We start from the raw sequence: 113,391 nt of genomic DNA on the forward strand, positions 1-113,391 counted from the left end.
AGGGTTAGGAATTTTCGTTCGCGCCGTTTTCAATGGACAGTGTTTGCAGTGTGGTTGGCTGCGCTGATTTGAGTGATTACCTGACGTGAACGAGGAGAAGTTCACCCCTTTTGTGGGACTGCTTTTTTTGCCATTCCGAGAATAGACTGGCCTCTCGTTTATCGCGGCGGGGAGCATATGCAGCGTTTCTGGGATACGGCGAAACTTTCTCGGCGGTTGGCTCAGGCGGCGTTTGCTGTGCTGCTGTCTGGTCAGTCTGTGCACGCGACAGAAATCGCGTCAGTCTTGCCTCAAGGCGAGGTCGAGCAGGTTCAAAACATCGTCGTGCGATTCAAGAGCGCGACGTCCAGATTCGGCGATCTGCGCTTGCCGGATCCGGTCACGGTTCGCTGTGGAAATTCGGCGCCACAAGGCAGTGGTCGTTGGAGTAACGAGCGCGAATGGGTGTTCGATTTCTCGCGTCCATTGGCGGCTGGCGCAAAGTGCACGGTCGAGGTCAGCGAAGAGTTCCGCCCCACGGCACCTGGTGCAGCAGTGGGATGGAGTGGCACGCGCACGTTCTCGTTTCAGCTGGGAGCACCGGCAGTCCGGCGAGTGAGTCCTTGGGAAGGTAGCAAAGTCGAAGAAGACCAACGATTTCTGTTGCAGCTCTCTGGAGAGGCGAAGGCTGAGAGCATTGCACCTCACATGTGGTGTGAGTCGAAGTCGCTGGGAGAACGTATTCCCGTTGAACTTCGCAGTCCGGCCGAGCGGGACGCGCTGCTACGTTCGCTGAAGTTGGATGAGCCCAAGCGCCAAAGCTGGATCCTTGTTGGATGCACGCGTCCATTGCCAGCTGGCGCTGAGGCGACCTTGGTGTGGGGGGCGGGAATCGCCGCCGCCGGTAACGAGTCCGTACGTACGCGTGCCGATCGGCGATTCCGCTTCTCCGTCAGGGCGCCGCTGACAGCGGAGCTTTCTTGCGAGCGTGAGCGGGCAAGTGCTCCGTGTCTGTCGATTCGCCCGATCACGGTGAATTTTTCCGAGCCAATCGCGCGCGACCTTGCATTGAAGATCCGGCTCAAGGGAACGAACGGTGCCAGCGTGGCACCTTTGCCGACGACTGAGCAGGAACAGCAGTTGGTCAGCTGGATATCGTCAGTGCGTTTCCCCGCGCCGTTGGCTGAGCAGCAGGACTATCAGCTTGAACTCCCCAGTGGGATCAAGGACGAAAGTGGCCGGCCTCTTTCAAACGCCGCAAGCTTCCCGATGAAGGTGCGGACGTCGGAGGCGCCCCCTCTGGCGAAGTTTGCCGCCGCGCCCTTCGGGATCGTCGAGTGGGAAGCAGCTGGCGCCAGCCTGGTTCCTTTGAGTCTGCGGCACGTGCAGGCCGACCTGCAGCCGCGAGCCGGCGGGCACTTGCGTATCAAGCGGTTGACGGACGATGTCGACATCCTGCGATGGTACGGGCGTCTCTACCGACAGAACGAGTGGGAGGACCGCAAGTCTGAGTGGTTGAAGGATTCCTCGGATCTTCAATCCATGACGGTGCCGGCACCGAATCCCGACAAGGTCATTGACGTGATCGGGATTCCTCTGTCGCAGCCCGGCTATCACGTGCTTGAGCTGAAGTCGCCGCGTCTGGGGCAGTCGCTCCTCGATCCGATTCAGCCCATGTTCGTGCGAACGGGGGCGCTCGTCACCAATCTCGGATTGCATTTCAAGCTCGGGAAGGACGACAGCCTGGTGTGGGTAACGTCGCTGGACAAGGGAAAGCCAGTCGCGCGAGCTCAGGTGTCGGTTTACGACTGTCGCGGCAAGGCGCTATGGAACGGTCGAACGGATGAGCAAGGCCTGGCCCGTATTGATCGACCGAACCTTGATCGCGACAGTGGAGGCGGCGACTGCATTGCCGAGACAGGCCTGTTCATCACGGCCCGGCTAGAGCAGCCAGGGAAGGCGCTGGACCAGTCCTTCATGTTCAGCGGTTGGAGCCGTGGCATTGAGCCGTGGCGTTTCAACGTACCGACCGCGTGGGGATCAGAGCGCGCAGCGCGCGCCCACACCGTCACCGATCGCCCGTTGCTGCGTGCCGGCGAGACGCTGTCGATGAAGCACTTCTTCCGGCTGGAATCCGCGCAAGGTCTGACCGACGCGACGCCAGACCAGTTGCCCGACAAGCTGCGCGTTGTTTTCGAGGGGACCGGGGAAGATATCGCCACCTTGGACCTGCGATGGCAAGGAGCTCGCTACGCGTTGAGTGCATGGAAGGTGCCATCGGAAGCCAAGCTGGGCCGATATCGATTCGTAATGGAGCGCGGGGACGCGCGGGGTGGACGTCGGACCTGGGACAGCGGGAGCGTACGCGTCGAGGAATTCCGCGTACCACTTGTCGACGCACGCCTCATCCCGCCGAAAACGCCGGTGACAGGTGCGAAGGAGCAGGCCTGGGCTGCCCAGCTGAATTACATGGCTGGGGGGGCCATGGCGAAGTCGCCGGTGGAAGTCAGCGCCATGCTGCAGCCCCGCTGGACCAATTTCCCCGGCTTCGATGATTTCGCCTTCGAGCCGCCGTCGCCCGATGGGCCTCAGGATTCCGGCGCCACTGGCGACATGGACGAAGGCGACGGCGAATCCAGCGGCGGTCCCTCAGGGGCGAGTCGCCTGGTGCTGGACAAGCTGGCATTGCAGACCGATGCGAAAGGCGGCGCCTCGTTCAAGGTGCCGCTGAAGGCAGGCATCGATCGCCCCGCCGAATTGCGTGTCGAATTGAATTACCGCGACCCCGATGGACAGACGCATACGCGGTCCGCTTCCCAGGTCGTCTGGCCCGCGGATGTGGTCGTCGGTCTGCGCGCGGCGACGTGGGTGGCCAACGGGCAGGCATTGTCAGTTCAGGCTGTTGCGCTCGACACCAACGGCAAGCCGATGGCCAGCCGGAAGATCTCCATCAGCGCGCGGCAGATTCAGACCCTCAGCACGCGCAAGCGGCTGGTCGGTGGCTTCTACGCCTACGAGCATCAACGGAACCTGAAAGACCTTGGCGAACTCTGCAGCGGCACGACCGATGCGCTCGGTGTCATGCGCTGTGAAGTCAAGCTGAGTCAAGGCGGGCAGATCGAATTGATCGGGTCCGCCAAGGACGATGGCGGACGTACCGCGCGCGCCGCGCGGTCGCTGTGGGTGACGAAGGCCGGCGAGCTCTGGTTCGCCCAGGACAACGACGATCGAATCGATGTGATCCCGGAAAGGCGGCGTTATGAGCCGGGAGAAACCGCCAGGTTCCAGGTGCGCATGCCTTATCGCGATGCGACCGCGCTGATCACGGTCGAGCGGGAAGGCGTGTTGTACAGCGAGGTCCGTCGTCTGTCTGGCCGCGACCCCTGGCTGGAGTTGAAGATCGATCGCAACTGGACGCCGAACGCCTTCGTCAGCGTGATGGTGCTGCGAGGCCGGCTGCGCGACGTGCCGTGGTATTCGTTCTTCTCCTGGGGTTGGCGCGAACCGGTGAACTGGTGGCAGGAATGGCGCGCCTCGGGCGACTATCAAGCGCCCACGGCCATGGTCGACCTGTCCAAACCGTCGTTCAAGCTGGGCATGGCACCGATCGAGATCGGCCAGGCCAGACATCGACTGCAGGTCGAGGTCGTGCCGCAACAGGCGCAATACGGCGTTCGGCAAAGCGCGCAGGTGAAGCTGCGCGTGACGCAGGACGGCAAACCGGTGCCCGACGCCCTGATTGCCTTCGCGGCGGTCGACGAAGGCTTGCTGGCCCTGGCGCCCAACCAGAGCTGGAAGCTCCTGGACAGCATGATCCAGACGCGCCCGTGGGGCGTGACGACGGCGACGGGGCACAGCGAGATCATCGGCAGGCGACATTACGGCCGCAAGGCCGTTGCAGCCGGTGGCGGGGGCGGGTTCGCGACGCGCGAGCTGTTCGACACGCTGCTGACCTGGCAGCCTCTGGTGACGGTGGATGCACAGGGCGAGGCGCTCGTGCGCGTGCCCCTGAACGATTCGCTCACACGCTTCCGGCTGGTCGCGGTGGCCGATGCGCCGGGACAGCGGTTCGGCACGGGCGAGGGCAGCATCAACGTGAGCCAGGATCTGCAACTGCTGTCCGGCCTGCCGCCGCTGGTGCGCGAGGGCGACCGGGTGCAGGCCATGCTCACGCTGCGCAACGCGACGAACCGTGCGATGGACCTGAAAGTGACGCTGACGGGCAAGGCGAGCGGTGAGAGCGGGGAGCAGGCGGTCCCTGCCGACGCGCGGGCCGTGAAGCTGGCTGCGGGTCAGGCGCAGGAGCTGACCTGGGATGTCCTGATCCCGGAGGGCGTGCAGCGCATCGTCTGGGAAGCGCAAGCCCAGGAGCAGGGCGGCAGCGCGAAGGACGCGATGCGGACCACGCAGGCTGTCGAGCCTGCGGTCCCGGTGCGGGTGCTTCAGGCGACGCTGCGGCAACTCGACGCGCCGATCAGCATCCCTGTCGCCTCGCCCGCCGACGCGCTCCCGACCCAAGGCATCAAGCGGGGCGGGCTCCAGATCGGCTTGCAACCGAAGTTGTCGACGGCGCTGCCGGGCATCCGTCGCTACTTCGAGCAGTACCCGTATACCTGCCTCGAACAGCAGAGTTCGAAGTTCATCGCTTTGCATGACAACGCGTCTTGGGAAGCGCTGATGGGGCAGCTGGCGACCTATCAGGATGGCGAGGGGCTCTTCGCATACTTCCCGCTCTCGCGGCACCTGACGCAGGGCAGCGATGTGCTGACGGCCCATCTGCTGTCGGTGGCGCAAGAGGCCGGTCGACGACTGCCCGCCGCCCAACTCGGCAAGGCGCTCGACGGTCTGGCCGCTTTTGTCGAAGGACGAGTCGAGCGCCGCCACTGGTCGCCGCGTCCCGACGACGAACCGCGGCGCATCGCCGCGCTGGCTGCGTTGGCGCGCTACGGCAAGGCGACGCCGCGGCAGCTCGGCACCGTGGAGGGCCGGAATCTCAACACGTGGCCGACAGGCACCGTCGTGGACTGGCTGGTCCTGCACCAGCGGATGACCGATGCGCCGGATCGCGCCAACCAGATCGCCGCGGCGCAGAATCAGCTGCGCAGCCGCCTGAGCTTCGCCGGGACCACGCTGCGTTTCGTCAACGAGGAATCCGACGCCTGGTGGTGGCTGATGGGCAGTGCCGACGCGACGGCGGCACGTGTGATCCTGGCCCTCGTGGACGACCCCGCGTGGAAGGAGGACCTGCCCCGGTTGGTCGTCGGCGCGCTGGCGCGTCAGGAGCGGGGCGCCTGGTTCAATACGACGGCGAACCTGTGGGGCGCGCTGGCGCTCGAGAAGTTCTCGGCGCGTTTCGAATCGCAGCCGGTCAAGGGGAAGACCGAGGCCAAGCTGGTCGGCGCCAGCGTCGCGCTTGACTGGGCGGCGAAGCCGGACGGGGGCGAGTTGCGCCTGCCGTGGCCCGCGGCCGGCAACGGCACGCTGACCGTGACGCAGGCGGGCGACGGACGCCCCTGGGCCACCGTGCAGGCCTTGTCCGCGGTACCGTTGAAGGCGCCGCTCACGGCCGGCTACGCGATCAAGCGGACGATGACGGCCGTGTCGCAGAAGGCGGCGCCGCGATGGTCGCGCGGCGACGTGGTGCGCGTGCGGCTGGAGATCGACGCTGCGGTCGACATGTCCTGGGTCGTGCTCAGCGACCCGCTGCCCACCGGCGCGGCCGTGGTGGAAGGCACGATCGACACGCAGGGCGAGCGCGCCGAGGGTGAGGCGTGGCCCAGCTTCATCGAGCGCAGCTTCACCGCGTGGCGCGCTTACTTCGATTACCTGCCGCGCGGGAAACACGTGCTCGAGTACACGGTCCGGTTGAACAACGCCGGGCGCTTCCAGATGCCGACCACGCGCGCCGAGGCGATGTACTCGCCAGACCGCTTCGGCGAATTCCCGAATGCGACCCTGGAGGTCCAGCCTTGAAGCAGCCCTGGGCCGGGTGCTCGCACCGCCTTGCGCGGTGGGGGCGCACGCTGGCCTTGGCGCTCTTCGGCATCGGATCCGCCGGCGCGGCCGGGGCTGAGGAACTGCCCTCGTTCGCGCAGACCCGCGCGTCGCATCCCTTGTCGGATCTCCAGTTGCTGGACCGTCGGGGCGAGCCGCTGCAGACCCTGCGAGTGGACCCCAGCCGGCGTGTGCTGGCCTGGGTGCCGCTGGACCAGATGTCGCCCTCCTTGCTGCGGGCGATGCTGCTGTCCGAGGACCAGCATTTCTACGAGCACAGCGGCGTCGACTGGTCGGCGGTCGCCGCCAGCGCCTGGGGCAATCTCTGGAACACGCGCACGCGTGGTGCGTCGACGGTGACGATGCAACTCGCCGGCCTGCTTGACCAGGACCTGGCCCGACGCGGCGGCCGGAGCGTGACGCAGAAGCTGGGTCAGGCGTGGGTGGCGGGGCGGCTGGAGAAGCGTTGGACCAAGGCCCAGATCCTCGAGGCCTATCTGAACCGCGTGCCCCTTCGGGGCGAGCTCGTCGGCGTGCCGGCAGCCTCGCAGGCGCTTTTCGGCAAACGGCCGGGCGGACTCGACGCACGGGAATCCGCGCTGCTCGCCGCGATGTTGCGCGGACCGAATGCGCCCGCCGACACCCTCGCGGCACGCGCCTGCGGCGTGCTGCGTGCGATGGGGCAGGGCTGTGACGGGCTGGTCGACGAAGTCGGCGCCGTGCTGCGGCGCAAGTCCCTGTCGGTGGCGGACGCGCCGCAGTGGGCGCCGCACTATGCGCGCCTCGTACTGCGCGCGGACGGACCGCCGGCACAACGCAGCACGCTGGATGCGACCTGGCAACGCGTGGCGGTGCAGTCGCTGCGGCGGCATCTGGCGGAGCTGTCCGGTCGACAGGTCGAGGACGGGGCCGTGCTCGTGCTGGACAACGCCAGCGGCGAGGTCCGCGCCTGGGTCGGATCGAGTGGCAGTCAGTGGTCGGACGCCGCCCAGGTCGATCACGTGCTCGCTCGCCGGCAGCCCGGCTCGACCTTGAAGCCCTTCCTGTACGAGTTAGCGATCGAGCGTCGCCTGATCACCGCGGCCAGCCTGCTGGACGACTCGCCGGCGCAGATCGCGACCGGCGGGGGGCTGTACCTGCCGCAGAACTACGACAAGCAGTACCGCGGCTGGATCAGCGCGCGGGCCTCGCTCGGCAACAGCCTCAATGTGCCGGCCGTGCGGCTGTCGCTGATGCTGACGCCGGAGGCGGTGTTCGAGCGGCTCAATGCACTGGGCCTGCAGCTGCCGGAAACGGGCGGCTTCTATGGTCCCTCGTTGGCGCTGGGCAGCGCGGACGTGACCTTGCTGGCGCTCACGAACGCGTATCGCGCGCTGGCCAACGGGGGGCAATATGCCGGAGTGAGTCTGCCGCGGAGCACTCCGAGCCAGCCGGCAGCATCGCAGCGTGGCGATTCACGCCGGGTCGCGGATCCGAGAGCCAGCTTCATCGTGGGCGACATCCTGGCCGACAACAGCGCACGTGCACTGACCTTCGGCCTGTCCAGTGCGCTCGCCCTGCCATTCCCGGCCTCGGTGAAGACCGGCACGAGCAAGGACATGCGCGACAACTGGTGCATCGGGTGGACCAGCCGGTTCACGGTGGGGGTCTGGGTCGGCAACTCGAGCGGCGAGGCGATGCACCAGGTGTCCGGCGTGAGCGGTGCGGCGCCGGTGTGGCGGGAGGTCATGCTGGCGCTTCATGCCGGTGGGGTGCCGCCGACGATCCGGCCGCCGGCGGGTGTCGTGGCGCAGGACACGCGATTCGACACCGGCCAGGAACCGGCCCGGCGCGAGTGGTTCGTCGCCGGCACCGAGCAGGCGGTCATCCAGGCAGCGGGCACGTCCGTGGCGCTCAGCAACCCGGTCGACGGCGCGATCTACGCGCTGGATCCGGACATCCCGCCCACGGCGCAGCGCCTGCGGTTCGCGCATGAGGGGCGGCTTGAGCGTGGCGGCGTCGCGGCCTGGCGCCTGGATGGTCAGGTCATCGGGCGCGGACCGACCTGGGACTGGCTGCCGATGCCCGGGCGGCATGAGCTGGCGCTGCTCGATGCGAGCGGGCGCGTGCTGCAGCAGGTGCGATTCGAGGTCCGAGGCGCCGGTTGAGACAGACGCCCCCCTCCAGGACCGACTCCCGTCCCCCCATTCCGCAAGTCAACCGCTCCAAGGCGCAGTTCGTCGCCGCCCCCTGGCGGCCAGGGGGCTGACTTTCGATACTCCTCCCATCGTCGCTAAGATGCAGATTCGCGCGGGGAGACCATGCAAAGCCGACAACAACAAGCGCTGACCGCCTACCGGCCCCTTTGGAGGGTGCTGGGCGTCGCCGTGCTCGGCGCCGCAATGTGGGTGCCGGCCGCGCCGGCCCAGGCCAGCGAGGTCGTCAAGCTGGCCCGGTTGTTGATTACCGGCAAGCGCCAGCCGAGCCGCCCGCCCGCGCCGCAACCGGCGGCCCCGGAACGCGCCACCGACGCCACCGGCCAGCCCCAGAGCCGTGCATCCGACGGTGAACTCCACGCCCAGACGCAGCGCCGCACGGCGGACGGTGCCGCCGTCTCGATGGACTGACGCACCAAGCTGTCGCATCACCGGCGGATTTCTCCCCAAGTCGCGGCATCGCCGCACCAGCACGGCACTTCGTGCCTGATCGACGTGCGATCAACGAAGTTAGTCTCGGAAACCGTGCGTTTCTCCCCCTGACAACGTCGTCAACGCGGGCCACACTGCCGCGCGTCGCCTCACGAGGGCGGGATCGTTGGGAGGGAAAGAGATGACGCAAGGATCGAACAAGGTCTATCGAAAAGGCCTGCCGTTCAGCGCCGAAGTGGCCCCACTGCTGCACGCCATGCCGCTGCTGGAGGAATACCGCGAGCCGCTGCTGCGGCTGCAGGGCGCCTGGGACAGCCTCGCGCTGCTGGGCCAGATGAGCGGCGCGGCCACTGACATGGCCGACACCCGCACGGCATTCGAGGCGCTGACCGGGCGTCTGCTGGACAGCCTGGCGCGCCGACAGCTGCGGCACGCCGTCGGACATCTGCAGGGGCGCTCGCAGGTCGCGATCGACATCCTGGTGCGCAACCTCTTCGAACGGACCGCCGACGTCGGTTTTCTCGCCAGCGACGGCCCGCTTCGCGCGCTGCTGAATGCGGACGCCGCCGGTGAACTCGACACCGGCGACGTCGAAGCGTTGCGTCGTCGCTTCGCCGCTTACGTCGCCAAGTACTCCGTCTACGACCAGGTCGTGCTGCTGGCCGCCGACGGCCGGCGTCTTGCGGCGTTGGATGAATCGAGCTGCGCGCCCGTCGTCGACGACCCGCGACTGCAGGGGGCCTTCGACCCGGCGCGCGCCTTCGTCGAAGTGCACGGCCCGACCGGGCTCCTCGGTGGCCGCAGCGGCCTGATCTACGCGGCGGCCGTGAGCGGGAGCGATGGCGCCGGATCCGGCGGCGTCCGCGGGCTGCTGTGCCTGTCCTTCAAGCTCGAGGACGAGATGCTCGGCCTTTTCCGCGCGCTGTGCGCGGGCGTGCCCCGTTCGGTGCTGGTGCTCAAGGACGCGCAAGGACGCGTGCTGCTGACGTCGGATCCCTGGCAGATCCCGCTCGGCGCGCCGCTGGCCGACGCGGGCGAAGCGCAGGGCTGGCGACTGGATTTCGCCGGTCGCGATTACCTGGCCTGCGAGAGCGCGGCCAGTGGCTACGAAGGCTACTTCGGACCCGGCTGGCGGGCGCAGATGCTGCAGCCGCTGCAGCACGCCTTCGCGGACGCGCCCGCCGAGCGTCAGGCCGGTCGCGCTCGCGACCTCGACACGCGCGAGCTGTTCGACGAGGAACTGCGCAGCATTCCGATCGAAGCGCGCCGCATCCAGCGCGAGTTGTCGCGCTCCTTGTGGAACGGCAAGCTCAAGAGCCGCGCCCAAGCGCAGCACGGTGTCAGAACCGGCGAAGGCGCCGTGGCCGGTCAAGCGGGAGGCAATGCCTTCGCCGTGACCCTGCTCAACGAAGTGGAGCGCACGGGCGACCAGTTGCGCCAGGTGTTCGAACGCGCGATCGCGCAGCTTGAAGACGGCGCACTGGACGCTGTCTTCGACGGCGCCGGATTCCAATCGGAGCTGGCGATCTCGATCGTGAACCGCAATCTCTATGAGCGCGCCAACGACTGCCGCTGGTGGGCACTCGATGCGCGCCTGCAGCGTGCGCTCGCCACCGGCGATGCCGCGTCGGCCGAATCGGTGCTCGCGAGCATCCATGCGCTCTACACGGTGTATTCGTTGCTGCTCGTCTTCGACATCGCCGGGCGCGTGGTCGCCGTGTCGGACCCGGCCCAGGCGCATCACGTCGGGCGGTCGTTGCAAGGGGATTGGGTCTCCGGTGCGCTCGGACTGCGCGACGCCGGCCAGTACGTGGTGTCGTCGCACGCGCCTTCCGGTCTCTACGGGGACGACGGTCACGCGCCCTGTCTCGTCTACGCGGCCGGTGTGCCGCATCCTGACGGTGCGGCGACGGTCGGCGGCATCGCGATCGTGTTCGACGGTGCACCGCAATTCCGCGCGATGCTCCGCGCGGCGCTGCCGGAGCAGGCCGGTGCGGCGGCGTTGCTGGTCACGCGCGCGGGTGAGGTCGTTGCGAGCAGTGATGCGCGTTGGGCGCCGGGGGATCGTCTGCCGATGGCGCTGCCCGCGTTGACCGGGCTGCCGGCGGACCAGCATGTGACCGGCGAGCTTGAACTCGACGGTCGCGTTCATGCTTACGGTCTGGCGATGTCGGGGGGCTACCGGGAGTACCGCCGTCTCACGCCTCCCGATGCGAGCGATCTGGCCGCGCTGGTCATGCTGCCGTTGGGAGAGCGCCTGGCCGCTGGCGAGTCGTCGGGCGCAGGCGCGATGGCTGCGGCGTTCACGTCGGCGCCGCCGGCGGGCACCAAGACCCTGGACGTGGCGAGCTTCCTGGTCGATCAACAATGGCTGGGGCTGCCCGCGATGCAGGTCGTCGCGGCGCTGGAGCGACAGCGCATCACCGCCTGGCCCACGGCGCCGGCGGCCGTGCGCGGCATGCTCGGTTTCGAGGGGCGCATGCTGCCCGTGCTGGATCTGGGCCAACTGCTCTTCCATCGTCCCTGCGGCGAGGAAGCGGCGTTGATGGTCTGCCAGACCGGCGCCGGTCAGCGCCTCGTGCTGGCCGTGCAGCAACTGGGGCAGGTCTTCGTCGCGGGGGCGGAGCAGCTGCAACCCAGCCCGACGCGGCCGGGCTGGGCCGCGCAGGCGCAGGTGCACCTGCTGAAGGGCCACGGGCCGCAGATGCTCACGCTGCTGGACAGCGACGATCTGTGGCGCCTCGTCAACGGCGTCGTCGAGGCGCAAGCGCCCGCGCTGACCGTCGATTGACCAGCGCAGGCGGGCACTGATCGACTCGCGCGCCGCGCCGCGCCGCGCCGCGCCGCACGCCGCTCAGGCTGCGGGCCGCTCGATCGTCGGCGGTCGCGGATGCAGCCGCGCCATCGTGAAGGCGTCGACATAGCGCCCGTCGCGCAAGGCGTAGCCCCGCAAACGGCCCTCGTGCTCGAAGCCGAAGCGCTCGTAGAGCCGGATCGCGCGCGCGTTGTCGGCGAACACGGTGAGCTCGATGCGCAGCACGCCGAGCCAGTCGTCCGCCTGGCGCATGAGCGCGTCCATCAAGGCCGCGCCGACACCACGTCCGTGGGCGTCCGGATGCACGCCGATGCCCAGCATCATCGCGTGCCGGCGCCGGGCCTGCGGACCGACCGCATGCAGCCCGGCGGACCCCACCAGCCGATCGCCGTCGAAAGCGAGCAGCTGCAGCTCGCCGCTGTTCGTGTCGGGCGCTTTCGAGAAGCGCTCGTGCCAGAGCAGCTCGGACGTGTAGGGCACCTGGAGCAGCGACGGCTGCACGCCCGGATGTCCGATCAACTCGGCGTGCGCGCGCGCGTCCTCGGGGCGCGGGCGGCGCAGCGTGAGGCCTTCGGCGATGCGCACGGCGCGATGGCTGTGGCCGTGATCGCGGTCGTCGAAGGAGCGGGGCGGATTCGTCGCAGTCTGCATCGGGGTTCTCCGGGTGGGATGGAAGGACCGAGGGCGGAAACGGACAAGGCCCGCGGGTTGCGCGGGCCTTGTCGGGGGGAGTGTGGGGATCGCCTGGGGACCGTGGGTCCTGGATCCTTGGGGCGCCTACCGCGTTCGACGCCGTCCCTGGCCGCGTGCGCACAGAGGCGCCTGCAGCGGATGCATGCAGCACATCTGGACTAGCGAGACGGGACGGATCGCGAAGGACATGCGAACCAGTATCTTGGCGACGCGAGGAAGGCGTCAAGCGCGCTGTCCGCGGCACCAGTGGCAACGGCGCGACAATGGGCGTTTCCCTCTTTCGTCGCGGCCGGTGCCGCGCGTCGTCTTCATGCCTCGACTGAGTTCCGTCGCTGCCGTTCCCGCTCCGGTCCCCGCCGCCGACACGGCTTCGCGCCCGAGGGGCGAGCCGCAGCCGGCCGAACGCTTCGCGCTGGCGGTGGACAAGAGCCCGATCGACGGGCTGGGCGTGTTCGCCGCCGAATCGATTCCGGCGCGCCGCAAGATCGGCGAGATGCGCGGCGAGATCGTCCCGGTGCGCGAGGCTCGCCGGCGCATCGAGGGCCGGCGCCGCATTCACGTCGTCGAGGTGACGGACAAGACCGCGATCGATGCGACGAAGTCCGATTGCGCGCTGCGCCACGTGAATCACAGCTGTGCGCCGAACGCGGTCCTGCGCATCCGGCAGGGACGCGCCGAGTTCTACGCGATGCGCGACATCGAGCCGGGCGAGGAGATCTGCGCCGACTACGGTGAGAGCCACCACGAGGGCCGGCTGCGCTGCCGCTGCGGCGCGCCGAACTGCAAGGGCCGGCTCTGAGCTGAGCGCCACCTCGTCGGCGCCATGAGAAACGCCGGCGCGAGGCCGGCGTTTCTCATGGCGGACTGAGTCCGCCGTTGATGGGAGATCAGTGCGTCGTGTCCGGATCCGAGGTCAGGCCGGAGATCGCTTCCTTCAGCACGCGCTGCTGCATCCAGAACAGGCGCAGGTCCTGCACGGTGAACAGCATGTCGTCGATCAGCGCGTTCTGGTCGATGCCTTCCGGCTCTTCATAGGCGCGCTGCACGTACTCGGCGCGGGGCGTCGAGTCCTCGGCCAGCGTCACGGCCTCGATCGCTTCCAGCATCGCCTGCAGATCGTCGGCGCCGTCGCCGTCGGGCAGCGCCCACGCGTTCGAGTCGTCGACCGCCTGCAGGAAGCCCTGCGCCCACATCGCGCCGGGCGCGGGCATGCGCTCCAGCAGTTCCGCGGTGATCGAGCCCTGCGCGACGAGTTCCGCCTTGGTCTCCTCGTCGAACTCGGAGATCAGCGGCGTCAGGTGCATCTGCTCCGGCGCTTCGAGCAGCGGCTGCGGCTCGAGGCTGTCGCCGATCTCGTTCCAGCGCACGTGCAGCGCTTCCATGAACGCGTCGGTCAGGTCCTGTTCGTCGAGACCGGCGGGCCAGTCCTCGCCGAACAGCGCGTCCATCGCCTGGATGGGGGCGGCGTCGGACGGACCGACGCGCAGGGCGGTCAGGTAACCGTCCATCGTGTCCAGCGTGATCGCCGGCGCATCCGGATCGGCCTGTCCGGCCAGCACGGCCAGCAGCTCGCCGAGGCGCTGCGCGTTCTCGACGTCGATCGAGTCGCCGAAGTCGTCGTCCAGCGGGGTGTCAGTCATGGTTGCTCCAGTTGCTTGAAACGACAAGGGCCCGACCGGGGCCCTTGAAGAGGTGGTTCGTCGGAACTCCGGGGTGGGCGGTTCGATCGTCGCCCGTATCCCGGAGTGCCTGTTCGAGTGGGATCTCAGACGCGTTCGCCCACCCAGGCCTGCACGCTCGCCAGCGCGGCGGGCAGGGCCTTGGCGTCGGTGCCGCCGGCCATGGCCAGGTCCGGCTTGCCGCCGCCCTTGCCGCCGACCTGCTGCGCGACGAAGTTGACCAGCTCGCCGGCCTTGACCTTGCCGATGCTGTCGGCAGTGACGCCGGCGGCCAGCTGCACCTTGTCGCCGTCGACGGCGGCCAGCACGATCGCGGCGGTCTTGAGCTTGTCCTTGAGCTTGTCCATCGTCTCGCGCAGCGTCTTGGCGTCGGCGCCGACCAGCGTCGCCGCCAGCACCTTCAGTCCCTTGACGTCGACGGCCTGCGCCATCAGCTCGTCGCCCTGCGCGGACGCCAGCTTGCTCTTGGCGGCGGACAGTTCCTTCTCCAGCGCGCGCAGCTGCTCCAGCACCGCGTGCACACGCGGTTCCAGTTCGGCGGGCGCGGCCTTCAGCGTGCCGGCCACGGCCTGCACCGTCGACTCCAGCGACTGCAGGTAGTGCAGCGCGTTGTCGCCGGTGACGGCCTCGACACGGCGGATGCCGGCCGCCACGCCGCTCTCGGCGACGATCTTGAACAGGCCGATGTCGCCGGTGCGGCGCACGTGCGTGCCGCCGCAGAGTTCCTTGGACGAGCCGATGCTCAGCACGCGCACGGTCTCGCCGTACTTCTCGCCGAACAGCATCATCGCGCCGCTCTTCTGCGCGTCGTCCAGGGCCATGACGGCGGCCTGCGTGTCGGCGTTGGCCAGGATCTCGGCGTTGACGATGGCCTCGACCTTGCGGATCTCCTCCGCCGTCATCGGCGCGGTGTGCGCGAAGTCGAAGCGGGTGCGCTCGGCGTTGACCAGCGAGCCCTTCTGCTGCACGTGCGCGCCCAGCACCTCGCGCAGCGCCTTGTGCATCAGGTGGGTCGCGCTGTGGTTGCGGATGGTCTTGGCGCGGCGTTCGGCGTCGACCTTGGCGGCGAAGGTGTCGCCGACCTTGACCGTGCCTTCGGCGACCTGCGCGTGGTGGCCGAACACGTCGGCCTGGATCTTCAGCGTGTCGTCGACGACCAGCCGGGTCGTCGCGTTGCGCAGCTCGCCGGCGTCGCCGACCTGGCCGCCGCTTTCCGCGTAGAACGGCGTGTGGTCGAGCACGACCACGACATCGTCGCCGGCGTCGGCGCTCTGCACCGCGCTGCCGTCGACGTACAGCGCGACGACCTGGGCGTCTTCACGCGCGAGGTGCTCGTAGCCGTGGAAGGTGGTTGCGGCGCCGGTGTACGCCAGGCCCTGCGCCATCTTGAACTTGCCGGCCTGACGGCCGCGGTCCTTCTGCTCTTCCAGCAGGCGGTTGAAACCGGTCTCGTCGACGGTCACGCCGCGCTCGCGGCAGACGTCGGCAGTCAGGTCCACCGGGAAGCCGTAGGTGTCGTGCAGCTTGAAGGCGGTGTCGCCGTCGATCTGCGTCGCGCCGCCGGCCAGGGCCGATTCCAGCAGTTCCATGCCGGTGGCGATGGTCTTGAAGAAGCGTTCCTCTTCCTGCTTCAGCACTTCGGTGACGCGGGCCTCGTCGCGGCGCAGCTCGGGATAGGCCTCGCCCATCTCCTTGGCCAGCGCGGCCACGAGCTTGTGGAAGAAGGGCGCGCGCGCGCCGAGCTTGTAGCCGTGGCGGATCGCGCGGCGGGCGATGCGGCGCAGCACGTAGCCGCGGCCGGCGTTGCCCGGGATCACGCCGTCGACGACGGTGAACGAGCAGGCGCGGATGTGGTCCGCGATGACCTTCAGCGACGGCGATTCCTTGTCGCAGTCACCGGTGCCAGGCGTTGCGGCGTCCACGCTCTGCTTGGCCGCGGCCAGCAGGTTGACGAACAGGTCGATCTCGTAGTTCGAGTGCACGTGCTGCAGCACGGCCGCCAGACGCTCCAGGCCCATGCCGGTGTCGACGCTGGGCTTGGGCAGCTTGTGCATCACGCCGTCTTCAGTCCGGTTGAACTGCATGAAGACGTTGTTCCAGATCTCGATGTAGCGGTCGCCGTCTTCGTTGGGCGAGCCCGGAGGGCCGCCGGCCACGTCCGGACCGTGGTCGTAGAAGATCTCGGTGCAGGGGCCGCAGGGGCCCGTGTCGCCCATCATCCAGAAGTTGTCGGACATGTAGCGGCCGCCCTTGTTGTCGCCGATGCGCACGATGCGCTCGGCGGGCACGCCGACCTGCTTGTTCCAGATCTCGTAGGCCTCGTCGTCCTCGGAATAGACGGTCACCCACAGCTTCTCCGCCGGCAGCTTGAAGTGCTCGGTCAGCAGTTCCCAGGCGAAGCCGATGGCGTCCTTCTTGAAGTAGTCGCCGAAGCTGAAGTTGCCCAGCATCTCGAAGAAGGTGTGGTGGCGCGCCGTGTAGCCGACGTTGTCCAGGTCGTTGTGCTTGCCGCCGGCGCGGATGCACTTCTGTGCCGTGGTCGCACGCGAGTAGGCGCGCTTGTCGAAGCCCAGGAACACGTCCTTGAACTGGTTCATCCCCGCGTTGGTGAACAGCAGCGTCGGGTCGTCGCCGGGGACGACCGGGCTGGACGCGACGATCTGGTGGCCCTTGGACTCGAAGAACTTCAGGAAGGTGTGGCGGATCTCTGCGGCTTTCATGCCTGTCCTTTGCTTGATGGGCCTGGCGGGTCGACGGCGGCGCAGCCGGGGCTGCGACATGAATCAGTTGATTGAACCGGTTTGTGGATTCAGTTTGTATCTTCGCGGGTGCGCGGTTTGCCGCTCTTCCATTCAGGAATGGCGGGGCCTGGCGCCCGATTTCGCGAAGCTTTCGATTATAGGAGCCGGGGCCGTTGACACGGTGTTGACATGGCGGTCACGCCGCCGCCGCTAGGATGCCGGCCTTCCACGGAGAAACGACATGGCGACGATGGACCCCAAGACCTCCCCGCTGGCGCAGCTCAAGGACCCGAGCCTGCTCAAGACCGACGCGCTGATCAACGGCGAGTGGGTGGGCGGCGCGAGCCGTTTCGACGTCGTGGACCCGGCGACCGGCGTGCTGCTGACGCACGTGGCCAACCTGGGCGCGTCGGAGGCCGACGCGGCGGTGACGGCCGCCAATGCCGCCTGGCCGGCGTGGCGGTCCAAGACGGCCAAGGAGCGGGCTTCGATCCTGATGCGCTGGTTCCACCTGCTGACCCAGCATGCGGACGACCTGGCGCGCATCCTGACGGCGGAGCAGGGCAAGCCGCTGGCCGAGGCGCGCGGCGAGATCTCGTACGGCGCGAGCTTCGTCGAGTGGTTCGCGGAGGAATCCAAGCGCGTGCGCGGCGAGATCGTGCCGACCACCGACGCGACCAAGCGCTACATGGTGATCAAGCAGCCGGTGGGCGTGTGCGCGGCCATCACGCCGTGGAATTTCCCGCTGGCGATGATCACCCGCAAGGTCGCGCCGGCACTGGCGGCCGGCTGCCCGGTCGTGATCAAGCCGGCGGAGCAGACGCCGCTGACCGCGCTGGCCGCGGCCGAACTCGCGCAGCGCGCCGGCATGCCGGCCGGCGTGCTCAACGTGATCACCGGCGACGGGGAGCAATCGGTCGCCATCGGCAAGGTCCTGTGCGAGAGCGACGTCGTGCGGCACCTGTCGTTCACCGGCTCGACGGAGGTCGGCCGGATCCTGATGGCGCAGTGCGCGCCGACGATCAAGAAGCTGTCGCTGGAGCTGGGCGGCAACGCGCCGTTCCTGGTCTTCGACGACGCGGACATCGAGAGCGCCGTCGAGGGCGCGATCGCCAGCAAGTACCGCAATGCGGGCCAGACCTGCGTGTGCGCGAACCGCCTCTACGTGCAGGCGGGCGTGTACGACGCCTTCGTGGCGAAGCTGGCGGAGAAGGTCGGCGGTCTGAAGGTCGGCAACGGCTTCGAGCCCGGCGTGACGCAAGGCCCGCTGATCGAGGACGCGGCGATCGAGAAGGTCGAGCGCCATGTCGCCGACGCGGTGGAGAAGGGCGCGAAGGTGCTGGTCGGCGGCGCGCGGCTGCACGACCGCTTCTTCCAGCCGACGGTGCTGTCGGAGGCGACGTCCGACATGCTGTGCGCGCGCGAGGAGACCTTCGGTCCGGTGGCGCCGGTGTTCCGCTTCGGCACCGAGGCCGAGGGCGTCGCACTGGCCAACGCCACCGAGTTCGGCCTGGCGAGCTACTTCTACGCCCGCGACATCGGCCGCATCACGCGCGTGTCGGAAGGCCTGGAGTACGGCATGGTCGGCATCAACACGGGCCTCATCTCGACGGCCGAGGTGCCGTTCGGTGGCGTGAAGCAGTCGGGCCTGGGCCGCGAGGGCGGGCACCAGGGCATCGACGAGTACGTCGAGACGAAGTACCTGTGCGTCGGCGACGTGAACAAGTGAGCGTCGCGTGACGCCTCGCGGCCGCGTTCTGGCAGCTCCGACGGCTTGGGCGCGTCAGGCGGGTCGGGCAGGCCGGGGGGCTCAGCCCGCGAGTGCCGCCATCTCGACGGCGAGGTAGTCGAGGAAGCAGGTGATGCGGGAAGCCAGTGCGGTGTTGCGGTAGTAGACCGCGTGCACCGGCTGGCGCGTGTCGACGGTGTGCGTCGCGAGGACCTGCACCAGCGTCCCGTCAGCGCGGTCCCGCGCGGTCATGAAGTCGGACAGCGCCACGACGCCCTGGCCGGCGAGGGCCAACTGCCGCAGCGTCTCGCCGGACGACGCGCTCACCGCGGCCTCGATCGGATACCCCTCGCCGCCGGACCAGCGCAGGGGCCAGGTGTTGAGGCTCTCCGGCGCGGTGAACCCGAGCAGCGAGTGCTTCGCGAGCGCCTCGACCTTCGTCGGGCGCCCCTGCGCGGCGAGGTAGGCGGGACTCGCGAGCACCCGCAGGCGGAAACTGCCAAGCGGCCGCGCATGCAGCGTGGAATCGGCGAGCGTGCCGATGCGCAAGGCAACGTCGGTGCGCTGCTCCAGCAGGTCGATGATCTGGTCGCTGCTGTTGAGTTCGAGCTCGATCTGCGGATAGCGCTCGCGGAAGCCGCCGATCAGGGGCACCAGGACGTGCAGCATGAACGGCGAGGCCGCGTTCACGCGCAGCCGCCCGGCGGGCTGGTCGCGGCGTAGCGCGAGCTGCTCCTCGGCGTCCTCGACCGCGGCGAGCACGCTGCGGGCACGGGCGAGGAAGAACTGCCCCTCCTCGGTGAGTTCGAGGCGTCTGGTGGATCGCCGCATCAAGGTCGTGCCCAGCTTCTGCTCAAGCCGGCTCAGCGACCGGCTGACAGCGGAGACCGTCTGCCCCAGATGCTCCGCCGCCGCGCTGATCGATCCCGCGTCGACGATGGCGGCGAGGACGGCGAGTTCATCGAGGGAGCTTTTCATGAGCGCAATGGGCGGACGAGACTGATGCGAATGATAGGAGTCTGACGGGGGAGACACCCCCTCCGCGTATCCCCCAAGGGTGGGCCCACTTCAGGGTGACGCACGACCACGCAAGGCCTGGCACTGACGGTCATGGCAGCAATGCGTGGAGATCGGTATGGCGGTGTTCGTGGTCGAAGGGTTTCGTCGCTGGATGCGCAAGCAGGCATTGGACAGAAGGCGATCTGTGCAGGGCTGTGGACGAAATGAAACGAGGACTGATCGATGCAGATCTCGGTCATGGACTGAGGAAGAAGCGGATTGCACGATCTGGCTCCGGAAAGCGCGGTGGCTATCGCGCCATCGTCGCGAACCGGCATGCGGGTTCCTGGTTTTTTGTGCATGGCTATGCCAAGAACCGTCGGGTCAACCTGGACCCCAACGAAATCGCCATGTGCCGCGCCGCTGCGATGCATTGGTTGGATCAGGATGCGGCGGGCCTGAAGGCAGCGGTGGATCGCGGAGACATCTCGGAGGTTGCTTGTGATGCGTAAACGTAAATCACGTCTGTTGGCAGAGCTTCTGGCGTCGTCGCGACGCCTTCATGAGCATGGGTTGATGACCGACGAACAGTGGCGCGAGTTCGAGCGGGGTTGCAGTCCGCTGCCAGATCCGATGACGCCCTCGCAGATACGTCAACTGGTGGCGCAGTCGAATCTTCATTACTTCACCTTTGCGCGGTTGCTGAACACGTCGCCACGCTTGGTGCTGCGCTGGCAACAAGGTCTGGCACGGCCCCGGGGGCCCGAGCTGAAAATGCTTCACCTGATCCGGGAGCGGGGATTGGATGCGCTTGTTTGATTTGCGTCTGATTCAATAATCATTTGGTCAATCGAGGCTTTATCTGCAAGCAAGGGATGCGCACACTGGCGGCCATTCCTCCAACCTCCCTCGCTTCGCAGGAGCCTCATCATGCCGATCGCCTTGTGGGCGCTGACCGTCAGCGCCTTCGCCATCGGGACCACGGAATTCGTCATCGTGGGCCTGATCCCGACCATGGCCGCCGACCTCGGCGTCAGCCTGCCGTCCGCGGGCCTGCTGGTCTCGCTGTACGCGCTGGGCGTCGCCATCGGCGCGCCCGTCCTCACCGCGCTCTCCGGCCGCTGGCCGCGCAAGCAGCTGCTGCTCGCGCTGATGCTGCTGTTCACCGCCGGCAACCTGCTCGCATGGCTCGCGCCGGGTTACGGCGCGCTCGTCGTCGCCCGGGTCCTGACCGGCCTCGCGCACGGCGTGTTCTTCTCCATCGGCTCGACGATCGCCACCAGCCTCGTCCCCCGTGAGAAGGCCGCCAGCGCGATCGCGACGATGTTCTCGGGACTCACCGTCGCGCTGGTCACCGGCGTGCCGCTGGGCACCTTCGTCGGCCAGCACTTCGGCTGGCGCGCGACCTTCCTCGCCGTTGCCGCGCTGGGCTTGATCGCCTTCATCGCCAGCCTGGTCTTCGTGCCGCGCAAGCTCGCGCAGCCCGCGCCGGCCAGCCTGCTGCACCAGTTCGAGCCGCTGCGCCAGCCGCGCCTGCTGCTCGTCTATGCGATGACGGCGGTCGGCTACGGCGGTTCGTTCATCGCCTTCACCTACCTCGCGCCCATCCTCCAGCAGATCACCGGCATCTCCGCCAACGGCGTCAGCCTCGTGCTCCTCGTGTACGGCATCTCGGTCGCGGTCGGCAATGTCTGGGGCGGCAAGCTCGCGGACAAGCGCGGCCCGATCGGCGCGCTCAAGCTGATCTTCCTGGCACTCGCCGCGGTGCTGTTCGTGCTGAGCATCACCGCGCAGTCGCCGGTCCTCGCCGTGTTGACCGTGCTCGCCTGGGGCGCCTTCGCCTTCGGCAACGTGCCCGGTCTGCAGGTCTACGTCGTCCAGCAGGCCGAGGCCCATGCGCCCAAGGCCGTCGACGTCGCCTCGGGCCTGAACATCGCGGCGTTCAACCTCGGCATCGCCGGCGGCGCCTGGGGCGGCGGCCTGATCGTCGAACACCTGGGTCTGATCCACACGCCATGGATAGGCGCCATCGTCGTGCTCGGCGCCTTCGCGCTCACCGTGCTGGCGGGTCGCCTCGACCGCCGCTTCCCGCTGCCGGCGCGTGCCGCCGGCGCCGCGACCATCGCCGTCGGCCATTGACCGCGCAGGGACCCTTCGACCGTTCGACCGTTCGACCGCTTTCAGGAGTTCCTCATGACAACCACCGTCTCCCGATCCATGCCCCAAGCTCGCGCCATCTCCATGCCCCCACTGGGCCTCGGCACCTTCCGCCTCAAGGGGCAGACCGTCATCGACGCGATCAAGAGCGGCCTGTCGCTGGGCTACCGCCACATCGACACCGCCCAGATCTACGGCAACGAGGCCGAAGTCGGCCAGGCGATCGCAGAAAGCGGCGTGCCGCGCGCCGGGCTGTTCGTCACGACCAAGATCTGGACCGAGCAACTGGCCGGCGACCGCCTCATCCCCAGCCTGCGCGAGAGCCTCGCCAAGCTGCGCATGGCGGCGGTCGACCTGACGCTGATCCACTGGCCGTCGCCGGGCGGCGCGGTGCCGCTGAAGGAAACGCTGGACGCGCTGATCGAAGCGAAGCGCCTGGGCCTGACGCGGGCGATCGGCCTGTCCAACTTCACCGTCGCGCAGATGCGCGAGGCGATCGATCTCGTGGGCGTCGACGAGCTCGCGACCAACCAGGTCGAGATCCACCCGTTCCTGCAGAACCGTCGTGTCGTCGACTTTGCGAAGGGGCAAGACCTGCCCCTGACCGCCTACATGCCGCTGGCCTACGGCAAGGTCATGACCGAGCCGGTGCTGCTCGACATCGCCGCCCGGCACGGCACCACGCCCGCGCAGGTGTCGCTGGCCTGGCTGCTGCAGCGGGGTTTCGCGGTGATCCCGTCATCGACCAAGCCGTCCAACCAGGCGGCCAACCTCACGGCCACCGCGCTGCGCCTCAGCGACGAGGACATGACGCGCATCGCTGCGCTCGATCGCGGCGAACGGCTGGCCGATCCGGACTTCGCCCCCGACTGGGACTGAGGTCCAACGGATCCTGTAAGCGGATGTTCATGAGCGTGCAATCCTTCACGCGCCACGGTCGGCCAGACATGAAGGCGTTCACCCGGAGCGCATACAACCCGGGAGCCTGTGCTTTCCGACCTTCCCATGTTCCGCCTACGACTCCGATTGAAACCCGCCGCGGCTGAGGCAGCGCCAGCCGTGGCTCCCGCAGACGCTTCTGCCATCGCCGAGGCGGATGACATCGATGCGGCCGCGACGGCGGCCTCCGACGATGAGGAGGGCGACGAGCGCCGCACCACGCCGCGGCGCGACGTGCCACTCGGTCCGGCGGTGCGCGTCGAGTTCATGCTCCTGGGCCGCGCCCGCAGCCTCAGCGTGGACGACGTGTCGCTGGGCGGACTTGGCCTGCGCGGCACGGTCGAGGAAGGGCGCGGCCTGTTCCTCGGCCAGAAGGTTCCCCAGGCCCGGGTGATGGTCGGTGATCAGCTCGTGCTGGTGGCCGACCTCGAGGTGCGCATCCGGCGCAGCTTCCGGTCGTTCCTGGCCGGCGAGCAGGTCCACATCGGCTGTCGCTTCCTGGGCCTGAACCCGCTGGCCGAGGCGGAACTCCAGCGCCTGCTGGCCCAACTGATCGGCCAGCGCGGACGCTGAGCCCGCCTGCCCGGGTCCCGCCCGGGCCGCGCGCGGCTTGGGTCATAATCCGCCTCCTCCGCGGGCGTCGTATAACGGCTATTACCTTGGCTTCCCAAGCCAATGACGAGGGTTCGACTCCCTTCGCCCGCTCCAGATGCAGCCCCTTGATCCATGGGCCGCCTCGATCCGTGTTGCAATGCTGAACGTTTCATGAACGCTCCCTGAGCGTCTCCTTTCAGCAGTCCGACATGTCCGCCGCCTCTCCGATCGCCTCTCCCCAGCTCTCCGACGACCCGACGCCGACCGTGCACACCGGCTGGGCGCTGCTCGCGCTGGCCATCGGCGGTTTCGCGATCGGCACGACCGAGTTCGTGGCGATGAGCCTGGTCCCGTTCTTCGCGCCGGACCTTGGCATCGACGCACCCACCGCCGGCCACGTGATCAGCGCCTATGCGCTGGGCGTGGTCGTGGGGGCGCCGCTGCTGGCGGTGCTGGGCGCCAAGGTGCCGCGGCGCACGCTGCTGATCGCGCTGATGCTGGCCTTCGCCGTCGGCAACGGGCTGAGCGCGCTGGCGCCCAGCTATCACGCGATGCTGCTGTTCCGCTTCCTGAGCGGGCTGCCGCATGGCGCGTACTTCGGCGTGGGCGCGCTGGTCGCCGCCTCGCTGGTCGCGCCGGCGCGGCGCGCGCAGGCTGTGAGTCTGATGATGCTGGGCCTCACCGTCGCCACCATCATCGGCGTGCCGCTGGCCAACGGGCTGGGGCAATGGGCCGGCTGGCGCTGGGGCTTCGGCGTCGTGACGGTGCTGGCGCTGCTGACCGCCGCGCTGGTGGCGATGCACGCACCGCGCGACCAGGTGCAGCCCGGCGCCAGCGCGATGCGCGAGCTCGGCGCGCTCGGCCGCCGCCAGGTCTGGCTGACGCTGGCGATCGCGACCATCGGCTTCGGCGGCATGTTCGCCGTCTACACCTATCTCGGCTCCACGCTGCTCGAGGTCACCCGCACCGGACCCGGCATGCTGCCGGTCGTGCTGAGCGTGTTCGGCATGGGCATGACCGCAGGGACGCTGGTCTCCGCCTGGGCGGCCGATCGCGCGCTGATGCCCACCATCGGCGGACTGCTGCTGTGGAGCGCCGTGTCGCTGGCGCTCTACCCGTTCGCGGCCGGCAGCCTGTGGACGCTGCTGCCGGTGGTGTTCCTCATCGGTTGCGGCGGCGGGCTCGGCGCCGTGCTGCAGACCCGGCTGATGGACGTGGCCGGCGAGGCGCAGACCCTGGCCGCGGCCCTGAACCACTCGGCCTTCAACGCGGCCAACGCCCTCGGCCCCTGGCTGGGCGGGCTGGCCATCGCCGCCGGTCACGGCTGGACGTCCACCGGATGGGTGGGGGTCGCCCTGGCGTTCGGGGGCTTGATCTTCTGGGGCGTGTCGCTCGCGCTCGATCGCCGATAATCCCGCGCTTCTCTTGCAGGAGTTCCGCACATGGCCGACTGGCTGCCGCCCACGCGGTATTGGGTGCTGGCGATCTTCATCGCCTCGGCGCTGTATGCCCACTTCCGCGGTCGCGTCCGCTTCAAGCTGGCGCGCGCGCTGACCGACTTCACCGTGCTGATCTCGCCGATCAACGCGGTCATGTACCTGTTCTCCCGCGCACCGGCCACGCCTTACCTGAAGACTTCGGCGTTCCCCGAGCTCGGCCTGCTGCGCGACAACTGGCAGGTGATCCGCGAGGAAGCCCTCAAGCTCAACGACGAGGGCTACATCAAGGCCGCGTCGGGCTACAACGACATCGGCTTCAACTCGTTCTTCCGCACCGGCTGGAAGCGCTTCTACCTGAAGTGGTACGACCGGGACATGGCCTCGGCCAACGCGCTGTGCCCCAGGACCGTCGAGCTGCTGCGCCAGATCCCCGGCGTCAAGGCGGCGATGTTCGCGTCGCTGCCGCCGGGCGCGAAGCTGGTGCGCCACCGCGATCCGTACGCGGGCTCGCTGCGCTACCACCTCGGCCTGACGACGCCCAACGATCCGGGCTGCTACATCGACGTCGACGGCGAAAAGTACCACTGGAAGGACGGCGAGGATGTGATGTTCGACGAGACCTTCATCCACTACGCCGAGAACACGACCACGCACCAGCGCGTGATCCTGTTCTGCGACGTGGAGCGTCCGGTCCACTTCGCGCCGATCCGCTGGCTGAACCGCGCGTTCGGCAAGCTGGTGATGACCTCCGCCGCGACGCAGAACCTGGAGAGCGAGCCCATCGGCGGGCTCAACAAGTTCTTCTATCACGCCTACAAGGTGCGCCTGTTCTTCAAGGCGTTCAAGGCGAAGTCGCGCACCGGCTACTACGTCGTCAAGTGGGCGCTGATCCTCGGCATCCTGGCGGCGATCTTCATCTGACCATTCTCACGGTCGCGACGCCGCCGAGGCCCTGATGGCCCCGGCCCGTTCAGCCGGCCAGCGCCTGGGACAGGCGCTGCGCCTGCGGCCCGAACGCGTAGGCATCCATCCCCAGCGCGCCGAAGGTGACCCCCTCGTGGATGCGGATAGGCGCATCGTCGCGACCGCCGGCGCCCGCGGCGACGTACCAGGGCAGCAGGTGCTCGTCTGTCGGATGCATCAGCGCGGCGCTGGGCGCCTGCGTCCGGTAGGCCGCCAGCGCGTCCCAGTCGCGTGCCGCGGAGCGTTCCGCGAACCAGGTCCGGAAGGCCGCTGATTCGGCCATCTCCGGCAGGCCCTCGGCCGTCGCGCGCATCAGCAGCCGCAGGTTGTGCGTGATGCTGCCGGTGCCCAGGATCAGCACGCCCTCCCGCGACAGCGCCTGCAGCCGTTCACCGAGTTCGAGCAGCTGCGCCGGTGAGGCGTGCGCCGTCAGTGTGAGCGGGATGACCGGCACGTCGGCGTCGGGATAGAGGAATCGCAGCGAAGTCCAGATGCCGTGGTCCAAGCCGCCATGGTCGAAGACGGGGAGGGCGAGGGTCTCGCCGATCTGTGCGGTCAGCGCGCGGTCGCCAAGCGCGTCATAACGCAGCTGATACAGCGCCGGCGGGAAGCCGCCGAAGTCGTACACCGCCTCATGGCGGTCGGCGCTGAGCAGGACGGCCTCACGCGCCGTCGTGTGCGCGGAGATCGCCAGCACGGCCTTGGGCCGGCCCCAGACGGCGTCCAGCGTGCGGCCGAGGCGCTGCATGAAGGCACCGGCCTCGCCGGGCTCCAGCGCGATCATGGGCGAGCCATGGGAGACGAAGAGGGGAGGGAAGTGGGTGTTCATGCAGTCCATTGAACGCCCGTGAGCGCGCCGCATCGTCAAAACCGGTTGCACGGACTGTTCAAGCCGATTGCATGGCCGCACCCCCGTGCCAGCGCGCGGGCATGCGGTTCGCTACAGTCCGCGCATGAGCGCGCACCCGTCTTCTCCGTCGGCCACCCCCGCCGGTACTCCTCCTGGCACCCCGGCCGGGACCTCCGCAGGCCGATCGGCTTCCGGTTCCCCGTCGGGCCGACGACCGCCGTCGCTGTGGCGGCAGATGGGTCTGCAGACCTGGCGCGACTTCCGCGCGGGCGAACTCCACCTGCTGATCCTCGCGCTGATGCTGGCCGTCGCCGCCGTATGCGCAGTGGCCTTCCTGTCGGACCGGCTCGACCAGGGCCTGCGCCGCGACGCCGCGCAACTGCTGGGCGGCGATGCGGTCGTCGCCAGCGACCAGCCCACGCCCGCGCCGGTCCGGCAACTCGCGGAACGCTTGAAGCTGAACAGCGTCGAGACGCTCAACTTCCCCAGCATGGCCCGCGCCAACGAGGACCAGGGCGGCGGCAGCCGCCTGGTGGCGGTGAAGTCGGTCAGCCCGCGTTATCCGCTGCGCGGCGCGCTGTCTCTGAAGGACGGACGTCAGGTGGGCGCGCCGGCCGCCGGCACGGTGTGGGTCGATCCGGGCGTGCTGAGCGCGCTCGGACTGAAGGTCGGTGATCCGCTGCTGCTGGGCGACGCGACGCTGAAGATCGCCGGCGAGATCGCCAACGAGCCCGACCGCGGCGCCGGCTTCATGAACTTCGCGCCGCGCGTGATGCTGGCGCAGTCCGACATCGCCACGACCGCGCTGATCCAGCCTGCGAGCCGCATCACCTACCGCTTCGCCGTGATCGGTGAAGCGGCCTCGGTGCAGCAGTTCAACGCGCAGACCCGCCAGCAGTCGAAAGACGGCAACTGGCGCGGCGTGCGGTTGGAGTCGCTCGAGACCGGCCGCCCGGAGATGCGCCAGACGCTGGATCGCGCCACCAAGTTCCTGAACCTCGTCGCGCTGCTCGCGGCGTTGCTCGCGGCGATCGCCGTCGCGCTCGCGGCGCGGGAATTCGCCAACCGACATCTCGACGACTGCGCGATGCTGCGGGTGCTCGGCCAGCCGCAGCGCCGGCTCACCTGGGTGTTCACGCTGGAGTTCGCCACCGTCGGCTTCATCGGCAGCGCGATCGGCGTGCTGCTCGGCTTCCTGCTGCATTACGGCTTCATCGCGATGCTGGCGGGACTCATCGACGTGAACCTGCCGGCGCCTGGCATCTGGCCGGTGCTGCTGGGGCTGGGCATGGGCATGAGCCTGCTGCTGGGCTTCGGCCTGCCGCCGGTGCTGCAACTGGCCGCCGTGCCGCCGCTGCGCGTGATCCGTCGCGAGCTGGGCCGGCCGAAGATGGGCTCGATCGCCGTGCTGCTGGCCGGCGTCATCGGCTTCTCGGCGGTGCTGACGGCGCTGTCGGCGGACTGGCGTCTGGGGCTGTTCGCGACCGGTGGCTTCGCCGTCGCGCTGGGCCTCTTCGCGCTGCTCGCGTACGGCGCGGTGCTGGCGCTGCGACGGCTCGTGCCGCAGGCCGGCGCGCCGCGCTGGCTGCTGCTGGCGACGCGTCAGGTCGCCGCGCGGCCGGCCTTTGCGGTGCTGCAGGTCGGGTCGCTGTCGCTGGGGCTGCTCGCGCTGGCGCTGCTGGTGCTGATGCGCACCGACCTGATCGAGAGCTGGCGCGCCGCGACTCCCGTGAACGCGCCCGACCGCTTCGTCATCAACATCCAGCCGGAGCAGGGGCCCGGCTTCCGGTCCGATCTCGACAAGTCCGGCGTCAAGGACTACGACTGGTACCCGATGATCCGCGGCCGGCTGGTCGCCATCAACGGCGAGGCGATCAAGGCGAGCCGCTTCACCGAGGAGCGCGCGCAGCGCCTGGTGGAGCGTGAGTTCAACCTCAGCCATAGCGCGGAGCTGCCGTCGCACAACCTGATCGCCGGCGGGAAGTGGACGCCCGAGGACAAGGACGGCGTCAGCGTCGAACAGGGCCTCGCGGAGCAGCTCGGATTGAAGATCGGCGACTCGATGCGATTCGACATCGCGGGGGTGCTGGTCGATTCCAAGATCACCTCGCTGCGTAAGGTCGACTGGGGATCGATGCGGGTCAACTTCTTCGTGCTGTACCCGCGCGCGCAGATGCCGGAGCTGCCGGTCAGCTACATCTCGGCGTACCGCTCGCCGCAGGGGCAGGGCGAGGCCGCGGCGCTCGACCGCAAGCTGGTCAACGAGTTCCCCAACCTCACGCTGATCGACGTCTCCGCCGAGTTGAAGCAGGTGCAGCAGGTGCTGGAGCAGGTGATCATGGCCGTGCAGCTGCTGTTCGCGGTGGCGCTGGCGCTGGGCGTGGTCGTGCTGCTGGTGGCGGCGGTGGGGTCACGTGATGCGCGCACGCGGGAGTTCGCGTTGATGCGCGCCTTCGGCGCGTCGAGCGCGCTGCTGGCGGCGGTGCAGCGCGCGGAGCTGCTCGGACTGGGCGCGCTTGCCGGCTTCCTCGCCGGGACAGCCGCGCAGGCGCTGGGCTGGGCGCTCACGCACTACGCGTTCGAGTTCGAATGGCAGTTCAAGCCGTGGGTGCTGATCGGCACGACCATAGGCGGCGCCGTGCTGGCGCAGCTCGCCGGCTGGTGGGCGCTGCGCGGCGTGCTGCAGCGTCCGGTGGTGCAGACGCTGCGCGAGGCGGATACCAACTAACGGACTCGCAGGGCCTGGCTGACTGCCAAGTCTGCTGGCCCTCACCCCCACCCTCTCCCGCAAGCGGGAGAGGGAGTCCGACTGGCTCACTGCTTACCCCCTCTCCCGCTTGCGGGAGAGGGCAGGGGTGAGGGCCAGCGGCGGTGGAAGTACGGAAGCCTTCAGCGAGCGGCGGCCGCGCGCTCCGCCGACTCCATCGTGTTGACCAGCAGCATCGTGATCGTCATCGGTCCGACGCCGCCCGGCACCGGCGTGATCCAGCCGGCGACTTCCTTGACGCCGTCGAAGTCCACATCGCCGCAGAGCTTGCCTTCCTCGGTGCGGTTCATGCCGACGTCCAGCACCACCGCGCCCGGCTTGACCATGTCCGCGGTCAGCACGTCGCGCTTGCCCACGGCGGCCACGACGATGTCGGCCTGACGCGTGAAGTGGGCCAGGTCCGGCGTCGCGCTGTGGCACACGGTCACCGTCGCATTGGCCTGCAGCAGCAGCATCGCCATCGGCTTGCCGACGATGTTGCTGCGGCCGATCACGACGGCGTGCTTGCCCTTGGTGTCATAGCCGATGAACTCCAGCATCCTCATGCAGCCATAGGGCGTGCAAGGCTTGAAGCCCTCCTGCCCGACCATCAGCGCGCCGGCGCTGGCGACGTGGAAACCGTCGACGTCCTTCTCCGGCGCGATCGCCTCGATCACCTTGTGCGCATCGATGCCCTTGGGCAGCGGCAGTTGCACCAGGATGCCGTGGATCGAAGGATCGTTGTTCAGCGCATCCACGCGCGCGAGCAGTTCCGCCTCTGTCATCGTGTCGGCGTATTTCTCCAGCACCGAGTGCAGCCCCGCGTCCTCGCAGGCCTTGACCTTGTTGCGCACGTAAACCTGGCTCGCGGGGTTCTCGCCGACCAGCACGACGGCCAGTCCCGGCTTCACGCCCTTGGCGGTCAGCGCGGCGGCGCGCGTCGCCACTTCGGCGCGCAGTTGCTTGGACAGGGCGTTGCCGTCGATCAGTTGTGCGGTCATGTCGATGCTCCGGATTCAGGGATTCAAAAACGGGGAAAGCAGAAAAGCGCAAGGGCAGAGGATCGCTCTGCCCGGAATGCAAAGAGGCCGCTTCGCAGCGGCCTCTGAAGTCTTGCGGCGATCAGCCGGCCTTGGCCTGCGTGTTCGCGCCGAGCGCGATCTTCAGCAGATCGGCCACGGTGTTGGCGTTCAGCTTCTCCATGATGTTGGCGCGATGCGCTTCCACCGTCTTGATGCTGATGCCCAGGTCGTCGGCGATCTGCTTGTTCAGGCGGCCGGCGACGATGCGTTCCAGCACCTGCGCTTCGCGCGTGGTCAGGCGCGACAGCAGCGCGTCGCGGCTGGCCGCTTCCTGCTGCGTGGCGAAGGCGCCGCGGGCCTGGTCCAGCATGCGCTCCACCAGCGACAGCAGCTCCTCTTCCTTGAACGGCTTCTCGATGAAGTCGACCGCGCCCTTCTTCATCGTCTGCACCGCCATCGGCACGTCGCCGTGACCGGTGATGAACACGATGGGGAGCGGGCTCTTGCGTTCGATCAGCTTGTCCTGGAGTTCCAGGCCGCTCATGCCTTCCATGCGGATGTCGGCGATCAGGCAGGCGACTTCGCGCGGGTCGTAGCGGCTCAGGAAGCTCTCGGCGGAGTCATAGCACTTGACCCGGTAGTCCTTGCCTTCCAGCAGCCATTGCAGGGAGTCCCGCACTGCCTCGTCATCATCGACGACGTAGACGTTACCCTTCTTCGGAATCAAGCTCATGGTGTTGCTGCGGTGTTGTGTGCAGTGCCCGTCCCTGCGTCGCTGCTCTTGTCCAGAGCAGTGAGCGGGGCGAGTGAAGACTCCGGACGCGGAATGTCCACGGGGATCGTGAACGCGAACCGGCACCCGACGATGGACGGGCCATTGTAGAGGTTCTCGGCGCGGATCCGACCCTGGTGGGACTCGATGATGGACCGGCATAACCCTAGGCCGATCCCCAATCCATCGGCCTTCGTGGAGAAGAAGGCCTCGTACATGCGCTCGATGACCTCGACCGGCAGACCCGGTCCCATGTCGGTCACCGAGAACTCGATGTTGGCGCCCAGCTCGGCCGTGTGCTTGGGCACCACGCGCAGTTCGATGTGGCGGCGCGAGGGCGGCAGCGCCGCGTTGTCGATCGCCTCGGCGGCGTTCTTGAGCAGGTTCAGCAGCACCTGCTCGATCAGGATGGGATCGACGCGCATCACCGGCAGCCGCTGCGCGACGTACGTGTGGATTTGCACGTTGCGCCGGCGCAGCTCGATGCCGGCCAGCTCCACCGAGTCCTCGACGATCGAGGCCGCGAACGCGGGCTGGCGCTGCGGCTCGCTCTTCTTCACGAAGGCGCGGATGCGGTGGATGATCTGCCCGGCGCGCTGCGCCTGCTTGGCGGTCTTCTCCAGCGCGACGATCAGGTCGTCCTTCTGGATGTTGTCGCCGCGCACGCGCGACACCATGCCGTTGCAGTAGTTGGTGATCGCGGTCAGCGGCTGGTTGAGCTCGTGCGCGACGCTGGACGCCATCTCGCCCATCGTGATCAGCCGGCTCGTGACCTGGGCCTTCTCGGTCTGCTGCTGCTGCTGGGCCTCGGCATGCCGGCGCGCGGTGATGTCGGTGGCGATGAGCATCTGCGCCAGGCGGCCGTCGGTCCACTGCAGGTAGCGGGCGCGCACGTCGAACCACATGTCGAGCTGCGCGATGAACACCTCGCGCGAATCGCCGCCCACCTCGGTCAGGTGCTGCGCGGGCAGGCCGCCGAAGTCGTCCACGTCCTCCTCGTCGCCATGATCGCCGTGGCCATCGCTGTTGGCGCCCTGCGCGTAGCTCGCGTCCTGCGTGCTCGTCGCGCCGGCCAGCGCGGCCGGCTGCGAGCCCGCGAGCATCGCGTGCCCCTTGGGATCGGCGCCGAACCACAGGCGGTAGCTGCGGTTGGCGAAGAGCAGTTCGCCCTGCTGCACCGACAGCACCGACACCGCCGCGTCCAGGCCTTCCAGCACCGTGGTGAAGCGCTCATGCGACGCCGACAGCTGGTCGCGCACGCGCTTGGCCTCGGTGATGTTGGTCATCGAGGTCATCCAGCCGTTCTGCTTGCCCTTGGGGTCGATCAGCGGCGAGACGTACATGCGGGCGTCGAAGATGCTGCCGTCCTTGCGCATCACCTTCACCTCGGAACCGCCGGCGGGGCTGCGGCCCTGCATCTCCTGCTGCAGCAGGCGCAGGTTCTCCTCGTAGCGGTCGGGCGGCCAGTAGGGGAAGGGCGGCTTGCGGCCGATCAGCTCGGACTCGGCGAAGCCCGTCATCGCGCAGAAGGCCGGGTTGACGTAGCTGATGCGCGTCTCCAGGTCCATCGCCCGCATGCCGGTCAGCATGGAGTTCTCCATCGCGCGCCGGAAGTTGGTCTCCGCCGCCAGCGCGTTCTGCACCTGCGCGCGCCGGCGCATGTGCTTCCAGGTGCCCAGCAGCATCCAGACGGTCAGCACCGACAGCGCCATCACCATCCAGAACAGCGTGTTGGAGATCAGGCCGATCGAGGTGCGGTAGCCCTGGCCGCGCAGCACGAGTCCGGGTGCCGGCGTCATCGGCACCTCGTGATAGATCGGGGCGCGGGTGATGCGCTTGCCCGGCATCGGCGTCACCGTGCTGGCGACGACCTGCTCGCGCGGGTCGAGCACCGCGACCGCGTGGCGCGAGGTCAGCTCGTTGGGGACCGAGTAGCGCAGCAGGCCCTCGACCGCGTACTCGGCGATCAGCACGCCGGTGAAGCCGGTGCGGTCGCTCAGCGGCAGCTGCAGCTGGAAGACCGTCGAGTTGTTCGCGTCGGCGAAGGAGGCCGAATAGGTCCGCGTGCGCCGGTCGCGCGCGCCCTGGAAGGCGCGTTCGGGCTCGCTGTTGGCGTGGCCGTTGGGCATGGACGGATCGCTGCCCTCCAGCGTCATCAGCGACTCGGCCTGCTCGCCGATCGCCGCGACGCTGACGCGCTTCTCGCGGCGCGCGTTCAGCCAGGTGATGTGGGTGATCTCGGGCCGGTTGCGCGCGATCGCCATCGCGCGCTGCGTGAACTCGAGGTTGTCGATCGAGCGGTTGGCCAGGTCGCGCTGCAGCGGGATGAGGAAGTCCTCGTTCTCGATCAGGCGCGAGCGGATCTGCTGCTGCGCCATCTCGGTGTCGCGCTTGACGGCCTCGGCCTCGCGTTCGATTTCCTCGTTGCGCAGGTACCAGAAGGCCGAAACGATCGCCGCCAGGAAGAGCACCACCGACAGCAGCGGGCCCAGCGTCGCGAAACGGTCCTGCCGCGACGGGGACTGGCGTCGCCACCAGGACGACACCAGGCGTTTGACGGGATTCAGGGTACGGCGCGCAAAGCCTTGGACATCGAGGCGGGACAACATGGGCGCGATTATCCCGGCCCGTTCAGCCCCACCCGGCCCGGGCGGCCCCGGGGCATTCCCGATCCGGGCATTCCCGGATCGCATCGTGAAAGACATCCGTCACGAAACCAAGCCTTCACAGGCTATTGCATTTCACGATATGGAAACGCATCGCGCTATTTGGAAAATGAAAGGCTTGTGCGACACTCCGCCGCCATAGCCCTTCCGGTGGGGTTTGCCGCGTGTTTGCCACGTGCGTCGGCATGACGGTGCGCGCATGACGGTTCTCGCAAGTTCGGGCACAGTGACCCGTTCGATCCGAGAGCCTCACGCCAGCAACAAGCCCGCCAGACGCCCACCAGAAGGCCGTGATTGAGACAAGGAGACAAAGACATGTCCGCGCAGCCCCAGTCGTTCCTCGGCGCATCCGCCAATGACACCGACGCCCTCGAAACCAAGGAATGGCTGGACGCCCTGTCCGCCGTCATCGGTGAGGAAGGCGGCGATCGTGCCCACTTCCTGCTCGAGACCCTGATCGACCACGCGCGTCAGGCCGGCATCGACGTGCCCTTCTCGGCCACCACGGCCTACGTCAACACCATCCCGGTCGACCAGGAAGAACGCTTCCCCGGCAACATCGAGATGGAAGAGCGCCTGCGCGCCTTCATGCGCTGGAACGCCATGGCGATGGTGGTGCGCGCGAACCGCCTGCATCCGGAAGACGGCGGCGACCTGGGCGGCCACATCTCCAGCTTCGCCTCGCTGGCGACCATGCTGGGCTGCGGCTTCAACCACTTCTGGCACGGCGACGACACGGGCGAAGGCGGCGTGCACGGCGGCGACCTGCTGTACATCCAGGGCCACAGCGCGCCCGGCATCTACGCCCGCGCCTTCCTGGAAGGCCGCATCACCGAGGACCAGCTGAACAACTTCCGCCAGGAAGTCGACGGCGTCGGTCTGTCGAGCTACCCGCATCCGAAGCTGATGCCCTCGTTCTGGCAGTTCCCGACGGTGTCCATGGGCCTGGGCCCGCTGATGGCCATCTACCAGGCGCGTTTCCTGAAGTACCTGCACGCCCGCGGCATCGCCGACACCTCCAAGCGCAAGGTCTGGGTCTTCCTGGGCGACGGCGAGATGGACGAGCCGGAAAGCCTGGGCGCGATCGGCCTGGCCGCGCGCGAGAAGCTGGACAACCTGATCTTCGTCGTCAACTGCAACCTGCAGCGCCTGGACGGCCCGGTGCGCGGCAACGGCAAGATCATCCAGGAGCTCGAAGGCGAGTTCCGCGGTTCCGGCTGGAACGTCATCAAGCTGATCTGGGGCTCGTACTGGGATCCGCTGCTGGCCCGCGACAAGCAGGAGCTGCTGCGCAAGGTCATGATGGAGACGCTGGACGGCGACTACCAGGCCTACAAGGCCAACGACGGCGCGTTCGTGCGCAAGCATTTCTTCGGCAAGCATCCCGAGCTGCTGAAGATGGTCGAGAACATGTCCGACGAGGACATCTGGCGCCTGAACCGCGGCGGCCACGACCCGCAGAAGGTCTACGCGGCGTATCACAAGGCGGTGAACACCGTCGGCCAGCCGACCGTTATGCTGATCAAGACCGTCAAGGGTTACGGCATGGGCAAGATCGGTGAAGGCAAGAACACCGCGCACCAGACCAAGAAGCTGCAGGACGAGGACATCAAGGCCTTCCGCGACCGCTTCAACATCCCCATCCCGGACAGCGAACTGTCCAAGATCCCGTTCTACAAGCCGGCCGACGACACGCCGGAGATGCAGTACCTGCACGAGCGTCGCAAGACGTTGGGCGGCTACCTGCCCAAGCGCCGTCCGCAGGCCGAGGAAGGCCTGAAGGTGCCCGACCTGGCGACCTTCCAGGCCGTGCTGGACCCGACCGCCGAAGGCCGCGAGATCTCGACGACCCAGGCCTACGTCCGCTTCCTGACGACGCTGCTGCGCGACAAGGAACTGGGGCCGCGCACCGTGCCCATCCTGGTCGACGAGGCGCGCACCTTCGGCATGGAAGGCCTGTTCCGCCAGATCGGCATCTACAACCCCGCGGGTCAGAACTACACGCCGGTCGACAAGGACCAGGTCATGTACTACCGCGAGGACAAGGCCGGCCAGATCCTGCAGGAAGGCATCAACGAAGCGGGCGGCATGGCCAGCTGGATCGCCGCGGCGACGTCGTACTCGACGAACAACCGCGTGATGATCCCGTTCTACGTCTACTACTCGATGTTCGGCTTCCAGCGCATCGGCGACCTGGCCTGGGCGGCGGGCGACATGCAGGCGCGCGGCTTCCTGCTGGGCGGCACCTCGGGACGCACGACGCTGAACGGCGAAGGCCTGCAGCACGAGGACGGCCACAGCCACATCCTGGCCGGCACCATCCCGAACTGCATCAGCTACGACCCGACCTTCGCGCATGAAGTCGCCGTCATCCTGCACTCCGGCCTGAAGCGCATGGTCGAGAACCAGGAGAACGTGTACTTCTATCTGACGCTGCTCAACGAGAACTACCCGATGCCGGGCCTGAAGGCCGGCACCGAGGAGCAGATCCTCAAGGGCATGTACCTGCTGGAAGAGGCCGTGCAGCCGCAGGGCGCGCAGCCGCTGACGGTGAACCTGCTGGGCTCGGGCACCATCCTGCGCGAGAGCCAGGCCGCCAAGAAGCTGCTGGAATCGGACTGGGGCGTCGGTGCCAACGTCTGGTCCTGCCCCAGCTTCAACGAACTGGCCCGCGACGGCCAGAACGCCGACCGCTGGAACCTGCTGCACCCGACCGAACTGGCCTGCGTGCCCTACGTGACGCAGCAGCTGAGCAAGGTGCAGGGTCCGGTGATCGCGTCGACCGACTACATGAAGAACTACGCGGAGCAGATCCGCGCCTTCATCCCGGCCGGCCGTTCGTACAAGGTCCTGGGCACCGACGGCTTCGGTCGCAGCGACTTCCGTTCCAAGCTGCGTGAGCACTTCGAGATCAACCGCCACTACATCGTCGTGGCCGCGCTGAAGAGCCTGGCCGACGAGGGCAAGATCCCGCAGGCCAAGGTCGCGGAAGCCCTCAAGAAATACGGCATCAACGTCGACAAGATCAACCCGCTGTACGCCTAAGCGTCGGACTCGGAGACAACACAAATGGCATTGGTGGAAGTCAAGGTTCCCGACATCGGGGACTTCAAGGACGTCGCGATCATCGAGTTGCTGGTCAAGCCCGGCGACACGGTGAAAGTGGAGCAGAGCCTCGTCACCGTCGAGTCCGACAAGGCCTCGATGGAGATCCCGTCCTCCGTGGCGGGCGTCGTCAAGGAAGTGAAGGTCAAGATCGGCGACACGATCAATCAGGGTGACCTGATCGTCGTGCTCGAGAGCGATGCCGCCGGCGCTCCTGCGCCCGCCGCCGCTGCGCCCGCTCCGGCGGCTGCTGCTCCGGCGCCCGCGCCGCAGGCTGCGCCCGCAGCGGCTCCGGCCGCCGCGCCTGCTGCCGCTCCCGCGGCATCGGGTGGTCCGGTCGACATCATCGTTCCCGACATCGGCGACTTCGACGAAGTCGCGGTGATCGAGGTCCTGGTCAAGGTCGGCGATACGGTCAAGCAGGAACAGAGCCTGATCACCGTCGAGAGCGACAAGGCCTCGATGGAGATCCCGTCGTCGCACGGCGGCGTGATCAAGGAACTGCTGGTCAAGCTCGGCGACAAGGTCGCCAAGGGCTCGAAGATCGCCGTTATCGAAGCGGCGGGCGGTGCTGCCGCACCGGCGCCGGCTGCTGCCGCGCCTGCTCCGGCACAAGCCGCTGCCGCGCCGGCTCCGGCCGCCGCGAGCGCACCTGCATCCGCTCCGGCTGCAGCGCCGGCGGATCGTCAGATCCCGACCGCCGCGCTGCCGCCGCATGAGCCGACCAAGGCCACTGGCAAGCTGCCGCATGCGTCGCCGAGCATCCGCAAGATCGCCCGCGAACTGGGTGTGCCGCTCGACGAGGTCAAGGGCTCCGGCGCCAAGGGCCGCATCACCGAATCCGACGTCCAGGGCTTCGTCAAGGCCGTCATGGCCGGCACGGCGCAGACCGTCGCGCAGAAGGCTGCGGCTCCCGCCGGTGGCGCTGCTGCCGGTGGCGCTTTCCCGGGCCTGCTGCCATGGCCCAAGGTCGACTTCGAGAAGTTCGGTCCGGTCGAGCGCAAGGACCTGTCGCGCATCAAGAAGATCAGCGGCGCCAACTTGCATCGCAACTGGGTCACGATCCCACACGTCACCAACCACGACGACGCGGACATCACCGAGCTGGAAGCCTTCCGCGTCCAGCTGAACAAGGAGAACGAGAAGTCCGGCATCAAGGTCACGATGCTCGCCTTCATGATCAAGGCGACCGTCGCGGCGCTGAAGAAGTTCCCCGAGTTCAACGCGTCCCTGGACGGCGACACGCTGGTGCTGAAGAACTACTTCCACATCGGCTTCGCCGCGGATACGCCGAACGGCCTGGTCGTGCCGGTGATCCGCGATTGCGACAAGAAGGGCATCTTCCAGATCAGCCAGGAGATGTCGGAGCTGGCCAAGAAGGCCCGTGACGGCAAGCTCGGCCCGGCCGACATGACCGGCGGCTGCTTCTCGATCTCGTCCCTGGGCGGCATAGGCGGCACCTACTTCACGCCGATCATCAACGCGCCGGAAGTCGCGATCATGGGCGTGTGCAAGTCCTCGACGCAGCCCGTGTGGGACGGCAAGCAGTTCCAGCCGCGCCTGATCCTGCCGCTGTCGCTGAGCTGGGACCACCGCGTCATCGACGGCGCGTCCGCGGCCCGCTTCAACGTGTACTTCGCGTCGCTGTTGGCGGACTTCCGTCGCATCGTCCTCTGATCGGAAGCACCGGACATGGCACAAGTTGAAGTCAAGGTTCCCGACATCGGGGACTTCAAGGACGTCGCGATCATCGAAGTCCTGGTCAAGGTCGGCGACACCGTGAAGGTCGAGCAGAGCCTGGTGACCGTCGAGTCCGACAAGGCCTCGATGGAGATCCCGTCCTCCGTCGCCGGCGTGGTCAAGGAGCTCAAGGTCAAGCTGGGCGACAAGCTCAACCAGGGCGACCTGCTGGTCGTGCTGGAAAGCGACGCGGCGGCCGCGCCGGCGCCTGCGGCCGCAGCACCGGCTCCGGCCGCATCGGCCCCGGCACCCGCGCCGGCTGCACCCGCAGCCGCGCCCGCTGCGGCTCCGGCTGCTCCCGCACCACAAGCCTCGACCTACACCGGCCCGGCCGAAGGCGAGTACGACGTGATCGTGCTCGGCAGCGGCCCCGGCGGTTATTCGGCCGCGTTCCGCGCGGCGGACCTGGGTCTCAAGGTCGCGATCGTCGAGCGCTACGCCACGCTGGGTGGCGTCTGCCTGAACGTCGGCTGCATTCCGTCGAAGGCGCTGCTGCACGTCGCGGCGGTGATGGACGAGGTCAAGCACTTCGCCGACCTGGGCGTCGAGTTCGCCGCACCCAAGGTCGAGCTGCCCAAGCTGGCCGCGCACAAGTCCAAGGTCGTCGGCAAGCTCACGGGCGGCCTGACGATGATGGCCAAGATGCGCAAGGTCACCGTCGTGCGCGGCTACGGCACGCTGCTGGACGCCAACCACCTCTCGGTCGAGGAGACCAGCGGCGAGGCCCAGGAGCGCACCGGCAAGACCCAGACGCTGAAGTTCCGCAAGATCATCATCGCCGCGGGCTCGCAGGCGGTGCGTCTGCCCTTCATGCCGAACGACCCGCGCGTGATCGACTCGACCGGCGCGCTCGAACTGACCAGCCAGCCCAAGCGCATGCTGATCGTCGGCGGCGGCATCATCGGCCTGGAAATGGGTACGGTCTACTCGACGCTGGGCGCGCGCCTGGACGTCGTGGAAATGCTGCCCACGCTGATGACCGGCGCGGATCGCGACCTGGTCAAGGTCTGGCAGAAGATGAACGCGCCGCGCTTCGACAACATCATGTTGAACACGAAGACGGTCGCGGCCGAGGCCACACCCGAAGGCATCAAGGTGACCTTCGAAGGCGAGGGCGCCCCGAAGGAACCTCAGGTCTACGACCTGGTGCTGCAGGCGGTGGGCCGTTCGCCCAACGGCAAGAAGATCGGCGCGGGCAAGGCCGGTGTGGTCGTGAGCGATCGCGGCTTCATCCCGGTCGACGTGCAGATGCGCACCAACGTGTCCAACATCTTCGCCATCGGCGACATCGTCGGCCAGCCGATGCTGGCGCACAAGGCGGTGCATGAGGGTCACGTGGCGGCGGAAGTCATCGCCGGCGAGCTGCTCGGCGACGAGTCGCTGGCCAAGTCGCGCTTCGATGCGCGCGTGATCCCGAGCGTGGCCTACACCGATCCGGAAGTGGCCTGGGTCGGCGTGACCGAGGACGAAGCCAAGGCGCGCGGCCTCAAGATCAAGAAGGGGCTGTTCCCGTGGACGGCGTCGGGGCGCGCGATCGCCAACGGCCGCGACGAGGGCTTCACCAAGCTGATCGTCGACGAGGAGACCCACCGCATCATCGGCGGCGGCATCGTCGGCACGCATGCGGGCGACATGATCGGAGAGATCGCGCTGGCCATCGAGATGGGCGCGGACGCGGTCGACATCGGCAAGACGATCCACCCGCATCCGACCCTGGGCGAGTCGATCGGCATGGCCGCGGAAGTCGCGCACGGCTCGTGCACCGACCTGCCGCCGCCGCGCAAGTAAGCGCGGGCCGCGCCATCCACGCCGCTCAAGCCGCCCAAGCAGCTCAGGCCATCCACGGAACTCGCGACCGGATGCTGGTTCTCGACGCCGCCGCCACCTCGCGCGCGCTGCCGTGGTCTCCCCTGATGGAGGAGATCGCGCTGGTCTGCCGCGAGCACCGCGACGGCCGGCTCACCTGCCCGCCGCGGCAGGTGCTGCCGCTGCGTCAGGACGGCGTGCTGCTGGTGATGCCCTGTCTGAGCGACACGCTGTCGATCACCAAGCTCGTCAGCGTGCATCCGCTCAACGCGGCGCTCGGCCTGCCGACGATCGCGGGCGAGGTCGTCGTGCTGGACAGTCGCACTGGTCAACGTCTGGCCGTGCTCGACGGTCCCGCGCTGACGGCGCGCCGCACGGCCGCCGTCAGCATGCTGGCGCTGCAACACCTGATCCGCAAGGCGCCTCGACGCGCCCTGGTGGTCGGTGGCGGCGTGCAGGCGCGAGCCCACGTGGAGGCGCTCCAGGCGCTGCATCCGCAGGCGACCATCCACGTGCAAGGCCATCAGACGGTGCCAGGTTTTGTCGAGGAGCTCGGCGTCGAGCCGCTCCCGGCTGAATCCCAGACGCGTCACGACTGGGACGTCATCGTGTGCGCGACGACCAGCCGTGTGCCGGTGCTGCGTCCTGGCGTCGGTGAAGGTGCGGTGGTGATCGGTGTCGGCGCGTTCCGCGACGACATGGTGGAGCTACCGCAGGAGTTGGTCCGTGGGGCGCAGATCTGGGTCGACGACCCGGTCGGCGCGCAGGCCGAAGCGGGTGACCTGATGGCGGCCGGACGCTTTGAGCCGCAGGATGCGCTCGACGATCTCGTGCTGGGTCAGCGACCTGTCGACGACGGCCGCACGCGGTTGTTCAAGAGCGTCGGTTGCGCGCGTTGGGACCTGGCTGCTGCCCGTGTGGCCGTACGCGCCGCCTGACCGTCGCACGCCACCCCGACGCCCACCACGAGCTGGAGGCTTGCGGGGCCAGGGGGCCGGCCCGATTTGTGGAACATGTGACACGTATGAGGGCCGGCCCCCTGGCCCCGCAAGCCGATCTCAGGCCTCGTCCAGCAGCGGCCGCAGCGCGTCGTCCCACTGCTCGAGCTCATCCTCCGACAGATGCAGCCAAGCCAGCGCCGCCTCGCGGTTGGCGGCCCAGTCCGCATCCTCGTCCAGCCCCTCATGCTGGCGCATCAGGTGTTCGGCGATCAGGCCCGCGGCGATCAGCGAACGGATTTCCGGCTCGATGCTCTCGTCCTTCAGCGCCTCGAAGTCGTGATGCAGCCGGATGGCCGTCATCAGCTCCGGCGCCAGGTGCCAGACCTTGATCACCAGCGCGCCGACGACGGCGTGGTCGGTGCGGTGGTTGGCGTTCTCCGTCGCGATGAAGGGGCGGTCGATGCGCGCGCCGGCTTCGACCATCGTCGCGCCGTAGCCGCGCACGCTCTGCAGCAGCACCGGCATGCCGACATGGCAGAACAGACCGTAGCTCTGCGCCAGATCGACGCGCATGCCCGGCAACTGCCCGGCGATGAATCCCATCGCCACCGAGCGCTTGGTCGAGCGCTGCCAGAAGCGCAGCAGGTGCGGGCTGTTGACGGGGATCGCGTGACGGACCAGGAAGGCCTGCATCAGCGCGACACTCTCATCCAGGCCCAGGCGGTACATCGCCTGGCCGACCGTCGTGCAGGGCACGTGGCCTGCCACCAGATGCAACGGACTGTTGGCCACGCGCAGCAGCGTCGCGGACATGGCCACGTCGGCGGCGGCGACGCGGCCGACTTCGTTGAGGTCGGGTTGCGGCAGCGCCATCGCGGCGCGCAGGCGCTGCAGCAGCTCGGGGCAGGGGGGAATCTGGATCTGGCGCAGCGGGCCGTTGGCACGGGCCTGATCGAGTTCCTGACGGATGGCTTGGGTCTTCATGTGAGCGCCGGATTATCCCGGCGCGCCCCGACCCGGGGCGTGAAAGGGGTGCGGCAAATTGCCGCTTGTCCGAAGGGGCGTCCCCGGGGACGCATCGCATGTCGCACTTCGCCCGTCGGAGCGCGCCGGGGCAGATACATTGCAGCGCATGTCACGTTTCGTCACTCGTACAGCGTCACGCGCAGGCCGGACAATCCGGCCGGCGCAACGGGCGTTGGCGGTGCTGGTGTGCGTGGCGGGCCTGTGGTCCGCACTGGCCTTCGGCTGGGACAAGGACAAGCTCACCGAGTCCGCGGCCAGGCTCTCGCCCAAGACGCAGGCCTCGGTCAAGGCCATGATCCAGATGGCCGATCGCGCGGCGGCGATGCCCGAGGAGCGCGACCGGCTGACGGCGGTCAACAGCTTCTTCAACCAGCGGGTAGCGTTCAAGGACGACATCGAGGTCTGGGGTCAGGTCGACTACTGGGCCACGCCGCTGGAGCTGCTGGACAAGGGCGCGGGCGATTGCGAGGACTACGCGATCGCCAAGTACATGAGCCTGCTGAGCGCGGGCGTGCCGCAGGCCAAGTTGCGGATGGTGTACGTGCGGGCGCAGTTCCAGGGCCGGCCTCAGGCGCACATGGTCCTGGCCTACTATGCGCAGCCGGAGGCGGACCCCTTGATTCTGGACAATATCAATCCGGAGATCCGGCCCGCATCGCTGCGGCCCGACCTGACCCCGGTGTTCAGCTTCAACGGCGAAGGCTTGTGGAGCGGCGTCGGCGCGACGACGGCGGGCAATCCGCTGGTCCGGCTGTCGCTGTGGCGCGACCTGCTGGCGAAGGCGAAGGCGGAGGGCTTCTGATGGGCGACGGAGAATTCAAGACATGTCCCTGATAAGACAAATCTGGTGGCTGGTCCTGGGCGCGGTGCTGGCCTCGGCGTTGGGCGGCGTGGCGGTGAGCACCTGGTCGCTGCGCGAGCTGCTGCAGACGCAGGCTCAGCTGAAGAACGCCGACAACGCGAATTCGCTCGCGCTGGCGCTGTCGCAGCAGAAGGGCGATGCGGAGCTGATGTCGCTGCTGATCTCGGCGCAGTTCGACGCGGGCGCGTACGAGAGCGTGCGCTGGCGCGACGGCAGCGGCGCACAGGTCTTCGAGCGCCATCTGGAGACGCCGCAGGTGTCGCATGCGCCGCGATGGTTCGTCTCGCTGCTGCCGCTGGACGTGGCGCCGGGCGTGGCCAAGGTGTCGGACGGCTGGAAGGCCGCCGGCGAGATCGAGCTGCGCGGCCAGACCGGCTATGTGCACGAGGCGCTGTGGCGCGCCACGCTCAGCACGGCGCTGTGGCTGCTCGCGGTGGGCCTGGCGACGGGCGTGGCGGCGGCGGCGGTGCTGTCCCGGCTGCGCCGGCCGCTGGACACGGCGGTGCGGCAGGCTGAGGGTGTCTCGCAAGGTCGATTCGAGACCGTGCTGGAGCCGCGCGTGCCCGAGATGCGCAAGCTGACGAGCGCGATGAACACGATGGTGCTGCGCACGCGGCAGATGTTCGAGGCCCAGGCCGAACAGCTGCGCACCTTGCATCACCAACTGCTGTGCGATGAATTGACGGGGCTGTCGCACCGGCGGCAGTTCGTCGCGGAGCTGAACTCGGCGCTGGAGCGCGATGACGGCCCGCTGCGCGCAGGCCTGGTGCTGGTGCGCCTGAGGGATCTGCCGGGCCTGAACCAGCGACTCGGACACGGCGCGACGGACCAGGCGCTGATGGCGATCGCGCAGGCGCTGCGGGTGTATCCGGAGCAGGTGCGGGGCTGCCTCGCGGGACGGCTCAACGGCTCGGACTTCGCGCTGTGGCTGCCCGCGCCTAACGTGGTGGGCGATACCGCGCAGGCGCTGGCCGACGCGTTGCGGGCCGGACTGCAGAACCTGGGTTCAGGCGTCGGTGTCGCGCTGGGCGCGGTCGAGCTGATGCGGGACCAGCCGATGAGCGCGTGGTTCGCTGCGGCGGACGCGGCGCTGGCCAAGGCCGAGCAGGGCGAGGGCGTCGTGCTCGAACTGCGCGAGGCCCCGCCGTCGGAGGAGGTCGCGCAGGGCGAGCGCGCCTGGCGCGCGCTGATCTCGGACGCGCTGGCGCATCAACGCAGCCGGCTGCTGGAGTTCCCGCTGATCGGACGCGAGCGTCAGGTCTTGCATCTGGAATGCCCGCTGCAGCTGAAGCTCAACCCGGTCGGCGAATTCGAGCCGGCCGCGCGCTGGTTGCCGCTCGCATTGCGCCATCGCCTGAGCGCCGAGGCGGACCTGCAGGCGCTCGCGCTGGCGCTGCAGGCCACGCAGCGCGACGGCCGCATGCGCTGCGTCAACGTCGCCCCAGCGTCGCTGAACGACGGCAGCTTCATCGCCCGCGCACGCGAACTGGTGCAGGCCACGCCCGCCGCGGTGCGGCGCCAGATCGGCCTGGAACTGGCCGAGCCGGCAGCGGTGCAGCACTTCGAAGCGCTGCAGGAACTCGGTCGTCAACTGCGTCCGCTGGGTGTCCAGCTCGGCCTCGAACACGCGGGAGCCGGACTGGCTCAAATCGATCGACTTTTCCAGGCCGGACTGGACTACGTGAAGCTCGACAGCTCGGTGGTCAGCGGCGTGTCGGCGGACGTGGGACGCGCGGCCTTCGTGCGCAGCCTGGTGGTCATGCTGCGCAGTCTCTCTCTGAAGGTCTATGCGGAAGGCGTCACCGATGCGCTCGACGCACAGGCGCTGTGGGATAGCGAACTCGACGGCATCACCGGACCGTGGGCGTCGGCGCAGGACATCAAGCCCTGACTCATCGAAGTCGGTGAATCGCTTGACCTCCGTCAAGCACTCTTGCAAAGCGTTTTGGACCTCGCAGAATCCGCGCCTTTCCACTTGGTGTTTGATGGAGAGAGGTACCCGATGAAGCGCGCGCCAAACCCCCTGACCGCGAACCTGGAAACATCCGCGCCGATGTCGTCGGCGCAGGTTCGATGCCCAGCCTTCCCCGACTTCCGCTTGCCGGTTGCCGATGTGTCGGCGCTCACGCCCTACGAGCAAGAACTGCGCGAAGCCATCGGCGAGGCTTACGACGACATCCGCGAAGGTCGCGTCCTGACCGAATCACAGATGGATGAGGTCTTCGACGAGTTGATTGAAGATGCCCGTCACCGCACCCTGCAGTGATCAGTCGATATCCGCCGTATGCAACGGATACCCGTTGCCGCTGCGGCGGTCCTCGAAGAAGCGCTGCAGCGCTTCGCGGATCGTGTGGAAGGCGATCTCGTCCCACGGGATCTCGTGCTCGAGGAACAACTGGGCTTCGAGGGTTTCCGGACCTGGATCGAAGTCGGGGCTCAGCAGCTTCGCGCGGTAGAAGGTGTGGACCTGCCCGACGCGGACCACGTTCATCACGCAGTACAGGTTCTGCAGTTCGATCTGCGCGCCGGCTTCTTCGACCGTCTCGCGCGCCGCGCCTTCGGCCAGCGTCTCGCCCAGTTCCATGAAGCCCGCCGGCAGCGTCCACTTGCCCAGCCGCGGCTCGATCGCGCGCCTGCACAGCAGCACCTGATCACCCCACACCGGCAGCGTGCCGACGACGTTCAAAGGGTTCTCGTAATGGATCGCGCCGCACACGGTGCAGGTCGCGCGTTCCCGGTTGTCATCGGCCGGGATGCGGTATTCGATCTGGCCGCCGCAGGTGGGGCAATGCTGGTAGCGCCGCGCTTGGAACATGGCCCGCAGTGTACCGGCCTCCATTGCCGACCCCGTGGCATCATCGCCGGCCATGGAGCTCTACAACTACTTCCGTTCGTCCGCCTCGTACCGCGTCCGCATCGCGATGGCGCTCAAGGGCCTGGACTTCGACTACAAGTCCGTCCACCTCGCGAAGAACGAGCAGTTCAACGAGTCCTACGCCGCCGTGTCCGCGTCGCGCCTGGTCCCCTTGCTGAAGGACGGCGACGCGCTTGTCACGCAGTCGATGGCGATCATCGAGTACCTCGATGAAACGCATCCCGAGCCGCCGCTGCTGCCCGGCGACGCGCTGTGCCGCGCCTACATCCGCGCGCTGTCGCAGGACATCGCCTGCGAGATCCATCCGCTGAACAACCTGCGCGTGCTGCGCTACCTGGTGAAGGACCTCGCGGTCGGCGAAGACAACAAGAACCGCTGGATCCATCACTGGGTCGAGAGCGGGCTGGCGGTCGTCGAGCAACGTCTGAAGGCCGAAGGGCGGTCGGGCCGCTTCTGCTTCGGCGATGCGCCGACGATGGCCGATTGCGTGCTCGTGCCGCAGATCTTCAACGCGCAGCGTTTCAACAGCCGGCTCGATCACGTGCCGACGGTCATGAAGATCTTCGAGCAGTGCATGACGCTGGATGCCTTCAGCAAGACGCAGCCGAGCGCGTGCCCCGATGCTGAATGAGGACTGGCTGCGGCCGTCGTGGACCGCGTCGCACGTCGATGCGTTCATGACCACGCGCGCGGGCGGCGTCAGCGGCGGTCCGGAGGCGCCGGATGAGCAGCGCGGATTGGCGAGCCTCAATCTGGGGCGCTCGGTCGGCGACGATCCGGCGAATGTCATCGAGAACCGTCGGCGCGTCGCCCTCTCGATCGGCGGTCTGCCGGTTTTCCTGAAGCAGGTGCATGGGACGACCGTGCTGCGCCTGCGCCCCGAACACGCGCTGCCCGGCGCCGATCCCGAACCCGCCGATGCGTCCATCAGCACCGATCCCGCGCTCGCCTGCGCGGTGATGGTAGCGGACTGCCTGCCCGTGCTGTTCGCCGGGCCGGGCGTGGTCGGTGCCGCGCACGCGGGCTGGCGCGGGCTCGCGGGCGGCGTGCTCGAGAACACCGTCGCGGCGATGTGCGCGGCGGTGCGCTGCGAACCTCGCGACATCAGCGCCTGGATGGGCGCCTGCATCGGTCCGGATCAGTTCGAGGTCGGTGCCGATGTGCTCGCGGCCTTCGCCGCCGAGCCTCTTCATCAGGATCAGCCGATGTTCCGCTTCCAACGGAACGAACAGGGCGAGGCGCGCTGGCGTGCCGATCTCTACGGTCTGGCGCGACGAAGACTCGAAGCGCTCGGTATCGGGGCCGTCAGCGGCGGTGGCTGGTGCACGCTCAGCGAGCCGTCACGATTCTTTTCGTTCCGCCACGAGCGCGTCGACGGTCTGCGCAGCGGGCGCATGGCCGCCGTCATCCGACTGCGCTGAGGGGCTTGTCGACGTCGATGTCGGCATCAATGTTGGCATCGACGCAACAGCGCCTTCCCCCTTGTCATGCGGACTCTCGGACGCCTCCGCCTTCCTGCGTGCGGCGCGCCGCCGCGGCGCCCCCATCACGTACATCACGATCGATAGCGGTACCACCCCGTAGAACACGAAGGTGATGAGCGCGCCCAGCACCGTTCCCTGCGAGCTGAAGGCCTCGACGACCGCCATCATCAGCACCACATACATCCACGCGATGGCCACCAGATACATCAACGATTTCCTCGGGTCTTCGCGACAGCAGCGTCACGCGGGGGTAAGCTGATCGAGCTACAAAAGCGCCTGAGCATATGCGAAGCCTCCCCGTCGATCCGCATCTTCCGCGTGATCGGCTGTGGCAAGCTTCCAGCCCAGGTCGGCATGAGGAGACACATGAGCGCGAACAACGCCGCCGCCGGATTCCCCGGCATTCCGGTCCACGGTTTCGAACACTGGGCTCAGCAGGCCCAACAGGCGGCCAGCGGTCTGTCGCATGGGTTCGGCGATGCCTTCAAGCAATTGCAGGCAATGCAGATCCCGCCCGACGCGTGGACGCAGCTGCAGTCCGAGTACATCAGCCAGGCCAGTGCGCTGTGGAACGCAGCGCTCGGTGATTCCCAGGCGGCCCCGCACGGCGTGACGGCTTCCTCGGCGCCTGCCGCCACGACGCCGCCGCTGAAGGACCGCCGCTTCGCCGACGCGTCGTGGAACGAGAACCGACTCGCCCACTTCACCGCGCAGCTCTACCTGCTCAACGCGAAGACGCTGCAGCGGATGGCCGACCAGGTGCAGGCCGACGACAAGACCCGCGCGCGCGTCCGCTTCGCGGTGCAGCAGTTCGTCGACGCCGCCTCGCCGAGCAACTACCTCGCGCTCAATCCCGAAGCCCAGCAGCGCGCGCTGAACACGCAGGGCGAGAGCCTCACGCGCGGCCTGCAGCTGCTGATGGCCGACGTGCAGCGCGGCCACGTGTCGCAGACCGACGAGTCCGCCTTCGAGGTCGGCCGCAACGTCGCGACGACCGAAGGCCACGTCGTCTTCGAGAACGAGTTCTTCCAGCTGCTCGAGTACAAGCCGCTGACCGCCAAGGTGCATGCGCGGCCGCTGCTGATGGTGCCGCCCTGCATCAACAAGTACTACATCCTCGACCTGCAGCCGGAGAACTCGCTGATCCGCTACGCGGTGGCGCAGGGCCATCGCACCTTCGTGGTGAGCTGGCGCAATCCCGATGCGGACTGCGTGCGCTGGACCTGGGACGACTACATCGGGAAGGCCGCGATCAAGGCCATCGAGGTCACGCGCGAGATTGCCGGCACCGACACCATCAACACGCTGGGCTTCTGCGTCGGCGGCACCATCCTGGCGACGGCGCTGGCCGTGCTCGCTGCGCGCGGTGAACAGCCCGCCGAAAGCGTCACCCTGCTCACCACGCTGATCGACTTCAGCAGCAACGGCATCCTGGACCTGTTCATCGACGAGCAGGCCGTGCAGCTGCGCGAGATGACGCTGGGCGATCAGGCCGTCGGCGGTCCGGGCATGCTCAAGGGCCAGGAGCTGGCGACGACCTTCAGCTTCCTGCGTCCCAACGACCTCGTCTGGAACTACGTCGTCGGCAACTACCTGAAGGGCGACGCGCCGCCGGCCTTCGACCTGCTGTACTGGAACGGCGACGCGACCAACCTGCCGGGCCCGATGTACTGCTGGTACCTGCGCCACACCTACCTGCAGAACGAGCTGCGCATCCCCGGCCAGCTGACCGTCTGCGGCGAGAAGATCGACCTCGGCGCGATCCAGGCACCGGTCTACATCTACGGCTCGCGCGAGGACCACATCGTCCCGTGGGACGCCGCCTACCGCAGCACGCAGGTGTTCAAGGGCAAGAAGCGTTTCGTGCTCGGCGCGTCCGGGCACATCGCCGGCGTCATCAATCCGCCGGAGAAGAAGAAGCGCAGCCACTGGCTGGGGAAGGGCGCGGCGCTGCCCGCCGACAACCAGCAATGGCTGCAATCCGCTACTGAGCATCCCGGCAGCTGGTGGACCGACTGGTCGCAGTGGCTGGCCGGCCACGCGGGGCCGCAGAAGGCGGCGCCGCGCAAGCCGGGCGGTCACGGCCACGAGGCCATCGAGCCGGCGCCAGGCCGCTATGTGAAGCAGCGCGCGTGAAACCCACTCCCGCGCAGTGAGAACCCAACCGGTTCAAAGTTGATCCCGAGTCCCTGATTCCGCAGAGTCCAATCCGCAGAGTTGATTCCGCACCGTTGATTCCGCAGTGCTGATTCCGCAGAGTCCATTCAGCCTTCACCCGCTGACGTCCGACGTTCAGCAGTTTCGAAAGAGGAGCGAGTCATGAGTTCACCGCAAGACATCGTCATCGTCGCCGCGGCGCGCACGCCGATCGGCAAGTTCGGAGGGACGCTGTCCAAGACCCCGGCCAGCGAGCTGGGCGCGATCGTCATCCAGGAACTGCTGCGCCGCAGCGGCCTGCAGCCCGACCAGATCAACGAGGTCATCCTCGGCCAGGTGCTGACCGCGGGCGTCGGCCAGAACCCGGCGCGTCAGGCCGTCATCAAGGCCGGCCTGCCGGTGACCGTGCCGGCGCTGACGATCAACAAGGTCTGCGGCTCCGGCCTGAAGGCCGTGATGCTGGCCGCGCAGGCGATCCGCGACGGCGACTCGGACATCATCATCGCCGGCGGCCAGGAGAGCATGAGCCTCGCCCCGCACGTGCTGCCCGGCTCGCGCGAGGGCCAGCGCATGGGCGACTGGAAGCTGGTCGACACCATGATCACCGACGGCCTGTGGGACGTGTACAACCAGTACCACATGGGCATCACCGCCGAGAACGTGGCCAAGGAGTACCACGTCAGCCGCGCGCAGCAGGATGAACTGGCGCTCGCCAGCCAGCAGAAGGCCGCCGCGGCGCAGGACGCGGGCCGCTTCACCGCCGAGATCGTGCCGGTCACGATCCCGCAGAAGAAGGGTGATCCGGTCGTGTTCTCGGCCGACGAGTTCATCAACCGCAAGTCCAACGCCGAAGCGCTGGCGGGTTTGAAGCCCGCCTTCGACAAGGCCGGATCGGTGACCGCGGGCAACGCTTCGGGCCTGAACGACGGCGCCGCGGGCCTGATGCTGATGACCGACGCCAAGGCCAAGGCCCTGGGCCTCACGCCGCTGGCGCGTCTCGCGTCGTACGCGAGCGCCGGCGTCGATCCCAAGACCATGGGCATGGGCCCGGTGCCGGCCTCGCGCAAGGCGCTGCAGCGCGCCGGCTGGTCGCCCAAGGACCTGGACCTGCTCGAGATCAACGAGGCCTTCGCCGCGCAGGCCTGCGCCGTGCATCAGGAGATGGGCTGGGACGTCAGCAAGGTCAACGTCAACGGCGGTGCGATCGCACTGGGCCATCCGATCGGCGCGTCCGGCGCCCGCATCCTGGTCACGCTGCTGCACGAGATGATCAAGCGCGATGCGAAGAAGGGCATCGCCAGCCTGTGCATCGGCGGCGGCATGGGCGTCGCGCTCTGCGTCGAACGCTGAAGCCGGTCCCCGCTTCCCCAGGTTCCTTCCTTCGTCTTTCCCGCGTCTTTCCCGTTTCGACATTCCAGACATCCCGGCCGCGGACGCGGCGCTCCGGGGTGCCATACAGGAGGCAAGCATGAGTCAGAAAGTTGCATACGTCACCGGCGGGATGGGCGGCATCGGTACCGCCATCTGCCAGCGCCTCCACAAGGAAGGCTTCAAGGTCATCGCCGGCTGCGGACCAAGCCGCGACCACGCCAAATGGCTGGGCGAACAGGCCGCGCTGGGCTACACGTTCTACGCCTCGGTCGGCAACGTCGCCGACTGGGACTCGACCGTGGCCGCCTTCGATCGCACGATCGCGGAGCACGGCCCGATCGAGGTGCTGGTCAACAACGCGGGCGTCACCAAGGACCGCATGTTCCTCAAGATGACCCGCGACGAGTGGGACACCGTCATCGACACCAACCTCAACAGCATGTTCAACGTCACCAAGCAGGTGGTGCCGGGCATGATCGACAAGGGCTGGGGCCGCATCATCAACATCTCGTCGGTCAACGGCGAGAAGGGCCAGGTCGGGCAGACCAACTACTCGGCGGCCAAGGCCGGCATGCACGGCTTCACGATGGCGCTGGCGCAGGAACTCGCGGCCAAGGGCGTCACGGTGAACACCGTCAGCCCGGGCTACATCGGCACCGACATGGTCAAGGCGGTGCGTCCGGACGTGCTGGAGAAGATCGTGGCCGGCATCCCGGTGAAGCGCCTGGGCGAGCCCGAGGAAATCGCGTCCATCGTCGGCTGGCTGGCGGGCGAGACCTCCGGTTTCACTACTGGGGCTGACTTCAGCTGCAATGGTGGGTTGCACATGGGTTGAGCGCCCACCGGCGATCATCCAATGAAGAAGGGCTGCCTCGGCAGCCCTTCGTCGTTGTGGAGCGCGGGAAGCGCTCGCTGGCGCCCTGAGCCTCAGTCCTTCTTCATCAGCACCAGCAGCTGCGACAGGTTCTGCGCCGCCGCCTGGAGCTTGGGCAGCGCCTGCTCCAGCAGCAGCTGCGGCGGCGTGCGCGAGGCATGCGTGCTGACGTTCATCGCCGCCACGACACGACCGTCACGGCCGGTGATGGGCACGGCGACGCTGAGCACGCCGTCTTCCAGCTCCTGGTCCACCAGGCACCAGTGCTGGCGACGCGCCTGCTCGATCGCGGCGCGCAGCTCCTCGTGCGAGCGCACGGTGTTGCTGGCGCGTCGCGCCAGCTGCACCTGCGCCACGCGGGTCTCGCGTTCCTCGACCGTCAGCGAGGCCAGCAGCACGCGGCCGGTGGCCGTGGCCCAGGCCGGCAGCCGGCTGCCGACGCCCATCGGATCGGACAGGATCTTGCGCAGCGGCGCGCGCAGCACGAAGACCGCGTCCTCGCCGTCGAGCACCGCGATGGAGACGGACTCCCGCAGGTCGTTGGCCAGCTGGATGGCCACCGGTTCGGCGAAGCGCCACAGCGGTTGCGAGGACAGGTAGGCGAAGCCGAGGTCCAGGATCTTGGGCGTCAGCTCGAACAGCCGCCCCTCCGATCTCACGTAGCCCAGCGTCTGCAGCGTCAGCAGGATGCGTCGCGCGCCGGCGCGCGTCAGCCCGCAGCGCTTGGCGACTTCCGTCAGCGTCTGCCGGGCGTGGTGGGTATCGAAGGTCCGGATCACCGACAGGCCGCGTGCAAAGGATTGCACGTAGCTGTCACCAGGCTTCAGGGGAGCGTTGGTTGCGCTTTCGTCAGGAGACATGGGCGTCATGACCGCAGTAGAGGAAGGCCGCGAAACGTTAATATCGCGCCCGTTTCCAAGTGAAAAGACAGAAGGTGAAGACCATGGCCATGGATGTTGTCGACTACGAAATCAAGGGTGCCGAGATGCAGTTCGTCGAGGTCGAACTCGACCCCGGCGAAGCTGCGATCGGTGAAGCCGGCAGCATGATGTTCATGGATGCCGGTATCGGCATGGACACGGTGTTCGGCGACGGGTCCGCCAACCAGGGCGGTTTCTTCGGGAAGTTGCTGGGCGCCGGCAAGCGGCTGGTGACCGGGGAATCGCTGTTCACCACGGTCTACACGAACCAGAGTCATGGGAAGTTGCGGGTCGCTTTCGCGGCGCCGTATCCCGGCAAGATCCTGCCGATGGATCTCGGCAAGCTCGGGGGCACGCTCATCTGCCAGAAGGATGCGTTCCTGTGTGCGGCCCGCGGGGTGTCGCTGGGGATTGCTCTCCAGCAACGCCTGTCGACAGGCTTCTTCGGTGGCGAAGGGTTCATCATGCAGAAGCTCGATGGTGATGGACTGGCCTTCGTGCATGCGGGGGGTACCGTGGTTCGACGTACGCTCCAGCCGGGTCAGACGCTGCTGGTGGATACCGGCTGCGTCGTCGCCTACACGCCCAGCGTGAGTTTTGAGATCCAGTACGTAGGCAAGATCAAGACCGCCCTGTTCGGGGGCGAAGGTCTGTTCCTGGCGAAGCTGACCGGCCCCGGCGAAATCTGGCTGCAGAGCCTGCCGTTCTCGCGTCTGGCCTCTCGCGTCTTCGCCGCGGCCCCGCAGCGCGGGGGCTCTCGGGAAGAAGGGGGACTGCTGACCGGCCTGGCCGGCGGCGGATTGCTGGGCGGTCTGCTCGGCGGCGACGACGAATAAGGCGGCTTCAGGCCGTCGAAGAAGTTCGCCATGCGCAGACTTGCCGCAACCCTGGCGGCAAGTCTGGCGCAACTGAATGCAACGGGAGGGGTGGGGCCCCGTCTGGCGCCCAAGCCCGCATCAGCAGGGGCTGTGCAGCCCTGTTCCGCCCGGGACCTAGGGTGAACCCGCCTACACTTGAGGGCTGCGTGGCGCTGGGCGCGCCAGGCATCTCCTGTTGAGGATCTTCATGCTGTCTTCCCTCGTGCGGCCCGTGCGGGCCGCCCTGGCCGTCACCGCGCTGGTCGTGACCGGATTGGGCGCGCTGACCGTGGCCCCGGTCGCGCTCGCGGCCACCGGCAGTCCCATCTTCGTGCTGAACTCGCTGGACGCTGACATCAGCGTCATCGACCCCAAGGACTTCCGCGAGATCAAGCGCATCCCGACCGGCAAGGAGCCGCATCACCTGTACCTGACGCCCGACCGCAAGACGATGGTGGTGGCGAATGCGCTGGGTGATTCGCTGACCTTCCTCGATCCGGTGACGGCCGAGGTGCAACGCACCGTGCGCGGCATCCCCGACCCGTACCACCTGCGCTTCTCGCCCGACATGAAGTGGCTGGTGCTGGCCGGCAACCGCCTGGACCACGTCGACATCTACAAGTGGCAGCCGCAGAACGCGGCGCAGCCGATGGCCCTGTTCAAGCGCTTCTCCGCGCCCAAGACGCCCAGCCACCTGTCCATCGACAGCAGGAGCAGCGTCGTCTACGCGAGCCTGCAGGACAGCAGCGAGCTGCTGGCGATCGACCTGAACACCATGGCCGCGCGCTGGAAGATCCCCGTCGGGAAACTGCCCGCCGACCTCTACCTGACGCCCGACGACAAGTACCTGCTGGTCGCGCTGACCGGCGAGCGCAGCGTCGAGGTCTACGACGTCAGCCTCGCGCAGCCCAAGCTGGTCAAGCGCCTCGAGACCGGCGACGGCGCCCACTCGTTCCGCGCGCTCGGCGACAGGAAGCATGTGCTGGTGAGCAACCGCGCGGCCAACACGATCAGCAAGATCGCGCTGGCGGACTTCAGCGTCGTCGACACCTTCAAGGCCCCGGGCGGCCCGGACGACATGGAGATCCTGACCGACGGCCGCACGCTGATGTTCACGTCGCGCTGGGCCCGCAAGCTCACGGTGATGGACCTGCAGACCAAGCAGATCCTGCAGCAGGTCAAGGTAGGCAAGTCGCCGCACGGCGTCTGGACCCTCGACCAGATGCCGCGCCAGTGAGTGCGTCCGGACCCAGGCCGCTGCCCGTGAAGACTTCGTCCGTATTGCGCGCATCGCGCCCATCGCGCCCTCCGCGCCGCCGTCTGCTGCGCGGCGCCTTGCGTCATGGCGCGGCGCTGCTCGTCGGCCTGACCGCGGTCGTGCAGGCGCAGCCGCAAGGGGCATCGGCGCCGACCGCCGCGCCCTGCGACAAGCCCGTCTACCTGACCTTCGACACCGGCCACATGGGCGTCGCGCCGCTGATCGTCGACACGCTCAAGCGCTTCGACGCGAAGGCGACGTTCTTCCTCGCTCAGGAGCCGACGATGGACGGCGGCCAGACGCTGGACGACAAGTGGGCGCCGTGGTGGAAGCAGCTGGCCGAGCAGGGCCACGACTTCGGCTCCCACACCTGGTTCCACGACGCCTGGTCGGCCGATCTGCCCGACGGCAGGTTCCGCTTCAAGCGCGCCGCGGGCGAGCAGGTGCCGCAGAACGTCGTGCTGACCCCGGCCGAGTACTGCGAGGAGCTCAAGCGCCCCGCGCGCCGGTTCCTCGAGATGACGGGCCGGCCGATGTCGATGATCTTCCGCGCGCCGGCCGGGCGTACCTCGCCGGCGCTGCTCGCTGCGGCGCAGGCCTGCGGTTTCCGCCATGTCGGCTGGAACGCGTCGGGCTTCCTCGGCGACGAACTGCCGAGCGACAAGTTCCCCAACCAGGCGCTGCTCGAGCAGGCGCTGCGACGCGTCAAGCCGGGCGACATCCTGATGGCCCACCTGGGCATCTGGTCGCGCCAGGATCCGTGGGCGCCGACGGTGCTGGAGCCGCTGCTGCAAGGGTTGAAAAACCGGGGCATGTGTTTCGCGCCGTTGCGCGATCATCCGGAGTACGTCGCGTGGATGCGCAAGCCGCAGGAGGCGGTGGCGCTGAAGGCGGCGTCCACCTCGACACCCACACCGGCGGCGGCGTCCGGCGGCGGAGCCGGGGCACCGGGCCCGAAGGACGCGCTGAGGCGCTGATGCATCGTTTTCCAGGAGGACCGACAGCGTGATGGACTGGTTCACCGATCTGTTCGGACAGGCGCAGCAGGCGCTGTTCGAGAGCGTCATCCAACCGATCGTCTTCAACCTGGGCTACGGCAACCTGCTCGAGGACGCGTTCGACGCGACCGGCTGGCTGCTGGTCGGCCTGATCCAGATCGTCGTGATGCTGGCGGTGATCGGCGCGCTGCAGCGCTGGCGTCCGGCCGAGGCCGTCACCGACCGCCACGCGATCCGCATCGACATCGTCTACACGCTGATCCAGCGGCTGGGCCTGTTCCGGCTGGTCATGTTCTTCTCGCTGGAGCCGCTGTTCGACGGCGCCGTCGGCGAGATGCGCATGCACGGCATCCCGACCTTCCAGCTCGACGCGCTGTGGCCCGGCGTCACCGACGTGGCCTGGGTCAGCTTCGTGCTCTACCTTGTCGCCTTCGACCTGCTGATGTACTGGCTGCATCGCGCGCAGCATTCGTGGCACTGGTGGTGGGCGCTGCATTCGCTGCATCACAGCCAGCGCCAGATGACGATGTGGAGCGACAGCCGCAACCACCTGCTCGACGACCTGATCATCGACAGCGCCGTGGCCATCACCGCGCGTCTGATCGGCGTCGGTCCCGGCCAGTTCGTCGCGCTGGTGGCGATCTCGCAGCTGCTGGAGAACCTGCAGCACGCGAACCTGCGCCTCACCTTCGGCCTGATCGGCGAGCGGCTGCTGGTGAGCCCGCGTTTCCACCGGCTGCACCATTCGATCGGCATCGGCCACGAGGGCTTCGGTCGCGGCACCCTGGGCGGCCACAACTTCGCGGTGATGTTCCCGATCTGGGACGTGCTGTTCCGTACCGCCAACTTCGAGGACCGCTGGGATCCGACCGGCGTGCGCGACCAGTTGCCGGAAGAGGGCGGCCGCGACTACGGACGCGGCTTCTGGGCGCAGCAGTGGCTGGGGCTCAAGCGCCTGGTCGGACGTGACAAGATCGCGGCCGCGCCCGGGAACGGCGCGGGCCCGCCCGGCGGCGCGCCCATGGACATCGCCGGCCGCGCGCCGGCCGGAGGGAACGACTGATGATCAAGCCGATGAGCCGCCTCGCGGACTCGTTCTGGCGCGCGGCCGCGTACTGCCTGCATCCGCGGGTGATCGGCCTGTCGCTGCTGCCGCTGGTCGTGTCGGCGGCGCTGGCTTTCGGGCTGGGCTACTTCTTCTGGGAAGCGGCGGTCGCCGGCGTGCGCGCCACGATGGAATCGTGGAGCCTCATCGACGGCATGCTGAAGTGGCTGGACAGCCTGGGCGCCGCGTCGTTCCGCAGCGTGCTCGCGCCCATCATCGTGCTGGCGATGGCCGTGCCGGCGCTGGTCGTGCTGAGCCTGCTGCTGGTGGCGCTGCTGATGACGCCCTCGATGGTGGACCTCGTCGCGCAGCGGCGCTTCGCCGGCCTGGAGCGCAAGCGCGGCGCGGGCTTCGTCGCGAGCCTGAGCTGGTCGCTCGGTCACACGGTGCTGTGCGTCGTGCTGCTGGTCGCGTCGCTGCCGTTCTGGCTCATCCCGCCGCTGGCGCTGATCCTGCCGCCGCTGATCTGGGGCTGGCTGGGCTACCGTGTCTTCACCTTCGACGTGCTCGCCGAACACGCGTCCGGCCCCGAGCGCCGCCGCCTGATCAACGAGCACCGGATGCCGCTGCTGGTGCTCGGTCTGGCGACCGGCTACCTCGGCGCGGCCCCCGCCGCGATCTGGGCCTTGGGCGCGCTGACCATCGCCTTCGCGCCGGTGCTCATCCTGGTCTCGGTCTGGCTGTACACGCTGGTCTTCGCGTTCAGCTCGCTGTGGTTCGCGCATTACGCGCTGGCCGCGCTGCAGGAGATGCGCCGTGCCGACACCCTCTCCGATCGCGTGCCCGATCCGGTGATGGACGCGTTGCCGGCGAACTACGAGGCGACACCGCCGCGTGTCCTGGACCCGGTCGATCGGGTCGAGCCTGTCGACGACAGGCAAGACCCGACCCCCGGTGCGACGCCCCGCATCGAGAACAAGCCGTCGCCGCTCTGATCCCGCTTCAGGCCAGCTCCAGGCCCGCTCCAGGCCCGCGCCGACCTCCGCTCCCACGCTTTCGCAGGAACCCCGCATGAACATCGGCCTCTTCATCATCGGCGACGAGATCCTGTCCGGGAAACGCCAGGACAAGCACCTGTCCAAGGTGATCGAACTCCTGAGCGCGCGCGGGCTGTCGCTCGCCTGGGCGAAGTACCTCGGCGACGACCGCGAGCACCTGATCCGCGAGTACCGCGCCGCCTTCGAGGGCGGCGACCTGTTCTTCAGCTGCGGCGGCATCGGCGCGACGCCGGACGACCACACGCGGCAGGCCGCGGCGGCGGCGCTGGGACGCCCGCTCGAGCTGCATCCTGAAGCCGCGGACCTGATCTGGCAGCGCGTCCAGCAGATGGCGGCAGAGCAGGGCACGACGCCCGAACGCGACCATCCCGACACACTGCGCCGCATGGAGATGGGCGTGTTCCCGCAAGGCGCATCGATCATCCCCAACCCGTACAACAAGATCCCCGGCTTCTCGGTCGGTCGCGCCTATTTCGTCCCCGGCTTCCCGGTGATGGCGCACCCGATGATCGAGTGGGTCCTGGACCACCTGCACGCCGACCTGCATCGCGAGGTCGGCACGCGTGAGCGCTCGCTGATCGTGCAAGGCGCGATGGAGGCCAGCCTCACGCCGCTGATGGAGCGCATCGAGTCCGACTTCCCCGGCATCAAGGTCTTCTCGCTGCCCAGCGTCGACCACCCGCAGTGGGGTCGGCACATCGAACTGGGCGTCAAGGGCGACGCCGCCGCCATGGACGACGCCTACGCCGCGCTGCGTGCCGGCGTGGTCCAGTTTGGTGCCTCCATCAGCACTGAATTGGTGCGATGATGCACCGATCCGGGCGCGTGCGAGGAGCGTGTCACGGGTGGTCCGGCGGCGGTCCTCTCTGATCGGCCGTCTCCGCCCCCGTCTGGCGCGTTGGGCATCAAGGGCTTGCGTGCCATGCACCGCTCTGGCGCCTGACTGTCACCGTGCCGCCATCTGTTGGCATGCAAACTGCTAAATCGTCCCCGCTGGGCCGATGCCCCACGACTCTTTCTTTCTTTCCAGCCCCCTCTAGGAGTGATTGATGGCCACCAAGACCGTCGCCGACGTGATGAACCTGGTCAAGGAGCATGAAGTCAAGTTCGTTGACTTCCGCTTCACCGACACGCGCGGCAAGGAGCAGCACGTGACCGTGCCCGTCTCCCATTTCGACGAAGACAAGTTCACCGAAGGCCACGCCTTCGACGGTTCCTCGATCGCCGGCTGGAAGGGCATCGAAGCGTCCGACATGCTGCTGATCCCGGACCCGAACACGGCCAACATCGACCCGTTCTACGAAGAACCGACGCTGATCCTGAGCTGCGACGTGATCGACCCGACCGACGGCAAGGCCTATGAGCGCGACCCGCGCTCGCTGGCCCGTCGCGCCGAGGCCTACCTGAAGTCCTCCGGCCTGGGCGACACCGCCTACTTCGGTCCGGAACCCGAGTTCTTCATCTTCGACAGCGTGCGCTGGAACGTCGACATGTCCGGCTCGTTCGTCAAGATCGAATCGGAAGAGGCGGCCTGGAACACCGGCAAGGACTACGAGCACGGCAACAGCGGCTACCGTCCGACCGTCAAGGGCGGCTACTTCCCCGTGCCCCCTGTCGACAGCGGCCAGGACATGCGCTCGGAGATGTGCCTGATCCTGGAACAGATGGGCATTCCGGTCGAAGTCCACCACCACGAGGTGGCGAACGCCGGCCAGATGGAAATCGGCACCAAGTTCAGCTCGCTGGTCCAGCGCGCCGACTGGCTGCAGCTGCAGAAGTACATCATCCAGAACGTCGCGCACGCCTACGGCAAGACCGCCACGTTCATGCCTAAGCCCATCGTCGGCGACAACGGCTCGGGCATGCACGTGCACCAGTCGGTCTGGAAGGACGGCAAGAACCTGTTCGCCGGTGACGGCTACGCCGGCCTGAGCGACTTCGCGCTGTACTACATCGGCGGCATCATCAAGCACGCCCGCGCGCTGAACGCCATCACCAACCCGGGGACCAACTCGTACAAGCGTCTGGTGCCCGGCTTCGAAGCCCCGGTGAAGCTGGCCTACTCGGCCAAGAACCGCTCGGCCTCGATCCGCATCCCGTACGTGGCCAACCCCAAGGGCCGCCGCATCGAGGCGCGTTTCCCCGATCCCTCGGCCAACCCGTACCTGGCCTTCGCCGCGCTGCTGATGGCCGGTCTGGACGGCGTGGAGAACAAGATCCATCCGGGCGAAGCCGCCACCAAGGACCTGTACCACCTGCCGCCGGAAGAAGACGCGAAGATCCCGACCGTCTGCCACTCGCTGGACCAGGCGCTGGAGTATCTGGACAAGGACCGCGCGTTCCTGACCAAGGGCGGCGTGTTCACCGACAGCTTCATCGATGCCTACATCGAGCTGAAGATGCAGGAAGTCCAGCGCTTCCGCATGACCACCCACCCGGTCGAGTTCGACATGTACTACTCGCTGTGATCGTCCGCGCGGAGAGCGCCATGACCGATTCGGCACGGCCCGCTCCGCACGTTCACGACCACGCACAGGGACGGCTCCGGCCGTCCCTTTTCTTTTTCAGTCCTGAGACGCCCGTGTCGGACCATCCACACTCGAACACCTGGCAACAGCGCGTGAGCGCACGTGCTCGCCCGACGGTGACCGATTGCGTCACAATGCCTGACGACTCTGGTCAGTGGGAAGCAGGGAATGCAGATGACGCTGCACAAGCGGGTGGGACCTTCGTGGAACGCGGTGATGCTGGCCGCCCTGACGGGCTTGGTGGCCGGGCAGGCCTCGGCGCAGGGCATCGTGTACCGCTGCCCCGGTCCGCCGGTGCTGTACACCGACGCGATGTCCGCCAAGGAAGCCGCCGACAAGGGCTGCCGCAGCATCGAGGGCACGCCGATCTCCGTGATCGCGCCGATCAAGCCGCGCGCCCCGGCCGCCACGACGCCCAGTCCGGGAGCCCAGAGTGGTGACCTCAAGGTCGATGGCAAGGACCAGCGCGTCCGCGACGACGACCGTCGCCGCATCCTCGAGCAGGAACTGCGCGACGCCGAAGGCAAGCTCGCCAAGGCCCAGCAGGAATACAACAACGGCCAGCCGGAGCGCCGCGGCGACGAGCGCAACTTCCAGAAGTACCTGGACCGCACGACCGAGCTCAAGGCCTCCGTGTCCCGCCAGGAAGCCGACGTCGCGGCCATCAAGCGCGAGCTCGCCAAGCTGCCGCCGCCCAACCTCTGATCGAGGGCTGGCGGGCCCGGCCGCCGCGGCGTTGCGCGTCCCTGGCGACGAGAGCAGCACCGCATGAAGACCTCCACCCCTGATCCCCACGACGCGCAGTACGCCTGCTTCGACCTGCTGGCGACGCTCGTCGCCGTGGTCCGTGCCGACGGCACCTGCGAGTTCGCCAACACCGCCGTCGAGACGCTGTTCAACCTGCCGCGCCGCGCGGTGCAGGGCAGCAACCTGCTCGAATGGTTCGTCGACACCGGCCGCATCGTCGAGGCGCTCGAAGAGGTGAGCCGCAACGCGTTCTCGAGTTCGCGTTTCGACGCGACCATCCGTCGCGGCCCGCGCACGCACGACGACCTGCTGCCGGTGCACGTGATCGTCAGCCAGACCGACGATCCGCAGCGGCTGGTGATCGAGCTCATCGAGAACGCGCAGCAGACGCGCCAGGACCGCGAGGAGCGCAACCTCGACCAGGTCCACGCGACCAAGGAACTGACGCGCAACCTCGCGCACGAGATCAAGAACCCGCTGGGCGGCATCCGCGGCGCGGCGCAGCTGCTGGCGCTGGAACTGGAGCCCACCGACCTGTGGCCGGAGCTCGAGGAATACACCGAGGTCATCATCCACGAGGCCGACCGGCTGCAGTCGCTGGTCGACCGGCTGCTGGCGCCGCACCGGCGCGCGCAGGTGGTGGGCGACGTCAACATCCACGAGGTCTGCGAGCGGGTGCGTTCGCTGGTGCTGGCGCAGTATCCGCGCGGGCTGACGATGATCCGCGACTACGACATCTCGCTGCCCGACTTCCGCGGCGACCGCGAGCAGCTGATCCAGGCGGTGCTCAACATCGTCCAGAACGCCGCGCAGGCGCTGCACGAGCGCATCGGGGCGGGTGACGCCCTCATCGCGCTGCGCACGCGCGTGGCCCGGCAGGTGACCATCGGCAAGCAGCGGTGGCGCTTGGCATTGGAATTGCATATCGAAGACAACGGCCCGGGCGTGCCCGAAGAGATCAAGGACCGCATCTTCTTTCCGCTGGTTTCAGGGAGGGATGGCGGTTCGGGTCTCGGGCTGACGCTGGCGCAGACGATCGCCCAACAGCACCAGGGGATGATCGATTGCGACAGCCAGCCGGGTCGGACCGATTTCCGAATCACCCTGCCTTTGCCTTGAGCCGCGGCCACAAGCCGACAACGAGGGAAAGGGGAGCCATAGATGAAGTCGATCTGGATTGTTGACGACGACCATTCCATCCGTTTTGTTCTCGAGAAGGCGTTGACGCGCGAGGGGCTGCCGGTGCGCAGCTTCAGCCAGACCCGCGAGGTGCTGGCCGCGCTGGAGGAGGACACGCCGCAGGTGCTGGTGTCGGACATCCGCATGCCGGGCGGCTCGGGCCTGGAGCTGCTGAGCACGATCAAGAAGCAGCTGCCGGGGCTGCCGGTGATCATCATGACGGCCTACTCGGACCTGGACAGCGCGGTGAGCGCGTTCCAGGGCGGGGCCTTCGAATACCTGCCCAAGCCTTTCGACCTGCCGCGCGCGGTGGAGCTGATCCGGCGCGCTCAGGAAGAGAGCCAGCGCGAGGCCGTCGGTGCGCACGAGACGGTGCAGATGCCCGAGATGCTGGGCCAGGCGCCGGCGATGCAGGACGTGTTCCGCGCGATCGGCCGGCTGAGCCAGAGCCACGTGACGGTGCTGATCACCGGCGAGTCGGGCTCGGGCAAGGAACTGGTGGCGCGGGCGCTGCACAAGCACAGCCCGCGCGCGGAGGGACCGTTCGTCGCGATCAACACGGCGGCGATCCCGAAGGACCTGCTGGAGTCGGAGCTGTTCGGCCACGAGCGCGGCGCGTTCACCGGTGCTCAGGCGACGCGGCGCGGCCGCTTCGAGCAGGCCGAGGGCGGCACGCTGTTCCTGGACGAGATCGGCGACATGCCGCTGGACCTGCAGACGCGCCTGCTGCGCGTGCTGTCGGACGGCCAGTTCTATCGCGTCGGCGGGCACAGCCCGCAGAAGGCGAACGTGCGCGTGGTCGCGGCGACGCATCAGAACCTCGAGACGCTGGTCAAGGAAGGCCGCTTCCGCGAGGACCTGTTCCACCGCCTGAACGTGATCCGGCTGAGACTGCCGCCGCTGCGCGAGCGCCGCGAGGACGTGCCGCTGCTGGCGCGCTACTTCCTGCAGCGCAGCGCGGGCGAGCTCGGCGGGGAGCCGAAACGCCTGTCGGAAGCGGCGCTGCAGCGGCTGGTGAACTTCGACTTCCCCGGCAACGTGCGGCAGCTGGAGAACATCTGCCACTGGCTGAGCGTGATGGCGCCCAGCCTGGTGGTCGAAGCCAAGGACCTGCCGCAGGAGCTGCTGACGCAGCCGGGCGCATCGGTGATCTCCGCGACGATGTCGTCGGACGTGATGCCGTTGGCGAGCGGGCTGACGAGTTCGGCGTCGACGAGCTCGATGCCGCTGCCGGCGGTGCCGATTCCGCCGTCCCCGGACGCGTGGGTGGCGGAGATGGCGCGCGAGGCCAGACGCCTGCTCGCGGCCGGCGAGCCCAACGTGTGGGACGTGCTGACGCGCCGCTTCGAGGCCAGCCTGATCCTGACCGCGCTGGACCTCACGCGAGGCCGCCGCATCGAGGCCGCGCAGAAGCTCGGCATCGGTCGCAACACGATCACGCGGAAGATCCAGGAGCTCAACCTCGACGCCTAAGTGTCATTGCGCTCAGGCGCAATGACGAAACACGAACGGCGGCCTCATGGCCGCCGTTTCGCTTGCGCTGCGTAGGCGTGACCGGCGCACACAGGCAACCGTCAAAGCGTCGCGATGCCCAGGCTGGAAATCAGTTCGAGCGTGCTCGATCGCAATCGCCCTGCAGCACCCAACGACGCGTCGTCGATGATCTCGAAAGGCGGTTGTGGCAAGCGTTGTTCGATCAACATCAAGCACCGGCCCGCATCGTTGCGACGCGACGTGTAGCCGATGGCTTGAGCGGTGACGCGCTGTTCCAGCGCCGCGCGCGCCCAGGCACGTGTGAGGTGGTGATCCGCAGGCAACGCTTCGATGAGTTGCCCGCGGCTCAGGCCCAACCTCGGCAGGTCGTGGCTGTGGAAGCTCACGTACTGGATCGAACCATGCATGCGCAGTTTGGCAACGCGGTAGTTCTTCAACAGCGTGAGATCGAAGAATGATGGGCGGTCCAGGTCGATGTCGTGCAGCACGGACTCCAGCAACGCGCAGTCGAGCGAGCTGGCAGCGTAGTAGGTGTGGGCCTCAGCGCCCGACAACTGGATCGGCGCAAAGCGGGATCGCCCCCAACCGAGGTTGAAGCTGAGGGGCCCCATGCCCGCGCTGCGGCCGGTCACCGCATAGATGCGGTACCAGTGATCGACGTCGTCGAGGTGCAGCGTCCTGACCGTGAAGCGTTCATCTGACCCAGGCGCCCGGAGGGCGCCTGAGCTCATCCCGCGTAGCTCTCGGTGCGTTGCCGGATCGCATCGATCAAGCGGGCTTCGTCGCCGAGGCAATCCTTCGGCGGCATTGAGCGCCGACGGTTGGCCGGGCCGCTGGCCAACCATCCATTGGGAAAGTGAAACCAGGCGACGAGGACCCAGGGGTCAGGCAATTCTCCAAAGGCCTCAAGAGCCTTCTTGATGATCGGCAGCGGTTGCATGGCGGAATCGAATTGATAGGCGGGGAAAAGATCCCGACCGTCAGACGCTCGCACCGAGAACACTCGGCCACGCCGCTTCCAGTCGGCCACGATCCGCGGATGGCCGCCGTGTCGCGATTGGATATCCGCAGCCGTCAACCATTCCGTGGTGGCCATCAGCGTATCGATCGTCCTGAAGCGTTCATATCGCTCACGTACGAGTTCCGTGGGCGGCGTAGCAGCTTCAATCAGGAAGGACGCCAACTTGTCTGAGTCAATCGCGAGCTTTTCACCCAAGACGTTGAGGGCCTTGCTCAACGCGTCGCCCACCGAGGCGAGTACGGCGGGTGTGACGGACGCCGGAACATCGAACAGCACCGGCTTGGCCCCTTTGGGCAGGGATCCGAGCTTGTCTTCCGCGATCAATGCAAGTTTCATGTTCAAACCTCATCTGCCACATCTGCTGCAACTCGTTCTCAGTATGTCAGACGTGGCAAGCGATCAAAACTTTACGTCCTGCGTCCTTCCGGCTACTCCACGCGCGCTGATCCCCAGGTCGCGATCAGCGGATCCGTGTCCGAGCCGACCTGACACGCGATGAGTTCGAGCACCTTCTAGCGATCCAGCCAGATCCCCAGGCCCTGGGCGTTGAGTTCCACATCCATGGCCAGCAGCGCCGCCACGCGCGTGGGCGGCATGCGCTCGCCGGAATGCGCGATCGCGCGGCGCTGGTACAGCGCGAGCAGCTCGCGCTTGAGCGCGACATGCCGATCCGGCGCGTCCTTCAGCCGCAGCGCGATCACTTCCATCTCGTCGATCTGCGCGACCAGCAGCGCGGCGAGTCGCTCGACATCCGCCGCGTCGCGACCCACGACGCTGTAATGCGTCAGGTACATGCGCGAAGGCCGCGTCGCCATCATCCGCGCGATGGAAGCGCGCAGCGCGTCCGGTTCGAATTGCACCGGAGTGCTCGTCGGCATGATCCAGGCGCCGCGCTCGGGATCGTCGAACTCGCGATACGACAGCCCGAAGGTGTCCCCGGTAAACCAGCCGCCGCTGGTCTCGTCCCATACGCAGTGGTGATGGCGCGCGTGCCCCGGCGTGTCGATCAGCCGCAGCGCGCGTCCGCCCACGGCGACGCGCTGCTCGTCGCTGCTCGCCTGCGTGCGCGACTCCGGAACGCCCACCAGTTCGCCGTAGGAGCGGCGCATCTCCGCCTCCCCGTAGACCGCGAGCGCACCAGCCCACAGCGCCGACGGATCGACCATGTGCCGCAGTCCGCGCGGATGCACCAGCAAGGTCGCCGAGGGCAGCTCCGCCATCAGCGGACCGACGCCGCCTGCATGGTCCAGGTGCACGTGCGTGGGGATCACCCAGTCCACCGCGTCGCGCGGAATGCCGAGCGCTTCCAGCGCGCCGAGCAGCCGCGGCAGCGCCAGCCGCGTGCCGGTGTCGATGAAGGCCGCGCGGCCGCCGTCGACGATCAGGAAGGCCGCATCGAAATGGTCGCGCTGGAAGGCCGTGTCGATGGCGAAGACGCCGGGAACGAGCGGTTCCAGATACGCCGGCAGCGATGCCGGGGCCGGGGGCAGGGCGGTGGTGGCGCTCACGGGCAGTCTCCGGGTCGGGTTCTTAGAATGGGGTTCAGATTACAAGGACCTCGCCATGGCCGTTAGAGAAATCCTGAAGATGGGCGATCCGCGCCTGCTGCGTCACGCCAAGCCGGTGGAGGACTTCGACACGCCGGCGCTGAAGCAGCTGCTCGAGGACATGTTCGACACGATGAAGGCCGCCAACGGCGCCGGTCTGGCCGCGCCGCAGATCGGCGTGGACCTGCAGGTCGTCGTGTTCGGCTTCCAGAGCAACGAGCGTTACCCCGAGGCGCCGCCGGTGCCGATGACGGTGCTGATCAATCCGACCATCGAGTCGCTGTCCGACGAGACGGAAGACGGTTGGGAAGGCTGCCTGTCGGTGCCAGGGCTGCGCGGCGTGGTGCCGCGGATGAGCCGCGTGCGCTATCGCGGCTTCGACGCCTTCGGCGCCCTGATCGACCGCGAGGCCGAAGGCTTCCACGCCCGCGTCGTGCAGCACGAGTGCGATCACCTGGTCGGCATGCTGTATCCGATGCGGATCAAGGACTTCAGCCGCTTCGGTTTTACCGAGATCCTGTTCCCGGGCCTGGATCCGAACACGGACGATTGACGATCGCCATACCTGGCGCACCGGGCGCGCCGGGGTGCCAGGGCTTGTTGACCAGGCGGCGCGCGATACGGCGTGCGCTTGACCTCCGCGCAACAGGGCGTCAAGTTGTAAGCAGGCGTGCACCGACACGTCGCCGATGCGTTAAGAAACGATCGCGGGGAACCGCGTCCGCATTCCTCCGGATTCCGGTGGAGGCTCAAGGCCATGACTGACTCGATGACCCGCTCGCTGAATCGTTCGCCAGATCGTTCGTCGCCCCGACGGCACGCCGCCGGGCGAGCCCGTGTGCAGGATCGCGGGTCGCTGTCCCGGTGGTGGGTCGCGACCTCCCTGGTGCTGGTCGCGCTGGTGGCCCTGCTGGCGCACGGTCCGGCGATGGCGGATGCGCCGTCGCGCGCGGGGCGGCTGGCCGACCTGGCCGGGTCCGTCTGGCTGTACGACGCCGATGAGCGCGAGTGGGTGCAGATGCACCGCAACCAGAGCGTGGGCGAGGGCGATCGCCTGCGCTCCGACGACGGCAGCGGCGCCACGATCACCATCGGTACGTCGACGCTGTGGATCGACCAGCGCAGCGAGATCGAATTCAACGCCCTCGCGGACAACCGCATCGCGGTCCAGATCGTGAAGGGCGCCGTGGGCCTGCGCGTGCGCGGCCAGGAGTCGGCCGACGAATGGACGGTGCGCACGCTGGAGGGCCGCTTCGGCTTCGAGCGCGAGGGCCTGTACCGCGTGACGCAACTCGACCGCGGCAGCGAGGCGCAGGCCTGGCAGGGCAAGCTGCGTTTCGACTCGCGCGCGACCGACGCGCAGCCGGTCTGGCTGGGCACCAACGAGCAGGCTGAGTTCTGGTGGGACAACGGCCCGCGCACCGAGCGCCAGCCGCTGCAGCAGGACGGCTTCGCGCGACTGATGCTGGAAGACAGCCGCGACGCGGTGCAGCCGCTGGTCGGCAGCGGCACGAGCGTGCCTTACGTGTCGCCGGAGATGACCGGGGCTGAAGATCTCGCCCGCTACGGCGCGTGGGAGCAGAGCTCGGACTACGGCGCCGTGTGGGTGCCGCAGGTCGTTGTCGCCGACTGGGCGCCGTACCGCTACGGCCGCTGGATGTGGAGCGCGCGCTGGGGCTACACCTGGGTGGACGACATGCCCTGGGGCTTCGCCCCGTTCCATTACGGGCGCTGGGCCTACTACCGTGAACGCTGGTGCTGGGTGCCGGGGCCGTATGTGCGCCGTCCCGCGTATGCGCCGGCGCTGGTGGGCGGCGTCGGGCCGGGCATCTCCATCGGCGTCGTCGTGGGCGGAGGCCGGCGTCCGCCGCCGCCGCGCTACGGCAGCTGGGTGCCGCTGGCGCCGCGCGAGGCGTGGACCCCGGGCTTCCGCTACAGCCAGGCCTACTGGCGCCGAGTGAATCCGGATGCCAATCCGGCCACCGTGGTGCGGCCGGGCCAGCGTCCGCCGACCTACCGGAACGAGCGCGACCATGGCGCGCTGTACACGCAGCGGCCTGTCTCGGCGCCGCTGCCGGTGACCGCGCTGCAGCCGCAGCGCTCGTGGCCGCCGCGTCCGATCGGGCAGGCCGATGGCCGCCCGGATGGCCGCCCGGACGGGCGTCCTGATGCAGGTCGTCCGTTCGTGGATCGCAATCACGATGGGCGCCCGGATGGCCCCGGCACCGGCCCGAACAACGGTCCGAACAACGGACCCAATGACGGTCGCAACGGTGGCCGGAACGATGGGCGCAATGACGGCCGGAACGATGGGCGGCCCTTCATTGACCGCAATGGCGATGGTCGTCCGGACAGTCCGAGTGACGCGCGCCCCGGCGAGAGCCGTCCGGTGCGTGGCGTGATCCGCCCCGAGCCCGACATCGCGACGGTGAGACCGCAGGTGCCGCAAACGCAGCAGACACCGACCGCGCCGCCGGCGCAGACGGTGGTGCCGCAGCGCGGTCCGGACGTGCAACGTCCGTCGGAGCGTCGTGAAGGCGATCGCAACGAGTGGCGCCATCGCGGCCCCGATCGCGTGGAGCAGCCGCGCGTCGAGCAACCCCGCGTTGAACAGCCGCGCTTCGAGCAGCCTCGTGCGGAACAACCTCGTTTCGAGCGCCCGCAGCAGCCGCGGTTCGAGCAGCCGCGCGTGGAGCAGCCCCGGGTGGAACAGCCGCGCGTCGAAGCCCCGCGTCCGATGCCGCAACCGCAGCAGCAGCCGCGTGTCGAGGCGCCTCGTCCGGCGCCGCGCGCTGAACCGCCCCGCGCTGCCGAGCCTCCTCGTGCGGTGGACCCGCCGCGTCGCAACGACGGCCCTGGCCGTCAGATGGAACGCTGAACGAAAGACGAGGGGCCCGAGCCCCTCGATCTATTTCTGGAGCGCGGCCAGCACGTTGCGCGCCGCGGCCAGCCCCATCTTCACGTAGGCATCGGCAGTCACGCCGCCGATGTGCGGACTGAGCAGGATGCGCGGTTCGTGGATGAACGGATGGTCCACCGGCATCGGCTCGATCGCGAAGCTGTCGAGGCCAGCGCCGGCCACCTGTCCGTTGCGCACGGCCTCGAGCAGTGCGGCCTCATCGATCAAACCGCCCCGTGCAGTGTTGACGACGATCACACCGCGCTTGCACGCCGCGAGCGTATCGGCGCCCAGCAGCCCCGCGTTGTCCGCCGTCAGCGGGCAGTGCAGCGAGATCACATCGGACTCGCGCCAGAGCTGATCCAACGCGACGCGCTCGATGAACGCGGGCAGGTCCTTCGCGAACGGATCGGAGCCGATCACGCGCATGCCCATCGCATCAGCCATCCGCGCGAAGCGTTGGCCGATCGCGCCGAGGCCGACGAGCCCCACCGTGCGGCCCTCCAGCTCGATGCTCTTGTGCGTCGCCTTGTCCCAATGCCCGTCGCGCATGCGCGCGTCGAGCGCGACGACCGATTTCGCGCAGGCCAGCAGCAGCGCCATCGCCTGCTCGGCGACCGCGGCCGCATTGGCGCCGACGGCGGCCACGACCTGGATGCCGCGCGCCGCCGCGGCGACCTTGTCGATGGTGTCGGTGCCGCTGCCGTGTTTGGAGATCACTTTCAACGCGGGCGCCGCCTCGATCGCCGCGGCCCCCACCTTGCTGTAGCGCACGATGATCGCCGTCGGATTGCGCGCGCGGCAGAGGTCGACGATGTCGTCCTCGCTGGGCGTCCTGCCGGCGTAGATCACCTCGAAGTCCGACAGCAGCGCGAGCGCCTGCGGCGCCAGGTCCGCGCCGGTGACCAGCAGCACGGGACGGGTCACAGCGTCTCTCCGTCCTTGATCACGCCGGCGGCGCGCAACGCGCCGTCGAGCCAGGCCGGACGCAGCGCCTTCCGGTCGCGGATGCCGGCGATGCGGGCCGTCTCCGCGGCGACCTTCTCTTCAGCAAGCGGCAGCAGCGACGCGGCCTTCGCGCGCTCGACCACGGTCACGCCGTCGGCGTCGCCGACGATCAGATCGCCCGGATGCACCGTCACACCGCCGATCGAGACCGGATGGTTCAAGCGGCCCGAGATCGACTTCGTCGGCCCGTTCGGATTCAAACCCGCGGCGAACATCGGGAAGCCCAGCGCGCGGATCGCCTCGCTGTCGCGCACGGCGCCGTCGATCACGACGGCCGCGATGCCCAGCGCCACGCACTGCTGCGACATGATCTCGCCCATCAGCGCGCTCGAGAGGTCGCCCTTGCCGTCGACGACGAGGACGTCGCCCGGCCTGGCCAGCGCCATCGCGGCGTGGATCATCAGGTTGTCGCCCGGCCGCACCTCGACGGTGATGGCGGTGCCCGCGAAGCGCATGGCCGGGGACAGCCCCTGGATGCGCCCGTGCAGCGCGCCGCGACGGCCGGCGACGTCGGCCAGGATGGAGGACGGATACGCGGCGGCGCGCGCCACCACGTCCTCGGGCGTGCGTTCGATGTCCCGGATCACGTCGGGCAGGGGAGCGGCCTTCTCGTCGGCCTTCTCGTCGGTCTTCATGCCGGCCTTCGCGTGCGGCAATGCAGCGGCTGAACTCATGGCGTACTCCTTCAATCGATCTTGATGCCGGCGTCCTTCACGACCTTGCCCCAGCGGGCGAGGTCCTGGCGGATGAGCTGGCTGAACTGGTCGGGGGTGCTGACGGTGACGGCAACGCCTTCATCGCCGAGCTTCTTCACGAGCGCGGGCTGCTGCAGCGCTTTCGTGAACTCGCTGTTCAGGCGCGCGACGATCTCCGGCGGCGTGCCGGCGGGCGCGAGGAAGCCGAACCAGGTCGCCGACTCCGCGCCCTTGAAGCCGGACTCGGCCAGCGTCGGCACGTTGGGCAGCTCCGGCAGCCGCTTGTCCGAGGTCACCGCGAGCGGACGCAGCTTGCCCTGGCGGATGTGGCCGAGCAGCGAGGGCGTGGTCGACAGGTAGAGGTCGACGTTGCTGCTGACCACGTCGGTGAGCGCCTGCCCCACGCCCTTGTACGGCACGTGCTGCAGCTTCACGCCGGCAGACTTCTGGAACAGCTCGGAGGCCAGATGCGCGACGGTGCCGTTGCCGGCCGAGGCGTAGTTCAGCACGCCCGGCCGGGCCTTCGCGGCGGCCACGGCGTCGGCGATGGTCTTCAGCTTCGAATCGGCGGAGGTCACCAGCACCAGCGGCGCCCGCGCCACCAACCCGATGGGCGCGAGGTCCTTGGTCGGGTCATACGGCATGCGCGCGTACAGCCACGGATTGATCGACAGATTGCTGCTCTGGCCGAGCACCAGCGTGTAGCCGTCCTTGGACGACTTGGCGGCGGCGTCCACGCCGAGGTTGCCGCCGGCGCCGGGCTTGTTCTCGATGACGAAGACCCACTTGGCGGAAGTCGCCACCGCCTGCGTGATCTCGCGGGCGATCACGTCGGTGCCGCCGCCGGGCGGGAAGGGCACGTAGACGCGGATGGGCTTGTTCGGATAGGGCGCGGCGACGGCCAGCGTCGCGCTGAAGGCCAGCGGAATGGCAAGCGCCATGGCCAGCGGCGTGGCGAGCGCCACGCGGCGCGAGAGCATCGATCGAATCATGGATTTGTCTCCGTGTCGCCCCGGTCCGTGGGCCGGGGTCTGGGCGTTCTTGAAGCTGTCGAGGCCAAGTATTGGCGGTCGCTTCGCGCCGGTCCAATCGATTATTCTTTCGTTTTCATCAGCCGGGCTTTTGCCATGGATCTCCGCGACCTGCGCTATTTCGAGACCATCGCCGAGCTGGAGCACGTCGGTCAGGCGGCCGAGCGCCTGCATCGCACGCAGCCCGCGCTGACCGGTGCCATCAGGCGTCTTGAGAAGGCGGCGGGCGCGCCGCTCTTCGAGCGCGCGGGGCGGGGCATCCGGCTGACGCCGGCCGGCAAGGTGATGCTGCGCTGGGCGCGACAGCTGCGCTTCGACGCGCAGGATGCGCAGCGCGAGATGAGCGACATCGGACGCGGCCTGTCGGGCGAAGTGCGTGTCGGCGTCGTGCCGACGGCGGCGCAGTTCCTGATGCCCAAGGCGGTGAGCCGGCTGCTCAAGGAAGCGCCGGAGGTCACGCTGAAGACGACGGTCGCGCTGGTGGACGCGCTGATGCCGATGCTGCGAGCGGGAGAACTGGATCTGATCGTCGGCACCGAGCGGCGCGCGGAAGCGGGCTTCGTCTCACAGCGGCTGGTCGAGGATGCCGTCGTCGTCGCGGCCAGCGCGAAGCACCCGGTCTTCGCCGGGAAGACCAGCCTGAAGGCGCTTGGCGAATATCGCTGGGTGCTGCAGCCGGCCGGCGCGCCGACGCGCGACTGGCTCGACCACAGCTTCGATCGTCACGGGCTGCCGCGACCGGTCGTGCAGGTGGAAAGCAGCTCGCTGCAGATGCTGCCCGCGCTGATCGCCGAGACGGGGCTGCTGAGCTTCATCTCACGACGGCACCTCGAAGGCCCCGGCCGCCTGCGATCGCTGCGGGAGGTCGTGCTGAAGGACACCACGATGCGCCGCCACCTCGTGGTGACGCATCGCGCGCAGGCCTACCTCCCGCCGGCGGCGACGCGTCTGATCGCGCTGCTCAGCTGAGCAGCGCTGCGTCGCCAAGCCGGCGCCCGGTCAATCGACCATCAATCGATCAATCGATCCTGTACGACACGCCGGTGATGAACAGCGTATCGTTCTTCTTCAGCCCGTCGCCGGGGTTGCTGTCGTAGCGGTGCTGGACGGTGGCCGTGAGGCTGAACCGCTTGGTCATCGCGACTGAGATGCCGCCGTCGAAGGTGGCGCGGAATTCGCCGCTGTTGCGCAGGTCTGGCAGATAGGCCAGGCGCTGTTTGAGCGTCGTGTTGTCGGAAATCTTGTGGTTCGATTCTTCGGCGAAAAGCAGCTCGGTGTGGGAATACCGATCGCGGGCGACGCCGTCGATGACGGACGGCTCGACGTAGCGCTCGCGGGTGTAGCCCACACCGGTGGACACGTCCCAGGTCACGTTGTCCTGCTTGATCAGGTGATAACCGAGACCGGTGCCGACGGAGAGTCGCGAGGACAGGTTCGCGGGCTCGTCCTTGAGCGCATCGAACTGCCCGAAGCCGAAGATGCGGTCGTTGATGTCGCGCTGGTAGTGCGTGCCGAAGGCATAGCGCTGCTCGGCCTCATCGTCGTCGTTCTTCAGGTACAGCGCGCGGCCGTTGAAGGAGAGCTTGTCGGTCTTCGTGGCCTTCACGGCTTCGCCGCTCAGGTTGACCGTCGTCGAGTCGCTGTTGCCCGACGAGAGGCTGGCCCCGGCGGTGAACAGCGCGCGCCATTGGCCGTCGTCCTTGACGGTGACCTGGGCGAAGGAGAGCAGGGGCGTTGCAACAAGGCAGGCGGCGGCGAGGAGGCGCGTCGGCGGCATGTCGATTCCTTTGGGAAGAGTGAACATGCGCCTGCTTCGGCAACCTCCGATCCCGTGCGTCTGCAATGCGCACGGTCTGGCTCCCGTCCGACGTCATCCGTCGGCTTCCGCTGACATCCCGCCGGCATGACGGGGTGAGCGCGAACCACTGATGATGTGTCGGTGTGTGACTCGGCCGCGTCTGCCGGCCAATCCGGAAGATCAGGCCACGGCGGGCACGACCGTGCCGACGCACGGTCCGAAGCCGATCGCGCGACGTCCCGGCGCCTCGCAACGACCGACCAGCGCGACGCTGTCGCCGTCCTGCAGGAAGTGGCGTTGCTCTCCGTTGGGCAGCGTGATCGCCTGCTTGCCGCCGTTGGTCAACTCCAGCAGCGAGCCGCCTTGGCCGCTGTCCGGTCCGGACATCGTGCCCGACCCGAACAGATCACCCGGCTGCAGGTTGCAGCCGTTGCTCGCGTGGTGCGTGAGCATCTGGGCGACGGTCCAGTAGGCATCGGCGAAGTCCGAGGCCATGAGCTTCGCCGGCGCCTCGCCGGCATCGCGCATCGCGCGGGTCTGCAGATGGACTTCCAGACGGATGGAGATCGCGCCGCGATCGCGGTTGGCCGCGCCGTCGAGATACGGCAGCGGCTGCGGATCGCCCTCGGGCCGCGCGAACGCGCGGCGGAACGGCGCCAGCGCCTCCATCGTGATCACCCACGGGGACAGCGTCGTCGCGAAGCTCTTCGACAGGAAGGGCCCCAGCGGCTGGTACTCCCAGGCCTGGATGTCGCGCGCCGACCAGTCGTTCAACAGCACGAGCCCGAACAGATGCTGCTCGGCGTCGCCGATCGCGATCGGATGGCCCTGCGCGTTGCCGGTGCCGACGAGGGCGCCGACCTCCAGCTCGTAGTCGAGCCGCTTGATCGGGCCGAAGCTCGGCAGCTCCGCATCGGGCGCACGCGTCTGGCCGACGGGGCGACGGAAGGTCTGCCCGCTCACGCCTATCGACGACACGCGGCCGTGATAGCCGATGGGCACCCACTTGTAGTTCGGCAGCAGCGGGTTGTCGGGGCGGAACAGCTTGCCCACCGTCGTCGCGTGATGGATGCCGGCGTAGAAATCGGTGTAGTCGCCGATGCGGCAGGGCAGCGTCATCTCGACGTCGGTCATCGCCTTGAGCGCCGGCGCGAGCTGCTCGGACGACGTGGATCCCGCGTCCGCGTTCAAGGCGGCGATGAGCTCATGGCGCAGCTGCCGGCGCAGGTCCGGGCCCATCGCCATCAGCGGGTTCAGGCCGAGGCCTTCGCAGGTGCGCAGCACCGCGCCGAGGCCGTCGGACAGCGCGCCCAGATCGGCGGCGGCGATCAGGTCCAGCACCTGGTCGCCGATTGCTGTGCCGGGCCGGAACGAGCCGGTCGAGCCGGCCATGCGGAACATGCCCAGCGGCAGGTTCTGGATGGGGAAGTCGGTGTCCGGCGCATTCGCGGCGGCGATCCAGCTGCGCAGCGCGGGGTCGTGGGTGTGGTCGAGGTCGAGGTCAGTCATGGGGTCAGGCCTTGTCATTCGGAGGGATTCGGATGGAACTTGTCCTTCAGCGCGCCCCAGCAGGCGGCGTAGTTCGCGTCGAGCGCGCCGCCGTTGAGCGCCCACTCGGACGGCCGGAAGCGCCAGCGGCTCTCGAACATGAAGGCCAGCGTGTGATCGAGTTTCTGCGGTGTCAGTGTGCGCGTGCTGGCGGCCTCGAAGGCCTCGGCGTCGGGGCCGTGCGGCACCAGGCAGTTGTGCAGGCTCGCGCCGCCGGGACGGAAGCCTTCGGGCTTGGCGTCGTACTGGCCGTAGATCAGGCCCATGAACTCGCTCATCACGTTGCGGTGGTACCAGGGCGGACGGAAGGTGTCCTCCTGCACCAGCCAGCGCGGCGGGAAGATCACGAAGTCGCAGTTGGCCGTGCCGGGCGTGTCGCTGGGCGAGGTGAGCACGGTGAAGATCGACGGATCGGGATGATCGAAGCTGATCGAGCCGATCGTCATGAAGTCCTTGGTGTCGTACTTCAGCGGCGTGAGGTTGCCGTGCCAGGCGACGACGTTGAACGGCGTCACCGCCTGCGCGTTGCGCCACAGCGCGCCGCCGGTCTTGCGGATGACTTCGTACGGCGCGCCGTCGGGTTCATGCGCCGCGACGGGTGCGAGGAAGTCGCGCGGGTTGGCCAGGCCGTTGGAGCCGATGGGGCCGAGTTCAGGCAGCCGGAAGGCCGCGCCGTAGTTCTCGCAGACGTAGCCGCGGGCGTTGGCATCCGGGCCGTCGAGGGCCTCGACGCGGAAGTTCACACCGCGCGGGATCAACGCGATCTCGCCGGGTACGACGTCCAGCAGGCCCATCTCGGTCGTGAGCCGGAGCCCGCCTTCCTGCGGAACGATCAGCATCTCGCCGTCGGCGTTCATCAGCGCGCGGCGGGTCATCGGGCGGTTGAACGCGTAGATCAGCGATGCCATGCCGACCTGCGCGTCGGGATCGCCGTTGCTGACGATGGTCTTGATGCTGTCGACGAAGTCGACACCCGCCGCATTCGCTTGGGTCTCGGGCATCGGGAACGGATGCCAGCGCAACGGGTCCGGCGGCGCCGCGACGCCGCCTGCCGCACCGCTGGTCCAGAACGGCTGTTCGTAGGCATGGAACGCGCCCGTCACGACGGAAGGCTGGCGGCGATACAGCCAGGTGCGGCGGTTCTCCACGCGCGGGGCGGTGAAGGCGCTGCCCGACAGCAACTCCGGATAGAGATCCATCGGCGCGCGCTGCGGGCTGTTGCGGCCCTTGGGCAAGGCGCCGGGAACGGACTCGGTCTCGAACTGGTTGCCGAAGCCGCTCTGATAGTTCAGCGCGCTCGGCGCCGTGCCGGTCGCCTCGGGCGAACGGAGAGTCTCTGGTGCGTTCATGCTTGTCCTCGTGGGGAAGCGTCGCCCGGGGTGGGGGCATCGATGGAAGCTGGGTGAACTGGAGAAACCGGAGGAACCGGATTGGCGCGGGCCGCCGCGGACAGCGCGTCGAGCAGCACATCCTGCCGGCCGATGTGATTGGCGAGCAGCAGGATCAGGCGCGCGTTGAAGGCATGGCTGGCGTCGACGTCCAGCCCATGATGCGCGCTCAGCAGCGCTTCGTAGAAATCGTCGCCGGCGTCGAAGTTAGGAGCGGTGATCAGCGGCATGCGGCGGGCTCCTCGAAGGGCGTGTCGTGGCCAAGCGCACGGCGCATCGCCGCCTCGATCGCTTCCCCCGTCGGCATCTTGCGCCAACGCGCGCAGACGTGCTGGTCAGGGCGCAGCAACACCACCGCGCCCGGGGCAGCGTCGTAGCGCTTTCGCACCAGCCCCTGTGCGTCGAGCGCATCGTCGATGTGGAGCGTGAGCATCGCGTGGAGCCCGGACTCCGCGTCGCCAGGCGCGGGCTCTCCACGGGGCATGGGGGATCCCTCCTGGACCCCCAAGCCCCATTCCGGCCCCACCCGCACCCGTTGACCCCGACTCCCTTCGTCGGCCTGGGCGAACACCATCACTGTGAATCGGCCCGGCTGCATCTGGCGCAACAGCCAGTCATCGCGGCCGTCGACGGCGATCGGTGCGTCCGCAGCGGGCATGCCGTACTGCACCGTCGGCACCGAGAGCCGTCCGCTGTTGACCAGCCGGCGTGCAAAGTCGAAATCCTTGGCGAGCGTCAAGGTCGCGTCGCGGAACATCCGGCTGATGTCGCTCTTCGGCGTGATGAAGTCCGTCGAGCGCGTCGAGTTCAGGATGTTCTCGTCAGCGGCGATCTCTCGCTCGCGCGCATACGTGTCGAGGAGCGCATCCGGCGCGCGCCCCTGCACGACCGCCGCCAGCTTCCATGCGAGGTTGTCCGCGTCCTGAATGCCGGAGTTGGCGCCTCGTGCGCCAAACGGGGACACGCCATGCGCCGCGTCGCCCGCGAACAGGATGCGGCCGTGGCGGAAGCGGTCCATGCGCATGCAGGCGAAGGTGTAGACGCTCGCCCAGACCAGCTCGATCTCGGGCACCGCGCCGTCGCCACCCGCGGCGATCGACGCTGCGTTCATCAGCGTGCGCACGCGCGGCAGGATGCGCGCGGGCTGCTTCTCGAGTTCAGGATCGGCCTCCCAGCCAAGCTGGAAGTCGATGCGCCAGACGCCGTCGGGCTGCCGGTGCAGCAGCACGCTCTGACCCGGATGGAAGGGCGGATCGAACCAGAACCAGCGCTCGGCGGGGAAGGGCGCGTTCATGCGCACGTCGGCGATGAGGAATCGGTCCTTGAACGTGCGGCCATGGCTCTCCTCACCGATCAGCTTGCGCATCGTCGATCGCGATCCGTCGCAGGCGACGACGTGATCGGCGAGCAGCGTGTACGGACCCTCAGGCGTTTCGATCTCGAGCGCGACGTGATCGTCATGCTGCGTCAGTCCGGTCACGCCGTGATGCCAGCGCAGATCGACCAGCGGGAGTTCGAGTGCGCGCTCGACGAGAAATCCTTCGACGTAGTACTGCTGCAGGTTGACGAAGGCCGGCCGCTGGTGGCCGGACTCGGCGAGCAGGTTGAACTGGTAGACCTGCTCGTCGCGGAAGAACACGCGGCCGACGCCCCAGGACACGCCCTTGTCCACCAGCCGCTGACCGCAGCCGAGGCGGTCGAGGATCTCCAGCGTCCGCTTCGCGAAGCACAACGCGCGCGAGCCGACGGAGAGCCGCCCATCGTTGTTGAGCAGCACCACGGGCACACCCTGCAGCGCGAGGTCGATCGCCGCCGTGAGCCCGACAGGACCGGCACCGACGACGACCACCGGATGGCGAGCGACCTGGCCGCGCTGATGCGCATCCTGGTCCGCGCTGCGGCGGTAGGGATAGACGATGCGCTGGTAGTCGACGGCGGTATCCATCGCGTGCTCGCGGGTCGTTGAGGCAGCGCTGGCGTTCAGCCTTCGAGCGTCTGCCACATCTCCTGGTCGCGCTGCGCGGTCCAGATGCGCGGATCGCGGAACTGGGTGACCTCGTCATAGCAGCGCGTGACGTCGAAGGGCATGCAGTGGTCGAAGATGACCCAGTGGCCGTACTTCTGCTTCATCACGGCGTAGGTGTCCTTGTAGACGGCGTTGAGCTCCTTGCCCGCGGCGACGCCTGCCTTCACGGAGGCGTGCAGGTCGGCGATGAAGCTGCGCGTCCCGGCCAGCCCTTGCGCGACGGACTCAGGCGTCGTCAACGCGGCGCCGCGTCCAGGCACCAGCGCGTCGGGCTTGAGCGCGGCCAGGTTGTCGAGCGTCTGCGGCCACTCGCTGAAGTACGCGTCGCCGGCATATGGCGTGGCGTCGAATTCCACGAGATCGCCGGAGAACAGGATCTTCTGCTCCGGCAGCCACGCGACGGTGTCGCCCTTCGTATGCCCGCGGCCGAGCTGCAGCAGCTGCACTTCGAGCTTGCCGAGCCACACGCTCATCGCGCCCTGGAAGGTGATGGTGGGCCAGGTGAGTCCTGCGGGCACCGATTCGACATTGCGGAACAGCCGCGGGAAGCGGCCGATCTCGCTGGCCTTGTCCTGCTCGCCGCGCTCGACGATGAGGTCGTAGGTATCGCGGCTCGCGATGATGTGCTCGGGCTCATACGCCGACGCACCCAGCACCCGCACCGCGTGGTAGTGGCTCATCACGACGTACTTGATGGGCTTGTCGGTGACCTCGCGGATGCGACGGATCACGTCCTGCGCCATCACGGGCGTGGCTTGCGTGTCGATGACCATCACCGCGTCGTCGCCAATGATGATGCCGGTGTTGGGGTCGCCCTCGGCCGTATAGGCATAGGCGTTGTCGCTGAGCTTGACGAAGGAGACCTGCTTCTCCTCGACGTCGGCGTGGCTGGCGAACTGCTTGGTCATGGCGTGTCCCGGGCGTTGGCTGAGGGGGAAGGATGGGGGAAGGCGGGTGCTGAATGAATTCAGCAAAACGGAATTCGTTTGTTGGATGCAAATATAGCCGTGTCGCTGAATTCGTTCAACAATAGCGAAATGACCATGCCAGACATCGCCGACGACGTGCCGGACGCCAACGATCGCGAGGAGCCCAATGACCGGGAGGACCGCGAGGACCGACGCGGCATCCAGAGCATCGAAGTGGGCGGCCGGCTGCTGAAGGCCGCGGCGGCGCGCGGCCAGCCGCTGCCGCTGAAGGCCCTGTCGCAGGCGGCCGAGATGAGCCCGGCAAAGGCGCATCCCTACCTGGTGAGCTTCTGCAAGCTCGGGCTGATGCGGCAGGACGCGGCGACGGGCTACTACGGTCTGGGCCCGTTGGCGATGGAAATGGGTCTGATCGGCATGCAGCAGATCGACCCGATCCGCCTGGCGACGGCGCGTCTGGAGGCGCTGGCCGAGGAGATCGGCCACACGGTGGCGATCGCGGTGTGGGGCTCGCAGGGCGCGACGATCGTGCGCACGGCGGCGTCGCCGGCGGCGGTGCACGTGACGATGCGGCACGGGACGGTGGTGTCGCTGTCGGACACCGCGTCGGGGCCGCTGTTCGCGGCCTACCGGCCGGAGGCGGAGATCAAGGCGATGCTCGCGGAAGCGCGGCGCAAGGGGCCTGCGGATCTGGCGCGCGTGGGGCCGCACGACCGGCCGCGCGAGTTGCCGACGTGGACGGCGTTCTCAGCGACCTTGGCGGAGATCCGCGGCCGGGTGCTGCACCGCTCGGTGGGCGGCATCGTCGAAGGCGTCAGCGCGCTGGCCGTGCCGGTTTTCGACAGCGATGCGCAGATGGCGCTGGCTCTGACGGCGATCGGGCCGTCGGGGGCGTTCGATGCGGAATGGGAGGGCGCCGTGGCGCGTGGGCTCACCGGCGCGGCGACGGCGTTGATGCGGGAGATCGGTGGACGCTTTCCTGGCTGAGGCTTGATCTGCACACGACGTGTGCGAGGCGTCCCGCCGCAGCGGCAGGTCCGCTTCAAGCTGACTGCTGCAGTTCAACCCTGGAAATTTGCAGCCTGTCGGCGAGAAGTGGGTTCCGGTCTGCGGATCGGGCAGAGTGCCGGCACCATTGATTCACCGCGCAGCCTCTGCGTCGCACCATGGACCTTCCCGGAATGAAACAAGGCGCGGCCGTGTCGTCTTCGAGCCTCTCGCCGTGGGTTCAGCGTTTCGGCGCATCAACTGCAGGGACCTGGCTCGCCGCCCTGCTGTTCATCGCGCTCCCCTTCATCGCGGCAAACATCTTCACGAAGCTGTTCATGCCTGACCCCGGCCTGCGAGAGTGGCGCAATCTGATCAAGGCGCTGGTCCTCGTCGCCGGGTACTGGGCTTACGTCCGTTGGTGGGAACGACGACCCGTGCGGGAGATTTCCGCTTCAGGGGCTGGCGCCGAAGTTCTTGCCGGCTTGCTGCTGGGTGGCCTGCTCTTCTCCTGCGTGGTGGCCCTACTGGCCGGCCTGGGCGCGTATTCGCTGGAAACAGTCGGAACGCTCGGCGACCTTGGCGCAGTGCTGGTAAGCATGGTTCCGAAAATTGCAGCCGGTGCGTTGATCGAGGAGTTGCTGTTCCGGCTCGTGCTGCTGCGACTGCTGGAGCGTTCCTTCGGCATCGCCTGGGCGCTGGCGATTTCCAGCCTCGTCTTTGGTCTGGCCCACTTGGGCAATGCGGGAGCGACGCCACTGATCGGCGTACTGCTCGGGTTGGAACTCGGTCTGCTGTTCGGGGCAGCCTACCTGCTGACCCGGCGCATCTGGATGTGCACCGCGCTGCACTTCGCCTGGAACTTCGTGCAGGGGGCCGTGTTCTCCATCGCGGTCTCCGGTCAGTCGGGGGAATCCTGGCTCCACGGCACGCTGACTGGCCCCGCCTGGCTGTCCGGTGGTGCCTTCGGCGCCGAAGGCTCCGTGGTGGCGGTCGTTCTCTGCCTGGCCATGACAGGCGTCCTGCTGAGGCTCGCGTATCGGCGCGGCCGATTCATCCGACGTGCTGAAGGATGTTGACGAGCGTCCCGACGGGATCTCGCACGTAGAAGCGTCGAACGCCCCATGGTTCGATGACAGGGCCGTACTCGACGGGGATGTCAGCCTCATGGACCCTGCGGAGCGCTTCTTCGAGATCATCGACTTCAATGGATAGCGTCGGCACCGGCGTCCCGGCGCCACCCTCGGTGGCGATGCTCAGTTGCACCGTCATCGTCTGGTCGCCCGAATAGGTCCGTATCCAGCCGTGGTCCATCGCGAGTTCCAGTCCGAGCACGTGACGATAGAAGTCTTCCACGACGGACGGTTCGCGTGCGGCGATGTTGGCGACGATGCGTTTGACCTGCATGGGTTGCTCGTGTCTGGTCACTGTTGCGGTGAAGCGGGCACCTCACCGAGCGCAGTCGTCCACCCCGCCGCGGAGTGCGTCCAGATCTGCCGCGAAGGCCGCAACTGATCCCGCTCCTCCAGACACCCGAGACGGATCACCGCATGCGTCGGGTTCTCCGCCGCAGCGCCATAGAGCGCAGTCCCACAGTCCGGACAGAACACCTGCGCGCGCCGGTTCCCGCTCTGCGCGACCTTCACGTAGGTCCTGGGCGAGCCCGAGATCTCGAAGGTTTCCATCTGCGCCGAGATGACCGCGCGGTAAGGCGCGCCGGACAGGATCTGGCAGTCGTCGCAATGGCACACCACGACCTGCGTCGGATCGACGTCGCCGGTGAACTTGATGGCGCCGCAGTGGCAGGAACCGTGGACTTTCATGACGGGGGGATCTTGAAGCTGAAGCAGCAGGCAGTCTAGATCTCGCCTCAGCCACACGCGTGAAGGTGGTGTCGAGGATCTGAGTCACACCGACGACTGAAGCAGGCAGCTCTCCCGCGCGGTCCTTGCGCTGCAAGCAGGCAAGTCCTGACGCCACCCACCGGCGGACCGAAGTTCGACGCCCCCGATGTGGCGTCCCCGCCGCGCGCCTCTCCCTCCGAGGGGTGTCCCCCCATCGGAGTCGAGCGCTGCCGAGGCGCGTCGCCCCACAATTCGAATCGAGGAGAAAAACATGGCTCTCATTCGCGCCTGGTTGGTGCTCATCGTGTTGTGGCTGGCCTGTCTGGGCCTGGTGGTCTGGGTGCGTTCCATGACGCGCAGACAGGCCGTGGTCTGGTTCCAGGTCGCCCGTTGGGCCGCCTGCGGCGCGGTGCTCGCGCTGGGGCTGGCGGCGCTCACGATCTATCTGTTTTGAGGAGAAAAACATGACCAACAAGATTCACGAGGGTCCGTCGCGCTCATCGCGTTCTTCGCGCCTGTCGCTGGCCGTCATCGCCGTGGCCGCGCTGCTCGCCGGCTGCACCCGCATCGAGACCGGCGAGGTCGGCCTGCGCGTGGGCATCGACAAGCAGATCAGCGGCGCCGAGCTGCTGCCCGGCAGCTTCAACCAGACGCTGTTCGGCGACGTGCTGACCTTCCCGGTGCGCGACATCGCCGTGCTGCTCGAGAACAAGCAGCCGCTGACGTCCGACAACAGCACCTTGAAGGACTTCGACATGACGCTGGTCTACTCGATCAATCCGTCGGCGGTGTCGGACCTCTGGACCACCAAGAGCCGCAGCTTCCATGCCTTCAGCCGCGACGACCGCGACTGGATCCTGATGCACGGCTACATGACCACGGTGACCAACAACGCCGCCTACAAGGCCGTGCGCGAATACAAGGCCCTGTCCGTCGCCGACAACCGCCAGAAGATCGAGTCCGAGATCAAGCGCATCGTGACGGAGACGCTGGCTTCCGAGGGACTGGGAACGGCGCTGTCGGTCTCGCTGGTGCAGGTGCGCAGCGTCATGCCGGCGGACGACATCATCGCGTCCGCCAACGCGGTGGTGACGGCGCAGAACGCGCTGCGCGCCAAGGAGATCGAGGTGGAGACGGCCAAGAAGGAAGCCGAGCGGATCGCCGCGCTGAACACCAACAGCAAGGCGATCGAGTACATGAACGCGCAGGCCCAGCTCAAGATCGCCGAGGGCGTCGCCGCCGGCAAGGTGCAGACGATCGTGGTGCCCTATGACTTCAAGGGCATCGTGAACGCCAATCCGCGCTGAGTCGGCGCCGCCGGCACGAAGCGGCGTGTCCCTCTCTCCAGGGGGACTTAGCGGAAACGCTAGTGTCACGGCCCCGGTGCAGGGGCAAGCTGGTGGCGGCGTCGGGAATGCCGGCACACGGCTCGTTCGCCACCAGGAGAGTGACCATGACCGCTCTTGCCGATGGCAGCGCGCGGGCGACGATCCTGGCTGTCGACGACAGCCCGGACAACCTCGTGCTGATCAACGCCCTGCTGAAGGACCGCTACCTGATCAAGGCGGCGACGAACGGCGACCTGGCGCTGCGGATCGCCCGGTCCAGCCCGCCGCCCGACCTGATCCTGCTGGACGTGATGATGCCGGACACCTCCGGTCACGAGGTGGCGCGCCAGCTGAAGGCGGAGGCCGCCACCCGGGCGATCCCGATCATCTTCCTCACGTCCCGGTCCGCCGAGGACGACGAGGCCTTCGGCTTCGAACTGGGCGTCGAGGACTACATCTCCAAGCCGATACGCCCCGGCGTGCTGCGGGCGCGTGTCGAGACGCAGCTCAAGGTGAAGGCCGCCGCGTCCTTCCTGCGCGACCAGAACCAGTACCTGGAGCAGGAGGTGGAGCGCCGCACCCGACAGGTCGTCGCCATCCAGGACGTGACCATCCAGGCCATGGCCTCGCTGGCGGAGACGCGGGACAACGAGACCGGCAATCACATCCGTCGCACCCAGCACTACGTGCGCTGCCTGGCGCTGGCCTTGCGCGAGCATCCGCGCTTCCGCGAGTTCCTCACCGAGGTCCACGTCGAGGCGCTCTTCAAGTCCGCGCCGCTGCATGACATCGGCAAAATCGGCATCCCGGACCGCATCCTGCTCAAGCCCGGCCGCCTGACCGCGGAGGAGTTCGAGGTCATGAAGACGCACACGACGCTCGGCCGCGAGGCGATCGAGCAGGCGGAACAGCGGCTGGGCACCTCGGTCGAGTTCCTGCGCTTCGCCAAGGAGATCGCCTACGGCCATCAGGAGAAGTGGAACGGCAGCGGTTATCCGCTGGGCCTGGCCGGCGACGCCATCCCCATCTCGGCGCGCCTGATGGCCGTGGCCGACGTCTATGACGCGCTGATCAGCCGCCGCGTGTACAAGGAGCCGATGCCGCACGCGCAGGCGGCGGCGATCATCCGCGAAGGCCGCGGCGCGCACTTCGATCCCGACATCGTCGACGCCTTCGATCGCTGCGAGGCGGAGTTCCAGGACATCGCCGCGCGCTTCGTCGACAGCGACGAGGACCTCTCGCACAAGGCCGAGGCGATGGTCCTCAGCCTCGGGTCTCAACCCTGAGCGAGCGCCTGCGCCTCGAGCTGTGCCTTCAGGCCTTCTGGCAACTTCAACTGGCGGGCCAGTTCGTCGAGATAGGCGCGTTCCATGGAGCTGGTCTCATCGACCATCAGCAGGCTCGCGAGGTACATCTCGGCGGCGATCTCCGGCGTCGTGGCGGCCTGAGCGACCGCGGCCGGATCGAGCGGGCGGCGCAGCGCGTCCTCCTGCCAGCGCTGCAGCTCGGGATCGTCCGCCACGCGGCTGAGCGCCTGCTCGATCAGCTCGCGCTCGCGGTCGTCGAGATGGCCGTCGGCCTTGGCGGCCGCGATCATCGCCAGCAGCACGGCGCGGCTGTGTTCCTCGGCCTCGTCCTGCGGGACGCGGTCCAGCGTGCGCGGCTCCGCCGTCAGGCTGGCCTGCGGCGACGAGGTCGAACCGGGCCCCTGCGTCTGACCCTGCGTCTGGCCCTGCGCCTGCCCTGGGGCCTGTCCTTGCGCCTGCTGCTGCGCCTGCCAGGCGGAGTAGGCCTTGTAGGCCATCAGCCCGAGGGCGGCGATGCTGCCGTACTTCAGCGCCTTGCCGCCGTAGCTGCGTCCGCGCTTGCTGCCGAGCAGGGCGCCCAGGACGCCCGCCACACCGGCGCCCGCGCCGATCTTTCCGAGCCCGCCCAGGTTGCCCAGGCCGCCCAGGTTGCCGAGATTCCCGAGGTTGCCGAGATTGCCCAGCCCCCCAAGGCCGCCGAGTCCACCCAGCCCACCCGAGCCACTCTGGCCCGGTGCGCCGCCGCGCCCCTCCAGCAGGTCGCGACCCGATCTCAGCAGTTGATCCAGAAGTCCATGCGCACTCATCGCCAGCCCCTTTCAACACGGTGGAAGAGTCTGGCAGTTGAGGGCACCGGAGGGCATCCCCAAGTCCGATCGACCTGTCGATGGCGTCGGTCGGGCCGGCTTGTTCGGTGGCAAGGTCGGTGTTAGCGACGCCGCAGCAGGGCGGGCCGGTTCACTTCGGCGCGCAGATCAGGTGCACGCCGCCAGGCAGATCGAGCGCCGCGTACGACAACACTCTGGGCTGGGACAGTCCCAGGCCGGCGCCCGTGCCATCGGCCCGGGCGACGGAGTAGACGACGTTGGCCGATCCGCCTTTCGGGTCGATGGTCAAGGTCTCCCCGGAGGCGCTGTCGGCCTGGCTGAAGCTGTTCGATCCGGCCTGGAGCGTCTTGCCATCGAACGCGAACGAGAGGCTCTGCGACTCGAATTTCCCGATCTGCGTGCAGGTCATCGGGGTGGCGGGGACCTGCAGATGTTTGGCCGCGATCGCCCACGCGCCCTGGGTGGCGAGCGCGGGCGGCTGGCTGCCGACGCAGAGGTTGCTGGTGGTGAGCTGGGAATCGCCGTCGACGGCTTTGGTCTCGTCGGTGACGGTCGCGCTCAAGGAGCCCCCCTTCAACTGGCCGAGGCCCGCCACGTACTTGCGGTTGCCCTGGGGCAGTTCATAGATGTCGGTGCCGAACGCGAAGGTCTTTTCGCTGCGGTTGCTCGTGAACACCACCGTCGCGCCGGGCTCCTTGACGTAGTCGAGGGATCCCTTGCCCCAGCTGATGACGCCGCCTGCGCCGTACTGCATCGGCGAGCCCGAATTCGGGGCGGGCATCTCCTGACCCTTCATGCTGCCGCAGGCTTCGGACGCCGTGGACACGACCTGCGCCGCGACATCGACCTTGACGGCGTGCGTGAACGCCGCGGCCTTGGCATCGTCGGACGAGGCGTCGCGCTGAGGGGCTTCCGCGGGACTGGCCGAAGGCGCGGACGTCGGTGGCGGGTCCTTGGCTTCGGCGGCGTCGTTGGATTTCGAGCAGGCCGTCAGGGCTGCGAGGCAAGCGAGCGCGAGAACGGTGTGGCGCATGGAAGTCCCGGCAAGGGCCGCGTGTGTGGCTGTGCGGACGATTCTAGGAGCCGCCCCGGCGACGGTCCGCATGACGTTGGTCGTGCGGCGGGGGGCAGTCCGTCATCCAACGACCGGCGCCGGCACCAGCGAAAACATGTGCGCATCCCATGCCTTGCCGTCGACGCCACGGATGCGGTTGCGCAGCAATCCCTCGTAGTGCGCACCGCAGCGGCGCGCCACGGCGAGGCTGGGTTCGTTGCCGTCGGCGACCACGATCTCCACGCGCATCAGCTGGAGCTTCGCAAACGCATGCCGGCTGAGCGCGCGCACCGCCGACGAGGCCGCGCCCTGGCCCTCCCACGACGAGCGCACCCAGTAGCCGAGGTTGCAGAACGGATGCACCGCATGCAGCGAGTTCAGTCCGCCGCCGCCGACGAAGTCGCCGGTCTCGCGGTCGAAGATGCCGAACTCGTAGCTGGTGCCGCTCTGCCAGCCGCTTGCGCAATGGGCCAGCCACTCGGCGCCTTCGGCGGCGGAGAAGTCCGCGTGCGCCCATTTCATCCAGCGGCCGATGGACGCATGCGACTCGCGCACCGCCGCGACGAAGTCCGGCAGGTCCGCCGGACGGTAGGGCCTCAGCATGAAGCGGCCTTCGATCAGCTCGATGCGCGGCGCGCCCGGTGCGACCGCGGCGCCGTCGTCCCACACCTCGCCGGCGAGCTGCTTCGCGCAGGCCAGCATCGAACGGTTGTAGCGCGTCAGTCGCGGTGCGAGCGCGGCCAGCGCGAGTCCGGCCGCCTCGTTCCCTCGTCCTTGCGCGGCGTAGGTGAGCGCCAGGATCGCGCGCGCCTCGTCATGCAACGGGCGGTCGTGGCCCGGCTGCATGTGATGCGCGAGCTCGCCGACCAGAAGCGCTTCGCTCTCGTCGAATCGCTTCAGCCAGCGCAGCGTGCTGCCGAGCTGGATGACCGCACGCGTGCGGCGGTAGGGATCGAGCGCACCGGTCTCGAGCGCCGCGCGGTAGAGCGGCTCGGCATCGGCTTCCAGGCCGGCGGTGTCCCGCGCGCAGGCGCGTTCGAAGAGGGCGCGCGCATCGTCGTCGGGACGCTCGGCGGCGAGCGCGTCGATCTCGTCGACGATCTGCGCGCCGGTGAGGTCCGGCGCGCGCCGCCAGACGTCATCGATGCGCAGGGTCCAGGCGACGTCGAGCGGAGCAGGTGCGGTCATCGGGACAGTCTAGCGACTGCCCCCCAAGGTGCTGGAAGTCTGCAGCACGATCATCGCGATCGTGGCCGCGGCCATCGCCGCCGTGGCCAGCCAGCCGAGCACGCGCCACAGCGGCGGCATGCGCATCTCGCCGACGATCCGGCGGTGCGACGCCGCCACCATCACCGCGATCATGATCGGCACCGAGATCACCGCGTTGATGACGGCCGACCAGTACAGCGCCTTGATCGGATTGAAGCCCGAGAGGCTGACCGCGAGACCGATCAGCATCGCGCCGCTGAGGATCGCGTAGAACACCTTGGCGGACTGCGCCGGCCGGTCCAGCCCGCGCCGCACGCCCGCGAGCGTGGCGACCGCGTAGGCCGCCGATCCCGCGAGCACCGGCAGCGCGAGGAAGCCCGTGCCCACGATGCCGGCCGCGAAGAGCACGAAGGCGAAATCGCCCGCGATCGGCTTGAGCGCCTGCGCGGCCTGTGCGGTGGTCTCGATGTCGCGCACGCCGTGCGCATGCAGCGCGGCGGCGGTCGCGACGATCATGAAGAACGCGATCGTGTTGGAGAAGCCCATGCCCACCAGCGTGTCCGTGCGCAATCGGCGGAACTGGCTCTGCGCCTGTTCGGGCGCGACGCTCAGCGGGCGGTCGGCGGCGATGCGGCGGATCTCCTCGGCCTCCTGGCTGGCCTGCCAGAAGAACAGGTAGGGGCTGATCGTCGTGCCGAGGATCGCGACGACCGTGGTCGTGTATTCGCGATCCCAATGCATTTTCGGAAGCACCAGCGATTTCAGCGCGAGCACCCAGTCCGCCTGCGCCGCGAAGCCGACGCCGACGTAGGCGAGCAGCGTCAGCGTCAGCCACTTGAGCAGCTTCACGTAGCGCTCGTAGGGCAGCCAGATCTGCAGCAGCAGCGAGAGCAGCGCCATCACGACGACGAACGCGCCGGGCGGCCCGCCGACGGCCAGGTGCATCGCGTCGCCCATCGCGCTGAGGTCGGCGCCGAGGTTGATCACGTTGGCGACGACCAGCAGCGAGACCAGCGCGAAGACCAGCCAGCGCGGGCAGAGCTTGGAGAAGTTCTCGGTGAGCCCCTTGCCGGTGATGCGGCCGATGCGCGCGCTGGCGAGCTGGATGCCGACCATCAGCGGGAAGGTGACGAGGATCGTCCAGCCGACGCTGTAGCCGTACTGCGCTCCGGCCTGCGAGTAGGTCGCGATGCCGCTCGGATCGTCGTCGGCCGCGCCGGTGATCAGGCCGGGGCCGAGCTTGGTCCACCAGGGCGAGCTGGGGGGCGCTTTCCCGGAAGACGCGTCGGCATCGGCATCGGCATCGGCGTCCGCGTCAGCGTCAGCGTCAGCGTCGGGGAGCGCCGCCATCACATCTTCGGCTGGCCGTTGGAGGCCATCACGCCGCCGTCGACGGGCAGGTTCACGCCGTTGACGAAGCGCGCGTCGTCGCTGGCCAGGAAGGCCACGACGGCGGCGATGTCGGCGGGTTCCGCGGGGCGGCCCAGCGGCAGGCGCTCCATGAAGCGGGCGACAAGGTCCTTGTCCTCCAGCATCTCCTCCGTCATGCCGGTACGCGTGAGGGAAGGCGCGACCGCGTTGACGCGCACGCCCTTGCCGCCGAAGTCCAGCGCGAGCGAGCGCGTGAGGTTCACGACGCCGCCCTTGGCCGCGTTGTAGGCACACATCTGCCAATCGCCGGAGAGGCCGGAGACGGACGCGGTGTTGACGATGCAGCCCTTGCGCTTGAGCAGCTCCGGCATCGCCGCGCGGCAGCCGTGGAAGACGCCGCTGAGATTGATGGCGAGGGTCTCGTTCCAATCGTCCAGCGAGACGGTGAGGGCGTCGCCTTCCGTCCCAATCCCGGCGTTGTTGACGATCACATCGAGCCCGCCGAAGCGCTTCACCGCCGCGGCGACCAGGGACTCGACGTCCGCGAACTTCGAGACATCGGCCACCTGCGCCAGGGTGCGATCCTGCGGCAGCTGCTTCGCCACCTGCTGGAGCTTGTCCTCATGTCGCGCGCAGATCACGACATTCGCGCCCTCCTGCGAGAAGCGCTCGGCGACGCCTCGCCCGATGCCGGACGACGCGCCGGTGACGATGACGGTCTTGCCCTTGAATCGTTCCATGCCGGACTCCTTAGGATTGCCGAAGGAGAGGCAAGGCGAGTGCCCGCTCGAAAAGCGCAGATCGAACGATCCGGCCGCTGCCGTCTTAACGCTCGAACACCACGCCCTTCACCGGCAGCGCCGGCGCTTCCCACGCGTAGGCGGGATGCAGCACGTTGCGCTCGTCGTTCATGCCGGACCAGCGGAGCTGCATCAGCTCGGCCAGCGTCCAGCCGGCCCAGTCCGCGCGGAACGGCCGTGAGGCGGTCGACGCATCGAAGCCCGATCCGCTGCGCCACAGCAGCGCGGGGATGCGGTAGCCCGACGCCGTGCCCGGGCTGTGGCCCGCGTGGTCGAGGCTGTGGCCGACCTCCTGTCCGTGGTCCGACAGGAACATCCACGCGCCGCGCCCGCCCGCCGGCAGGTGACTACGCGTGAGCCGCAGCGTCTGCGCGACGATGCGGTCGTGATAGTGGATGGCCGAGTCGTAGTCCTGCCGGAACTCGCGCACCCAGGCGGCGCGGCCGTCGCGCGCCATCGCGGTGTCCACGGCGTCGCCGTCGTCATCGTCGAACGGATGCTCGCCCGGCGGCATGCGCAGCCGGTAATGCGGATGCGCGCCCAGCAGATGCACGACCACCAGCTTGCGCGGCGCGGGATCGGACAGCGCCTGTTCGACCTCGTCCAGCAGGTCCTCGTCCAGCGAGCCCGACGATCGCCCCGGCTGCCGGTTGATCATCTCCACCACGTCGGCCAGCCGCGCATGCTGCTGGTCGACGGCGACGTCGTCATGGTTGCTCACCCACCAGACCTTGTAGCCCGCGCGCTTCGCCAGCGCGATCAGATGCTGCGTGCGGCCGGCGGGGTCGTCCTCGTCGCGCTCGCCGAAGCTGAACAGCCCGCTCAGCGACGCGACCGTCGTCGCCTGCGTCGACCAGGCGTGGCGCAGCGTCAGCAGCCGCGCGCTTTCCTCGTCGCGCAGCGCGATCAGCTCCGGCGTCGTCGGCCGCGCGTAGCCGTAGAGGCTCATGTTGTCGCGATTCACGCTCTCGCCCAGCACGAGCACCACCGTCGCCGGAGCGCCCGTCGCCGTCTCGGGAGACGCGTCGCCCGCGTTGCGCATCAACTGCTCGCGCTGGACCTGCTGGTCGGCCCAGTTCGCGCGCAGGTCCGCGACCTGCTGTGTCCAGGCCGGCCAGAACAGCAACGGGTGATGACGGCGCCAGGGCTTGCTCAGGTGGGCGAGGGCGCAGACGGCCAGCAGCACGAGCAGCGCGATGCGCGCGCCGCGCGAGAGCGCCGCATCGCGGGTCACGCGCGTGGCGAGCGTGATCGCGACGCCGGTGAGGGCGAGCATCCCGAGCAACGCGGCCACGGCCGCGGCCATCGCGGGCGCTTGCGAGGTGAGGTACTCGAGCGACTCGCGCGGTGTGGTGTTCGCCGCGGCGGCGAGCACGAGCGAGCTGTCCGGCGCAGCCTGGTACTGGCTCTGCAGAAACGCGCGCACCGCGCCATCGACGAGGAATGCGGAGATCACGACGAAGGCCGCGACCCAGCGCACCCGACGCCACGCGAGGCGTTCGATCGGCCACGGCAGCCACAGCAGCACGGGGAGGGCGAGCAACGCGACCTGCGCCGCACGGCGGCTCTCGTGGCCGGCCAGCACCGCGCCGGCACAGGCGAGCGCGAGCAGGCCCAGGGCGCCCCAGCGCAACAGCGCGGGGCGCTTTAAAAGGGAATCGGACATCAGACCGGAGGAGGGAGCGAAGGCGCGCAGTCTACGCACCCGCTCACAACATCGGTCTCAGCACCTTCCAGACGTTGTCCAGCATCACCGGATGCGCCTTGGCCAGCGGATGGATGCGGTCGCCCTGGAACCACTCGGCCATGTCCGGCCGGTCGGCCACGCCGGCCAGCAGGAAGGGCTGCAGCGGCACCTTCTCCTCCTGCGCGACGGTCTTGAAGCTGCCCTCGAAATCCCGTGCGTAGCTCGCGCCCATGTTGGGCGGGATCTGCATGCCGATCAGCAGCACCTTCGCGCCCGCGTCCTTGCCGGCCTGCACCATCGCCTTCAGGTTCTCGCGGGTCATCTTCAGCGGCAGGCCGCGCAGCGCGTCGTTGCCGCCGAGCTCGATGATCAGGTGCGTCGGACGATGCTGCTTGAGCAGCGCCGGCAGCCGCGAGCGGCCACCCGAGGTGGTGTCGCCGCTGATGCTGGCGTTGATCACCTCGGCGCCCAGCTTCTGCGCCTTCAGCCGCTGGTCCAGCAGCGCCACCCAGCCGCTGCCGCGGGCCAGGCCGTACTCGGCGGAGAGACTGTCGCCCAGCACGACGATGCGGCGCGGGGCCGCACCCGCAGCCGCCGCACCGCCTTCGGTGCGGCCTTGCGCCGCGACAGGTCCGGCCAGGACCCCCGCCGCGGCGAGGGTCGCGAGACTGGCGCTACAGTGCATCATCCATTCACGGCGGCGCATCTGCGGTTGATTCATGGTTCAGAACATCCTCGAAGTCGATCACGTCAGCAAGTCGGTCCAGGATGCCGACGGCGTGCTGACCATTCTGCATGACATCAATTTCCAGCTGCAGGCGCGGGAGTCCGTCGCCATCGTCGGCGCCTCGGGCTCCGGCAAGAGCACGCTGCTGTCCATCCTCGCGGGCCTGGACACGCCTTCCGAAGGCACGGTGCGCCTGAGGGGCCAGGACATGTTCACGCTCGACGAGGACGGCCGGGCCGCGCTGCGTGGAGAGCATCTGGGGTTCGTGTTCCAGAGTTTCCAGCTGCTGTCGCATCTGACGGCGCTGGAGAACGTCATGCTGCCGCTGGAACTGCGCGGCGAGCGCGATGCGCGGGCGCAAGCCAGGCTCATGCTGGAACGCGTCGGGCTGGGACAGCGGCTGTCGCACTATCCGCGCGTGCTGTCGGGCGGCGAGCAGCAGCGCGTCGCGCTCGCCCGCGCCTTCGTGCAGCAACCGGCGCTGCTGCTGGCCGATGAGCCGACCGGCAGCCTCGACTACGCCACCGGCGAGCAGGTCATGGCGCTGATGTTCGAGTTGAATCGGGAACTCGGAACGACGCTGGTCATGGTCACCCACGATCAGACCATCGCGGCCCGCTGCGAGCGGCAGCTGAAGATCTCCGCCGGGCACCTGCAGGACATCACGATGGCGGATCTGCCGGCCTGAGCTTCAGACCCGGGCTGCGCGCTCGCGCAGCCGCCTTCTGCGCTCGTAGCGGATCACGGCCCACCAGCCGATGTAGACGATCACGTAGAGCGCCAGACCCAGGATGACGCCCGCGAGCGGCAGGCCCACCAGCAAGGGCGCGCCCAGCTCCGAGAGCCATTGGCTCAAGGCATGCCACCAGCTCGTCGGATCGCTCCAGTTGAGCGCGAGTTCCTTGGGCGCGGAGATCGGGCCGTGGATGCCTAGCACCTGGCGGCCCAGGAAGATCGCCAGCGTCCAGATCGGCACCAGCGTCAAGGGATTCGTCAGCCAGGTCGCGGCGATCGCGGCAGCGACGTTGGCGCGGCATGCGATCGCGACCACGGCCGCCAGCAGCATCTGCGTCGGCAGGGGGATGACGCCCACGGCCAGCCCCAGTCCGGCGCCCAGCGCGACGCGGCGGCGATGCGCCACCCACAGCCAGGGCCGCTCCCGCAGGTAGAGGCCCAGCCACTTCAGTCCGCGGGTCTGTTCCAGGGATTCAGGCGAGGGCAGCAGTCGGCGGGCAAGTCGGGAAGCCGTCATTGGGGGCGTCAGGTGGGGCGTAGCGGAAGCTTCAGATGTGAAAAGCCCGCGCGGCTGACCTGCAGCGGCGCGGGCTCTGAACAGTACAGCAAAGACTGTTCGGATCGGCGATCAGTTCGCGGAGAACTTGAAGTCGGTCTTGGCCTTGGAACGCAGTTCTTCCTGGAAGTCCGCGACCTTCTGCTGCTGCATGCGCTGGACGATCTGACCCTTGACGTCGTCGAAGGCCGGGAACTGCGCCTGACGCGTTTCTTCCAGCTTGATGATGTGATAGCCGAACTGCGACTTCACCGGCTCCTGCGTCATCTCGCCGGCCTTCAGCTTGCCCAGGGCAGCGCTGAACTCAGGCACGTAGGCGTCCGGCGCGGACCAGCCCAGGTCGCCGCCGTTCTGGGCGGAACCGGTGTCCTTGGAATTCTTGGTCGCGAGGTCCTCGAACTTGGCGCCGCCGTTGAGCTGTTTGACCAGCGCCTTGGCGTCTTCTTCCTTCTCCACCAGGATGTGGCGGGCGTGGAATTCGGTGCCCGAGGCCTGCGCCTTGAACTTGTCGTATTCGGCCTTGGCGTCGGCGTCGGTGACCGGAGTCTTCTTCGCGTAGTCGGCGAACAGCTCACGGATCAGCAGCGACTGGCGCGCCAGTTCCATCTGGTTCTTGTAGTCGTCGGTCTTGTTCAGGCCGCGCTTCTCGGCTTCCTGCAGGAAGATCTCGCGCAGGACGACCTCTTCCTTGACCTTGGCTTCCATCTCCGGGCTGCGCGGCTGGCCACCCTTGGTGATCTGGCTGATCAGCACGTCGGCGCGGGCCTTCGGCACGGGCTTGCCGTTCACGATCGCGATGTTCTGGGCCAGGGCCGGCAGGGCCACGGCGCCGATGACCGCCACGGTGGCGGCGAGCACAAACTTCTTCATGATGGGTAAAGGGCCTTTCGACTCTCGGATGAGCGTGATCGCTCCAAAACAAAGCGCCGACTGGCGGCGCTGCTAGAGACCTGGTTTCTGCTGTTCGTCGGGCGCGCGCGCATCGATGGCGAGCGCGTGGATGCCCTTCTGCATCAGATCGGCGAGGGCATCATATACGAGCCGATGCCGATGCACCCTGGGTAAACCGGCAAAGCGCGCGCTCACGATTTCGAGGTAGTAATGGCCTCCCTCGCGTGCGCCGGCATGCCCCGCGTGATGCGCGCTGTCGTCCCTCAGGCGCAGCACCACGGGCGACAGCGCCGCCCTCAGGCGGGCCTCGATCTCGACCGAGGGCGTGGCCGCCGGATTCGGCGCCGAGGCCGATGCCGACGGGGGATTCGCGCCGGTGCCGTCGCCGCTCACGGCTTGGGCTCCTCGGCGGCGGCCTCGGTCTCATGCGGCAGATGCCGGCTCATGTAGACGCCCTGGCCCAGCGTGAACAGCAGGATCAGGCCGGTCGATCCGAAGGCCTTGAAGTTGGCCCAGGCCTCGGTGCTGAAGGCGTAAGCGACGTAAAGATTGGCAAAACCCATCAGTCCGAAGAAGACCACCCAGGCCCAGTTGAGCCGTGTCCATGCGGCATCGGGCAGCGGCAGCTCGGCGCCCAGCATCTTGCGCAGCAGGTTCTTGCCGAGGAAGACGTGGCTGATGAAGAAGGCCGCGGAGAACGCCCAATAGAGCATCGTCGGCTTCCACTTGATGAAGGTCTCGTTGTGGAAGTAGACGGTGGCCGCACCGAGCGTGACCACCAGCCCCAGGCTGATCCACAGCATCAGGTCGACCTTGCGGCCGCGCAGCTTCAGGAAGAGCACCTGCGCGATGGTCGCCAGCATCACGACGAGGGTCGCCAGCAGCACCGGCGCCTCGGTCGGACCGACCTTGCCGCCGGACACCAGGAAACCGAGGTGCTCGGTGGCGAAGGCCGCTGCCCAGTCCGGCTGCCCGTCGGCGTACTTGAACGTGACGAAGAACAGCAGGAGCGGCAGGAAATCGAGCAGGAGCTTCATTCGGGAATCAGTACGGCTAGGCGCTCAGCGCTGGGGCTCGAAGTCTATCGCGGCGGAATTGATGCAGAACCGCTCGCCCGTCGGGTCCGGGCCATCGGGAAAGACGTGGCCCAGGTGGGTGCCGCAGTTGTTGCAGCGCACCTCGACGCGGACCATCCCGTGCGTCGAGTCGACGACGCGCTCCACGACCTCGGCGTTGATCGGTTCGTAATAGCTGGGCCAGCCGCAGCCGGCGTCGAACTTGGTGTCGGCCTGGAACAGCGGCGTGCCGCAGCCCACGCAGTTGTAGCGGCCGGCTTCCCAGTGGTCCCAGTACTTGCCGGTGAAGGAGCGCTCCGTCGCGGCGTGGCGGGCGACCTGGTACTGCGTCGGGTCCAGCTGCTCGCGCCATTCGGCGTCCGTCTTCTTGACGGGGTAGTCGGTGTCGCGGTCGCGGTCCTGGTCGGTCGCGCCTTGGATGAACTTGTCGTTGCGGCTCATGATGAACAGGAAACCTCCAGCGTTTGCGCCCAGTCGGGCGGGAAACCGGCGTCGGACGCGAGCGCAGGCTCGTCGAACGGACGTCGCAGCACGTCGAGCAGCCGGCGCACCTCGCTGAAGTCGCCGGCCTCGGCCCGTTGGATCGCCGTCTCGGCCAGGTGGTTCCTAAGCACCACCGCCGGATTGACCGCGTTCATCCGTCGGGCACGGGTCTCAAGTGAGTCCGCCGGCTCGATCTTCAAGCGCGCCGCGTACCGCGTCGCCCAGGCGTCGAAGCCGGCCCGGTCCAGGAACAGGTCCCGAAGCGCCGCATTCGCGGGCGCGTCCAGCGCCTGCGTCGGATCGATGCCGGCCAGCCGGCGGTGCGCGATCGTGTAGTCGGTGTGATGCGCGGCGAGCAGCCGCAGCCAGTCGTCGATCAGCGGGCCGTCCTCGCCGCGCTCGTCGACCTCGGCGTTGAGGCCGAGCTTCGCGCGCATCGCACCGAGCAGCGCGGCGCCGAAGCGCTCGCGGTAGATCTCGAGCGACTCGATGAGCTCGTCGCCGGCGGCTTCCGCATCCGTCTCGACGTTGGGCATCAACGGCAGCAGCGCCTGCGCCAGCGCATGCAGGTTCCAGAACGCGACCTGCGGCTGCCGCGCGAAGGCGTAGCGGCCCTGATGGTCCGAGTGGTTGCAGATGTGGCCCGGATCGAAACCGTCCATGAAGCCGAACGGGCCGTAGTCGATGGTCAGGCCCAGCATCGACATGTTGTCGGTGTTCATCACGCCGTGCATGAAGCCGACGGCCTGCCACTGCGCGACGAGCTCCGCCGTCTGTGCGGCGACTTTCGACAGCGCGGCGGTCACCGGATTCGGCGCGTCGGCGCACTCCGGCGCATGGTGGCGGACGAAGAACTCGAACAGCTCGCGCGTGCGGGCTTCCATGCCGTGATGCGTGAAGTGCTCGAAGTGGCCGAAGCGCAGGAAGCTCGGGGCGACGCGCGTGACGATGGCGCCGGACTCGACGCGCTCGCGCTGCACCTTCAGCGAGGTCGAGCCGGTGATCGCGAGCGCGCGTGTCGTCGGGATGCCCAGCGCGGCCATGGCTTCGGAGCAGAGGAACTCGCGGATCGACGAGCGCAGCACCGCACGGCCGTCGCCGCGACGCGAGTAGGGCGTCAGCCCGGCGCCCTTGAGCTGGAGTTCGAAGTGTCCGTTCGGGCCATCGACGCCGCCCAGCAGCAGCGCGCGTCCGTCACCCAGCTGTCCGGCCCAGACGCCGAATTGATGGCCGCTGTACACGGTGGCCAGGGGCTTCATGCCGGCGAGGCGGGTGTTGCCGCTGAAGGCGTCCAGCGCGGCGGGGCGCGTCCACCAGTCCTCGGGCCAGCCGAGCAGGGCGGCGCAATCCGGGCTGGTCGCGACCCAATGGGGATCGGGCAGTCCGGTGCCGGGGAGTTCGGTGAAGAAGTCGGGACCGAGAGTCGCGAAGCGATGGGTCCAGCGCTCAGGCTCGGCGCCTGGGAAGTCCGCGTGGAGAGCCGCGTTGGAAGGCGCATTCATCACGCCAGTTTACCGAGCCCCTCATGGCCCTGCGGCCCACGGGGTACCCCGAAAAAGCGAAAGGCCCGCAGTGAGGGAGTCTCACTGGGGCCGGAGTGGTGCTGGGGGTTCCCGGAGGGATGCCCCCTGCGCCGCGGAGAGCCCGCGCTTGGCGAAGCGCAGGCGCTCGGGAGCGTCAGCCGAGCTTGAAGCTCGACACCGTATCGACCAACTGCGCCGACTGGTCCTTGAGGGACTCGGCGGCCGCGGCCGACTGCTCAACGAGCGCTGCATTCTGCTGCGTCATCTGGTCGAGCTGGCGCACCGCCTGCCCGATTTCCCCGAGGGTCAGCGACTGCGCCGCGCTGGAGGCCGAGATCTCGCCGATGACGCGGGTGACGCGTTCGACGCTGGTGACGATCTCGCGCATGGTGGCGCCGGTTTCGCCGACCAGGCGGGAGCCGCCGTCCACGCGTTCGACCGAGGCCGAGATCAGCGACTTGATCTCCTTGGCGGCTTCCGCGCTGCGCTGGGCCAGCGAGCGGACTTCGCTGGCGACGACCGCGAAGCCGCGGCCCTGTTCGCCGGCGCGGGCCGCTTCCACCGCGGCGTTCAGCGCCAGGATGTTGGTCTGGAAGGCGATGCCGTCGATGACGCCGATGATGTCGGCGATCTTGTTGGACGACTGCTGGATCTCGTTCATCGTCGCGACGACCTGCTCGACCATCGCGCCGCCGCGGCCGGCGACCTGCGAGGCCGTCTGCGCCAGGCCGTCCGCTTCACGCGCCGATTCGGCGTTGAGCTTCACGCCTTCGCCGAGCTGCGCCATCGCGGCGCCGGTCTCTTCGAGGCTGCTGGCCGCCTGCTCGGTGCGGTTGGACAGGTCGGCGTTGCCGGTCGCGATCTCGGAGGACGCATGGCGGACCTGGTCGGCGGACGAGCGCACGCTGGCGATGGTGCTCGCCAGGCGCTGCTGCATCTCCTGCAGCGAGCGGCGCAGCGCGGCGACCTCGTCGGTGCCCTCCACGTCGGCGCCGCGGCGGCTCAGGTCGCCGTTGGCGATGGCCTGGCTCAGCGACTGCGCCTCGGCCAGCGGCTCGGTCACCGAGCGCGTGATCACCAGCGCGATGCCCACGCCCAGCACGATCGCGACCGTCATCAGCGCGATGACCAGGTTGCGGGTGCTCTCGGCCTCGGCCTGCGCTTCCTGGCGCGCGGCCTGCAGCAGGTCGCGGGTGTGCTCGGCGAACTTGTCGATCGCCGCCAGGTAGTCGTTCATCGCCGGGATCAACTGCGATGCGGCGATCGGCTTGATGTCTCCGCCACCGTCCTTCACCTTGATGGCCGCCTCGCGGGCGTCCTGGTACTTCTTGCGGGCCGCGCCGATCTCGTCGATCAGCTTGTTGCCCACCGGTTCGGTGATGCTCTCGTCGAGTTCCTTCTGGATCTTGTCGATCCGCGCCGACAGCTCCTTCGACCGCGAGGTGAAGGCCTTGACGAAGTTCTCGTCCTCGACGACCAGCTGCACGATGCGACGCTGGATGTTGCCCTCGGTCAGGCCCGACCACTGGCGGGAGATCTCCAGCGTGTGCATGTCGACCTCGACCAGGCGCTCGATGCGCTGGTGGAGCATGGACACGCGGACCACGCCCACCGCGGAGGCCACGGCCATCAGCACGATCACCAGCGCGAAGCCGGCCAGCACGCGGCTACGGAGCCGCCAACGATTGAGATTCAGCATTTCGGGTGTCCTTCTTCTTCGCGGCAGACCGGACCCGGAGGGCCGCTGGCCGTGAGGCCGGTCGTGTCAGCATTGGAATGTTTGATACGCGGACGGGATGCTGCCTGTCGAAGGTGAAAACTGATCGGTCGATATGCGGGGTCGCCCGTGAACAAAAGCGCGGAAGGCGTTTTCGTGAACCCGCGTGTGGGTTAATCGCCTCAGCCTGGCCCCCGCTTGTGCGAGATGCGGTCAGATTTTGGACCCCGAAGGCTGCCCTGAGCCGGGCCCGGGCGGCGGCGGAACGTCGAACAGGTTGATCGCCTGCGGCTGGTTCACCACCAGGTCCGAGCGCGCGCAGGCGACGCAGGGGAGGATCCAGCCTTCGTCCTTTTCCTCGCGCGACAGCCCGGGCCAGTCGATGCGGTAGACGACGCTGCCGGACACCAGCTTCGCGATGCAGGCGCGGCAGGTGCCGTTGCGGCAGGAATGCGGCAGGCGCAGGCCGTGGTCGAGTGCGGCCAGCAGCAGCGTCTCGTTCTCGGGCGCGTCGAAGCGCCAGCCCTGGGGATGGAGTTCGACGGCGTGGACGCCAGGTGCGGCCGGAGCGGCCGGGGCGGGGAGGGAAGGCGCGCCGGAGTCCTCGGCGGCGTCATGGGCGTGATCCATGGTCGCCATCATGCCGTGCGCTAAGCTCACCCGATGCCTCACGTATCGACTTCCGCCCCGGTGAACGGCGCCTCCGCCGTCCAGGCCGCACAGGCCTTCTTCGACCAGCTCAACCGCGACTACGTCGCGGTGCACAAACGCAAGGAGGACCTGTTCTGGGCCACCTACATGGCCACCAGCGACGACCACGAGGGCTTCGGCCGCGCGGAGACCGACTACAAGGCCTTCATCTCCGATCCGGAGAAGCTGGGCGCGACCCGTGCGCATCTGGCCGCGGTGGAAGCCGCGCAGGGTGGCTCGGGCGCCGGTACCGATGCGGATGCGCGCCAGGCGTTGGCCCACGGGCTGCGCGGCTGGCTGGGCCTGTTCGAGGCCAACATCGTCGACAACGACGAAGGCCGCCGCCTGATGGCCGAACTGATCGAGGCGGAGCGGCTGCTCTTCGCCAGGCGCAAGGACTTCGCGCCGACGCACATCAACGACCGCGGCGAGACCGAGGCCGCCACGCTGACGATGCTGTCGACCAACGCGGCCACCAATCCGGACGAATCGCGCCGCCGCAGCTCCTACGAGGCGCTGCACGGCCTGGAGCGCTGGGTGCTGGAGAACGGCTTCCTCGAGATCGTCGCGCTGCGCAACCGGCTCGCCCGCGCGTTGGGCTTCCCCGACTACTTCGAGATGAAGCTGCGCAAGAACGAGCGCATGACGAAGGCGGAGCTCTTCGGCGTGCTCGACGACTTCGTTTCCCGCACCGGGGCGGCGCAGCAGCGCGCGCACGACGCGCTCGTCGCGAAGCACGGACCGGACGCGCTGGAACCCTGGAACCTGCGCTTCCACAGCGCCGGCGACGTGACCCGCCGCATGGACCCGTACATGCCCTTCGGCCCCGCGCTGCGGCGCTGGGTGCGGAGCTTCCGCCGGCTCGGCATCCAGTACCGCGGCGCGACGATGCGCCTGGACCTGCTGCAGCGCCCGGGCAAGTACCAGAACGGCTTCTGCCACGGCCCGCTGCCGACGTGGTTCGACGAGCAGGGACGCTGGCATGCCGGCGAGATCAACTTCACCGCCGAGGCCAAGCCCGATCAGGTCGGCAGCGGCGCGCGCGCGATGCTGACGCTGTTCCATGAAGGCGGCCATGCGGCCCACTTCGCCAACGTGACGCAGAACTCGCCGTGTTTCTCGCAGGAGTTCGCGCCGACCTCGATGGCCTATGCTGAGACGCAGTCGATGTTCTGCGACAGCCTGCTCGGCGACGCGGACTGGCTCAAGCGTTATGCGCGCACCGTCGACGGGCAGGCGATCCCCGACGAGCTGATCCACGACCGCATCGCGTCGGCGCAACCGATGCGCGCCTTCGACGAGCGCGCGATCGCGGTGGTGCCGTACTTCGAGGCGGCGCTGTATGCGATGCCCGACGAAGAGCGCACGCCGGAGGCCGTGCTCGCGCTGGCGCGCACGATGGAGCGACGCATCCAGGGCGTGGACCGCGCGCCGCGGCCGATCCTGGCGATCCCGCACCTGCTGAACCAGGAGTCGGCGGCGTCGTATCAGGGCTACCTGCTGGCCCACATGGCGGTCTACCAGACGCGGGCGTTCTTCCTGCAGCGCGACGGCTACCTCACGGACAACCCGGCCATCGGGCCGGCGCTCGCGCAGGCCTACTGGGCGCCGGGCAACAGCCTGTCGCATGACGCGACGCTGCGCCGGCTGACCGGCGAGGGCTTCTCGGCCCGCTACCTGGCCGAGGCCTGCGACGAGACCGTGGCGCAGGCCTGGGCGAAGGCGCAGGACTTGCTGGAAGCCTCCGAGCGCCGCGGCGAACGCACGGACGACGGCCCGCCGCTGGACGCGCATGTCCGCGTGGTCCATGGCGCGGAGCTGCTGGCCGACAACGGCGACGGCGACGCGACGGCGGAGCAGGCGATGTTCGAGCGCTTCGAGCACTGGATCAGCGCGAACTACGGGACGCCGGCGGCGTCGACCGCGGCCGCCGCGCACTGACGGCGTCGTGAAGTACCTGCAAGGTTATTCGCCGGCGCTGATCGCGCAGGCGCAGCAGTTGCTGGACGCGGGCGAGCTCGGCCCGCTGCTGGCGCGCAAGTACCCGGAGCCGCACGAGGTCCGCAGCGACAAGGCGCTGTTCGACTACACCCAGGACCTCAAGCAGCGCTTCATGCGCAACGCGGGGCCGCTGGCGCTGGTGGCTTATGACGCCAAGCTCAAGGTCATCCAGCACGCGCTGGGCACGCACACCCGGCAGGCGGTGGTGCACGGCAACCGGCTCAAGTCGCGGCGCGAGATCCGCGTCGCGACGCTGTTCCGCGAGGCGCCGGCCGAGTTCCTGAAGATGATCGTCGTGCACGAGCTCGCGCATCTGAAGGAGCTCGAGCACGACAAGGCGTTCTATGCGCTGTGCCACCACATGGAGGCGTCGTACTCGCAGCTGGAGTTCGACGTGCGCCTGTGGCTGAGCGTGCGCGATGCCGAGGAGAAGCGCGCGAAGCGCGAAGCGAAGGGCGCCGCCGACGCGCCCTGATCACGCTTCGGCGCGGGAGCCCCCCGTGGTTTGAACGAGCACCGGCGTGGTGTAGCTGGCGACCGCGGCCCGTAGCTGGTTCGCGAAGTTGTAGATGTCGTCCAGCGACTCCAGCGAAAACTGCTCTTCGTCCTTCGTCTCGTTGAACAGGCCGATCCTCAACTTCTGGATGTTGTTGAACCGCAGGCGGCAGATGGGCTTGCGGTTGTTGTCGTCCAGCAGGATGGCGCAGTAGCTCTGGGCATCCCGCATGACGACGCGACGTGTGGCGACCAGTTCCCGGACGATGGAACGGACGATATGGAATCCTTCCAGTTCCTCTGCGGTCGTCACGACCTGCGCTTCCTTGGCCGGGGTGTCCGCCGTCGCGGCTGGGGCGGCAGTCGCGGCAGTCGCAGAAGGCGCCACGGGAAGCGGGTCGATCAATGAAGGCGATTCGGGGCTCATCGCGCCCTTCAACCGATCGTTGATCTTCTCGCCGATGAGTTGCTCGAAGGCCTGACGCGTGATCGCGGTGAACTGTTCCTTCACCGAGGCAGTGAACTTCCTGCTGCCCAGCAGATCGGTCGACACCAGTCTCACGAAGTCTTCTGACGGCTGGGTCAGCCACTCGGCCAGGCGGGTCTGGATCGCACGCGTGTACTTCAGGTGGGTGGCCGTGTTGAGGATGTTCTCGACGTCGAACAGCGGCTTTGCAAACTTCTTCAGTTCCTCGACGTCGCGTTCATTGAAATCGAGGATGTTGAATTCGAAGAACGGCTTCTCGTCCATCTTGTTCGGCTTCTCCAGATCGGTGAAGAAGCGATAGATGAGACCGTTGGTGAGCACGCCGAATCGGGCGTCGGTGACGTGGAAGTACCGGAACAGCTGCCCTGCGTGATCGGTGCTGAGGCTCCCGCCTGACTTCTTGCATTCGAAAAGCATGATCGGCTTGCCGTCGCGAAGGATCGCGTAGTCGACCTTCTCGCCCTTCTTCATCCCGACGTCCGCATTCAGTTCCGGCGTCACTTCCATCGGATCGAAGACGTTGTAGCCGAGGATCTGGATGAACGGCATGACCATCGCATTCTTCGTGGCCTCCTCGGTCTGGATCATGTCCCGCGTATTGGCTATCCGGTTGGAGAGCACGCGAAGGTGGTCGATGAAGTCCATGTTTTCCTCCCTGATCTTTGATGCGCATTCATATCAGGTTGCCGTCGATGCGCGGGACAGGAACCACTCGCGCGTCCTCAAGGTTGAGGATGACCGGCCCGGCCGGGCGAGGGCGAAGGACGAGGGCTTCGGCGTGTTGCCGCTTTTTCGAGCAATCCAACCCCGAGCTTTGTGAATCAACGGCTTGCGCGCTCGCTGCGCAGGTTCTGCAGCGCGTTATCCACAGCCGGTGGGGACGATCCGCTATGCTGTCGGCCTTCTTGAACGTCGCCATCCACGGACGGCCGCCACGAGCGGCGCGCGCCTGTTTCCGGACTTGTCACCCCTGCCTCCAATGATTCTGCTGGCGCCCATGGAGGGCCTGCTGGACCACATGCTGCGCGACACGCTGACCCGTGTCGGCGGCGTGGACCGCTGCGTCTCCGAGTTCATCCGCATCACCGACCGGCTGCTGCCGCGCCGCGTGTTCACACGCATCGTGCCGGAGCTGCTCCACGGCGGACGCACGCGCGCCGGCGTGCCGGTGCGGGCGCAGCTGCTCGGCTCCGACCCGCAGTGCCTGGCGGAGAACGCCGCGCGGCTCGCCGAGCTCGATCCGGAAGGCATCGACCTCAACTTCGGCTGCCCGGCCAAGACGGTGAACCGGCATCGCGGCGGCGCCGTGCTGCTCGACGAGCCGGAACTGGTCGGCGAGATCGTCGCCGCGGTGCGTCGCGCCGTGCCGGCGCACCTGCCGGTGTCGGCCAAGATGAGGCTCGGCAACGAGGACCGCGGACGCATGCTCGATTGCGCCCGAGCGATCGAGGCGGCCGGCGCGTCGGAGCTGGTCGTGCACGGCCGGACCAAGCGCGACGGCTACAAGCCGCCGGCCTACTGGGACCAGATCGGCGTGCTTCGCGAGGCCGTCGGCATCAACGTCGTCGCCAACGGCGAGGTGTGGACCGTCGAGGACGCGCTGCGCTGCCTGGAGGAGTCCGGCTGCACGTCGCTGATGCTGGGCCGCGGGATGGTGGCCGATCCGGGTCTGGCGCTCGCGGTGCGCGCGGCGCTGGGTCGCTCACAGGGCAACGGGCAGGACGCCACCGCGCTGCCCTGGTCGGACGTGATCCCGCTGATGGAGGGCTTCTTCGCCCAGGTGCGCCGCAACGTGGCGACGCGCCACCAGGCGGGCCGGCTCAAGCAGTGGCTGCACTACCTGCGCCGCCACTATCCGGAAGCCGAGGAGACCCACCAGCGCGTCCGCACGATCAACGCCCCCGACGTGATGGCGATGACGCTGTTCGGCCGCACGCTGGACCCGGTGGCGCCGCCGGACGCCGACCTCGATGCAGATTTCGATGAACAACAAGACAGCGACTCGCTGATCGCCGCATGAACCCTTATCGACTGACTTCGCGCCTGCTGGCGCTCGCCGCCGCATTGGCGCCGGTGCTGACCACCGCCGCCACGCCCGCCACGCCCGTGACGCCGCTGACGCTCGAACGCGTCCTCGGTGATCCACCGCTGCAGGGCCGTCTGGTGCGCCAGGCCGAGATCTCGCCCGACGGCGCGTGGGTCAGCTATCTGCGACCCTCGGAGACCGACAGCGAGCAGCTCGAGCTGTGGGCGCAGCCCGCGGCCGGCGGCGCGCCGCGCAAGCTGGTGTCGGCGGCGGACGTGCTCGGCGGTCGCAGCCAGCAACTGACCGAGGCGGAACGCATGGCGCTGGAGCGCAAGCGCATCTCGCAGGGCGGCATCACCAGCTACCAGTGGTGCGGCCCGTCGGGCAAGGCGCTGCTGTTCCCGCTGTCGGGCGACCTGTACCTGGTGCGACTCGGCGAGCAGGGCCCGAAGGCGCAGCGGCTCACGAACGACGAGCAGGTCCCGGAGCAGGATCCGACCTGCTCGCCCGACGGCAGCCGCATCGCCTATGTGAAGGGCGGTGAGCTGTGGGTGCAGGCGCTCGAGGGCGACGGCGCTGCGCGCGCGCTGACGAAGGGCGCGACGGAGACGCGTTTCTGGGGCCTGGCAGAATTCATCGCGGCCGAGGAACTGAGCCGTCAGCGCGGTTACTGGTGGTCGCCGGACGGCACGCAGTTGCTGGCGTTGAACGTCGACGAACGCGACGTGCCGGTGAAGACGCGCGCGCAGATATTCTCCGACCGCACGACGATGACGCAGCAGCGCTATCCGGGCGCAGGCGAGAACAACGCGCGTGTGACCGCATGGACGCTGCAGGTGTCGGACGGCCGCATGACGCCGCTGCCCTTGCCCTCGGATGCCGAATACATCGCCCGCGCCGGCTGGTTCGGCGACGGCACGCCGTGGCTGCAGACGCTGACGCGCGACCAGCACAAGCTGGCGCTGACCGAATACGCGCACGGCGCCGGCCCGGGCCGCACCGTGATCGACGAGCGCGATCCGGCATGGGTCGAGGTGCACGACGACCTGCAGGAGATCGACGGCCTGACGCTGTCGGGCCAGCCCGCGCTGTTGTGGTCCAGCGAGTCCTCGGGCCGCCGGCAGCTGGTGCTGGTGGACCGCCGCACCGGCGAGCGCCGCCCGCTGACGGACGAGCCCGAGCCGGTCGCGCATCGCGTGTGCAGCGACGGCAAGACGGTGGTCTACGCAGCGGCGCGCGATCGCGGCCGTTCGCGCGAGCTGTTCGCGATCGACTTGAACGGCACGAGCCGTCCGCTCGACGGCGCGCAGCCGCGCCAATGGCGCGACGCCCGCGGTGACGGCGATTGCGCGCGGTTGCTGGTCACGCGCGGCGCATGGGGCGAGCCGCCGGCGCTGTCGCTGCAGGCGGTGAAGGCCGGCGCGAAGCCGGTGGCCCTGCCGGGCGACGCGCCGGACGCGCTGCTCGCGCGCATCGTGCCCAAGCCCGAGGTGGTCGACATCACCGCCGCCGATGGCCGCACGCCGCTGAACGCGCTGTACTTCGCACCGCTGGACGGCAAGGCCGGCCCGCATCCGGTGATCGCGATGGCCTACGGCGGCCCCGGCACCTCGACCACGAATTGGAACTGGAGCCGCGACACCGCGCTGATCGCCTACTGGCAGCGCCGCGGCTACGGCGTGTTCACGCTCGACACGCGCGGCATGCAGAACCGCGACCGCGAGTTCACGCGCGCGCATCGGCTGGCCTTCGGCGCGGTCGACGTGAACGACCTGTTCGCCGCGGTGCGCCAGCTGCCGAAGCAGGTCCCGGGCGTGGATCCGAAGCGGATCGGCTTCTTCGGCTGGTCCTACGGCGGCTTCCTCGCCGAACGCGCGATGCTGGACGCCGACACGCCGCTGGCCTCCGCCGTGGCGGTCGCGCCGCCGACGGACTGGACGCTCTACGACACGGCCTACACCGAGCGCTACCTGGGCATGCCGCAGGACGGCAAGGGTGGCCAGACCGAGGCGTACGGGCAGTCCAACCTGGTGCTGCGCGCGAAGCTGCTGAGCAAGCCGCTGCTGATCGTGCACGGCACGGCGGACGACAACGTGCTGTTCGAGCACACGCTGCGCCTGACCGAGGCGCTGCAGAACGAGGCGCGGCCGTTCGAACTGATGATCTATCCGGGCAAGGCGCACGGCATCGCGGGGCGCAGCGCGAAGCTGCACCTGTACCGCACGATCGACGCCTTCTTCGCGAAGACGCTGGCGCGCTGAGCGCCGGCCTCACAGGACAGGAGCGGAGCGATGGCGCTGGTGTATTCGACGAACGGCGGGCGCGTGTGCCCGGACTGCCGGCAGGCGCAGGCCGACTGCCGCTGCAAGGCGCAGGCGGCCAACGCGCTGCTGGGCGACGGCAAGGTGCGCGTGCGCCGCGAGACGGCGGGCCGCAAGGGCAAGGGCGTGACGGTCATCCTCGGTCTGCCGATGACGGCGGCGGACCTGACGGACACGGCCAAGAAACTCAAGGCCGCCTGCGGCAGCGGCGGCACCGTCAAGGACGGCACGATCGAGATCCAGGGCGATCACCTGGACAAGGTGATGGCCTGGCTGACGACGGCGGGATTCGCGCCGAAGAAGGCGGGCGGCTGAGGCTCAAACCCTCAACGTGAGGGTGTGCCAGCGTGTCCCCGTCGCGCTCAACACCGCATCGCTGACTGATTGGGCAACGACCGAGAAGCCGAGCGGCGCCAGCAGCTCCTCGACGCGCTTCGGCGCGTGATTCGTGAATCGACGACCGTCGACATCGCGGCCTTCGACCAAGGTGCCGTCGAGTTGCTCCGGCAGCGCCAGCAGCATCACCGTGCCATCCGCGGCACGACGCCCATCGTCTGAGCGCCTCAGCGTCGAGGCCAACGCGGCCAGCGATGCCTGAAGGTCGTCCTCGCCGACATGCATCAGCACGGCGCTGCACACCACGCCGTCGAATCCCTCCGGCGCCACGTCGGCGAACGGCTGGCCCAGGCCGGGCAGGGCGCCGTCGCGCAGACGGCCGGCCAGTGCCGGGAACTGCACGAGCGCCCGTGCGCGCATCTCCTCGCTCGGCTCGACGCCATAAGCGTCCAGCCCGGCCGCCAGCATCCCGGCGACGTCGCGCCCCGCGCCCGCCCCGACATCCAGCACGCGGCTGCCGCGCGGCAGCGCCGCCTCGACGACGGGCAGCATCGCGCTGCGCGTCGACTCGGGCTGCGTGACGAGGCGGTCGGCGTATCGCCGGTAGAAGTCGTCGGTGCGAGGGTCCTTGGCATCCATGTTTTCCATGATGCCGCAGCCCGGCCGGACCGTCCCCGCGGACCCCGGGCGAATACCGGCACGCGAGTGAGGGGTCGGGTTGCAATCAGTGACGCGAGTTGCGACGTTTGCACGTGCGGTCCCTGGGACGGCGTCCTAATGTTGCGTCGTCCGGCCCCACCTCCCCGTGGGCCGCGGAGACCGTCCATGAGTCCTTCCCAGTTCGGTGCGCTCCAGCGCGACACAGGCTCCCACAGCAGCCACGGCCATCGCTTCAACCATGGCCACCACCATGGCCAGCACCATGGCACCGGCCGCTACCTGCTGCGGTTCGAGTCGCTCTTCCACGCCGGCCGCGGCCTGTCCTTCCCGTGCGACGAGCGGGGTCAGGTCACGCTCGACCTGCTCAGCGAGCAGGCCCGCGAGAACTACCTCTTCGCCCGCGCGGTCGTCGGCCACGAGTACGCGACGCCGGTGGTCCAGCGCTGCGACGAGTGATCGTCTCGCGCGGCGTCGGCGCTCAAGGCGCCTTCGCCGCGTTTGATCTCAGCGCCCCGCGAGCTGCGCCGCGTCGTACTGCCCCAGCACCCACTGCAGGCCCGCCAGATGCTGCTGGTCGTGGCTGCACAGGTAGTGCACCAGCGACTTGAAGGTCAGCGGGCCATAACCCTCGAAGCGCGCCCTGCGCTTCAGCTGTTCGGGCGTGATCGACGCCAGCAGCGCCAGCGTCTCCTGGCGCGCCGCGGCAAACGCGGCCAGCGCCGCCGCCGGATCGTCCTCCCCGTAGCGCCGCTCGCGCGCCAGTGCTTCCGTGTCCAGCGAGGGCAGCAGCGGATCGTCTTCGCCCAGCGTTCGGCGGATGCGCTGCTGGTAGCCGTCGATCTCGATGTCGCGCACGTGGCAGACCTGCTCGATCGCGGTCAGCGGCTCGCTCGGCACGCCGTCCCATGAGGGCGGCGCCCAGTGCCGCGCTTCAACGGGGAAGAGCGCGAAATGCGCCGCCAGCTGCGCGGGAAAGGCCGCGAGCGCGTCCAGCGTGACGCGGTCGATGGCGGAGCCGGAGAAGGCGGACGATGAGGATGGCGTGGCGATGGCTGTCATGCCAGCGATATTAGGGCGCCGGACTGCGGGACAATGCCGCGTTTTCCGTTCCCCTAAGCACGACCCCGTCATGAGCGACACCACCCGCCCCGAACTGCCCGACCACCTGTCCGTCGATCCCCGCAGCCCGCATCACGTCGCCGCCGTGTTCGAGCACGACATCGGCATCCTCTTCAACGGCAAGGAGCGCAAGGATGTCGAGGAGTACTGCATCTCCGAAGGCTGGATCAAGGTCCCCGCCGGACGCACGCTGGACCGCAAGGGCCAGCCGATGATGATCAAACTCAAGGGCAAGGTCGAGGCGTTCTACAAGTGACGTCCTTGCCGCGGGTCACACCCGCGGCCAGCTGATCGCCACCCACAGGCCGCCGCCTTCGCGGTTGCCCATCGCGATCCGGCCGCCGTGCGCCTCGGCGATCTCGCGCGCGAGCGCCAGCCCGAGCCCGCTGCCGCTGCGCTTGGTCGAGTAGAACGGCATCAGCGCCTGCGACAGCTGCGTCTCGGTCATGCCGGGGCCGCGGTCGCCGACCTCGATGCGCCAGTCCTCGCGCGCCACGCCGACACCGACGCTCAGGCTCACGCCTTCCGGCGCGCTGCCGGACTCGTGCGCGTTCTTCAGCAGGTTGATCAGCGCCTGCTCCATCTGCGCGGCGTCGAAACGCCCCGGCACCGCGGGCAACTCCCCCATCAGCACGAAGCCGTAGTGCGCGCCCAGCGATTCGATGAAGGGCGGCCAGTCGACCGGCGCCAGCAGCGGCGCCGGCAGTTTCGCGAAGCTCGCGTAGCCGGCCAGGAACTGGTGCAGGTGCTTCGCGCGGTCGCCGATGCTGGCGAAGACACCGGGCACGCGCTCATGCATGCCGCGTCGCGACAGCTCCGCGCCGCTGTGCGCCAGCGACGAGATCGGCGCCAGCGAGTTGTTCAGCTCGTGGCTGATCACGCGGATCACGCGCTTCCAGCTCGCGACCTCCTGCCGCGACAGCTCCTTCGTCATGCGGCGCAGCAGGCGCAGGCGGTGCGGCTGGCCCTGCAGCCGGAAGTCGCGCATCGACAGGTGGTAGCGCTCCTCCTGCCCGTCCTGCATGACGCTGAACAGCCCGTCCTGCGCGCCCGCGAAGGCCAGGCGCAGGTCCTCCGGCGCGTCGGCCAGGACCTCGGCCAGCCCGCGTCCCGCCAGGCTGCGCCCCTGGTCCATCAGCTGCCGCGCGGCGATGTTGGCGTAGGCGATGCCCTCGTTCGCATCGGTCAGCAGCAGCGCCACCGGCGTGTTCTGCACCACCGTGTCCAGCAGCAGCTCCCGCTGCGCGAGGTGTCGGCGCTGCTCGCGCAGGGCCACGCCCAGCTCGCTGTGCAGTCGCGTGAGCGTCGACAGCTCCGACAGGCCGCCGGGCGGATCGGCCGCGATGCCGCTGCCGAACTCGCCGTCGCGGTAGCTGAGCACCGTGCTCTCCAGCGCCCGCAGCAGCCGCGCGAGCGGCATCAGCAGCAGGCTGGCCAGCCCCCAGACGATGGGCAGCATGAGCAGGAAGGTCAAGCCGACCGCGGTGAAACTCCAGGTGTCCGGCGCCTCGTGGCCCGCCGATCGCAGCAGCTGCGGGACCGGCCACAGCGTCAGGGTCAGGTGGATGGAGACCGCCGCGACGGCCGCGGCGATCAGGCACAGCGCCAGGCGCATGTGCAGCGAGCGATGCCAGCGCGCGTGCCCGGCGGAGTGCCCTGCCGAGTGGCGGGCCGAGTCCTGGGTCGGAGGCTGGACTGCAGGCCCGTTCGAGCGCGACGGCGCCTCCGTCATCCGGCGTCCAGCCCGTAGCGCTCCATACGCCGGTAGAGCGCCTGGCGCGACAGCCCCAACGACTGCGCCGCCCGGCTGATCACGCCCGACGCGGATTCCAGCGCCGCGACCACGGCCTCGCGGCTCGGTTCGTCGAGGTTGCGCGAAGCCAGCGGCGACGCAGTCGGCAGGGCCAGGTCTTGCTCACCGATCACGCGGCCCGGCGCCAGCAGCGCGGCGCGTTCGATGGCGTTCTTCAGCTCGCGGACGTTGCCCGGCCAGGGATGCGCCATCAGCGCCTCGCGGGCGCTGTCGCTCAAGCTCGCGCGGCCGGCGAGGAAATGCTCCGCCAGCGGCAGGATGTCGGGCACGCGCTCGGCCAGTCCCGGCAGCGCGACCTCGATCACGTTGAGCCGGTAGTACAGATCCTCGCGGAAGGTGCCGGCGCGCACCATCGCGCGCAGGTCCGAGTTGGTCGCCGAGATCACCCGCACCGTCGTCTGCCGCGAGCGGCTCGATCCCAGGCGCTCGAAGCGTCCCGTCTCCAGTACGCGCAGCAGCTTCACCTGGCCGGCCAGCGGCAGGTTGCCGATCTCGTCGAGGAACAGGGTGCCGCCGTCGGCGGCCTCGAAGCGGCCCTCGCGCGCGCGGGCCGCGCCGGTGAAGGCGCCGCTCTCGGCGCCGAAGAGCTCGGCCTCGATCAGGTCGCCCGGCAGCGCGCCGCAGTTGATCGCGACGAAGGGGCCGTCGGCCACCGCCGAGTTGGCGTGCACGATCGCCGCGACGCGTTCCTTGCCGCTGCCGTTCGGGCCGGTGACCAGCACCGGCGCGGCCGAGCGCGCCACCTGGCACGCGAGCTCCAGGCAGCGCAGCAGCGCCGGCGATTCGACGACCAGGCCGTCGAGCCGGTAGCGGCGGTGCAGCTCGTCGCGGCGCTGGCGCTGCTCCTGCCGGCTCTCGCGCAGCGCGCGGCCGTTCTCGGCCAGCTCCAGCAGGTTCTCGACCGTGGCCAGCAGCTTGGCGTCGTCCCAGGGCTTGGCGAGGTAGTCCGCCGCGCCGGCCTTCACCAGCGCCACCGCCTGCTCCAGCTGGGTCCAGGCGGTCAGCAGGATGATGGGGAGGTCCGGATGCCGTTCGCGCAGTTGCTGGAAGAGCTCGCGACCTTCCTCGCCCGAGGTGGTGTCGGCGCTGAAGTTCATGTCCTGGATCACCAGGTCGACGCGGCGCTGCGCCAGCAGGGCCAGGCCTTCGGCCGGCGACGCGGCGTAGAGCGCCTCGATGTCGTGCAGCGAGAGCAGCAGCGACAGCGCCTCGCCGACACCGGCGTGGTCATCGATGATCAGGACGGTTCTCATTGGAGGCGCAGCATAAAGCGGAAAACGGCGCGAGAGACTCGCGCCGGAGAGCCGCCCCCGCGGGAACGGGAGCGGCGGAACGGCGTCGATCGGGCGGTCAGCCGCCGCGCAGCGCGGCCACCGGCGGCAGCGCCGCGGCGCGGCGTGCCGGTCCGAACACCGCGATCTGGCCCAGCGCCCACAACACCAGCGCCCCGATCGGCAGGTAGACGAAGGGCAGGCGCGGCAGCTCGTAGCTCCGCATCAGCAGCAGGCTGATGCCGTACGCGCCGACCATGCCCAGCACGATGCCCAGGGTCGACAGCAGCAGGTTCTCGGTCTGGAAGTAGCGCAGGATCTGGCCGCGCGTGGCGCCCAGCGCGCGCCGCGTGCCGATCATGCGCGTGCGCTGCTGCACCCAGAAACTGGCCAGGCCGACGATGCCGAAAGCCGTCACCACCAGCAGCCCGACG

Annotated in this window: 100 protein-coding genes and 1 tRNA gene (1 of these 101 only partly in view); 54 read left to right on the top strand and 47 right to left on the bottom strand. The window is 68.4% G+C overall.

Annotated elements, in window-relative coordinates; genetic code table 11:
- Positions 1-177 precede the first annotated feature (177 nt).
- From ABE85_RS00005 to ABE85_RS00020, 4 genes are all read left to right on the top strand, one after another.
- Positions 178-5,952, top strand: a complete 5,775-nt coding sequence (locus ABE85_RS00005; protein ID WP_067268970.1) for an alpha-2-macroglobulin — start codon at positions 178-180, stop codon at positions 5,950-5,952.
- Positions 5,949-8,120, top strand: coding sequence for a penicillin-binding protein 1C (pbpC, locus tag ABE85_RS00010; RefSeq protein WP_231993185.1), 2,172 nt, complete (start codon positions 5,949-5,951; stop codon positions 8,118-8,120). The genes ABE85_RS00005 and pbpC overlap by 4 nt, the downstream gene beginning before the upstream one ends.
- Before the next feature lie 153 nt (positions 8,121-8,273).
- Positions 8,274-8,579: a hypothetical protein gene (locus ABE85_RS00015; protein WP_157521798.1), complete on the top strand. Its 306-nt coding sequence runs from the start codon at positions 8,274-8,276 to the stop codon at positions 8,577-8,579.
- 202 nt (positions 8,580-8,781) lie between these two features.
- Entirely contained in the window at positions 8,782-11,391 is a 2,610-nt protein-coding gene (locus tag ABE85_RS00020) for a chemotaxis protein CheW (RefSeq protein ID WP_067268973.1), read from the top strand.
- A gap of 63 nt (positions 11,392-11,454) precedes the next feature.
- Here ABE85_RS00020 and ABE85_RS00025 read toward each other — a convergent pair whose 3' ends face one another.
- Positions 11,455-12,066, bottom strand: a complete 612-nt coding sequence (locus tag ABE85_RS00025; RefSeq protein WP_082938165.1) for a GNAT family N-acetyltransferase — start codon at positions 12,064-12,066, stop codon at positions 11,455-11,457.
- A gap of 184 nt (positions 12,067-12,250) precedes the next feature.
- Between ABE85_RS00025 and ABE85_RS00030 the strand changes: the two genes are divergently transcribed.
- On the top strand, positions 12,251-12,907 hold the full coding sequence (locus ABE85_RS00030; RefSeq protein WP_231993186.1) for an SET domain-containing protein: 657 nt from the start codon (positions 12,251-12,253) through the stop codon (positions 12,905-12,907).
- A gap of 88 nt (positions 12,908-12,995) precedes the next feature.
- On the opposite strand, the gene ABE85_RS00035 is transcribed toward ABE85_RS00030, so the two are convergent.
- Together ABE85_RS00035 and alaS are read right to left on the bottom strand one after the other, a co-directional pair.
- Positions 12,996-13,748, bottom strand: a complete 753-nt coding sequence (locus ABE85_RS00035; protein WP_067268977.1) for a UPF0149 family protein — start codon at positions 13,746-13,748, stop codon at positions 12,996-12,998.
- Between the two features lie 125 nt (positions 13,749-13,873).
- A complete protein-coding gene (alaS, locus tag ABE85_RS00040; protein ID WP_067268979.1) occupies positions 13,874-16,507 on the bottom strand; it encodes an alanine--tRNA ligase in 2,634 nt (877 codons plus the stop codon).
- Between the two features lie 271 nt (positions 16,508-16,778).
- On the opposite strand from alaS, the gene ABE85_RS00045 reads away from it, so the two are divergent.
- Positions 16,779-18,257, top strand: a complete 1,479-nt coding sequence (locus ABE85_RS00045) for an NAD-dependent succinate-semialdehyde dehydrogenase (RefSeq protein WP_067281492.1) — start codon at positions 16,779-16,781, stop codon at positions 18,255-18,257.
- Positions 18,258-18,338: 81 nt separating this feature from the next.
- Here the strand turns inward: ABE85_RS00045 and ABE85_RS00050 are convergent, their stop codons facing one another.
- Positions 18,339-19,235 carry a LysR substrate-binding domain-containing protein gene (locus ABE85_RS00050; RefSeq protein ID WP_067268981.1) on the bottom strand — a complete coding sequence of 299 codons (897 nt, stop codon included), beginning with the start codon at positions 19,233-19,235 and terminating at the stop codon, positions 18,339-18,341.
- Positions 19,236-19,330: 95 nt separating this feature from the next.
- On the opposite strand from ABE85_RS00050, the gene ABE85_RS26665 reads away from it, so the two are divergent.
- The 8 genes from ABE85_RS26665 to ABE85_RS00080 all read left to right on the top strand — a co-directional run bounded on the left by ABE85_RS26665 (position 19,331) and on the right by ABE85_RS00080 (position 25,306).
- Positions 19,331-19,768: a type II toxin-antitoxin system RelE/ParE family toxin gene (locus tag ABE85_RS26665; protein ID WP_255362633.1), complete on the top strand. Its 438-nt coding sequence runs from the start codon at positions 19,331-19,333 to the stop codon at positions 19,766-19,768.
- Positions 19,769-19,832: 64 nt separating this feature from the next.
- The gene (locus tag ABE85_RS27225; protein WP_157521800.1) at positions 19,833-20,075 is read left to right on the top strand and encodes a DNA-binding transcriptional regulator; all 243 of its coding nucleotides are present in this window, start codon (positions 19,833-19,835) and stop codon (positions 20,073-20,075) included.
- Positions 20,076-20,186: 111 nt separating this feature from the next.
- Positions 20,187-21,395, top strand: a complete 1,209-nt coding sequence (locus tag ABE85_RS00055; protein WP_067268983.1) for an MFS transporter — start codon at positions 20,187-20,189, stop codon at positions 21,393-21,395.
- A gap of 54 nt (positions 21,396-21,449) precedes the next feature.
- Entirely contained in the window at positions 21,450-22,292 is an 843-nt protein-coding gene (dkgB, locus tag ABE85_RS00060; RefSeq protein ID WP_231993187.1) for a 2,5-didehydrogluconate reductase DkgB, read from the top strand.
- A gap of 180 nt (positions 22,293-22,472) precedes the next feature.
- On the top strand, positions 22,473-22,925 hold the full coding sequence (locus ABE85_RS00065; protein ID WP_067268986.1) for a PilZ domain-containing protein: 453 nt from the start codon (positions 22,473-22,475) through the stop codon (positions 22,923-22,925).
- A gap of 60 nt (positions 22,926-22,985) precedes the next feature.
- A tRNA-Gly gene (locus tag ABE85_RS00070) sits at positions 22,986-23,060 on the top strand.
- 95 nt (positions 23,061-23,155) lie between these two features.
- Complete coding sequence (locus ABE85_RS00075) at positions 23,156-24,358, top strand: MFS transporter (RefSeq protein WP_067268988.1); 1,203 nt, start codon at positions 23,156-23,158, stop codon at positions 24,356-24,358.
- Between the two features lie 30 nt (positions 24,359-24,388).
- Positions 24,389-25,306 (top strand): aspartyl/asparaginyl beta-hydroxylase domain-containing protein, encoded by a 918-nt coding sequence (locus ABE85_RS00080; protein WP_067268992.1) that lies wholly within the window; start codon positions 24,389-24,391, stop codon positions 25,304-25,306.
- Between the two features lie 49 nt (positions 25,307-25,355).
- On the opposite strand, the gene ABE85_RS00085 is transcribed toward ABE85_RS00080, so the two are convergent.
- Positions 25,356-26,177, bottom strand: a complete 822-nt coding sequence (locus tag ABE85_RS00085) for a dioxygenase (RefSeq protein ID WP_067281494.1) — start codon at positions 26,175-26,177, stop codon at positions 25,356-25,358.
- Between the two features lie 256 nt (positions 26,178-26,433).
- Here ABE85_RS00085 and ABE85_RS00090 point away from each other — a divergent pair, with 256 nt between their 5' ends.
- Positions 26,434-28,926, top strand: coding sequence for an ABC transporter permease (locus ABE85_RS00090; RefSeq protein ID WP_067268993.1), 2,493 nt, complete (start codon positions 26,434-26,436; stop codon positions 28,924-28,926).
- Positions 28,927-29,087: 161 nt separating this feature from the next.
- Here ABE85_RS00090 and folD read toward each other — a convergent pair whose 3' ends face one another.
- From folD to ABE85_RS00105, 3 genes are all read right to left on the bottom strand, one after another.
- Entirely contained in the window at positions 29,088-29,945 is an 858-nt protein-coding gene (gene folD / locus ABE85_RS00095) for a bifunctional methylenetetrahydrofolate dehydrogenase/methenyltetrahydrofolate cyclohydrolase FolD (protein ID WP_067268995.1), read from the bottom strand.
- A gap of 121 nt (positions 29,946-30,066) precedes the next feature.
- Entirely contained in the window at positions 30,067-30,699 is a 633-nt protein-coding gene (locus ABE85_RS00100; protein ID WP_067268997.1) for a response regulator transcription factor, read from the bottom strand.
- Positions 30,696-33,347: a PAS domain S-box protein gene (locus ABE85_RS00105; protein ID WP_082938167.1), complete on the bottom strand. Its 2,652-nt coding sequence runs from the start codon at positions 33,345-33,347 to the stop codon at positions 30,696-30,698. Before ABE85_RS00105 ends, ABE85_RS00100 begins: the two co-directional genes overlap by 4 nt.
- 372 nt (positions 33,348-33,719) lie before the next feature.
- Between ABE85_RS00105 and aceE the strand changes: the two genes are divergently transcribed.
- From aceE to ABE85_RS00125, 4 genes are all read left to right on the top strand, one after another.
- Complete coding sequence (aceE, locus tag ABE85_RS00110; RefSeq protein WP_067268998.1) at positions 33,720-36,449, top strand: pyruvate dehydrogenase (acetyl-transferring), homodimeric type; 2,730 nt, start codon at positions 33,720-33,722, stop codon at positions 36,447-36,449.
- A gap of 24 nt (positions 36,450-36,473) precedes the next feature.
- The gene (gene aceF, locus ABE85_RS00115) at positions 36,474-38,186 is read left to right on the top strand and encodes a dihydrolipoyllysine-residue acetyltransferase (protein WP_067269000.1); all 1,713 of its coding nucleotides are present in this window, start codon (positions 36,474-36,476) and stop codon (positions 38,184-38,186) included.
- Positions 38,187-38,201: 15 nt separating this feature from the next.
- Positions 38,202-40,037, top strand: a complete 1,836-nt coding sequence (gene lpdA / locus ABE85_RS00120; RefSeq protein ID WP_067269002.1) for a dihydrolipoyl dehydrogenase — start codon at positions 38,202-38,204, stop codon at positions 40,035-40,037.
- Between the two features lie 71 nt (positions 40,038-40,108).
- Positions 40,109-40,993 carry a delta(1)-pyrroline-2-carboxylate reductase family protein gene (locus tag ABE85_RS00125; protein WP_067269004.1) on the top strand — a complete coding sequence of 295 codons (885 nt, stop codon included), beginning with the start codon at positions 40,109-40,111 and terminating at the stop codon, positions 40,991-40,993.
- Positions 40,994-41,113: 120 nt separating this feature from the next.
- Here the strand turns inward: ABE85_RS00125 and ABE85_RS28180 are convergent, their stop codons facing one another.
- A complete protein-coding gene (locus tag ABE85_RS28180) occupies positions 41,114-41,980 on the bottom strand; it encodes an HDOD domain-containing protein (protein WP_067269006.1) in 867 nt (288 codons plus the stop codon).
- Between the two features lie 148 nt (positions 41,981-42,128).
- Here ABE85_RS28180 and ABE85_RS00135 point away from each other — a divergent pair, with 148 nt between their 5' ends.
- The 3 genes from ABE85_RS00135 to ABE85_RS00145 all read left to right on the top strand — a co-directional run bounded on the left by ABE85_RS00135 (position 42,129) and on the right by ABE85_RS00145 (position 45,150).
- Positions 42,129-42,824 carry a transglutaminase-like cysteine peptidase gene (locus tag ABE85_RS00135; RefSeq protein ID WP_082938168.1) on the top strand — a complete coding sequence of 232 codons (696 nt, stop codon included), beginning with the start codon at positions 42,129-42,131 and terminating at the stop codon, positions 42,822-42,824.
- 22 nt (positions 42,825-42,846) lie between these two features.
- On the top strand, positions 42,847-44,775 hold the full coding sequence (locus ABE85_RS00140) for an EAL domain-containing protein (RefSeq protein WP_067269008.1): 1,929 nt from the start codon (positions 42,847-42,849) through the stop codon (positions 44,773-44,775).
- 111 nt (positions 44,776-44,886) lie between these two features.
- Positions 44,887-45,150 carry a hypothetical protein gene (locus ABE85_RS00145; RefSeq protein ID WP_067269010.1) on the top strand — a complete coding sequence of 88 codons (264 nt, stop codon included), beginning with the start codon at positions 44,887-44,889 and terminating at the stop codon, positions 45,148-45,150.
- Here the strand turns inward: ABE85_RS00145 and ABE85_RS00150 are convergent, their stop codons facing one another.
- Entirely contained in the window at positions 45,151-45,699 is a 549-nt protein-coding gene (locus ABE85_RS00150; protein WP_067269012.1) for an NUDIX hydrolase, read from the bottom strand.
- A gap of 52 nt (positions 45,700-45,751) precedes the next feature.
- Between ABE85_RS00150 and maiA the strand changes: the two genes are divergently transcribed.
- Both maiA and pgeF read left to right on the top strand, forming a co-directional pair.
- Complete coding sequence (maiA, locus tag ABE85_RS00155) at positions 45,752-46,390, top strand: maleylacetoacetate isomerase (RefSeq protein ID WP_067269014.1); 639 nt, start codon at positions 45,752-45,754, stop codon at positions 46,388-46,390.
- Between the two features lie 46 nt (positions 46,391-46,436).
- Positions 46,437-47,180 (top strand): peptidoglycan editing factor PgeF, encoded by a 744-nt coding sequence (gene pgeF, locus ABE85_RS00160; RefSeq protein WP_082938169.1) that lies wholly within the window; start codon positions 46,437-46,439, stop codon positions 47,178-47,180.
- Here the strand turns inward: pgeF and ABE85_RS00165 are convergent.
- Entirely contained in the window at positions 47,100-47,450 is a 351-nt protein-coding gene (locus tag ABE85_RS00165) for a hypothetical protein (RefSeq protein ID WP_067269016.1), read from the bottom strand. The two genes, pgeF and ABE85_RS00165, sit on opposite strands and share 81 nt — an antisense overlap.
- A 159-nt stretch (positions 47,451-47,609) precedes the next feature.
- Between ABE85_RS00165 and phaC the strand changes: the two genes are divergently transcribed.
- The 3 genes from phaC to phbB all read left to right on the top strand — a co-directional run bounded on the left by phaC (position 47,610) and on the right by phbB (position 51,606).
- Positions 47,610-49,379 carry a class I poly(R)-hydroxyalkanoic acid synthase gene (phaC, locus tag ABE85_RS00170; protein ID WP_067269018.1) on the top strand — a complete coding sequence of 590 codons (1,770 nt, stop codon included), beginning with the start codon at positions 47,610-47,612 and terminating at the stop codon, positions 49,377-49,379.
- A gap of 183 nt (positions 49,380-49,562) precedes the next feature.
- Positions 49,563-50,750 carry an acetyl-CoA C-acetyltransferase gene (locus ABE85_RS00175; protein WP_067269020.1) on the top strand — a complete coding sequence of 396 codons (1,188 nt, stop codon included), beginning with the start codon at positions 49,563-49,565 and terminating at the stop codon, positions 50,748-50,750.
- Positions 50,751-50,868: 118 nt separating this feature from the next.
- Positions 50,869-51,606 (top strand): acetoacetyl-CoA reductase, encoded by a 738-nt coding sequence (gene phbB / locus ABE85_RS00180; protein ID WP_067269022.1) that lies wholly within the window; start codon positions 50,869-50,871, stop codon positions 51,604-51,606.
- Positions 51,607-51,698: 92 nt separating this feature from the next.
- Here the strand turns inward: phbB and ABE85_RS00185 are convergent, their stop codons facing one another.
- Complete coding sequence (locus ABE85_RS00185) at positions 51,699-52,505, bottom strand: IclR family transcriptional regulator C-terminal domain-containing protein (RefSeq protein WP_067281502.1); 807 nt, start codon at positions 52,503-52,505, stop codon at positions 51,699-51,701.
- Positions 52,506-52,588: 83 nt separating this feature from the next.
- On the opposite strand from ABE85_RS00185, the gene ABE85_RS00190 reads away from it, so the two are divergent.
- The 10 genes from ABE85_RS00190 to ntrC all read left to right on the top strand — a co-directional run bounded on the left by ABE85_RS00190 (position 52,589) and on the right by ntrC (position 63,708).
- Entirely contained in the window at positions 52,589-53,401 is an 813-nt protein-coding gene (locus ABE85_RS00190; RefSeq protein WP_067281505.1) for a TIGR00266 family protein, read from the top strand.
- Positions 53,402-53,630: 229 nt separating this feature from the next.
- Positions 53,631-54,659 carry a YncE family protein gene (locus tag ABE85_RS00195; protein ID WP_231993188.1) on the top strand — a complete coding sequence of 343 codons (1,029 nt, stop codon included), beginning with the start codon at positions 53,631-53,633 and terminating at the stop codon, positions 54,657-54,659.
- 116 nt (positions 54,660-54,775) lie between these two features.
- A complete protein-coding gene (locus ABE85_RS00200) occupies positions 54,776-55,657 on the top strand; it encodes a polysaccharide deacetylase family protein (RefSeq protein ID WP_231993342.1) in 882 nt (293 codons plus the stop codon).
- A 31-nt stretch (positions 55,658-55,688) separates the two neighbouring features.
- Complete coding sequence (locus ABE85_RS00205) at positions 55,689-56,741, top strand: sterol desaturase family protein (protein ID WP_157521802.1); 1,053 nt, start codon at positions 55,689-55,691, stop codon at positions 56,739-56,741.
- Positions 56,741-57,718: an EI24 domain-containing protein gene (locus ABE85_RS00210; RefSeq protein ID WP_067269025.1), complete on the top strand. Its 978-nt coding sequence runs from the start codon at positions 56,741-56,743 to the stop codon at positions 57,716-57,718. Before ABE85_RS00205 ends, ABE85_RS00210 begins: the two co-directional genes overlap by 1 nt.
- Positions 57,719-57,794: 76 nt before the next feature.
- Positions 57,795-58,589, top strand: a complete 795-nt coding sequence (locus ABE85_RS00215) for a molybdopterin-binding protein (protein WP_067269027.1) — start codon at positions 57,795-57,797, stop codon at positions 58,587-58,589.
- A gap of 241 nt (positions 58,590-58,830) precedes the next feature.
- On the top strand, positions 58,831-60,249 hold the full coding sequence (gene glnA, locus ABE85_RS00220) for a type I glutamate--ammonia ligase (RefSeq protein ID WP_067269029.1): 1,419 nt from the start codon (positions 58,831-58,833) through the stop codon (positions 60,247-60,249).
- Positions 60,250-60,477: 228 nt separating this feature from the next.
- Positions 60,478-61,014, top strand: a complete 537-nt coding sequence (locus ABE85_RS00225) for a hypothetical protein (protein ID WP_231993189.1) — start codon at positions 60,478-60,480, stop codon at positions 61,012-61,014.
- A gap of 63 nt (positions 61,015-61,077) precedes the next feature.
- On the top strand, positions 61,078-62,175 hold the full coding sequence (gene glnL, locus ABE85_RS00230) for a nitrogen regulation protein NR(II) (RefSeq protein ID WP_067269031.1): 1,098 nt from the start codon (positions 61,078-61,080) through the stop codon (positions 62,173-62,175).
- A gap of 42 nt (positions 62,176-62,217) precedes the next feature.
- Complete coding sequence (gene ntrC / locus ABE85_RS00235) at positions 62,218-63,708, top strand: nitrogen regulation protein NR(I) (RefSeq protein ID WP_067269032.1); 1,491 nt, start codon at positions 62,218-62,220, stop codon at positions 63,706-63,708.
- Positions 63,709-63,809: 101 nt separating this feature from the next.
- Here the strand turns inward: ntrC and ABE85_RS00240 are convergent, their stop codons facing one another.
- The 3 genes from ABE85_RS00240 to ABE85_RS00250 form a co-directional block, all read right to left on the bottom strand.
- Entirely contained in the window at positions 63,810-64,460 is a 651-nt protein-coding gene (locus ABE85_RS00240) for an RES family NAD+ phosphorylase (protein WP_067269034.1), read from the bottom strand.
- The gene (locus ABE85_RS27230) at positions 64,457-65,086 is read right to left on the bottom strand and encodes a hypothetical protein (RefSeq protein WP_067269036.1); all 630 of its coding nucleotides are present in this window, start codon (positions 65,084-65,086) and stop codon (positions 64,457-64,459) included. The genes ABE85_RS00240 and ABE85_RS27230 overlap by 4 nt, the downstream gene beginning before the upstream one ends.
- 176 nt (positions 65,087-65,262) lie before the next feature.
- On the bottom strand, positions 65,263-66,258 hold the full coding sequence (locus tag ABE85_RS00250; protein ID WP_231993190.1) for an MBL fold metallo-hydrolase: 996 nt from the start codon (positions 66,256-66,258) through the stop codon (positions 65,263-65,265).
- A 55-nt stretch (positions 66,259-66,313) separates the two neighbouring features.
- On the opposite strand from ABE85_RS00250, the gene def reads away from it, so the two are divergent.
- Both def and ABE85_RS00260 read left to right on the top strand, forming a co-directional pair.
- Complete coding sequence (def, locus tag ABE85_RS00255) at positions 66,314-66,850, top strand: peptide deformylase (protein WP_067269038.1); 537 nt, start codon at positions 66,314-66,316, stop codon at positions 66,848-66,850.
- 204 nt (positions 66,851-67,054) lie between these two features.
- Positions 67,055-69,175: a DUF6600 domain-containing protein gene (locus ABE85_RS00260; protein WP_157521804.1), complete on the top strand. Its 2,121-nt coding sequence runs from the start codon at positions 67,055-67,057 to the stop codon at positions 69,173-69,175.
- Between the two features lie 30 nt (positions 69,176-69,205).
- On the opposite strand, the gene ABE85_RS00265 is transcribed toward ABE85_RS00260, so the two are convergent.
- The 3 genes from ABE85_RS00265 to ABE85_RS00275 are packed head-to-tail and all read right to left on the bottom strand — an operon-like array spanning position 69,206 to position 71,891.
- Positions 69,206-70,123 carry an NAD(P)-dependent oxidoreductase gene (locus ABE85_RS00265; protein WP_067269041.1) on the bottom strand — a complete coding sequence of 306 codons (918 nt, stop codon included), beginning with the start codon at positions 70,121-70,123 and terminating at the stop codon, positions 69,206-69,208.
- Entirely contained in the window at positions 70,120-70,839 is a 720-nt protein-coding gene (locus tag ABE85_RS00270) for an RraA family protein (protein WP_067281523.1), read from the bottom strand. Before ABE85_RS00270 ends, ABE85_RS00265 begins: the two co-directional genes overlap by 4 nt.
- Positions 70,840-70,889: 50 nt before the next feature.
- Entirely contained in the window at positions 70,890-71,891 is a 1,002-nt protein-coding gene (locus tag ABE85_RS00275; RefSeq protein ID WP_067269042.1) for a tripartite tricarboxylate transporter substrate binding protein, read from the bottom strand.
- A gap of 135 nt (positions 71,892-72,026) precedes the next feature.
- On the opposite strand from ABE85_RS00275, the gene ABE85_RS00280 reads away from it, so the two are divergent.
- Positions 72,027-72,899: a LysR family transcriptional regulator gene (locus tag ABE85_RS00280; protein WP_067269043.1), complete on the top strand. Its 873-nt coding sequence runs from the start codon at positions 72,027-72,029 to the stop codon at positions 72,897-72,899.
- Positions 72,900-72,948: 49 nt separating this feature from the next.
- On the opposite strand, the gene ABE85_RS00285 is transcribed toward ABE85_RS00280, so the two are convergent.
- The 6 genes from ABE85_RS00285 to ABE85_RS00310 form a co-directional block, all read right to left on the bottom strand.
- Positions 72,949-73,707, bottom strand: coding sequence for a YdiY family protein (locus ABE85_RS00285; protein WP_067269044.1), 759 nt, complete (start codon positions 73,705-73,707; stop codon positions 72,949-72,951).
- Positions 73,708-73,908: 201 nt separating this feature from the next.
- A complete protein-coding gene (gene fahA / locus ABE85_RS00290) occupies positions 73,909-75,237 on the bottom strand; it encodes a fumarylacetoacetase (RefSeq protein ID WP_067269045.1) in 1,329 nt (442 codons plus the stop codon).
- Positions 75,238-75,251: 14 nt separating this feature from the next.
- Entirely contained in the window at positions 75,252-76,625 is a 1,374-nt protein-coding gene (gene hmgA, locus ABE85_RS00295) for a homogentisate 1,2-dioxygenase (RefSeq protein ID WP_067269046.1), read from the bottom strand.
- Positions 76,622-76,894, bottom strand: coding sequence for a DUF2783 domain-containing protein (locus ABE85_RS00300; protein ID WP_067269048.1), 273 nt, complete (start codon positions 76,892-76,894; stop codon positions 76,622-76,624). The genes hmgA and ABE85_RS00300 overlap by 4 nt, the downstream gene beginning before the upstream one ends.
- Positions 76,885-78,609, bottom strand: coding sequence for an FAD-dependent oxidoreductase (locus ABE85_RS00305; protein ID WP_067269050.1), 1,725 nt, complete (start codon positions 78,607-78,609; stop codon positions 76,885-76,887). The genes ABE85_RS00300 and ABE85_RS00305 overlap by 10 nt, the downstream gene beginning before the upstream one ends.
- 35 nt (positions 78,610-78,644) lie before the next feature.
- Positions 78,645-79,598 (bottom strand): MBL fold metallo-hydrolase, encoded by a 954-nt coding sequence (locus ABE85_RS00310; protein WP_067269051.1) that lies wholly within the window; start codon positions 79,596-79,598, stop codon positions 78,645-78,647.
- Positions 79,599-79,727: 129 nt separating this feature from the next.
- Between ABE85_RS00310 and ABE85_RS00315 the strand changes: the two genes are divergently transcribed.
- Together ABE85_RS00315 and ABE85_RS00320 are read left to right on the top strand one after the other, a co-directional pair.
- Entirely contained in the window at positions 79,728-80,603 is an 876-nt protein-coding gene (locus tag ABE85_RS00315; RefSeq protein ID WP_231993191.1) for an IclR family transcriptional regulator, read from the top strand.
- A 194-nt stretch (positions 80,604-80,797) separates the two neighbouring features.
- Positions 80,798-81,682, top strand: coding sequence for a CPBP family intramembrane glutamic endopeptidase (locus ABE85_RS00320; RefSeq protein WP_067269053.1), 885 nt, complete (start codon positions 80,798-80,800; stop codon positions 81,680-81,682).
- Here ABE85_RS00320 and ABE85_RS00325 read toward each other — a convergent pair.
- Together ABE85_RS00325 and ABE85_RS00330 are read right to left on the bottom strand one after the other, a co-directional pair.
- The gene (locus ABE85_RS00325; protein WP_067269055.1) at positions 81,657-82,010 is read right to left on the bottom strand and encodes a VOC family protein; all 354 of its coding nucleotides are present in this window, start codon (positions 82,008-82,010) and stop codon (positions 81,657-81,659) included. The genes ABE85_RS00320 and ABE85_RS00325 overlap by 26 nt on opposite strands.
- A gap of 17 nt (positions 82,011-82,027) precedes the next feature.
- Positions 82,028-82,426 carry a GFA family protein gene (locus ABE85_RS00330; RefSeq protein WP_067269057.1) on the bottom strand — a complete coding sequence of 133 codons (399 nt, stop codon included), beginning with the start codon at positions 82,424-82,426 and terminating at the stop codon, positions 82,028-82,030.
- A gap of 292 nt (positions 82,427-82,718) precedes the next feature.
- On the opposite strand from ABE85_RS00330, the gene ABE85_RS00335 reads away from it, so the two are divergent.
- From ABE85_RS00335 to ABE85_RS00345, 3 genes are all read left to right on the top strand, one after another.
- Positions 82,719-82,901, top strand: coding sequence for a hypothetical protein (locus tag ABE85_RS00335; RefSeq protein ID WP_067269059.1), 183 nt, complete (start codon positions 82,719-82,721; stop codon positions 82,899-82,901).
- 10 nt (positions 82,902-82,911) lie between these two features.
- Positions 82,912-83,754, top strand: a complete 843-nt coding sequence (locus ABE85_RS00340; RefSeq protein WP_067269062.1) for an SPFH domain-containing protein — start codon at positions 82,912-82,914, stop codon at positions 83,752-83,754.
- A gap of 146 nt (positions 83,755-83,900) precedes the next feature.
- Positions 83,901-85,061, top strand: coding sequence for an HD-GYP domain-containing protein (locus ABE85_RS00345; RefSeq protein ID WP_067269064.1), 1,161 nt, complete (start codon positions 83,901-83,903; stop codon positions 85,059-85,061).
- On the opposite strand, the gene ABE85_RS00350 is transcribed toward ABE85_RS00345, so the two are convergent.
- The 7 genes from ABE85_RS00350 to ABE85_RS00380 form a co-directional block, all read right to left on the bottom strand.
- The gene (locus ABE85_RS00350; RefSeq protein ID WP_067269066.1) at positions 85,052-85,888 is read right to left on the bottom strand and encodes a tellurite resistance TerB family protein; all 837 of its coding nucleotides are present in this window, start codon (positions 85,886-85,888) and stop codon (positions 85,052-85,054) included. The genes ABE85_RS00345 and ABE85_RS00350 overlap by 10 nt on opposite strands.
- Positions 85,889-86,039: 151 nt before the next feature.
- On the bottom strand, positions 86,040-86,942 hold the full coding sequence (locus ABE85_RS00355; RefSeq protein WP_067269068.1) for a hypothetical protein: 903 nt from the start codon (positions 86,940-86,942) through the stop codon (positions 86,040-86,042).
- A gap of 102 nt (positions 86,943-87,044) precedes the next feature.
- Positions 87,045-88,151 carry a tetratricopeptide repeat protein gene (locus ABE85_RS27835; RefSeq protein ID WP_197507156.1) on the bottom strand — a complete coding sequence of 369 codons (1,107 nt, stop codon included), beginning with the start codon at positions 88,149-88,151 and terminating at the stop codon, positions 87,045-87,047.
- A gap of 9 nt (positions 88,152-88,160) precedes the next feature.
- Positions 88,161-89,522, bottom strand: a complete 1,362-nt coding sequence (locus ABE85_RS00365; RefSeq protein ID WP_067269070.1) for an Nramp family divalent metal transporter — start codon at positions 89,520-89,522, stop codon at positions 88,161-88,163.
- Positions 89,522-90,283 (bottom strand): SDR family NAD(P)-dependent oxidoreductase, encoded by a 762-nt coding sequence (locus ABE85_RS00370; protein WP_067269072.1) that lies wholly within the window; start codon positions 90,281-90,283, stop codon positions 89,522-89,524. The genes ABE85_RS00365 and ABE85_RS00370 overlap by 1 nt, the downstream gene beginning before the upstream one ends.
- 85 nt (positions 90,284-90,368) lie before the next feature.
- Complete coding sequence (locus tag ABE85_RS00375) at positions 90,369-92,009, bottom strand: phosphoethanolamine transferase (protein ID WP_067269074.1); 1,641 nt, start codon at positions 92,007-92,009, stop codon at positions 90,369-90,371.
- A gap of 43 nt (positions 92,010-92,052) precedes the next feature.
- Positions 92,053-92,751, bottom strand: a complete 699-nt coding sequence (locus ABE85_RS00380) for an arylesterase (protein WP_231993192.1) — start codon at positions 92,749-92,751, stop codon at positions 92,053-92,055.
- Between ABE85_RS00380 and ABE85_RS00385 the strand changes: the two genes are divergently transcribed.
- Complete coding sequence (locus ABE85_RS00385; RefSeq protein ID WP_067269076.1) at positions 92,750-93,445, top strand: ABC transporter ATP-binding protein; 696 nt, start codon at positions 92,750-92,752, stop codon at positions 93,443-93,445. The genes ABE85_RS00380 and ABE85_RS00385 overlap by 2 nt on opposite strands.
- A 3-nt stretch (positions 93,446-93,448) precedes the next feature.
- On the opposite strand, the gene ABE85_RS00390 is transcribed toward ABE85_RS00385, so the two are convergent.
- The 8 genes from ABE85_RS00390 to ABE85_RS00425 all read right to left on the bottom strand — a co-directional run bounded on the left by ABE85_RS00390 (position 93,449) and on the right by ABE85_RS00425 (position 100,368).
- Positions 93,449-94,009: a DUF2062 domain-containing protein gene (locus ABE85_RS00390; protein WP_067269078.1), complete on the bottom strand. Its 561-nt coding sequence runs from the start codon at positions 94,007-94,009 to the stop codon at positions 93,449-93,451.
- A gap of 111 nt (positions 94,010-94,120) precedes the next feature.
- Positions 94,121-94,918: a peptidylprolyl isomerase gene (locus tag ABE85_RS00395; RefSeq protein WP_067269080.1), complete on the bottom strand. Its 798-nt coding sequence runs from the start codon at positions 94,916-94,918 to the stop codon at positions 94,121-94,123.
- A 72-nt stretch (positions 94,919-94,990) separates the two neighbouring features.
- Positions 94,991-95,251 carry a BolA family transcriptional regulator gene (locus ABE85_RS00400; protein ID WP_067281532.1) on the bottom strand — a complete coding sequence of 87 codons (261 nt, stop codon included), beginning with the start codon at positions 95,249-95,251 and terminating at the stop codon, positions 94,991-94,993.
- Between the two features lie 77 nt (positions 95,252-95,328).
- Positions 95,329-95,976, bottom strand: coding sequence for a septation protein A (locus tag ABE85_RS00405; protein WP_067269082.1), 648 nt, complete (start codon positions 95,974-95,976; stop codon positions 95,329-95,331).
- 24 nt (positions 95,977-96,000) lie between these two features.
- Positions 96,001-96,456 (bottom strand): peptide-methionine (R)-S-oxide reductase MsrB, encoded by a 456-nt coding sequence (gene msrB, locus ABE85_RS00410; protein ID WP_082938175.1) that lies wholly within the window; start codon positions 96,454-96,456, stop codon positions 96,001-96,003.
- The gene (locus ABE85_RS00415; protein ID WP_067269084.1) at positions 96,453-98,000 is read right to left on the bottom strand and encodes a YdiU family protein; all 1,548 of its coding nucleotides are present in this window, start codon (positions 97,998-98,000) and stop codon (positions 96,453-96,455) included. The genes msrB and ABE85_RS00415 overlap by 4 nt, the downstream gene beginning before the upstream one ends.
- 175 nt (positions 98,001-98,175) lie before the next feature.
- Positions 98,176-99,720, bottom strand: a complete 1,545-nt coding sequence (locus ABE85_RS00420) for a methyl-accepting chemotaxis protein (RefSeq protein ID WP_067269086.1) — start codon at positions 99,718-99,720, stop codon at positions 98,176-98,178.
- Positions 99,721-99,951: 231 nt separating this feature from the next.
- Positions 99,952-100,368 carry a 2Fe-2S iron-sulfur cluster-binding protein gene (locus tag ABE85_RS00425; RefSeq protein ID WP_082938953.1) on the bottom strand — a complete coding sequence of 139 codons (417 nt, stop codon included), beginning with the start codon at positions 100,366-100,368 and terminating at the stop codon, positions 99,952-99,954.
- A 33-nt stretch (positions 100,369-100,401) separates the two neighbouring features.
- On the opposite strand from ABE85_RS00425, the gene ABE85_RS28185 reads away from it, so the two are divergent.
- Positions 100,402-102,369, top strand: coding sequence for a M3 family metallopeptidase (locus tag ABE85_RS28185; RefSeq protein ID WP_067269088.1), 1,968 nt, complete (start codon positions 100,402-100,404; stop codon positions 102,367-102,369).
- 7 nt (positions 102,370-102,376) lie between these two features.
- Positions 102,377-102,904 carry a YgjP-like metallopeptidase domain-containing protein gene (locus ABE85_RS00435; RefSeq protein ID WP_067269090.1) on the top strand — a complete coding sequence of 176 codons (528 nt, stop codon included), beginning with the start codon at positions 102,377-102,379 and terminating at the stop codon, positions 102,902-102,904.
- On the opposite strand, the gene ABE85_RS00440 is transcribed toward ABE85_RS00435, so the two are convergent.
- The gene (locus ABE85_RS00440; RefSeq protein WP_067269097.1) at positions 102,905-104,056 is read right to left on the bottom strand and encodes a type I restriction endonuclease; all 1,152 of its coding nucleotides are present in this window, start codon (positions 104,054-104,056) and stop codon (positions 102,905-102,907) included.
- Here ABE85_RS00440 and ABE85_RS27235 point away from each other — a divergent pair.
- The 4 genes from ABE85_RS27235 (at position 104,055) to ABE85_RS00455 (ending at position 108,073) form a co-directional block, all read left to right on the top strand.
- Positions 104,055-104,231, top strand: coding sequence for a hypothetical protein (locus ABE85_RS27235; protein WP_157521806.1), 177 nt, complete (start codon positions 104,055-104,057; stop codon positions 104,229-104,231). The two genes, ABE85_RS00440 and ABE85_RS27235, sit on opposite strands and share 2 nt — an antisense overlap.
- A 159-nt stretch (positions 104,232-104,390) precedes the next feature.
- Positions 104,391-105,431: a tRNA-dihydrouridine synthase gene (locus ABE85_RS00445; RefSeq protein ID WP_067269099.1), complete on the top strand. Its 1,041-nt coding sequence runs from the start codon at positions 104,391-104,393 to the stop codon at positions 105,429-105,431.
- Positions 105,428-107,698, top strand: coding sequence for an alpha/beta fold hydrolase (locus tag ABE85_RS00450; protein ID WP_067269101.1), 2,271 nt, complete (start codon positions 105,428-105,430; stop codon positions 107,696-107,698). Before ABE85_RS00445 ends, ABE85_RS00450 begins: the two co-directional genes overlap by 4 nt.
- Before the next feature lie 30 nt (positions 107,699-107,728).
- Entirely contained in the window at positions 107,729-108,073 is a 345-nt protein-coding gene (locus ABE85_RS00455; protein WP_067269103.1) for a translation initiation factor Sui1, read from the top strand.
- A 3-nt stretch (positions 108,074-108,076) separates the two neighbouring features.
- Here ABE85_RS00455 and ABE85_RS00460 read toward each other — a convergent pair whose 3' ends face one another.
- Complete coding sequence (locus ABE85_RS00460) at positions 108,077-108,733, bottom strand: bifunctional 2-polyprenyl-6-hydroxyphenol methylase/3-demethylubiquinol 3-O-methyltransferase UbiG (RefSeq protein ID WP_067269105.1); 657 nt, start codon at positions 108,731-108,733, stop codon at positions 108,077-108,079.
- A 186-nt stretch (positions 108,734-108,919) separates the two neighbouring features.
- On the opposite strand from ABE85_RS00460, the gene ABE85_RS00465 reads away from it, so the two are divergent.
- A complete protein-coding gene (locus ABE85_RS00465; RefSeq protein WP_067269107.1) occupies positions 108,920-109,210 on the top strand; it encodes a hypothetical protein in 291 nt (96 codons plus the stop codon).
- Between the two features lie 48 nt (positions 109,211-109,258).
- Here the strand turns inward: ABE85_RS00465 and ABE85_RS00470 are convergent, their stop codons facing one another.
- The gene (locus ABE85_RS00470; RefSeq protein WP_082938178.1) at positions 109,259-109,813 is read right to left on the bottom strand and encodes a DinB family protein; all 555 of its coding nucleotides are present in this window, start codon (positions 109,811-109,813) and stop codon (positions 109,259-109,261) included.
- A 70-nt stretch (positions 109,814-109,883) separates the two neighbouring features.
- Here ABE85_RS00470 and ABE85_RS00475 point away from each other — a divergent pair, with 70 nt between their 5' ends.
- A complete protein-coding gene (locus ABE85_RS00475) occupies positions 109,884-110,129 on the top strand; it encodes a DUF3297 family protein (protein ID WP_067269109.1) in 246 nt (81 codons plus the stop codon).
- 15 nt (positions 110,130-110,144) lie between these two features.
- On the opposite strand, the gene ABE85_RS00480 is transcribed toward ABE85_RS00475, so the two are convergent.
- The 3 genes from ABE85_RS00480 to ABE85_RS00490 form a co-directional block, all read right to left on the bottom strand.
- Positions 110,145-111,488: a PAS domain-containing sensor histidine kinase gene (locus tag ABE85_RS00480; protein ID WP_067281539.1), complete on the bottom strand. Its 1,344-nt coding sequence runs from the start codon at positions 111,486-111,488 to the stop codon at positions 110,145-110,147.
- Positions 111,489-111,601: 113 nt separating this feature from the next.
- Positions 111,602-112,939, bottom strand: a complete 1,338-nt coding sequence (locus tag ABE85_RS00485) for a sigma-54 dependent transcriptional regulator (RefSeq protein ID WP_067269111.1) — start codon at positions 112,937-112,939, stop codon at positions 111,602-111,604.
- A gap of 97 nt (positions 112,940-113,036) precedes the next feature.
- Positions 113,037-113,391 carry the 3' end of an ABC transporter permease gene (locus tag ABE85_RS00490; protein ID WP_067269112.1) on the bottom strand. The gene runs 878 nt beyond the window's last position, so the window shows 355 of its 1,233 coding nt (coding positions 879-1,233); its start codon lies off the right edge, out of view — the gene reads right to left on this strand; its stop codon occupies positions 113,037-113,039.

The organism is Mitsuaria sp. 7, from assembly GCF_001653795.1.
Lineage (GTDB): Bacteria > Pseudomonadota > Gammaproteobacteria > Burkholderiales > Burkholderiaceae_C > Roseateles.

Bases quoted from the DNA above. Each gene is read 5' to 3' on its own strand.
- ABE85_RS00470 (WP_082938178.1), bottom strand. From the start codon at position 109,813: ATGACAGCCATCGCCACGCCATCCTCATCGTCCGCCTTCTCCGGCTCC.
- ABE85_RS00390 (WP_067269078.1), bottom strand. From the start codon at position 94,009: ATGACGGCTTCCCGACTTGCCCGCCGACTGCTGCCCTCGCCTGAATCC.
- ABE85_RS00045 (WP_067281492.1), top strand. From the start codon at position 16,779: ATGGACCCCAAGACCTCCCCGCTGGCGCAGCTCAAGGACCCGAGCCTG.
- ABE85_RS00050 (WP_067268981.1), bottom strand. From the start codon at position 19,235: ATGAAAAGCTCCCTCGATGAACTCGCCGTCCTCGCCGCCATCGTCGAC.
- ABE85_RS00205 (WP_157521802.1), top strand. From the start codon at position 55,689: ATGGACTGGTTCACCGATCTGTTCGGACAGGCGCAGCAGGCGCTGTTC.
- ABE85_RS00370 (WP_067269072.1), bottom strand. From the start codon at position 90,283: ATGGAACGATTCAAGGGCAAGACCGTCATCGTCACCGGCGCGTCGTCC.
- aceE (WP_067268998.1), top strand. From the start codon at position 33,720: ATGTCCGCGCAGCCCCAGTCGTTCCTCGGCGCATCCGCCAATGACACC.
- phbB (WP_067269022.1), top strand. From the start codon at position 50,869: ATGAGTCAGAAAGTTGCATACGTCACCGGCGGGATGGGCGGCATCGGT.
- ABE85_RS00310 (WP_067269051.1), bottom strand. From the start codon at position 79,598: ATGACCAAGCAGTTCGCCAGCCACGCCGACGTCGAGGAGAAGCAGGTC.
- ABE85_RS27230 (WP_067269036.1), bottom strand. From the start codon at position 65,086: ATGAAACTTGCATTGATCGCGGAAGACAAGCTCGGATCCCTGCCCAAA.
- ABE85_RS00260 (WP_157521804.1), top strand. From the start codon at position 67,055: ATGACTGACTCGATGACCCGCTCGCTGAATCGTTCGCCAGATCGTTCG.
- lpdA (WP_067269002.1), top strand. From the start codon at position 38,202: ATGGCACAAGTTGAAGTCAAGGTTCCCGACATCGGGGACTTCAAGGAC.
- ABE85_RS00335 (WP_067269059.1), top strand. From the start codon at position 82,719: ATGGCTCTCATTCGCGCCTGGTTGGTGCTCATCGTGTTGTGGCTGGCC.
- ABE85_RS00210 (WP_067269025.1), top strand. From the start codon at position 56,741: ATGATCAAGCCGATGAGCCGCCTCGCGGACTCGTTCTGGCGCGCGGCC.
- ABE85_RS00025 (WP_082938165.1), bottom strand. From the start codon at position 12,066: ATGCAGACTGCGACGAATCCGCCCCGCTCCTTCGACGACCGCGATCAC.
- ABE85_RS00365 (WP_067269070.1), bottom strand. From the start codon at position 89,522: ATGGCGGCGCTCCCCGACGCTGACGCTGACGCTGACGCGGACGCCGAT.
- ABE85_RS00150 (WP_067269012.1), bottom strand. From the start codon at position 45,699: ATGTTCCAAGCGCGGCGCTACCAGCATTGCCCCACCTGCGGCGGCCAG.
- phaC (WP_067269018.1), top strand. From the start codon at position 47,610: ATGAGCGCGAACAACGCCGCCGCCGGATTCCCCGGCATTCCGGTCCAC.
- ABE85_RS00145 (WP_067269010.1), top strand. From the start codon at position 44,887: ATGAAGCGCGCGCCAAACCCCCTGACCGCGAACCTGGAAACATCCGCG.
- hmgA (WP_067269046.1), bottom strand. From the start codon at position 76,625: ATGAACGCACCAGAGACTCTCCGTTCGCCCGAGGCGACCGGCACGGCG.
- ABE85_RS27835 (WP_197507156.1), bottom strand. From the start codon at position 88,151: ATGACCGCACCTGCTCCGCTCGACGTCGCCTGGACCCTGCGCATCGAT.
- ABE85_RS00185 (WP_067281502.1), bottom strand. From the start codon at position 52,505: ATGTCTCCTGACGAAAGCGCAACCAACGCTCCCCTGAAGCCTGGTGAC.
- ABE85_RS28180 (WP_067269006.1), bottom strand. From the start codon at position 41,980: ATGAAGACCCAAGCCATCCGTCAGGAACTCGATCAGGCCCGTGCCAAC.
- ABE85_RS00440 (WP_067269097.1), bottom strand. From the start codon at position 104,056: ATGGACTTCATCGACCACCTTCGCGTGCTCTCCAACCGGATAGCCAAT.
- ABE85_RS00420 (WP_067269086.1), bottom strand. From the start codon at position 99,720: ATGCTGAATCTCAATCGTTGGCGGCTCCGTAGCCGCGTGCTGGCCGGC.
- ABE85_RS00165 (WP_067269016.1), bottom strand. From the start codon at position 47,450: ATGTATCTGGTGGCCATCGCGTGGATGTATGTGGTGCTGATGATGGCG.
- ABE85_RS00005 (WP_067268970.1), top strand. From the start codon at position 178: ATGCAGCGTTTCTGGGATACGGCGAAACTTTCTCGGCGGTTGGCTCAG.
- ABE85_RS00275 (WP_067269042.1), bottom strand. From the start codon at position 71,891: ATGATTCGATCGATGCTCTCGCGCCGCGTGGCGCTCGCCACGCCGCTG.
- ABE85_RS00280 (WP_067269043.1), top strand. From the start codon at position 72,027: ATGGATCTCCGCGACCTGCGCTATTTCGAGACCATCGCCGAGCTGGAG.
- ABE85_RS27235 (WP_157521806.1), top strand. From the start codon at position 104,055: ATGTTTTCCTCCCTGATCTTTGATGCGCATTCATATCAGGTTGCCGTC.
- ABE85_RS00325 (WP_067269055.1), bottom strand. From the start codon at position 82,010: ATGCAGGTCAAACGCATCGTCGCCAACATCGCCGCACGCGAACCGTCC.
- ABE85_RS00175 (WP_067269020.1), top strand. From the start codon at position 49,563: ATGAGTTCACCGCAAGACATCGTCATCGTCGCCGCGGCGCGCACGCCG.
- ABE85_RS00020 (WP_067268973.1), top strand. From the start codon at position 8,782: ATGACGCAAGGATCGAACAAGGTCTATCGAAAAGGCCTGCCGTTCAGC.
- ABE85_RS00385 (WP_067269076.1), top strand. From the start codon at position 92,750: ATGGTTCAGAACATCCTCGAAGTCGATCACGTCAGCAAGTCGGTCCAG.
- ABE85_RS00195 (WP_231993188.1), top strand. From the start codon at position 53,631: ATGCTGTCTTCCCTCGTGCGGCCCGTGCGGGCCGCCCTGGCCGTCACC.
- def (WP_067269038.1), top strand. From the start codon at position 66,314: ATGGCCGTTAGAGAAATCCTGAAGATGGGCGATCCGCGCCTGCTGCGT.
- ABE85_RS00085 (WP_067281494.1), bottom strand. From the start codon at position 26,177: ATGAACACCCACTTCCCTCCCCTCTTCGTCTCCCATGGCTCGCCCATG.
- ABE85_RS00315 (WP_231993191.1), top strand. From the start codon at position 79,728: ATGACCATGCCAGACATCGCCGACGACGTGCCGGACGCCAACGATCGC.
- ABE85_RS00465 (WP_067269107.1), top strand. From the start codon at position 108,920: ATGAGTCCTTCCCAGTTCGGTGCGCTCCAGCGCGACACAGGCTCCCAC.
- glnA (WP_067269029.1), top strand. From the start codon at position 58,831: ATGGCCACCAAGACCGTCGCCGACGTGATGAACCTGGTCAAGGAGCAT.
- dkgB (WP_231993187.1), top strand. From the start codon at position 21,450: ATGACAACCACCGTCTCCCGATCCATGCCCCAAGCTCGCGCCATCTCC.
- ABE85_RS00190 (WP_067281505.1), top strand. From the start codon at position 52,589: ATGGCCATGGATGTTGTCGACTACGAAATCAAGGGTGCCGAGATGCAG.
- ABE85_RS00105 (WP_082938167.1), bottom strand. From the start codon at position 33,347: ATGTTGTCCCGCCTCGATGTCCAAGGCTTTGCGCGCCGTACCCTGAAT.
- ABE85_RS00350 (WP_067269066.1), bottom strand. From the start codon at position 85,888: ATGAGTGCGCATGGACTTCTGGATCAACTGCTGAGATCGGGTCGCGAC.
- ABE85_RS00240 (WP_067269034.1), bottom strand. From the start codon at position 64,460: ATGAGCTCAGGCGCCCTCCGGGCGCCTGGGTCAGATGAACGCTTCACG.
- ABE85_RS00485 (WP_067269111.1), bottom strand. From the start codon at position 112,939: ATGAGAACCGTCCTGATCATCGATGACCACGCCGGTGTCGGCGAGGCG.
- ABE85_RS00320 (WP_067269053.1), top strand. From the start codon at position 80,798: ATGAAACAAGGCGCGGCCGTGTCGTCTTCGAGCCTCTCGCCGTGGGTT.
- ABE85_RS00140 (WP_067269008.1), top strand. From the start codon at position 42,847: ATGTCCCTGATAAGACAAATCTGGTGGCTGGTCCTGGGCGCGGTGCTG.
- ABE85_RS00445 (WP_067269099.1), top strand. From the start codon at position 104,391: ATGATTCTGCTGGCGCCCATGGAGGGCCTGCTGGACCACATGCTGCGC.
- ABE85_RS00395 (WP_067269080.1), bottom strand. From the start codon at position 94,918: ATGAAGAAGTTTGTGCTCGCCGCCACCGTGGCGGTCATCGGCGCCGTG.
- ABE85_RS00035 (WP_067268977.1), bottom strand. From the start codon at position 13,748: ATGACTGACACCCCGCTGGACGACGACTTCGGCGACTCGATCGACGTC.
- ABE85_RS00015 (WP_157521798.1), top strand. From the start codon at position 8,274: ATGCAAAGCCGACAACAACAAGCGCTGACCGCCTACCGGCCCCTTTGG.
- pgeF (WP_082938169.1), top strand. From the start codon at position 46,437: ATGACCACGCGCGCGGGCGGCGTCAGCGGCGGTCCGGAGGCGCCGGAT.
- ABE85_RS00285 (WP_067269044.1), bottom strand. From the start codon at position 73,707: ATGCCGCCGACGCGCCTCCTCGCCGCCGCCTGCCTTGTTGCAACGCCC.
- ABE85_RS00100 (WP_067268997.1), bottom strand. From the start codon at position 30,699: ATGAGCTTGATTCCGAAGAAGGGTAACGTCTACGTCGTCGATGATGAC.
- ABE85_RS00380 (WP_231993192.1), bottom strand. From the start codon at position 92,751: ATGAATCAACCGCAGATGCGCCGCCGTGAATGGATGATGCACTGTAGC.
- fahA (WP_067269045.1), bottom strand. From the start codon at position 75,237: ATGACTGACCTCGACCTCGACCACACCCACGACCCCGCGCTGCGCAGC.
- ABE85_RS00330 (WP_067269057.1), bottom strand. From the start codon at position 82,426: ATGAAAGTCCACGGTTCCTGCCACTGCGGCGCCATCAAGTTCACCGGC.
- ABE85_RS00135 (WP_082938168.1), top strand. From the start codon at position 42,129: ATGTCACGTTTCGTCACTCGTACAGCGTCACGCGCAGGCCGGACAATC.
- ABE85_RS00090 (WP_067268993.1), top strand. From the start codon at position 26,434: ATGGGTCTGCAGACCTGGCGCGACTTCCGCGCGGGCGAACTCCACCTG.
- ABE85_RS00345 (WP_067269064.1), top strand. From the start codon at position 83,901: ATGACCGCTCTTGCCGATGGCAGCGCGCGGGCGACGATCCTGGCTGTC.
- ABE85_RS00125 (WP_067269004.1), top strand. From the start codon at position 40,109: ATGCTGGTTCTCGACGCCGCCGCCACCTCGCGCGCGCTGCCGTGGTCT.
- ABE85_RS00475 (WP_067269109.1), top strand. From the start codon at position 109,884: ATGAGCGACACCACCCGCCCCGAACTGCCCGACCACCTGTCCGTCGAT.
- ABE85_RS28185 (WP_067269088.1), top strand. From the start codon at position 100,402: ATGCCTCACGTATCGACTTCCGCCCCGGTGAACGGCGCCTCCGCCGTC.
- folD (WP_067268995.1), bottom strand. From the start codon at position 29,945: ATGACCGCACAACTGATCGACGGCAACGCCCTGTCCAAGCAACTGCGC.
- ABE85_RS00415 (WP_067269084.1), bottom strand. From the start codon at position 98,000: ATGAATGCGCCTTCCAACGCGGCTCTCCACGCGGACTTCCCAGGCGCC.
- ABE85_RS27225 (WP_157521800.1), top strand. From the start codon at position 19,833: ATGACCGACGAACAGTGGCGCGAGTTCGAGCGGGGTTGCAGTCCGCTG.
- ABE85_RS00055 (WP_067268983.1), top strand. From the start codon at position 20,187: ATGCCGATCGCCTTGTGGGCGCTGACCGTCAGCGCCTTCGCCATCGGG.
- ABE85_RS00305 (WP_067269050.1), bottom strand. From the start codon at position 78,609: ATGGATACCGCCGTCGACTACCAGCGCATCGTCTATCCCTACCGCCGC.
- ABE85_RS00405 (WP_067269082.1), bottom strand. From the start codon at position 95,976: ATGAAGCTCCTGCTCGATTTCCTGCCGCTCCTGCTGTTCTTCGTCACG.
- ABE85_RS00215 (WP_067269027.1), top strand. From the start codon at position 57,795: ATGAACATCGGCCTCTTCATCATCGGCGACGAGATCCTGTCCGGGAAA.
- alaS (WP_067268979.1), bottom strand. From the start codon at position 16,507: ATGAAAGCCGCAGAGATCCGCCACACCTTCCTGAAGTTCTTCGAGTCC.
- ABE85_RS00340 (WP_067269062.1), top strand. From the start codon at position 82,912: ATGACCAACAAGATTCACGAGGGTCCGTCGCGCTCATCGCGTTCTTCG.
- ABE85_RS00450 (WP_067269101.1), top strand. From the start codon at position 105,428: ATGAACCCTTATCGACTGACTTCGCGCCTGCTGGCGCTCGCCGCCGCA.
- glnL (WP_067269031.1), top strand. From the start codon at position 61,078: ATGAAGACCTCCACCCCTGATCCCCACGACGCGCAGTACGCCTGCTTC.
- aceF (WP_067269000.1), top strand. From the start codon at position 36,474: ATGGCATTGGTGGAAGTCAAGGTTCCCGACATCGGGGACTTCAAGGAC.
- ABE85_RS00080 (WP_067268992.1), top strand. From the start codon at position 24,389: ATGGCCGACTGGCTGCCGCCCACGCGGTATTGGGTGCTGGCGATCTTC.
- ABE85_RS00075 (WP_067268988.1), top strand. From the start codon at position 23,156: ATGTCCGCCGCCTCTCCGATCGCCTCTCCCCAGCTCTCCGACGACCCG.
- maiA (WP_067269014.1), top strand. From the start codon at position 45,752: ATGGAGCTCTACAACTACTTCCGTTCGTCCGCCTCGTACCGCGTCCGC.
- msrB (WP_082938175.1), bottom strand. From the start codon at position 96,456: ATGAGCCGCAACGACAAGTTCATCCAAGGCGCGACCGACCAGGACCGC.
- ABE85_RS00030 (WP_231993186.1), top strand. From the start codon at position 12,251: ATGCAGCACATCTGGACTAGCGAGACGGGACGGATCGCGAAGGACATG.
- ABE85_RS00270 (WP_067281523.1), bottom strand. From the start codon at position 70,839: ATGAAGACCGACGAGAAGGCCGACGAGAAGGCCGCTCCCCTGCCCGAC.
- ABE85_RS00455 (WP_067269103.1), top strand. From the start codon at position 107,729: ATGGCGCTGGTGTATTCGACGAACGGCGGGCGCGTGTGCCCGGACTGC.
- ABE85_RS00300 (WP_067269048.1), bottom strand. From the start codon at position 76,894: ATGCCGCTGATCACCGCTCCTAACTTCGACGCCGGCGACGATTTCTAC.
- ntrC (WP_067269032.1), top strand. From the start codon at position 62,218: ATGAAGTCGATCTGGATTGTTGACGACGACCATTCCATCCGTTTTGTT.
- ABE85_RS00425 (WP_082938953.1), bottom strand. From the start codon at position 100,368: ATGGATCACGCCCATGACGCCGCCGAGGACTCCGGCGCGCCTTCCCTC.
- ABE85_RS00355 (WP_067269068.1), bottom strand. From the start codon at position 86,942: ATGCGCCACACCGTTCTCGCGCTCGCTTGCCTCGCAGCCCTGACGGCC.
- ABE85_RS00480 (WP_067281539.1), bottom strand. From the start codon at position 111,488: ATGCGCCTGGCGCTGTGCCTGATCGCCGCGGCCGTCGCGGCGGTCTCC.
- ABE85_RS00460 (WP_067269105.1), bottom strand. From the start codon at position 108,733: ATGGATGCCAAGGACCCTCGCACCGACGACTTCTACCGGCGATACGCC.
- ABE85_RS00225 (WP_231993189.1), top strand. From the start codon at position 60,478: ATGCAGATGACGCTGCACAAGCGGGTGGGACCTTCGTGGAACGCGGTG.
- ABE85_RS00375 (WP_067269074.1), bottom strand. From the start codon at position 92,009: ATGTCCGATTCCCTTTTAAAGCGCCCCGCGCTGTTGCGCTGGGGCGCC.